106 protein-coding genes, 3 tRNA genes and 3 rRNA genes (2 of these 112 running past the window's edge) are annotated in these 110,971 nt (G+C 64.7%); 59 read left to right on the top strand and 53 right to left on the bottom strand.

The window, feature by feature from the left end:
• Positions 1 to 313 carry the 3' portion of an NUDIX hydrolase gene (locus tag FIU89_RS18885; protein WP_152494021.1) on the top strand. It extends 92 nt beyond the left edge of the window, so only the last 313 of its 405 coding nucleotides appear in the window; its start codon lies beyond the left edge, outside the window; the stop codon is at positions 311 to 313.
• A 47-nt stretch (positions 314 to 360) separates the two neighbouring features.
• On the opposite strand, the gene pyrF is transcribed toward FIU89_RS18885, so the two are convergent.
• The 3 genes from pyrF to FIU89_RS18870 form a co-directional block, all read right to left on the bottom strand.
• Complete coding sequence (gene pyrF, locus FIU89_RS18880; protein ID WP_152494020.1) at positions 361 to 1,083, bottom strand: orotidine-5'-phosphate decarboxylase; 723 nt, start codon at positions 1,081 to 1,083, stop codon at positions 361 to 363.
• A gap of 54 nt (positions 1,084 to 1,137) precedes the next feature.
• On the bottom strand, positions 1,138 to 1,302 hold the full coding sequence (locus FIU89_RS22375; protein WP_172978166.1) for a hypothetical protein: 165 nt from the start codon (positions 1,300 to 1,302) through the stop codon (positions 1,138 to 1,140).
• Between the two features lie 220 nt (positions 1,303 to 1,522).
• The gene (locus tag FIU89_RS18870; protein ID WP_152494018.1) at positions 1,523 to 1,774 is read right to left on the bottom strand and encodes a hypothetical protein; all 252 of its coding nucleotides are present in this window, start codon (positions 1,772 to 1,774) and stop codon (positions 1,523 to 1,525) included.
• Positions 1,775 to 2,079: 305 nt separating this feature from the next.
• Between FIU89_RS18870 and clpB the strand changes: the two genes are divergently transcribed.
• From clpB to FIU89_RS18855, 3 genes are all read left to right on the top strand, one after another.
• Entirely contained in the window at positions 2,080 to 4,698 is a 2,619-nt protein-coding gene (gene clpB, locus FIU89_RS18865) for an ATP-dependent chaperone ClpB (RefSeq protein WP_152494017.1), read from the top strand.
• A gap of 403 nt (positions 4,699 to 5,101) precedes the next feature.
• On the top strand, positions 5,102 to 7,243 hold the full coding sequence (locus tag FIU89_RS18860) for a glycosyltransferase family 2 protein (RefSeq protein WP_152494016.1): 2,142 nt from the start codon (positions 5,102 to 5,104) through the stop codon (positions 7,241 to 7,243).
• The gene (locus tag FIU89_RS18855) at positions 7,240 to 8,187 is read left to right on the top strand and encodes a hypothetical protein (protein WP_152494015.1); all 948 of its coding nucleotides are present in this window, start codon (positions 7,240 to 7,242) and stop codon (positions 8,185 to 8,187) included. The genes FIU89_RS18860 and FIU89_RS18855 overlap by 4 nt, the downstream gene beginning before the upstream one ends.
• Positions 8,188 to 8,400: 213 nt before the next feature.
• On the opposite strand, the gene FIU89_RS18850 is transcribed toward FIU89_RS18855, so the two are convergent.
• On the bottom strand, positions 8,401 to 8,883 hold the full coding sequence (locus tag FIU89_RS18850) for a fasciclin domain-containing protein (RefSeq protein ID WP_152494014.1): 483 nt from the start codon (positions 8,881 to 8,883) through the stop codon (positions 8,401 to 8,403).
• 283 nt (positions 8,884 to 9,166) lie between these two features.
• On the opposite strand from FIU89_RS18850, the gene FIU89_RS18845 reads away from it, so the two are divergent.
• Together FIU89_RS18845 and msrP are read left to right on the top strand one after the other, a co-directional pair.
• The gene (locus FIU89_RS18845) at positions 9,167 to 10,660 is read left to right on the top strand and encodes an FMN-binding glutamate synthase family protein (RefSeq protein WP_152494013.1); all 1,494 of its coding nucleotides are present in this window, start codon (positions 9,167 to 9,169) and stop codon (positions 10,658 to 10,660) included.
• Between the two features lie 483 nt (positions 10,661 to 11,143).
• Positions 11,144 to 12,049: a protein-methionine-sulfoxide reductase catalytic subunit MsrP gene (gene msrP / locus FIU89_RS18840; RefSeq protein ID WP_152494012.1), complete on the top strand. Its 906-nt coding sequence runs from the start codon at positions 11,144 to 11,146 to the stop codon at positions 12,047 to 12,049.
• Between the two features lie 5 nt (positions 12,050 to 12,054).
• Here msrP and FIU89_RS18835 read toward each other — a convergent pair whose 3' ends face one another.
• A complete protein-coding gene (locus FIU89_RS18835; protein WP_152494011.1) occupies positions 12,055 to 12,453 on the bottom strand; it encodes a DUF2306 domain-containing protein in 399 nt (132 codons plus the stop codon).
• A gap of 53 nt (positions 12,454 to 12,506) precedes the next feature.
• Between FIU89_RS18835 and msrQ the strand changes: the two genes are divergently transcribed.
• The 8 genes from msrQ (at position 12,507) to FIU89_RS18795 (ending at position 21,698) form a co-directional block, all read left to right on the top strand.
• On the top strand, positions 12,507 to 13,145 hold the full coding sequence (msrQ, locus tag FIU89_RS18830; protein WP_152494010.1) for a protein-methionine-sulfoxide reductase heme-binding subunit MsrQ: 639 nt from the start codon (positions 12,507 to 12,509) through the stop codon (positions 13,143 to 13,145).
• Between the two features lie 766 nt (positions 13,146 to 13,911).
• Positions 13,912 to 15,380 (top strand): 16S ribosomal RNA (locus FIU89_RS18825).
• A 260-nt stretch (positions 15,381 to 15,640) separates the two neighbouring features.
• Positions 15,641 to 15,717, top strand: a tRNA-Ile gene (locus FIU89_RS18820).
• Positions 15,718 to 15,790: 73 nt separating this feature from the next.
• A tRNA-Ala gene (locus tag FIU89_RS18815) sits at positions 15,791 to 15,866 on the top strand.
• A gap of 369 nt (positions 15,867 to 16,235) precedes the next feature.
• A 23S ribosomal RNA gene (locus tag FIU89_RS18810) occupies positions 16,236 to 19,681 on the top strand.
• 89 nt (positions 19,682 to 19,770) lie between these two features.
• Positions 19,771 to 19,885: ribosomal RNA gene (gene rrf, locus FIU89_RS18805) — 5S ribosomal RNA — on the top strand.
• Together the 16S, 23S and 5S rRNA genes with 2 tRNA genes alongside form the textbook arrangement of a ribosomal RNA operon.
• 207 nt (positions 19,886 to 20,092) lie before the next feature.
• Positions 20,093 to 21,529: a DUF2252 domain-containing protein gene (locus FIU89_RS18800; protein ID WP_152494009.1), complete on the top strand. Its 1,437-nt coding sequence runs from the start codon at positions 20,093 to 20,095 to the stop codon at positions 21,527 to 21,529.
• Positions 21,530 to 21,621: 92 nt separating this feature from the next.
• Positions 21,622 to 21,698 (top strand) — tRNA-Met (locus FIU89_RS18795).
• Between the two features lie 164 nt (positions 21,699 to 21,862).
• Here the strand turns inward: FIU89_RS18795 and FIU89_RS18790 are convergent.
• A complete protein-coding gene (locus FIU89_RS18790) occupies positions 21,863 to 22,645 on the bottom strand; it encodes an IclR family transcriptional regulator (RefSeq protein WP_152494008.1) in 783 nt (260 codons plus the stop codon).
• 126 nt (positions 22,646 to 22,771) lie between these two features.
• Here FIU89_RS18790 and FIU89_RS18785 point away from each other — a divergent pair, with 126 nt between their 5' ends.
• Positions 22,772 to 24,307, top strand: a complete 1,536-nt coding sequence (locus tag FIU89_RS18785; protein WP_152494007.1) for an AMP-binding protein — start codon at positions 22,772 to 22,774, stop codon at positions 24,305 to 24,307.
• 18 nt (positions 24,308 to 24,325) lie between these two features.
• On the top strand, positions 24,326 to 25,099 hold the full coding sequence (locus tag FIU89_RS18780) for an enoyl-CoA hydratase/isomerase family protein (RefSeq protein ID WP_152494006.1): 774 nt from the start codon (positions 24,326 to 24,328) through the stop codon (positions 25,097 to 25,099).
• Between the two features lie 100 nt (positions 25,100 to 25,199).
• Here the strand turns inward: FIU89_RS18780 and FIU89_RS18775 are convergent, their stop codons facing one another.
• Complete coding sequence (locus FIU89_RS18775) at positions 25,200 to 26,036, bottom strand: transporter substrate-binding domain-containing protein (RefSeq protein ID WP_152494005.1); 837 nt, start codon at positions 26,034 to 26,036, stop codon at positions 25,200 to 25,202.
• 299 nt (positions 26,037 to 26,335) lie between these two features.
• Here FIU89_RS18775 and FIU89_RS18770 point away from each other — a divergent pair, with 299 nt between their 5' ends.
• The 3 genes from FIU89_RS18770 (at position 26,336) to FIU89_RS18760 (ending at position 28,182) form a co-directional block, all read left to right on the top strand.
• Positions 26,336 to 26,983 (top strand): amino acid ABC transporter permease, encoded by a 648-nt coding sequence (locus tag FIU89_RS18770; protein ID WP_152494004.1) that lies wholly within the window; start codon positions 26,336 to 26,338, stop codon positions 26,981 to 26,983.
• Positions 26,984 to 26,997: 14 nt separating this feature from the next.
• On the top strand, positions 26,998 to 27,741 hold the full coding sequence (locus tag FIU89_RS18765) for an amino acid ABC transporter ATP-binding protein (RefSeq protein WP_152494003.1): 744 nt from the start codon (positions 26,998 to 27,000) through the stop codon (positions 27,739 to 27,741).
• Positions 27,742 to 27,984: 243 nt separating this feature from the next.
• Positions 27,985 to 28,182 carry a hypothetical protein gene (locus FIU89_RS18760; protein ID WP_152494002.1) on the top strand — a complete coding sequence of 66 codons (198 nt, stop codon included), beginning with the start codon at positions 27,985 to 27,987 and terminating at the stop codon, positions 28,180 to 28,182.
• Between the two features lie 735 nt (positions 28,183 to 28,917).
• Here FIU89_RS18760 and FIU89_RS18755 read toward each other — a convergent pair.
• The 3 genes from FIU89_RS18755 to FIU89_RS18745 form a co-directional block, all read right to left on the bottom strand.
• Complete coding sequence (locus tag FIU89_RS18755; RefSeq protein ID WP_152494001.1) at positions 28,918 to 30,054, bottom strand: ABC transporter substrate-binding protein; 1,137 nt, start codon at positions 30,052 to 30,054, stop codon at positions 28,918 to 28,920.
• A gap of 22 nt (positions 30,055 to 30,076) precedes the next feature.
• Positions 30,077 to 30,313 (bottom strand): Lrp/AsnC ligand binding domain-containing protein, encoded by a 237-nt coding sequence (locus tag FIU89_RS18750; protein WP_152494000.1) that lies wholly within the window; start codon positions 30,311 to 30,313, stop codon positions 30,077 to 30,079.
• 87 nt (positions 30,314 to 30,400) lie between these two features.
• Positions 30,401 to 30,829, bottom strand: a complete 429-nt coding sequence (locus FIU89_RS18745) for a tellurite resistance TerB family protein (protein WP_152493999.1) — start codon at positions 30,827 to 30,829, stop codon at positions 30,401 to 30,403.
• Positions 30,830 to 30,942: 113 nt separating this feature from the next.
• Between FIU89_RS18745 and FIU89_RS18740 the strand changes: the two genes are divergently transcribed.
• Positions 30,943 to 32,517, top strand: coding sequence for a lysine--tRNA ligase (locus FIU89_RS18740; protein WP_152493998.1), 1,575 nt, complete (start codon positions 30,943 to 30,945; stop codon positions 32,515 to 32,517).
• A gap of 61 nt (positions 32,518 to 32,578) precedes the next feature.
• Positions 32,579 to 32,977, top strand: coding sequence for a cytochrome c (locus FIU89_RS18735; protein WP_152493997.1), 399 nt, complete (start codon positions 32,579 to 32,581; stop codon positions 32,975 to 32,977).
• Here FIU89_RS18735 and FIU89_RS18730 read toward each other — a convergent pair.
• The 7 genes from FIU89_RS18730 to FIU89_RS18700 form a co-directional block, all read right to left on the bottom strand.
• The gene (locus tag FIU89_RS18730) at positions 32,974 to 33,657 is read right to left on the bottom strand and encodes a hypothetical protein (protein WP_152493996.1); all 684 of its coding nucleotides are present in this window, start codon (positions 33,655 to 33,657) and stop codon (positions 32,974 to 32,976) included. The genes FIU89_RS18735 and FIU89_RS18730 overlap by 4 nt on opposite strands.
• Before the next feature lie 410 nt (positions 33,658 to 34,067).
• The gene (locus FIU89_RS18725; RefSeq protein ID WP_152493995.1) at positions 34,068 to 34,790 is read right to left on the bottom strand and encodes a DUF4145 domain-containing protein; all 723 of its coding nucleotides are present in this window, start codon (positions 34,788 to 34,790) and stop codon (positions 34,068 to 34,070) included.
• A 3-nt stretch (positions 34,791 to 34,793) separates the two neighbouring features.
• Complete coding sequence (gene parE / locus FIU89_RS18720) at positions 34,794 to 36,752, bottom strand: DNA topoisomerase IV subunit B (protein WP_152493994.1); 1,959 nt, start codon at positions 36,750 to 36,752, stop codon at positions 34,794 to 34,796.
• Positions 36,753 to 36,840: 88 nt separating this feature from the next.
• Positions 36,841 to 37,218: a type II toxin-antitoxin system death-on-curing family toxin gene (locus tag FIU89_RS18715; protein ID WP_152493993.1), complete on the bottom strand. Its 378-nt coding sequence runs from the start codon at positions 37,216 to 37,218 to the stop codon at positions 36,841 to 36,843.
• The gene (locus FIU89_RS18710; RefSeq protein WP_057793239.1) at positions 37,215 to 37,463 is read right to left on the bottom strand and encodes a hypothetical protein; all 249 of its coding nucleotides are present in this window, start codon (positions 37,461 to 37,463) and stop codon (positions 37,215 to 37,217) included. Before FIU89_RS18710 ends, FIU89_RS18715 begins: the two co-directional genes overlap by 4 nt.
• Positions 37,464 to 37,509: 46 nt before the next feature.
• On the bottom strand, positions 37,510 to 38,421 hold the full coding sequence (locus FIU89_RS18705; protein ID WP_152493992.1) for a glucokinase: 912 nt from the start codon (positions 38,419 to 38,421) through the stop codon (positions 37,510 to 37,512).
• Positions 38,418 to 39,185 carry an HpcH/HpaI aldolase/citrate lyase family protein gene (locus FIU89_RS18700; RefSeq protein WP_152493991.1) on the bottom strand — a complete coding sequence of 256 codons (768 nt, stop codon included), beginning with the start codon at positions 39,183 to 39,185 and terminating at the stop codon, positions 38,418 to 38,420. Before FIU89_RS18700 ends, FIU89_RS18705 begins: the two co-directional genes overlap by 4 nt.
• Before the next feature lie 200 nt (positions 39,186 to 39,385).
• On the opposite strand from FIU89_RS18700, the gene FIU89_RS18695 reads away from it, so the two are divergent.
• Complete coding sequence (locus tag FIU89_RS18695) at positions 39,386 to 39,973, top strand: HdeD family acid-resistance protein (protein ID WP_152493990.1); 588 nt, start codon at positions 39,386 to 39,388, stop codon at positions 39,971 to 39,973.
• Positions 39,974 to 40,126: 153 nt separating this feature from the next.
• Positions 40,127 to 40,684: a DUF2585 family protein gene (locus FIU89_RS18690; protein ID WP_152493989.1), complete on the top strand. Its 558-nt coding sequence runs from the start codon at positions 40,127 to 40,129 to the stop codon at positions 40,682 to 40,684.
• 161 nt (positions 40,685 to 40,845) lie between these two features.
• Here FIU89_RS18690 and FIU89_RS18685 read toward each other — a convergent pair whose 3' ends face one another.
• Both FIU89_RS18685 and FIU89_RS22370 read right to left on the bottom strand, forming a co-directional pair.
• Complete coding sequence (locus FIU89_RS18685; RefSeq protein ID WP_152493988.1) at positions 40,846 to 41,727, bottom strand: MBL fold metallo-hydrolase; 882 nt, start codon at positions 41,725 to 41,727, stop codon at positions 40,846 to 40,848.
• A 99-nt stretch (positions 41,728 to 41,826) separates the two neighbouring features.
• Entirely contained in the window at positions 41,827 to 41,988 is a 162-nt protein-coding gene (locus FIU89_RS22370) for a hypothetical protein (protein ID WP_172978165.1), read from the bottom strand.
• A gap of 240 nt (positions 41,989 to 42,228) precedes the next feature.
• Between FIU89_RS22370 and FIU89_RS18680 the strand changes: the two genes are divergently transcribed.
• Positions 42,229 to 43,725 (top strand): fused MFS/spermidine synthase, encoded by a 1,497-nt coding sequence (locus tag FIU89_RS18680; protein WP_152493987.1) that lies wholly within the window; start codon positions 42,229 to 42,231, stop codon positions 43,723 to 43,725.
• An 86-nt stretch (positions 43,726 to 43,811) separates the two neighbouring features.
• Here the strand turns inward: FIU89_RS18680 and FIU89_RS18675 are convergent, their stop codons facing one another.
• Entirely contained in the window at positions 43,812 to 44,732 is a 921-nt protein-coding gene (locus tag FIU89_RS18675; RefSeq protein WP_152493986.1) for a manganese-dependent inorganic pyrophosphatase, read from the bottom strand.
• 100 nt (positions 44,733 to 44,832) lie between these two features.
• On the opposite strand from FIU89_RS18675, the gene FIU89_RS18670 reads away from it, so the two are divergent.
• From FIU89_RS18670 to FIU89_RS18660, 3 genes are read left to right on the top strand one after another with little or no spacing between them, the layout of a single operon-like run.
• Positions 44,833 to 45,498 (top strand): DUF2161 domain-containing phosphodiesterase, encoded by a 666-nt coding sequence (locus FIU89_RS18670; protein WP_152494594.1) that lies wholly within the window; start codon positions 44,833 to 44,835, stop codon positions 45,496 to 45,498.
• Positions 45,491 to 46,189, top strand: coding sequence for an SGNH/GDSL hydrolase family protein (locus FIU89_RS18665; RefSeq protein WP_152493985.1), 699 nt, complete (start codon positions 45,491 to 45,493; stop codon positions 46,187 to 46,189). The genes FIU89_RS18670 and FIU89_RS18665 overlap by 8 nt, the downstream gene beginning before the upstream one ends.
• Positions 46,190 to 46,194: 5 nt before the next feature.
• Positions 46,195 to 47,046: an MBL fold metallo-hydrolase gene (locus FIU89_RS18660; protein WP_152493984.1), complete on the top strand. Its 852-nt coding sequence runs from the start codon at positions 46,195 to 46,197 to the stop codon at positions 47,044 to 47,046.
• Positions 47,047 to 47,261: 215 nt separating this feature from the next.
• Here FIU89_RS18660 and deoD read toward each other — a convergent pair whose 3' ends face one another.
• Positions 47,262 to 47,966 (bottom strand): purine-nucleoside phosphorylase, encoded by a 705-nt coding sequence (gene deoD, locus FIU89_RS18655; protein WP_152493983.1) that lies wholly within the window; start codon positions 47,964 to 47,966, stop codon positions 47,262 to 47,264.
• A gap of 84 nt (positions 47,967 to 48,050) precedes the next feature.
• Between deoD and FIU89_RS18650 the strand changes: the two genes are divergently transcribed.
• The gene (locus FIU89_RS18650; protein WP_152493982.1) at positions 48,051 to 48,578 is read left to right on the top strand and encodes a DUF4329 domain-containing protein; all 528 of its coding nucleotides are present in this window, start codon (positions 48,051 to 48,053) and stop codon (positions 48,576 to 48,578) included.
• Positions 48,579 to 48,605: 27 nt separating this feature from the next.
• Here FIU89_RS18650 and FIU89_RS18645 read toward each other — a convergent pair whose 3' ends face one another.
• Positions 48,606 to 49,046, bottom strand: a complete 441-nt coding sequence (locus FIU89_RS18645; RefSeq protein WP_152493981.1) for a GNAT family N-acetyltransferase — start codon at positions 49,044 to 49,046, stop codon at positions 48,606 to 48,608.
• Positions 49,047 to 49,192: 146 nt separating this feature from the next.
• On the opposite strand from FIU89_RS18645, the gene FIU89_RS18640 reads away from it, so the two are divergent.
• Positions 49,193 to 49,771 (top strand): DUF4168 domain-containing protein, encoded by a 579-nt coding sequence (locus FIU89_RS18640; RefSeq protein ID WP_152493980.1) that lies wholly within the window; start codon positions 49,193 to 49,195, stop codon positions 49,769 to 49,771.
• Positions 49,772 to 49,845: 74 nt separating this feature from the next.
• Here FIU89_RS18640 and FIU89_RS18635 read toward each other — a convergent pair whose 3' ends face one another.
• Positions 49,846 to 50,232: a nuclear transport factor 2 family protein gene (locus FIU89_RS18635; protein WP_152493979.1), complete on the bottom strand. Its 387-nt coding sequence runs from the start codon at positions 50,230 to 50,232 to the stop codon at positions 49,846 to 49,848.
• Positions 50,229 to 52,208, bottom strand: coding sequence for a protein meaA (locus tag FIU89_RS18630; RefSeq protein ID WP_152493978.1), 1,980 nt, complete (start codon positions 52,206 to 52,208; stop codon positions 50,229 to 50,231). The genes FIU89_RS18635 and FIU89_RS18630 overlap by 4 nt, the downstream gene beginning before the upstream one ends.
• A gap of 393 nt (positions 52,209 to 52,601) precedes the next feature.
• Between FIU89_RS18630 and FIU89_RS18625 the strand changes: the two genes are divergently transcribed.
• The 9 genes from FIU89_RS18625 (at position 52,602) to FIU89_RS18585 (ending at position 61,532) form a co-directional block, all read left to right on the top strand.
• A complete protein-coding gene (locus FIU89_RS18625; protein ID WP_152493977.1) occupies positions 52,602 to 53,978 on the top strand; it encodes a 1-acyl-sn-glycerol-3-phosphate acyltransferase in 1,377 nt (458 codons plus the stop codon).
• Positions 53,979 to 54,111: 133 nt separating this feature from the next.
• On the top strand, positions 54,112 to 55,404 hold the full coding sequence (ccrA, locus tag FIU89_RS18620) for a crotonyl-CoA carboxylase/reductase (protein WP_152493976.1): 1,293 nt from the start codon (positions 54,112 to 54,114) through the stop codon (positions 55,402 to 55,404).
• Between the two features lie 222 nt (positions 55,405 to 55,626).
• Positions 55,627 to 55,848, top strand: coding sequence for a hypothetical protein (locus tag FIU89_RS18615; protein WP_152493975.1), 222 nt, complete (start codon positions 55,627 to 55,629; stop codon positions 55,846 to 55,848).
• A complete protein-coding gene (locus tag FIU89_RS18610) occupies positions 55,787 to 56,512 on the top strand; it encodes an autoinducer binding domain-containing protein (RefSeq protein ID WP_152493974.1) in 726 nt (241 codons plus the stop codon). The genes FIU89_RS18615 and FIU89_RS18610 overlap by 62 nt, the downstream gene beginning before the upstream one ends.
• A gap of 97 nt (positions 56,513 to 56,609) precedes the next feature.
• On the top strand, positions 56,610 to 57,245 hold the full coding sequence (locus tag FIU89_RS18605) for an acyl-homoserine-lactone synthase (RefSeq protein WP_152493973.1): 636 nt from the start codon (positions 56,610 to 56,612) through the stop codon (positions 57,243 to 57,245).
• Between the two features lie 122 nt (positions 57,246 to 57,367).
• Positions 57,368 to 58,903 (top strand): AAA family ATPase, encoded by a 1,536-nt coding sequence (locus tag FIU89_RS18600; RefSeq protein ID WP_152493972.1) that lies wholly within the window; start codon positions 57,368 to 57,370, stop codon positions 58,901 to 58,903.
• Positions 58,900 to 59,610 carry an SDR family oxidoreductase gene (locus FIU89_RS18595; RefSeq protein WP_152493971.1) on the top strand — a complete coding sequence of 237 codons (711 nt, stop codon included), beginning with the start codon at positions 58,900 to 58,902 and terminating at the stop codon, positions 59,608 to 59,610. The genes FIU89_RS18600 and FIU89_RS18595 overlap by 4 nt, the downstream gene beginning before the upstream one ends.
• Before the next feature lie 427 nt (positions 59,611 to 60,037).
• Positions 60,038 to 60,382, top strand: a complete 345-nt coding sequence (locus FIU89_RS18590) for a DUF2794 domain-containing protein (RefSeq protein WP_152493970.1) — start codon at positions 60,038 to 60,040, stop codon at positions 60,380 to 60,382.
• A 16-nt stretch (positions 60,383 to 60,398) separates the two neighbouring features.
• Positions 60,399 to 61,532 carry an aminotransferase class I/II-fold pyridoxal phosphate-dependent enzyme gene (locus FIU89_RS18585; RefSeq protein ID WP_152493969.1) on the top strand — a complete coding sequence of 378 codons (1,134 nt, stop codon included), beginning with the start codon at positions 60,399 to 60,401 and terminating at the stop codon, positions 61,530 to 61,532.
• A gap of 37 nt (positions 61,533 to 61,569) precedes the next feature.
• On the opposite strand, the gene FIU89_RS18580 is transcribed toward FIU89_RS18585, so the two are convergent.
• The 8 genes from FIU89_RS18580 to FIU89_RS18545 all read right to left on the bottom strand — a co-directional run bounded on the left by FIU89_RS18580 (position 61,570) and on the right by FIU89_RS18545 (position 69,441).
• Entirely contained in the window at positions 61,570 to 62,025 is a 456-nt protein-coding gene (locus FIU89_RS18580) for a GNAT family N-acetyltransferase (protein WP_152493968.1), read from the bottom strand.
• A 68-nt stretch (positions 62,026 to 62,093) separates the two neighbouring features.
• Positions 62,094 to 63,440 carry a S41 family peptidase gene (locus tag FIU89_RS18575; protein ID WP_152493967.1) on the bottom strand — a complete coding sequence of 449 codons (1,347 nt, stop codon included), beginning with the start codon at positions 63,438 to 63,440 and terminating at the stop codon, positions 62,094 to 62,096.
• Positions 63,441 to 63,448: 8 nt separating this feature from the next.
• On the bottom strand, positions 63,449 to 64,588 hold the full coding sequence (locus FIU89_RS18570; protein WP_152493966.1) for a murein hydrolase activator EnvC: 1,140 nt from the start codon (positions 64,586 to 64,588) through the stop codon (positions 63,449 to 63,451).
• Positions 64,585 to 66,102 (bottom strand): 2,3-bisphosphoglycerate-independent phosphoglycerate mutase, encoded by a 1,518-nt coding sequence (gpmI, locus tag FIU89_RS18565; RefSeq protein WP_152493965.1) that lies wholly within the window; start codon positions 66,100 to 66,102, stop codon positions 64,585 to 64,587. The genes FIU89_RS18570 and gpmI overlap by 4 nt, the downstream gene beginning before the upstream one ends.
• Positions 66,103 to 66,257: 155 nt before the next feature.
• Positions 66,258 to 66,728 carry a 23S rRNA (pseudouridine(1915)-N(3))-methyltransferase RlmH gene (gene rlmH, locus FIU89_RS18560; protein ID WP_152493964.1) on the bottom strand — a complete coding sequence of 157 codons (471 nt, stop codon included), beginning with the start codon at positions 66,726 to 66,728 and terminating at the stop codon, positions 66,258 to 66,260.
• The gene (gene rsfS, locus FIU89_RS18555) at positions 66,729 to 67,085 is read right to left on the bottom strand and encodes a ribosome silencing factor (protein ID WP_368373271.1); all 357 of its coding nucleotides are present in this window, start codon (positions 67,083 to 67,085) and stop codon (positions 66,729 to 66,731) included.
• A 244-nt stretch (positions 67,086 to 67,329) separates the two neighbouring features.
• Positions 67,330 to 67,998: an FAD-binding oxidoreductase gene (locus FIU89_RS18550; protein WP_152493962.1), complete on the bottom strand. Its 669-nt coding sequence runs from the start codon at positions 67,996 to 67,998 to the stop codon at positions 67,330 to 67,332.
• Positions 67,999 to 68,031: 33 nt separating this feature from the next.
• Positions 68,032 to 69,441: a mechanosensitive ion channel family protein gene (locus FIU89_RS18545; RefSeq protein ID WP_152494593.1), complete on the bottom strand. Its 1,410-nt coding sequence runs from the start codon at positions 69,439 to 69,441 to the stop codon at positions 68,032 to 68,034.
• Between the two features lie 183 nt (positions 69,442 to 69,624).
• On the opposite strand from FIU89_RS18545, the gene FIU89_RS18540 reads away from it, so the two are divergent.
• A complete protein-coding gene (locus FIU89_RS18540; RefSeq protein ID WP_152493961.1) occupies positions 69,625 to 70,551 on the top strand; it encodes a histone deacetylase family protein in 927 nt (308 codons plus the stop codon).
• A gap of 136 nt (positions 70,552 to 70,687) precedes the next feature.
• Positions 70,688 to 71,260 (top strand): GNAT family N-acetyltransferase, encoded by a 573-nt coding sequence (locus tag FIU89_RS18535; protein ID WP_057793188.1) that lies wholly within the window; start codon positions 70,688 to 70,690, stop codon positions 71,258 to 71,260.
• 115 nt (positions 71,261 to 71,375) lie between these two features.
• Here FIU89_RS18535 and FIU89_RS18530 read toward each other — a convergent pair whose 3' ends face one another.
• Positions 71,376 to 71,828 carry an Lrp/AsnC family transcriptional regulator gene (locus FIU89_RS18530; RefSeq protein WP_152493960.1) on the bottom strand — a complete coding sequence of 151 codons (453 nt, stop codon included), beginning with the start codon at positions 71,826 to 71,828 and terminating at the stop codon, positions 71,376 to 71,378.
• A 114-nt stretch (positions 71,829 to 71,942) separates the two neighbouring features.
• Here FIU89_RS18530 and FIU89_RS18525 point away from each other — a divergent pair, with 114 nt between their 5' ends.
• Together FIU89_RS18525 and FIU89_RS18520 are read left to right on the top strand one after the other, a co-directional pair.
• Entirely contained in the window at positions 71,943 to 72,623 is a 681-nt protein-coding gene (locus FIU89_RS18525; RefSeq protein WP_152494592.1) for an AzlC family ABC transporter permease, read from the top strand.
• Positions 72,620 to 72,916, top strand: a complete 297-nt coding sequence (locus tag FIU89_RS18520; RefSeq protein WP_152493959.1) for an AzlD domain-containing protein — start codon at positions 72,620 to 72,622, stop codon at positions 72,914 to 72,916. The genes FIU89_RS18525 and FIU89_RS18520 overlap by 4 nt, the downstream gene beginning before the upstream one ends.
• Positions 72,917 to 72,939: 23 nt before the next feature.
• Here FIU89_RS18520 and FIU89_RS18515 read toward each other — a convergent pair whose 3' ends face one another.
• Positions 72,940 to 73,869 carry a LysR substrate-binding domain-containing protein gene (locus tag FIU89_RS18515; RefSeq protein ID WP_152493958.1) on the bottom strand — a complete coding sequence of 310 codons (930 nt, stop codon included), beginning with the start codon at positions 73,867 to 73,869 and terminating at the stop codon, positions 72,940 to 72,942.
• A 188-nt stretch (positions 73,870 to 74,057) separates the two neighbouring features.
• Between FIU89_RS18515 and FIU89_RS18510 the strand changes: the two genes are divergently transcribed.
• The 4 genes from FIU89_RS18510 (at position 74,058) to FIU89_RS18495 (ending at position 80,547) form a co-directional block, all read left to right on the top strand.
• Entirely contained in the window at positions 74,058 to 75,014 is a 957-nt protein-coding gene (locus FIU89_RS18510; protein WP_152493957.1) for an ABC transporter substrate-binding protein, read from the top strand.
• Between the two features lie 90 nt (positions 75,015 to 75,104).
• On the top strand, positions 75,105 to 76,142 hold the full coding sequence (locus tag FIU89_RS18505) for a glycine betaine/L-proline ABC transporter ATP-binding protein (protein WP_152493956.1): 1,038 nt from the start codon (positions 75,105 to 75,107) through the stop codon (positions 76,140 to 76,142).
• On the top strand, positions 76,135 to 78,141 hold the full coding sequence (locus FIU89_RS18500) for a proline/glycine betaine ABC transporter permease (RefSeq protein WP_152493955.1): 2,007 nt from the start codon (positions 76,135 to 76,137) through the stop codon (positions 78,139 to 78,141). Before FIU89_RS18505 ends, FIU89_RS18500 begins: the two co-directional genes overlap by 8 nt.
• 33 nt (positions 78,142 to 78,174) lie before the next feature.
• On the top strand, positions 78,175 to 80,547 hold the full coding sequence (locus FIU89_RS18495) for a DUF1989 domain-containing protein (protein ID WP_152493954.1): 2,373 nt from the start codon (positions 78,175 to 78,177) through the stop codon (positions 80,545 to 80,547).
• A gap of 663 nt (positions 80,548 to 81,210) precedes the next feature.
• Here the strand turns inward: FIU89_RS18495 and FIU89_RS18490 are convergent.
• The gene (locus tag FIU89_RS18490; protein WP_152493953.1) at positions 81,211 to 82,872 is read right to left on the bottom strand and encodes a DNA polymerase Y family protein; all 1,662 of its coding nucleotides are present in this window, start codon (positions 82,870 to 82,872) and stop codon (positions 81,211 to 81,213) included.
• Between the two features lie 144 nt (positions 82,873 to 83,016).
• Between FIU89_RS18490 and FIU89_RS18485 the strand changes: the two genes are divergently transcribed.
• The 3 genes from FIU89_RS18485 to FIU89_RS18475 are packed head-to-tail and all read left to right on the top strand — an operon-like array spanning position 83,017 to position 84,984.
• Positions 83,017 to 83,346, top strand: a complete 330-nt coding sequence (locus FIU89_RS18485; protein WP_057793175.1) for a metalloregulator ArsR/SmtB family transcription factor — start codon at positions 83,017 to 83,019, stop codon at positions 83,344 to 83,346.
• A complete protein-coding gene (locus FIU89_RS18480) occupies positions 83,336 to 84,328 on the top strand; it encodes a DUF563 domain-containing protein (protein WP_152493952.1) in 993 nt (330 codons plus the stop codon). The genes FIU89_RS18485 and FIU89_RS18480 overlap by 11 nt, the downstream gene beginning before the upstream one ends.
• Positions 84,329 to 84,348: 20 nt before the next feature.
• Positions 84,349 to 84,984 (top strand): hypothetical protein, encoded by a 636-nt coding sequence (locus FIU89_RS18475; protein ID WP_152493951.1) that lies wholly within the window; start codon positions 84,349 to 84,351, stop codon positions 84,982 to 84,984.
• Here the strand turns inward: FIU89_RS18475 and FIU89_RS18470 are convergent, their stop codons facing one another.
• The 3 genes from FIU89_RS18470 to FIU89_RS18460 form a co-directional block, all read right to left on the bottom strand.
• Entirely contained in the window at positions 84,985 to 85,863 is an 879-nt protein-coding gene (locus FIU89_RS18470) for a DMT family transporter (protein ID WP_152493950.1), read from the bottom strand.
• On the bottom strand, positions 85,860 to 86,741 hold the full coding sequence (locus FIU89_RS18465) for a LysR family transcriptional regulator (protein WP_152493949.1): 882 nt from the start codon (positions 86,739 to 86,741) through the stop codon (positions 85,860 to 85,862). Before FIU89_RS18465 ends, FIU89_RS18470 begins: the two co-directional genes overlap by 4 nt.
• A gap of 132 nt (positions 86,742 to 86,873) precedes the next feature.
• The gene (locus FIU89_RS18460; protein WP_152493948.1) at positions 86,874 to 87,161 is read right to left on the bottom strand and encodes an I78 family peptidase inhibitor; all 288 of its coding nucleotides are present in this window, start codon (positions 87,159 to 87,161) and stop codon (positions 86,874 to 86,876) included.
• 203 nt (positions 87,162 to 87,364) lie between these two features.
• Between FIU89_RS18460 and yghU the strand changes: the two genes are divergently transcribed.
• Both yghU and FIU89_RS18450 read left to right on the top strand, forming a co-directional pair.
• Positions 87,365 to 88,234, top strand: a complete 870-nt coding sequence (yghU, locus tag FIU89_RS18455) for a glutathione-dependent disulfide-bond oxidoreductase (protein WP_152493947.1) — start codon at positions 87,365 to 87,367, stop codon at positions 88,232 to 88,234.
• 64 nt (positions 88,235 to 88,298) lie between these two features.
• On the top strand, positions 88,299 to 89,015 hold the full coding sequence (locus FIU89_RS18450; RefSeq protein WP_152493946.1) for an NYN domain-containing protein: 717 nt from the start codon (positions 88,299 to 88,301) through the stop codon (positions 89,013 to 89,015).
• 86 nt (positions 89,016 to 89,101) lie between these two features.
• Here FIU89_RS18450 and FIU89_RS18445 read toward each other — a convergent pair whose 3' ends face one another.
• Positions 89,102 to 89,587: a flavodoxin family protein gene (locus tag FIU89_RS18445; protein WP_152493945.1), complete on the bottom strand. Its 486-nt coding sequence runs from the start codon at positions 89,585 to 89,587 to the stop codon at positions 89,102 to 89,104.
• Positions 89,588 to 89,598: 11 nt separating this feature from the next.
• Positions 89,599 to 90,474 carry a 4-hydroxy-tetrahydrodipicolinate synthase gene (gene dapA, locus FIU89_RS18440; RefSeq protein WP_057793155.1) on the bottom strand — a complete coding sequence of 292 codons (876 nt, stop codon included), beginning with the start codon at positions 90,472 to 90,474 and terminating at the stop codon, positions 89,599 to 89,601.
• Between the two features lie 168 nt (positions 90,475 to 90,642).
• Between dapA and FIU89_RS18435 the strand changes: the two genes are divergently transcribed.
• Positions 90,643 to 92,685, top strand: a complete 2,043-nt coding sequence (locus FIU89_RS18435; RefSeq protein ID WP_254701733.1) for a lytic transglycosylase domain-containing protein — start codon at positions 90,643 to 90,645, stop codon at positions 92,683 to 92,685.
• A gap of 51 nt (positions 92,686 to 92,736) precedes the next feature.
• Here the strand turns inward: FIU89_RS18435 and FIU89_RS18430 are convergent, their stop codons facing one another.
• From FIU89_RS18430 to mnmD, 4 genes are all read right to left on the bottom strand, one after another.
• A complete protein-coding gene (locus FIU89_RS18430; RefSeq protein ID WP_152493944.1) occupies positions 92,737 to 93,207 on the bottom strand; it encodes a copper chaperone PCu(A)C in 471 nt (156 codons plus the stop codon).
• A 132-nt stretch (positions 93,208 to 93,339) separates the two neighbouring features.
• Positions 93,340 to 93,705, bottom strand: coding sequence for a hypothetical protein (locus FIU89_RS18425; protein ID WP_152493943.1), 366 nt, complete (start codon positions 93,703 to 93,705; stop codon positions 93,340 to 93,342).
• A gap of 182 nt (positions 93,706 to 93,887) precedes the next feature.
• Positions 93,888 to 94,754, bottom strand: coding sequence for a DMT family transporter (locus FIU89_RS18420; RefSeq protein WP_152493942.1), 867 nt, complete (start codon positions 94,752 to 94,754; stop codon positions 93,888 to 93,890).
• 2 nt (positions 94,755 to 94,756) lie between these two features.
• A complete protein-coding gene (gene mnmD, locus FIU89_RS18415) occupies positions 94,757 to 95,425 on the bottom strand; it encodes a tRNA (5-methylaminomethyl-2-thiouridine)(34)-methyltransferase MnmD (protein ID WP_152493941.1) in 669 nt (222 codons plus the stop codon).
• A 61-nt stretch (positions 95,426 to 95,486) separates the two neighbouring features.
• Here mnmD and FIU89_RS18410 point away from each other — a divergent pair, with 61 nt between their 5' ends.
• Positions 95,487 to 96,530 carry an FAD-binding oxidoreductase gene (locus tag FIU89_RS18410; protein WP_152493940.1) on the top strand — a complete coding sequence of 348 codons (1,044 nt, stop codon included), beginning with the start codon at positions 95,487 to 95,489 and terminating at the stop codon, positions 96,528 to 96,530.
• Here the strand turns inward: FIU89_RS18410 and FIU89_RS18405 are convergent, their stop codons facing one another.
• Positions 96,531 to 97,319, bottom strand: coding sequence for a MaoC family dehydratase N-terminal domain-containing protein (locus FIU89_RS18405; RefSeq protein ID WP_152493939.1), 789 nt, complete (start codon positions 97,317 to 97,319; stop codon positions 96,531 to 96,533).
• Positions 97,320 to 97,398: 79 nt separating this feature from the next.
• Here FIU89_RS18405 and FIU89_RS18400 point away from each other — a divergent pair, with 79 nt between their 5' ends.
• Positions 97,399 to 97,797, top strand: a complete 399-nt coding sequence (locus FIU89_RS18400; RefSeq protein ID WP_152493938.1) for a VOC family protein — start codon at positions 97,399 to 97,401, stop codon at positions 97,795 to 97,797.
• A 4-nt stretch (positions 97,798 to 97,801) separates the two neighbouring features.
• Here the strand turns inward: FIU89_RS18400 and amrB are convergent, their stop codons facing one another.
• On the bottom strand, positions 97,802 to 99,184 hold the full coding sequence (amrB, locus tag FIU89_RS18395) for an AmmeMemoRadiSam system protein B (RefSeq protein WP_152493937.1): 1,383 nt from the start codon (positions 99,182 to 99,184) through the stop codon (positions 97,802 to 97,804).
• Positions 99,185 to 99,239: 55 nt separating this feature from the next.
• Between amrB and amrS the strand changes: the two genes are divergently transcribed.
• On the top strand, positions 99,240 to 100,301 hold the full coding sequence (gene amrS / locus FIU89_RS18390) for an AmmeMemoRadiSam system radical SAM enzyme (RefSeq protein WP_216647038.1): 1,062 nt from the start codon (positions 99,240 to 99,242) through the stop codon (positions 100,299 to 100,301).
• A 63-nt stretch (positions 100,302 to 100,364) separates the two neighbouring features.
• On the opposite strand, the gene FIU89_RS18385 is transcribed toward amrS, so the two are convergent.
• Positions 100,365 to 101,270, bottom strand: coding sequence for a LysR family transcriptional regulator (locus FIU89_RS18385; protein ID WP_152493935.1), 906 nt, complete (start codon positions 101,268 to 101,270; stop codon positions 100,365 to 100,367).
• A gap of 291 nt (positions 101,271 to 101,561) precedes the next feature.
• On the opposite strand from FIU89_RS18385, the gene FIU89_RS18380 reads away from it, so the two are divergent.
• Entirely contained in the window at positions 101,562 to 101,954 is a 393-nt protein-coding gene (locus FIU89_RS18380) for a DUF4399 domain-containing protein (protein ID WP_254701890.1), read from the top strand.
• Between the two features lie 6 nt (positions 101,955 to 101,960).
• Here FIU89_RS18380 and FIU89_RS18375 read toward each other — a convergent pair whose 3' ends face one another.
• A complete protein-coding gene (locus FIU89_RS18375; RefSeq protein ID WP_152493933.1) occupies positions 101,961 to 102,896 on the bottom strand; it encodes a zinc transporter ZntB in 936 nt (311 codons plus the stop codon).
• A 39-nt stretch (positions 102,897 to 102,935) separates the two neighbouring features.
• Complete coding sequence (locus tag FIU89_RS18370) at positions 102,936 to 104,963, bottom strand: NADPH-dependent 2,4-dienoyl-CoA reductase (RefSeq protein WP_152493932.1); 2,028 nt, start codon at positions 104,961 to 104,963, stop codon at positions 102,936 to 102,938.
• A 204-nt stretch (positions 104,964 to 105,167) separates the two neighbouring features.
• Between FIU89_RS18370 and FIU89_RS18365 the strand changes: the two genes are divergently transcribed.
• The gene (locus FIU89_RS18365; protein ID WP_152493931.1) at positions 105,168 to 105,635 is read left to right on the top strand and encodes a DUF411 domain-containing protein; all 468 of its coding nucleotides are present in this window, start codon (positions 105,168 to 105,170) and stop codon (positions 105,633 to 105,635) included.
• A 10-nt stretch (positions 105,636 to 105,645) separates the two neighbouring features.
• On the opposite strand, the gene FIU89_RS18360 is transcribed toward FIU89_RS18365, so the two are convergent.
• The 3 genes from FIU89_RS18360 to trpS all read right to left on the bottom strand — a co-directional run bounded on the left by FIU89_RS18360 (position 105,646) and on the right by trpS (position 108,255).
• Positions 105,646 to 106,509 (bottom strand): branched-chain amino acid aminotransferase, encoded by an 864-nt coding sequence (locus FIU89_RS18360; protein WP_152493930.1) that lies wholly within the window; start codon positions 106,507 to 106,509, stop codon positions 105,646 to 105,648.
• 57 nt (positions 106,510 to 106,566) lie between these two features.
• Positions 106,567 to 107,052, bottom strand: a complete 486-nt coding sequence (locus FIU89_RS18355) for a VOC family protein (RefSeq protein WP_152493929.1) — start codon at positions 107,050 to 107,052, stop codon at positions 106,567 to 106,569.
• Positions 107,053 to 107,235: 183 nt separating this feature from the next.
• On the bottom strand, positions 107,236 to 108,255 hold the full coding sequence (trpS, locus tag FIU89_RS18350) for a tryptophan--tRNA ligase (protein ID WP_152494590.1): 1,020 nt from the start codon (positions 108,253 to 108,255) through the stop codon (positions 107,236 to 107,238).
• 74 nt (positions 108,256 to 108,329) lie between these two features.
• Between trpS and FIU89_RS18345 the strand changes: the two genes are divergently transcribed.
• Positions 108,330 to 109,028, top strand: a complete 699-nt coding sequence (locus FIU89_RS18345) for a rhomboid family intramembrane serine protease (protein ID WP_152493928.1) — start codon at positions 108,330 to 108,332, stop codon at positions 109,026 to 109,028.
• Here FIU89_RS18345 and murJ read toward each other — a convergent pair.
• Positions 109,025 to 110,563, bottom strand: coding sequence for a murein biosynthesis integral membrane protein MurJ (gene murJ / locus FIU89_RS18340; RefSeq protein WP_152493927.1), 1,539 nt, complete (start codon positions 110,561 to 110,563; stop codon positions 109,025 to 109,027). The genes FIU89_RS18345 and murJ overlap by 4 nt on opposite strands.
• A 310-nt stretch (positions 110,564 to 110,873) precedes the next feature.
• Between murJ and FIU89_RS18335 the strand changes: the two genes are divergently transcribed.
• Positions 110,874 to 110,971 carry the start of an FAD-dependent oxidoreductase gene (locus tag FIU89_RS18335; protein WP_152493926.1) on the top strand. It continues 1,981 nt past the right edge of the window, so the window shows 98 of its 2,079 coding nt (coding positions 1–98); its start codon is at positions 110,874 to 110,876; the stop codon falls past the right edge of the window.

The raw sequence follows: 110,971 nt of genomic DNA, 5'->3' as shown, positions 1-110,971 counted from the left end.
GTGGCCGGGTTTCCTGGACCTGCCCGGCGGCGGGCGCGACGGCGCGGAAAGTGCCGAGACCTGCGTGCTGCGCGAAACGCGCGAGGAACTGGGGCTGGTGCTGGAGCCCGGCGTGCTGCGCTGGCGGCGGTTCTACGCGGGGCCCACGCCGATGTGGTTCTTCGTGGCGCATTGCGAGGCGGCGCTGGCCGACGAGGTGGCGTTCGGCGACGAGGGGCTGGGCTGGTGCCTGATGCGGCCCGAGGATTACGTGGCGCACGACAAGGCCGTGCCGCATTTCGCCCAGCGGGTGGCGGCGTACCTGGCGGGATAGCGGGGGCGGCTTGGGTGGCGCGACGGTGGGTTTCCACCCACCCTACGTCAGGCGATGTCGTTCAGGATGGCCTGGGTGGCGGCGCGAGGGTCGTCGGCGGCCCAGACCGGGCGGCCCACCACGATGTGATCGGCGCCGTCCGACAGGGCCTGTGCCGGGGTGGCGACACGTTTCTGGTCGCCCAGTGCCGCACCGGCGGGGCGCACGCCGGGGGTGACGATCAGCTTGCCGGCGGCCTCGGGCAGGGCGCGGATCATCGCGGCCTCCTGCGGGGAGGCGATGACACCGTCCGCCCCGGCCTCGAGCGCGCGGGCCGCGCGGGTGGCGACGATGTCGGGGATGTCGCCCGGCGCGATCAGCGACGCGTCGAGATCGGCGCGGTCGAGGGAGGTCAGAACGGTGACGGCGAGGATCTTCATCGGTTTGCCTGCAGCACCTTCGCGGGCGGCGCGGACCACGTGGGGGTCGCCATGCACGGTAAGGAAGTCGAGGTCGAACTGCGCCAGCCCGCGCACGGCGTTTTCCACCGTGGCGCCGATATCGAAGAGCTTCATGTCGAGAAAGATGCGCTTGCCGTGATCCTGCTTGAGCTCGTTGGCCAGCGCGAGGCCGCCGCCGGTCAGCATCCCGAGGCCGATCTTGTAGAACGATACCGCGTCGCCGAGCGTTTCGGCCAGGTGCAGACCTTCGAGCGCGTTCGGCAGGTCGATGGCGATGATCAGGCGATCATCGGCGGGCAGGTCGGATCTGAGCTGGACGGGTTCGGGCATGGGCGCAACCTTTCGCGTCGGGTCGCGCCCTTGTTGCGGGCCGGGGCGGCGGCGTCAAGCCTGTTCGGCAGAGCGCGGCCAGGCGTTTTCGGCGACGATGACGGCCTGCGGGGCGTTGCGAAACTCGGGCATCCGCCGCACCTGGCGCAGGGCATCCTGGACCAGGGCGCGGGTCACGATCGCGGCCTCGGTCAGGTCGCCGAGAACCGTGGGCGGCATCGCGGAGGCGCGCAAGCTGAGGGAGCCTTTGTTGCCCTGCAGCAAAACCGTCGCGACATGGGCACCTGAATGTGGCGAAACAGCGATATTCTCCAAGGAAATCCGCTCGATCTTCATAACACACCTCACTATGCAACTGCAGCGAGGATGCCTCATCCGGCCACGGTTTGCGAGGGGAAATTGGTTAACGGACGCCCCCTCGCAACTTTACGCCTGTTTATCAGGCGGCGGCGGCACCTTGCGCGGCTTCGGGCAGGGACGAGCGCAGGTCATGGGCCTTCTGCGTGTGGCGCAGGCTGGCCTTCTGCCTCAGGCCGCGGGCGATCAGCGCGTATTCGGCGTTGAGCGGGGCCTTGAGGTGGACGGGGTAGCGGAAGATGTGACCGGACTCGTGGATACGAACGGCCGCCTCGAACGCTTCAAGTTCGGGGTTGTAGCGGATTGCGTCGAATTCAAGCTTCTCGATCTGCATTGGTCTGCTCCTGTTTTACGAGTTACCTAAGTGACTTAGCCTGTGGATAACTGTCTCATTAACGTTTGGTCGGTCGAAAAAGTTGCAAGGTTCACAAATTCTGTTGAGCGGGTTGTCGCCTATGTCGTGTCTTCAATCGGCTCTTGCCACAACATCTGGTTGCAGCTTTCGCGATACGAACAATTTACGGGGCCGCCTTGACGCTCACGCGCCTGTTACCCATCTAAAGGTCTGAGGTTCCCGAAGCCGTACGCCTAATGCTGGGTGCGCCACCGGGATAACGCTTGTTAAAAAGGAGAGACGGGATGGACTTGTCGAAGTTCACCGAGCGGTCGCGCGGTTTCATTCAGGCCGCACAGACGATCGCGATCCGGGAAAGCCACCAGAAACTGGCGCCCGAGCATGTTCTGAAAGCACTGATGGACGACCCCGAGGGGATGGCCAGCAACCTGATCAAGCGGGCGGGCGGCGAGCCGGCGCGCGTGGTGCAGGCGCTGGACCTGAGCCTTGGCAAAATCCCGAAGGTCAGCGGCGATTCGGGCCAGATCTACATGGACGGCCAGACCGTGAAGCTCTTGGACGAGGCCGGGAAGCTGGCCAAGAAGGCCGGCGACAGCTTCGTGCCGGTCGAGCGCCTGTTGACCGCGCTGGCGATGGTGAAGAGCCCCGCCAAGGACGCGCTGGAGCAGGGGGGCGTGAGCGCGCAGGCCCTGAACGAGGCGATCAACGACATCCGCAAGGGGCGGACGGCTGACAGTGCTTCGGCCGAGGACAGCTATGAAGCGCTGGAGAAATACGCCACCGACCTGACCAAGCGGGCCGCCGACGGCAAGATCGACCCCATCATCGGGCGCGACGACGAGATTCGCCGCGCGATGCAGGTGCTGAGCCGCCGGACCAAGAACAACCCGGTTCTGATCGGGGAGCCGGGCGTGGGCAAGACGGCGATTGCCGAGGGGCTGGCCCTGCGGATCGTGAATGGGGACGTGCCGGAAAGTTTGCAGAACAAGAAGCTGCTGGCGCTGGACATGGGCGCGTTGATTGCCGGGGCGAAATACCGTGGCGAGTTCGAGGAGCGGCTGAAGGCCGTGCTGAACGAGGTCACCGATGCGGCGGGCGAGATCATCCTCTTCATCGACGAGATGCACACGCTGGTCGGCGCAGGCAAGGCGGATGGCGCGATGGACGCGGCCAACCTAATCAAGCCGGCACTGGCGCGGGGCGAGTTGCACTGTGTGGGTGCGACGACGCTGGACGAGTATCGCAAGCACGTGGAAAAGGACGCGGCACTGGCGCGGCGGTTCCAGCCGCTTGTGGTCGAGGAGCCGACGGTCGAGGACACGATCAGCATCCTGCGCGGCATCAAGGAGAAGTACGAGTTGCACCACGGGGTGCGGATCTCGGACTCTGCGCTGGTGTCGGCGGCGACGCTGAGCCATCGCTACATCACCGACCGTTTCCTGCCGGACAAGGCGATCGACCTCGTGGACGAGGCCGCGAGCCGGCTGCGCATGGAAGTGGACAGCAAGCCCGAGGAACTGGACGCGCTGGACCGCGAGATCCTGCAAAAGCAGATCGAGGCGGAGGCCCTCAAGAAAGAGTGCGACGCCGCCAGCAAGGACCGGCTGGAGAAGCTGGAAAAAGAGCTGGCCGACATGCAGGAAAGATCCAGCCAGATGACGGCGCAATGGCAGGCCGAGCGTGACAAGCTGGCCAGCGCCCGCGACCTGAAGGAACAGCTGGACCGCGCGCGGATCGAGCTGGACCATGCCAAGCGCGAGGGCAACCTGGCCAAGGCCGGGGAGCTGAGCTATGGCGTGATCCCGCAGCTGGAAAAGCAGCTGGCCGAGGCCGAGAAGGCCGAGGAAGACGGCGTGATGGTCGAGGAGGCCGTGCGGCCCGAGCAGATCGCCCAGGTGGTCGAACGCTGGACGGGTATCCCGACGGCCAAGATGCTGGAAGGCGAGCGCGAGAAGCTGCTTGGCATGGAAGACAACCTGCACCGCCGGGTGATCGGCCAGGATGCCGCCGTCAAGGCGGTGGCCAATGCCGTGCGCCGGGCGCGCGCCGGGCTGAACGACGAGAACCGTCCCTTGGGCAGCTTCCTGTTCCTGGGGCCGACCGGTGTGGGCAAGACCGAGCTGACCAAGGCCGTGGCCGAGTTCCTGTTCGACGACGACAGCGCGATGGTGCGGATCGACATGAGCGAGTTCATGGAGAAGCACTCGGTCGCCCGCCTGATCGGCGCGCCTCCGGGCTATGTCGGGTATGACGAGGGCGGCGTGCTGACCGAGGCGGTGCGGCGGCGGCCCTATCAGGTGGTGCTGTTCGACGAGGTCGAGAAGGCGCATCCGGAGGTCTTCAACGTGCTGTTGCAGGTGCTGGACGACGGTGTGCTGACCGACGGGCAGGGCCGGACGGTGGATTTCAAGCAGACGCTGATCATCCTGACGTCGAACCTGGGGTCCCAGGCGCTGAGCCAGTTGCCGGAAGGGTCCGATGCGGCGGCGGCCAAGCGCGACGTGATGGATGCGGTCCGGTCGCATTTCCGGCCCGAGTTCCTGAACCGGCTGGACGAGATCGTGGTCTTCGACCGGCTGAACCGCGACCAGATGGACGGGATCGTGGATATCCAGATGGCCCGTCTGCTGAAGCGGCTGGCCGCGCGGAAGATCACGCTGGAGCTGGACGACGCGGCCCGCAAGTGGCTGGCGGATGAAGGCTATGATCCGGTCTATGGCGCGCGTCCGCTGAAGCGGGTGATCCAGAAGGCGTTGCAGGACCCGCTGGCCGAAGGCTTGCTGGCCGGGGATATCCTGGACGGATCGAGTGTGCCGGTGACCGCGGGCTCCGAGGGGTTGATCATCGGCGAGCGCGTCGGGTCGACCAACCGCGAGCGGCCGGACGACGCCGTGGTGCATTGAGCGCGGTAAATGACAGGTTTGCCCCCGCCGGAGAGATCCGGCGGGGGTTTTCGTTTTTTTGGGCGCCTTGCAAAGGTGGGTTGGAAACCCACCCTACGAGGTCCCGGATCGGGTCCGGAACGGGTGGGGCTGGTGCGTGCGACGGGCCAGCCCCCAAGCGCGGGTTGGATTGGGGGCCAGCCCCCAAGCGCAGGTTGGACTGGGGGCCAGCCCCCAGACCCCCGGGATATTTCCGGCCAGAGGAAGACGGGGGCGGATTGGGGGGCGTGTTGCGGAAATGGCCGTCGTGTCGACAAATCGAGACGGGTGTTGCGCGGATTCGGGGCGCGGGCGTATAGTGGCGCCGAACGCGGGGCGGTGCGGATTTACCGTGCGGCAACCACACCAGACACAAGATCGGGCCATGGCCGAGCAGGACAGTTCAGCAGACGACACGCCAGCGGTGCCCCGCTGGTTCGACGAGCTTCGCCCCGGCGGCGATGGCGAGGGATTCATGGAGCGGCACCTGCGGCATTCGCTGATGTTCGTGCGGCGCCCGGTGAACCGCCTGTTGGTGACATTCGACAACCTGTCCAACGTCAACGACAGCTCGGCGGAGCGCGAGCCCTGGGCGTTCAAGTTCGCGCAGGATGTGAACATCTCGCACCTGGGTGTCATGGCGCATGTGGCGGACTGGTACCGCGACGGCGAGTTGATCGCGCGGTTCGAGAAGCTGCGCGACGAGGGGTTCTTCGAGGGCTACGACCGGGTGATATTCGCCGGCGTGTCGATGGGCGGCTATGCCGCCATCGCCTTTGGCTCGCTGGTGCCGGGGGCGCATGTGGTGTCGGTGAACCCGCAAAGCACGCTGGATACCGGGCTGGTGCCGTGGGAGACGCGCTATGAGGGCGGGCGGCGGCAGGACTGGACGCTGCCCTTGTCGGATGCGGCGGCGCTGACCGCGGGCCTGGGCCGGGTGAGCATTTTCTACGACCCCTATCACGCGCTGGACAAGCAACATGTGGGACGGTTCTCGGGCGACAACATCCACGTCTTTCACTGCCGCCATTCGGATCACAAGACGGCTGTCTTCATGCGCAAGATCGGCGCGCTGAAGCCGGTGATGCATGCGGCGATCTTCGGCGAGATCGACGACGCGGAATTCTACCGTCTCTACCGGGCGCGGCGCGACCTGCGGTGGTACAAGAACCAGGTCACGACCTATTTCAACGACCGTGGGCGGGACGAGATGGCGAATGCGTTCGGCCTGGCGTTTCGCAAGCGGCTGCGGCGCAAGCTGCGCGAGGAGGAGCGCGCGGCGCAGAAGGACGCGGATGCGGACGGGGATTTCGGCCCGGATGACGATGACGGGTTCGACGGGCCGGAGATGGACGGCCCCGAGGACGTGACCGAGGATGCGCCGGCGCCGAGGACCAAGGCCGCTGCGGCGACGCCCCCGGCCAAGGCCGCGCCGAAGGACAAGGCCCCGGCCAGGGCCGGGACGCCCGCGCCCGACGGCCCGTCGCGAGCCATGGGCGCGCGCCGCAACGATCGGTGCCTGATCGTGACCACGATGAAGAACGAAGGGCCGTTCATGCTGGAATGGGTGGCCTTCAACAAGGCCATCGGCTTCACCGATTTCCTGATCTACACCAATGATTGCGACGACGGCACCGACCGCATCGCCATGCGGCTGGAGGAGCTGGGCGTCGCCGCGCATGTGGACAACCGATTCAAGAAGGGCGCGAGCCCGCAGCGTGTGGCGCTGCGCCGGGCGTTCTCGCATGACCTTTACCGGCAGGCCGACTGGGCCATCTGCGCCGATTGCGACGAGTTCCTGAACATTCGCGCGGGCGCGGGACGCCTGCCGGACCTCTTCGAGGCGGTGGGCGAGGCGGATGCCATCTCGCTGTGCTGGAAGCTGTTCGGTTGCGGCGAACAGGTGCGCTATGAGGACAGGTTCATCCACGAGCATTTCACCTGGTCCGCGCCGGAGGAGTTCCGCGAGAAATACCGCGGGCTGGGGCTGAAGACGCTGTTCCGTCCGTCCGAGGCCATCAAGAAGTTCGGCGTGCACCGGCCCAAGTTCGACGGGCGGCCCGAGGGCTTTGTCTGGACCGACGCGGGCGGCAAGCCGATGCCCGAGAAGTATTTCGACATGGGCTGGTCGGCCTATGGCGGGTTCAGCCACGATCACGCGCGGCTGCACCACTACGCGGTGCGGTCGGTCGACAGTTTCCTGGTCAAGCGCGACCGGGGCCGCACCAACCATATCGACCGCGACCAGGGCGTGGCCTACTGGGCCGACATGAACCTGAACATGGTCGAGGACACGAGCCTTGTGCCGATGGCCGAGGCCACGCGGGTCGAGTTCGACCGGCTGATGCAGGACGGCGAGATCCGCCGACTGCATGCCGAGGCCTGTGCCTGGCACCGGGCCAAGATCGCGGCGCTGAAATCGAGCGACGAGTGGGCGGCGCTGCATGACCTGTTGCAGATGATCAACCGTCCCGGCGAGGCGCCGGTGAACCGCGACCAGCTGTTGCAGGACCTGGCCGCGGAATGAGCCGGCGCCCGCAGATCGTGCTGCACGGCGGATTTCACAAGACCGCCACCAGCCACATCCAGTCGATGCTGGCGCGCAATTCCAAGATGCTGGAACGGACGGGCGTGCATTACGTGCACCACCGCGACACCCGCAAGCAGTTGACCGTGCCGGTGCAGTGCAACGTCTACAACAAGATCGGCATGGATTGGGACCCGAAGATTTCCGACGCCGAACTGGCGGAGATGAGCCGGGCGTTTTTGAAGGACATATCGAAGGGCAATCCGAAGCGGATCATCCTGTCGGACGAGAACATGGCCGGGCATTGCGGACATTGCGTCAAGCGCGGGGTGCTCTATCGCTGGCGGCGCAAGCTGCTGGAAGTGTTCGCCGGGCAGTTTCCCGACGGCGTGGACGAGGTGCATCTGGGGCTGCGCAACTATGCCGACTTCTTTGCGTCGGCTTACGTGGAATATCTGCGGTCCGTGACCGGGCAGTGGTTCGTGGACGAGCGCACGATGCGGCGGCAGGTGCTGGAGAACATGCCGAACTGGCACAATATCCTGAAATCGGTGGTGACGCTGTTTCCCGGCGCCAAGGTCACGGTCTGGCGTTACGAGGATTTCCGGCAGATCGACCGGCAGGTTCTGTCCAACCTTTGCGGGCCGGGGATCGACACCGGCGCGATGAAGGAACCCAAGGACAAGAACAAACGCCCCACGGCCAGCGGGCGCGCGGTGGCGGAACTGTTGCAGCTGATTCACAAGGATGGCGCGGACAAGGCGCTGGAACAGCGGGTCGCCTTGCAGGAGCGGTATCCGCGCGGCAAGGACCATGGCAGCTACGATCCCTGGACCGCGAACGAGCGGGCGCACCTGACACGGATGTACGACCAGGATATCGCCGATATCCGCGCCAATCCCGACATCACCCTGCTGGAGCTTGAGCAGATCGCAAGCCACTAGCAAGGCAGCCGGGCGGGATGTGGCTGGCGGTTTGCCGAAAGCAAGAGCCTGGGTCTTTGCCGACATCACCCCTGCGGAACCTGAGGGCGACCGGGCCGAACAGGCTGGCCCCGGCGCGGATGATCGAGGGCACGCGTTTGCAGGGTGCCGCGATCCGAAGAAAGCAAGGGCGGCCCGAAGGCCGCCCTTTGAACGTCCGGAGGAAGACGTCGGTTATTCGGGCATGATCACGCCGTCGATCACGTGGATGACGCCGTTCGAGGCCTCGATGTCGGCGGTGACGACGTTGGCGTCGTTGACGGTCACGCCGCCCTCGGTGCCGATGGTCACCTCGGTGCCCTGCACGGTTTCGGCGGTCATGCCGTCGCTGAGATCACCGGACATGACCTTTCCGGGCACCACGTGGTAGGTGAGGATGCTGGTCAGCTGGTCCTTGTTTTCCGGCAGCAGCAGCGTGTCGACCGTGCCTTCGGGCAGCGCGGCAAAGGCCTCGTCTGTCGGGGCGAAGACGGTAAAGGGGCCGTCGCCTTTCAGCGTCTCGACAAGTCCGGCGGCCTCGGCCGCGGCCAGCAGGGTGGAAAAGTCGCCCGCTTCGGTGGCGGTATCGACGATGTCCTTGCCGCTTTCGGCGAAGGCGGTGGTGGCGCCCCCCAGGAGGGTGGCGGCGGTCAGGGCAAGATAAGTTCTGCGAAGCATGTCATTTCTCCCTATGAGAGTGTGTTTGGTACGAGTGATGAGCGATGTGCGTCTTGCGCATCGTGTTCCTGCTACGTGGCCCGGGCGCGTCCGGTTCAGCGGGGATTTCCGCCGGTGCGGCTTGACGGAAAGGGTTCGCCGCCTAAGCCGGCGCGCCCTGCGAAAGCCACTGAAAAATTCGTGAACCGGCGTGAGCATCCGGCCGCGTCGGGACGGGTTTAAGGCTTGAGGCGCTTCAGGTCTGTGGCATAACGGGGCCACGCAAATCCGAAAGGGGGCGGTGATGGAGCTGGTCTTCGAAATCCTTGGCTTTCTGGCCTTGATCCTGGTGTTGGCGATCGGGATCGTCATCGCGCTGGCGCTGATCTTTTTCGTCATCGACAAGACACAGACCGGCGACGCGATCCGGCGCAACTATCCGGTGATCGGGCGGTTCCGGGGGCTGTTCACCACGCTGGGCGAGTTCTTCCGCCAGTACTTCTTTGCCATGGACCGCGAGGAGATGCCGTTCAACCGCGCCCAGCGGGACTGGGTGGGGCATGCCTCGAAGGGCAAGGGCAATACCGTCGCCTTCGGGTCGACCCGGAACCTGAACGTGGCGGGCACGCCGATCTTCGTGCCGGCGGCCTTTCCGCCGCTGGATGACCAGTTCGCGGCCACCGAGCCGATGCAGATCGGGCCCTATTGCCGGACGCCCTACATGGCGCGGTCGATCTTCAACGTCTCGGGCATGAGTTACGGCGCCATTTCGCGCCCCGCGGTCGAGGCGCTGAGCCGGGGCGCGGCGGAGGCCGGGATCTGGCTGAACACCGGGGAGGGGGGCCTGAGCCCTTATCACCTGTCGGGCGGGTGCGACGTGGTCTACCAGATCGGGACAGCGAAATACGGGGTGCGGACGCCGGATGGCGCGCTGGACGACGACAAGCTGCGAAGGATGGGCGAGACCGAGCAGGTCAGGATGTTCGAGCTGAAGCTGGCGCAGGGGGCGAAGCCCGGCAAGGGCGGCATCCTGCCCGGTGCCAAGGTCGGGCCGGAGATTGCCGAGATCCGGGGTATCCACGTGGGGCAGGACAGCATTTCGCCGAACCGGCACCGCGAGGTGAACAATTACGGCGAGCTCTTGGATTTCATCGGCCATATCCGCGAGGTCACGGGCAAGCCCGTCGGGTTCAAGACCGTGGTGGGGTCGAGCGAAGCCTGGGACGAGATGTTCGAGCTGATCGTCGAGCGCGGGCCTGAAAGCGCGCCGGATTTCATCACCATCGACGGCGGCGAGGGGGGCACGGGGGCGGCGCCGATGCCGCTGATGGACCTGGTGGGGATGCCCATTCGCGAGGCGCTGACCCGGATGGTGGACCTGCGCGACCGGCACGGGCTGAAAAGCCGGATCCGGATCATCGCGGCGGGCAAGCTGGTCAATCCCGGCGACGTGGCCTGGGCGATCTGCGCGGGCGCGGATTTCGTAACCTCGGCGCGGGGGTTCATGTTCTCGCTTGGCTGCATCCAGGCGCTGAAGTGCAACCGCAACACCTGTCCCACGGGGATCACCACCCATGACAAGCATTTGCAGAAGGGGCTGGTGGTCGAGGACAAGTACATGAAGGTGGCCAATTACGCGCGGCAGGTCATCAAGGAGGTCGAGACCATCGCCCATTCCGTGGGTGTGGCCGAGCCAAGGCTGATGCGGCGGCGGCATGTGCGGATCGTGCAGGCGGACGGCACGTCGATTCCTTTGACAAAGATCCGGCCCAGCGTGGACGCGGCGCAGTATCCCTAGAGGTGGAGCGGACAGTCATCCTCGGGCTTGACCCGGGGATCTCTGACCGTGGGAGGTCCCGGATCAAGTCCGGGAAGGCGGTGGGTGATGGTGCCGCGCGGAGTCAAGGCCGAAGGCCGCCGCGCGATCGCCAGACCGCCCGGACGGGCTGGCGATTGGGTGACGTGGGCACACCGATCAGTAGTTTTGCGGATTTGGCTGCCATTAAGTGCCCCGAAGGACAGTCGGGTCGCCAACCCGCGGTCTGGCAATCGCGCGGCTTTGTTATCTGTACGCATCTTGGAGCCTTGCGTTGGGAGGTCCCGGATCAAGTCCGGGACGGCCGACCGCGGTGCTTCGCGCGCGTGCGCGCGCGCGATAAAGAATGCCGCCGCCATTGTTACCGCGCTTCCACGTCTTCGTGACACGGCTTGTTTTGCCGCGCGAATGCGCTTTCCTTATGTCACGACTGACAGACATGCCCGCGAGAAGAGGAGAACCCGCATGGCCCATCGTTGGAAGAACACGCTGCGCGACAAGGATGTGACCGACGAGGCCGCGTTCCTCAATCGGCGGCAGTTGATGGCGGGGGCCGCTGCCGGGGTTGGGCTGGCCGGGGTCGGCGGGATGCCGGCGCGGGCGCAGGATCTGGAGCCCACATCCTACGAGGATGTCACCACCTACAACAACTACTACGAGTTCGGCACCGCCAAGGGCGACCCCGTAGAAAATGCCCATATGCTGACGACCCAACCCTGGACGGTGAAGATCGACGGGCTGGTGGATCGCCCCGGCGACTATGCCTTCGAGGACATCATGGCGAAGATGACGGTGGAGGAGCGGATCTATCGTTTCCGCTGTGTCGAGGCCTGGTCGATGGTGGTGCCGTGGAACGGGTTCGAGCTGGCCGATCTCTTGGAAATGGCAGGCGTGCAGTCGGGCGCGAAATACGTGGCCTTCGAGACCGCGCTGCGCCCCGACGAGATGCCGGGAGTGAAATACCCGGTGCTGGACTGGCCCTATGTCGAGGGGCTGCGGCTGGACGAGGCGACGCATCCGCTGACGATCATGGCGACGGGGATTTACGGAAAAGAGATCCCCAACCAGAACGGTGCGCCGCTGCGTCTGGTGGTGCCGTGGAAGTATGGGTTCAAGTCGATCAAGTCGATCGTGCGCATCACGCTGACCGAGACTGAGCCGCCGACCAGCTGGAACAAGGCGAACGCGCGGGAATACGGGTTCTATAGCAACGTGAACCCCGAGGTGGACCACCCGCGATGGAGCCAGGCGAGCGAGCGGGTCATCGGGACCGGACTGTTCGCCCGCCGGCAGGACACTTTGATGTTCAACGGGTATGCCGACGAGGTGGCGAGCCTCTATGACGGGATGGACCTGAAGGCGAACTTCTGATGCGGTCAGGGCCCGAACACGACCTGGTGCATGATGCGACCCGGCCAGAGGGTGAAGAGGCCCGCGCCGATCAGCGCGATGGCGAAAAGCTGTTGCATGGTGCGACGGTGGGCGGTGACCTGTCCGGTCTGGGCATAGTAAAGACCGAGCGGCGCAGAGATCAGGACGATGACCGACAGGATATGGATCGGGCTGAAGGGGCCGATTACTTGCATGGTGTGGATCCAGAAGCTGGATGCGGCGACGACCAGCATCAGGATCATCCAGACCAAGCCAAGGCCGCGATGAAGACCCGTGCCCTTGGGAAGGATCAATTGGAGAGCGCCAAGTGCGAGGGCGGCCAGGGCGGCCAGCGTGTGGGCCACGATCATCGGGCTGGCGCTGAGCAAAGGATCGAGCGTCATCGCACTCTTCTTATCATGGTGTGTGATTCTGCTCAAAACCGGACTGTTTCAACATGAGCGTGGTGACGACAGCGCGGGAGACCCTGAACCAGATGCTGCGCCGGGTGCCGGCATGGCCCATTTACGTGGCGAGCTTGGGCTATGCCGCGTGGATGCTGTGGCTGGGCGTACAGAACCGGCTGGGCGCGGACCCCGTGAAGGTGCTGGAGCACGAGATGGGTCAGATGGCGCTGTACCTGCTGGTGGCGGGGCTGGCGGTGACGCCGCTGCGCAAGATTGCGGGGGTGAACCTGTTGAAGTTCCGCCGGGCGCTGGGGCTGGCCTGCTTCTTCTTCGTGGTCTGTCACCTGCTGGTCTGGGCAGTTCTGGACGTGCAGCGGATCGGCGAAGTCTGGGCCGATATCGTGAAGCGGCCTTACATAACTGTCGGCATGGCGGCGTTCGGTCTGTTGATCCCGCTGGCGATGACCTCGAACAACCTGTCGATCCGCAAGATGGGGGCGGCGGCCTGGGGTCGGCTGCACAGGCTGGTCTATCCGGCGGCGATTCTGGGCGGCGTGCATTACGTGATGCTGGTGAAGGGCTGGCAGGTCCGCCCGCTGGTGTTCCTGGGCGTCATTGCGGGGCTGATTGCGTGGCGATTCCTGGTGAAGCGGAAAAAAGCGGCGAGTCGGGTGCAGACTGCTGCCTGATTCCGCGGAATGAGCACGCCGATTCCGGCTTTTTCGCCGACTCGGGCGATTCATTTTTCTAAATGCCACGAGTCGGAGGATGATTCCGGGGCGAGTCAGGGGTGACTCGGCGACGAGTCGGGGGTGACTCGGGGCAGATTCCCGTCCGTGACTCGCCAGATTCCGGCGAAATGGCTGTGGAAAACCCGATTTTGGCGTGATTGCCCCTGCGTAAAGCCGCTTATGGCATGGGATCAAAACACCGGAGGCCAAAAAATCGTATCTGCAAACACCTGTTTTTAAACGATAAATGAGTTTTTTGAAAAAAACATGACGTTTCCCGAAAAAAGGGGTTGCGAGGTTCGGCCCCAATCCGTAAATACCCCCTCACCGGCGGCGCTGAGGCGCACAACGGAACGCCAGACGGAACGACGGAGCGACGCTCCAGAGGGACAGACGGCAACAAACACTGAGGTATCTGACGCAGGTTGCGCCAAAAAGAAATGGCGCTTCGTGTTGATTTTGTCTCTGCGCTCTTTGAAATCGATAGTTTCTGAAGAGATATGTGGGCGGTTTGGTCTATTCGATGGATCAACACTCTCATATCAAACTACCTAGGTGACGGTTTCGACCCGATCCGATGATGGATAGTCAGCTTCACTGTTTGGACGGTTTCCGGTTTCTTATGAAACCAGAAGCACAACAAACAGAGACAAGTTCCAACCATAGCCGGTTGGAATTGATGTGCAGAGGTTCGAACGTCAAGGATAAGCTGGTAACAGCTTTTCAACTTGAGAGTTTGATCCTGGCTCAGAACGAACGCTGGCGGCAGGCCTAACACATGCAAGTCGAGCGAGAACTTCGGTTCTAGCGGCGGACGGGTTAGTAACGCGTGGGAACGTGCCCTTCACTACGGAATAGTCCCGGGAAACTGGGTTTAATACCGTATACGCCCTTCGGGGGAAAGAATTTCGGTGAAGGATCGGCCCGCGTTAGATTAGATAGTTGGTGGGGTAATGGCCTACCAAGTCTACGATCTATAGCTGGTTTTAGAGGATGATCAGCAACACTGGGACTGAGACACGGCCCAGACTCCTACGGGAGGCAGCAGTGGGGAATCTTAGACAATGGGCGCAAGCCTGATCTAGCCATGCCGCGTGAGTGATGAAGGCCTTAGGGTCGTAAAGCTCTTTCGCCAGGGATGATAATGACAGTACCTGGTAAAGAAACCCCGGCTAACTCCGTGCCAGCAGCCGCGGTAATACGGAGGGGGTTAGCGTTGTTCGGAATTACTGGGCGTAAAGCGCGCGTAGGCGGATTGGAAAGTTGGGGGTGAAATCCCAGGGCTCAACCCTGGAACTGCCTCCAAAACTATCAGTCTAGAGTTCGAGAGAGGTGAGTGGAACTCCGAGTGTAGAGGTGAAATTCGTAGATATTCGGAAGAACACCAGTGGCGAAGGCGGCTCACTGGCTCGATACTGACGCTGAGGTGCGAAAGTGTGGGGAGCAAACAGGATTAGATACCCTGGTAGTCCACACCGTAAACGATGAATGCCAGTCGTCGGCGCGCATGCGTGTCGGTGACACACCTAACGGATTAAGCATTCCGCCTGGGGAGTACGGTCGCAAGATTAAAACTCAAAGGAATTGACGGGGGCCCGCACAAGCGGTGGAGCATGTGGTTTAATTCGAAGCAACGCGCAGAACCTTACCAACCCTTGACATCCTGATCGCGGTTTCTCGAGAGAGATTCCTTCAGTTCGGCTGGATCAGTGACAGGTGCTGCATGGCTGTCGTCAGCTCGTGTCGTGAGATGTTCGGTTAAGTCCGGCAACGAGCGCAACCCACATCCCTAGTTGCCAGCAGTTCGGCTGGGCACTCTATGGAAACTGCCCGTGATAAGCGGGAGGAAGGTGTGGATGACGTCAAGTCCTCATGGCCCTTACGGGTTGGGCTACACACGTGCTACAATGGTGGTAACAGAGGGTTAATCCCTAAAAACCATCTCAGTTCGGATTGTCGTCTGCAACTCGACGGCATGAAGTCGGAATCGCTAGTAATCGCGTAACAGCATGACGCGGTGAATACGTTCCCGGGCCTTGTACACACCGCCCGTCACACCATGGGAGTTGGGTTTACCCGAAGACGGTGCGCCGACCTGTTCGCAGGGGGCAGCTGGCCACGGTAAGCTCAGCGACTGGGGTGAAGTCGTAACAAGGTAGCCGTAGGGGAACCTGCGGCTGGATCACCTCCTTTCTAAGGATGTTTCTAGTTGGGTCGATTGTTCGCAATCGACTTACGTGAAACACTTAGCAGATCGGTAATCAAAACCGATCAAACATCATACGGTCCAGGCCGTCCTCATATCTCTTCAGTCAAGGCTTTCGCACCGCGAAAGCCGTAACCGTGAAAGTGGATTGACGATCAATCCGCGGCAGCGGTCGGCGGCCCTCTCGGCATTTCCTGCGGAAACGCCTGCCGGGCGACGTCGATTTTACCTTTGGTAAAATCAACTTGGGTCGGTAGCTCAGGTGGTTAGAGCGCACGCCTGATAAGCGTGAGGTCGGAGGTTCAAGTCCTCCTCGACCCACCAACAAACATCGCGGCCGCAGATTGCGATGCAATCCGCTTTTCCGCGCGTCGGTTTTGGCGTTGCCAAGACCTTGGGGGCCTTAGCTCAGCTGGGAGAGCGCCTGATTTGCATTCAGGAGGTCAGCGGTTCGATCCCGCTAGGCTCCACCATATCCCGATTTGACCGTTAAGCAGCATCGCTGTTTTGCCGTCCAATCGGACGCTTTGAAATCGTAAAGAGAGATACAAGTTGCTTCGAGAGAAATCTTGAAGTGACGATCAACACTGTTTGATCCTTGTAAGTACGCAAGCGATCTCGGTCTGGTTCCACTTCGGTGGACGGCATGTCGAAAGGTGCATCCACGCCTTTCCCCATGTATCCCGGGCTGAAAAGAACAGAGTTGTCCAAGTCAAGTACTATAACCAAAGTTCCGGAGTAATCCGGAGCGGGAAATGTACGACTTTTGGTCCAGGATAAGGGGTCTGGAAGTTACCAGCTACGGACCCGCGCAAGACGCAAATCTTGCTTTTTCTGGATCAAATCAAGCGCGAGAAGGGCGTTTGGTGGATGCCTTGGCAGTAAGAGGCGATGAAGGACGTGATACTCTGCGATAAGTCATGGGGAGCTGAGAATAGGCTTTGATCCATGAATTTCCGAATGGGGCAACCCACCTGACAGTTCACTATAATAGCTTCGGCTGTTTATAGGGTTCTGAAACAGGTACTTAAGGACTGAATACATAGGTCTTTAAGAGCAAACCCGGAGAACTGAAACATCTAAGTACCCGGAGGAAAGGACATCAATTGATACTCCCCTAGTAGCGGCGAGCGAACGGGGACCAGCCAAGCCTTGAGAGTGACTAGAACATGTTGGGAAGCATGGCCATAGCGGGTGACAGCCCCGTATAGGAAGCTCGATAGGATGTATTAAGTAGGGCGGGACACGTGAAATCCTGTCTGAAGATCGGAGGACCACCTTCGAAGGCTAAGTACTCCTTACTGACCGATAGCGAACCAGTACCGTGAGGGAAAGGTGAAAAGCACCCCGACGAGGGGAGTGAAACAGTACCTGAAACCGAACGCCTACAATCAGTCGGAGCTTGACTGGACTCTAATGACAATCTGCGTCACACATGGAAAAAACTCCATGGAGATCGGGACATGTCAGACATTGCTTTTATTACGGATGGTACCGCTGCGGTGGTCGGTTTGGCCCTTGGCCTGCTGAACATGGCGGTGAATCACTGCCCGAATGAAGGATGCCTGGCAAAGAACGATGTGGTGCCGTTTACCAGCGTTTCCGCTGGCGAGGTGTACTTCCAGGAAAACGCCGTTGGCGAGGAAGTGTTCATTCGCCGGCAGACATCGACGGCACGCGGCCCGTTCCAATTCACCTACGGTGGGTCCATCACGGATGATGGTGGCCTGTGGGTGGGTCTTGGAAACACCACGACATACACGACGCCGAACGAACGGTGGTACGCTCAGTTCCACTCGATGCCCGGGCTTTATGCCGAGGGCAGCGATGTCGACCTGGGTGGCCCGATCATCTTTCGATCGGGTGTCGAATTCGGGTATCAGGCACGCAATGGCGTGCGCATGAGCCTGAGTTTCGATCATCGGTCGAACGCTGGGATCTACAGCGATAACCCGGGCCTTGAAACGGTTCAGTTCCGGGTCTCGATCCCGACCAAATAACCGGAAACGGTTGTCATTAGTGTCCAGTCTTGTGACGGCGTACCTTTTGTATAATGGGTCATCGACTTGGTCTATCTAGCAAGCTTAAGCCGTTAGGTGTAGGCGCAGCGAAAGCGAGTCTTAATAGGGCGTCGAGTTAGATGGATCAGACCCGAAACCGAGTGATCTAGGCATGACCAGGCTGAAGGTAAGGTAACACTTACTGGAGGGCCGAACCCACATCTGTTGAAAAAGATCGGGATGAGTTGTGCCTAGGGGTGAAAGGCCAATCAAACTCGGAGATAGCTGGTTCTCTGCGAAATCTATTTAGGTAGAGCGTCATCCGAATACCCTCGGGGGTAGAGCACTGGATGGGTAATGGGGCCCCACAGGCTTACTGATCCTAACCAAACTCCGAATACCGAGGAGTACTAGATGGCAGACACACTGCGGGTGCTAACGCCCGTAGTGGAGAGGGAAACAACCCTGACCTCCGGCTAAGGCCCCCAATTCATGGCTAAGTGGGAAAGCAGGTGAGACGACCAAAACAACCAGGAGGTTGGCTTAGAAGCAGCCATCCTTTAAAGATAGCGTAACAGCTCACTGGTCTAAATAAGTTGTCTTGCGGCGAAGATGTAACGGGGCTCAAGCCATGAGCCGAAGCCGAGGAGTGCGTATGCACTGGTAGCAGAGCGTAGTGTGACATAGTTCCACTCCTCTTCAGCACCTTTCGAGGTGCTTTGGAGGAACGGAGCTTTCGATGAAGCGGGCGCGTGAGCGATCCCGTGGAGAGATCACTAGTGAGAATGATGACATGAGTAGCGACAAAGAGTGTGAGAGACACTCTCGCCGAAAGTCCAAGGGTTCCTGCTTAAAGCTAATCTGAGCAGGGTAAGCCGACCCCTAAGGCGAGGCCGAAAGGCGTAGTCGATGGGAATCAGGTTAATATTCCTGAGCCAGATGAAAGTGACGGATTGCGAGGGTTGTTCATCCTTATCGGATTGGATGGGCAGCTTAGCAGTCCCTGGAAATAGCTCCATCATAAGATCGTACCCTAAACCAACACAGGTGGACTGGTAGAGAATACCAAGGCGCTTGAGAGAACGATGTTGAAGGAACTCGGCAAAATACCTCCGTAAGTTCGCGAGAAGGAGGCCCGGGTTTCAGGCAACTGAAGTCCGGGGGCACAAACCAGGGGGTGGCGACTGTTTACTAAAAACACAGGGCTCTGCGAAGTCGCAAGACGACGTATAGGGTCTGACGCCTGCCCGGTGCCTGAAGGTTAAAAGGAGATGTGAGAGCGTCGAATTGAAGCCCAGGTAAACGGCGGCCGTAACTATAACGGTCCTAAGGTAGCGAAATTCCTTGTCGGGTAAGTTCCGACCTGCACGAATGGCGTAACGACTTCCCCGCTGTCTCCAACATCGACTCAGCGAAATTGAATTGCCTGTCAAGATGCAGGCTTCCCGCGGTTAGACGGAAAGACCCCGTGCACCTTTACTACAGCTTCGCACTGGCATCAGGACTGCATTGTGCAGGATAGGTGGTAGGCTTTGAAACCATGACGCTAGTCGTGGTGGAGCCATCCTTGAGATACCACCCTATGCATTCTTGATGTCTAACCGCGGTCCGTTATCCGGATCCGGGACCCTGCGTGGCGGGTAGTTTGACTGGGGCGGTCGCCTCCTAAAGCGTAACGGAGGCGCGCGAAGGTTGGCTCAGAGCGGTCGGAAATCGCTCGTTGAGTGCAATGGCATAAGCCAGCCTGACTGCGAGACTGACAAGTCGAGCAGAGTCGAAAGACGGCCATAGTGATCCGGTGGTCCCAAGTGGGAGGGCCATCGCTCAACGGATAAAAGGTACGCCGGGGATAACAGGCTGATACTGCCCAAGAGTCCATATCGACGGCAGTGTTTGGCACCTCGATGTCGGCTCATCTCATCCTGGGGCTGGAGCAGGTCCCAAGGGTACGGCTGTTCGCCGTTTAAAGAGGTACGTGAGCTGGGTTTAGAACGTCGTGAGACAGTTCGGTCCCTATCTGCCGTGGGTGTAGGATACTTGAGAGGAGTTGCCCCTAGTACGAGAGGACCGGGGTGAACGTTCCACTGGTGGACCAGTTGTCGTGCCAACGGCAGTGCTGGGTAGCTATGAACGGACAGGATAACCGCTGAAGGCATCTAAGCGGGAAGCCCCCCTCAAAACAAGGTATCCCTGAGGACCGTGGTAGACCACCACGTCGATAGGCCGGAGATGTAAGCGCAGCAATGCGTTCAGTTGACCGGTACTAATTGTCCGATAGGCTTGATTTGATCCAGTAAAAGCCAGATTGGCTTATGCGGATCCAGAAGCCGTACACTGAAACAAGTGTGCTGACTTGGAGTTCAAGGATCTTTCTCGGTTTGGTGGTCATAGCACGAGCAAAACACCCGGTCCCATCCCGAACCCGGCCGTTAAGTGCCGTAGCGCCAATGGTACTGCGTCTCAAGACGTGGGAGAGTAGGTCACCGCCAAACCTAGTAAGGTCCTTGAAATTGTATCTCTCTTTCGATCTTCCCCTACAATTTACCGACTGACCCGCACACAGCGGCGGCTTCGCTGTGCCTTGTCGGCGCGTCTTGGCCCTGCGGTGACGGACCACGGCGAGACTCCTTTCGCCGCCAAGCGCGCCGGGGAACTTTCGATCCGGCCTTTTCGTTACCTGCCAGGACGAAAGGGACGCGATGGCCAAGGCGAAATCCGGAAAATCAGGCAAATCCAATACGGTAAAGCGGCCCGACCCGCCTGAAAGGTCGATCGACGCGCGCTACGAGCGGCGATCCAAGGCGTTCGGCCGGCTGAGCGCCGCGATTGCCGACGGCAAATACCTTGTTCCGCCGAAATTCCTGCAAGGCCAGGCGCGGCGGCTGCATGTGCGCACGACGATCCGTGAAGACCATGCCGCGCGCATCACCGAAAGCTCGAAGGGCGCGCGCGACAAGTTCGACAAGCTGGCCGGCTGCCCGTACAAGTTCTTTCGCGGCACCGCACTGCTGTTCTACCGCGACATGGTGGGCGAGGACGGGCACATGCCCACGGTCATGGCGCTGGGAGATGTGCACCCGGCGAACTTCGGCGTCATGCCCGACAAGAACGGCGCGCCGATCTTCGGTGTGAACGACTTTGACGAGACCACCTATGCGCCCTTCAGCTGGGATATCAAGCGCGGCGCCGTGGGGTTCTGGATCGCGGCGCTGACAGAGGGCGCGCTGAAGCCGAAGCAGGCCCGCAAGATCATCCGCAAGTTCGTGCGCGGCTATGCGACGGCGATGCAGGACTACGCCAACAAATCCACAGAACGCAACGATGCCTACCGGACGGACAATTCCCCCAAGGTGATCCGCCGCCTGTTCGAGCAGGCGTGGGAAGAGCGCAGGGACTGGTTGTGGGACGATTACCTGACGCCCAATGGCCGCGCCTTCAGGTCCAATGACGAGTTGCAGCCCCTGTCGACCGAGATCGACAAGTTTCAGAAAGCCATCAACGACCTGGCCAAGTCGAACGGCATCGACGCGCCCGACCGCGCCGGTGAGCTGAAGGTCAAGGATGTGTGCGTGCGCCACGGGCAGGGCACCGCCTCGCTCGGCCTGCCGCGCTATTACGTCCTGATCGAGGGACCGTCGCAGGATGCGACCGACGACCTTATCATCGAGTTCAAGGCCGCCCGCCGCTCGGCCCTGGACGGCTTGGTGCCGCCCAACGCCTTCTACGCCGGAGAGCAGGCCGAGCGCATCAAGCATGGCCAGCGCGTGCAATTGGCGCATGGAGACATTTTCTACGGCGCGGTCGAGATCGACGGAAAGAGTTTCATGAGCCGCGAGCGGGCGCCGTTCCGGGATGACATCGACCTCGATGACCTGAGCTTCAAGACGTGGAAGAAGTACGCCAGGGTGTGCGGCGCCGCGCTGGCGCAGGCCCATGCGCTGTCCGACGACCTGGGACGGATCGACTATGACGTCGAGCCTTCGATCATGGAGGCCATCGCGCCGCTGGACCTGTTCGTCGGCGATATCGTCCGCTTCACCGAGGAAGCGGTCGCCCGCCTGCAACGGGATCACGCGTTTTTCCGCGAGGATCACAAGCTGGGTGCCTTCGACAGCCTCGACGTCGTCTTCCGCTAGGCAATTTCGAATTGTCGTGTAAAAAAAATGTAATAAATGCCGGCGCGGCCCCTTGCGAAGGTCCCGGTGCAGGAGTAGATAGCCCGCATTGGCGCGGGGTGGAGCAGCCCGGTAGCTCGTCAGGCTCATAACCTGAAGGTCGTAGGTTCAAATCCTACCCCCGCAACCAATCATATCTCCGATACCTCCACCAGTCCTGCCGCAGGCCATCCGCCGGTTGCGTGGACGGCAGATTGCGCTTTAATCACCCTTTCCTCGAAAACCCGATGGTCGAGTGCCGCCGCGTCGGAGAGTTGACCCGCGCAATGTCACCGGAGAGGGCAACGGACCCGTTCAGAGCGGTACGCCCTGAGACATCGTCCGCGTCGCAGCCAACAGCATGGGGGCAAACTGGCTGACCATCTGCTTGGCGTCATAGCGAAAGAGGGAGGCCCCGAGGCTGACGGCGGCAACCCCTTCGTTGCCGGGCAGGCGCAGCGCCACCGCGAGCGTGATGTCGCCGGTGTAGATCTGTTCCTCGACAAGGGCAAAGCCGCGGCTGCGGGTCTTGTTGATCGCCTCCCAGATGCCCTTGCGGTCGTACACGGTGTGACGGGTAAAGGCGCGCAGGTCGGACCGATCCAGCAACGCGTCAACCTCTGCGTCCTCCATCGTGGACAGGATCGCCAGACCGCCTGCCGAACAATAGGCCGGCAGGCGCGACCCCACGATCACGTCCGTATCCAGGACGTTGGGAGACAGGTAGCGCGACAGGTAGATCACCTCGGTCCCGTCGAGCACGGTAAGCGACACGGCCTCCTCTGTCGCCTTGTTCAGGTGAGACAGATAGGGGTGCGACCGCAGGACGATCGGACTGGACCGGGTATACTGGTAGGCAAGGCTCAGGGTCTTCGGGGTCAGTTCGAACGACTTGGTGCGCTTGTCCTTGTGCAGGTACCCCAGCCGCCACAACGTATGGGAGTAGCGTTGCGCGGCCGACCGATCGAGGCCGGAGTTTTCCGCAAGCTGGGTCAGCGTCTGCCGCGGTGTCGCCTCGTCAAACGCGGCCAGCACGCGAAAGGCTTTTTCCACGGCACTGACCATCAATGGGTCGTTCAGGTCATCAGACTCCGCCATTTCGGTTTTCCCGCCTCCGCACGCATTGACACCGCAGAAACGCGGCGCTTATATTATAATTATAGGTTATCGCATCGCGATATTTTGGTCAACCAGTAACACGACCGATCAGGTTGGAAATCGAGCATGACGGACACAACACATACTTCATGGGCAGGATCGGGTTTTCTGCATCTGCTGGGGCAGAATGCTTCGGAGAACCCGGAGCGGATCTACGCGTCGGAACTTGTCAACGGCGTGTGGCAGGATCACACGATCGGTGCAGTGCAGGCGCGCGCGCTGACCATTGCCGCGGGGCTTTCCGCCCGCGGCGTCGGGCGCGGCGATCGCGTTGGCCTGATGCTGGGGACGCATGTCGATACCAGCGCCGCGGCCTTTGCCCTGGGCCTGCTGGGGGCGGTCTGGGTGCCGGTCGGCCTGCGCCAGGTGGCCAGCGGCGTGACCTATACCGTGACCGAAGCCGACGTGACCCTGCTGATCGTGGAAGAAGAGGCCGAAGAGGTCGCCCGCACGGCGGGCTGCGACGTGCTGGTGCGCCCGCAGGACGCCGGATTGTGCGCCGCACTGGGAGAGGCCCCGGCGATCACGCCGGTCCTGCCCGAGGCGGAGGATCTGTGCATGATCCTGTTCACCTCCGGCACCACGGGGCGGCCCAAGGCGGTGCCCCTCACCCATGCGATGCTGCGGTATTCTGCTGAAAGTGCTGCGATTTCCTCGCAAGCCGAACCGGGTGCCATCTATTATACATGGGAACCCTTCCACCATATCGGGGGCGCGCAGGTGGTTGTTCTGCCGCTGATTCGGGATGTGCAGCTGGCGCTGACGGCGAAGTTCACAGCGTCCGGATTCTGGGATCAGGTGCGGGCCTGTGGCGCGACGCGGATCCACCATCTGGGCGGCGTTCTGCAGATGCTGCTGAAACAGCCCGCCCGCCCGGACGACAAGGAACACCAGGTCGCCATCGCCTGGGGCGGCGGCTGTGATACCGAGACGTGGAAAGCCTCCGAGGCGCGGTTCGGCCTGCGGATCACCGAAGGCTACGGCATGACCGAGGCCTCGAGCCTGTCGACGGTCAATGTCGAGGGGCTGCCCGGCTATGTCGGTCGCGCGCTGCCGTGGTTCGAGGTGTCGATCCGCGACCGGGACGGGCGGGTCCTTGCCACCGGAGAAAGGGGTGAGATCGTTGTAACGCCCCGCCCCGACTGCGAAACTGCGCTGTTCAAGGGCTATATGAATTCGGTCGAAGCCACCCGTGAGGCGCTGCGGGACGGTCGGCTGCACACCGGCGACATGGGGTCGCTGGATGCCGAGGGACGACTGAAGTTTCACGGCCGCATGAAGGACACCATCCGGGTTCGGGGCGAGAACGTCTCGGCCTGGGAGGTCGAACACGTGGTGGAACAGCACGATGCCGTGGCCGCCTGTGCCGCGATCCCGGTGGAGGCCGAGATCGGCGAGGCGGACATCAAGATCTACGTGCAATCGGCCCCCGGTCAGACCCTGACCGGCGCGGCGCTGTTCGACTGGCTGGCGGGCAAGCTCGCGCCGCATCAGCTTCCGCAATTCATCACCTTCGTGCAGGAGTTCGAACGAACCCCAAGCCAGAGGATCATGAAACACAAGCTGGACGCGACCCGCGCCGGCGACTGGACGAGACACTGAAGCAGAGAGAGAAACACCATGTCTGACGCTACCGATCCGATCCTTGTGACCCGCGAAGGGTCGATCCAGATCATCACCCTGAACAAACCCAAGCGGCTGAACGCCTGGGACACCCCCATGCGGAACGATCTGTGCAAGGCGATCATTGCTGCGGACACCGATCCCGAGGTCGAAGCCGTTATCCTGACCGGCGCTGGCGACCGGGCCTTCTGCGCCGGGCAGGACCTGAACGAGGGCAAGAGCTTTGACGCGGCGCGGGCCGAGCTGTGGATCGAGGAATGGCGTACCCTGTACAACCTGATCCGCCGGTTCGAAAAGCCCTTCATCGGTGCGCTGAACGGGATCGCGGCCGGGTCCGCCTTTCAGGTGGCGCTGTTGTGCGACATGCGCGTGGGGCACGCCAATTCGCCGATGGGTCAGCCGGAGATCAAACAGGGCATCGCCTCGGTCACCGGGTTCTGGATCATCCGGGAAATGCTGGGCCTTGCGCGCGCGATCGACCTTGTGCAGACCGGGCGCATCGTGTCGGCGGACGAATGCCATAGCCTGGGTCTGATCAACGAGATCGTCGAGCAGGACCAGGTCCTGCCGCGCGCCATCGCCCTGGCGCAGGAGCTGGCGGCGCTGCCGAAACAAGCCTATGCGCTCAACAAGCAGCGGATCGTGGCGGCCACCCAGCACAGCTTTGACGAAACCTTCGAGCTGGCGCGCACCTTGCACAAGAAGGCCTTTGCAGAAGGTCACACGCAGGCGGAAATGAGCAAGTTTCTGGATCGCAAGAAAGCCTCCTGAGGCGTTCAGCGGTGAAAAGACAAAAGGCCGGCGAACCGCCGGCCTTTTGCGTATCGGAAAGGGGCGTGCCCGGGCCACGAGGCCCGGACGACACCTCGGATCAGAACTGGATCCCTTCGGGGATCGCCGAGACATCCATGCCTGCCGCTTCGAACCCGTCGATGATCAGCGGCGCAACCGTGCCTTCCGCCCGGTTCTTGTCGGCCCAGGCCTGGACGAAATCGCTGAAGCGACCGTCGTCATCCATCCGGATCCCGGCGGAAGACGGGCTGCCGTTTTCCGGGGTGGGCACGGTGTAGCTGGCAAAGGCATCGGGGGCGGTGGCGAAGGTCTGCAGGCAGATCGGCAGCTCCTGCATCAGGTAATCCGCGCGACCGGCCTGGACGGCCATGATGGTTTCGCCCATTTCCTTCAGCGACATGATGTTCGCCTCGGGGACATCGCTTTGCAGAAAGGCGATCTGCGCGGTGCCGGTCACCATGGCAAAGGTGGTTTCACCGGAATTGTATTCTTCCCATGTCGGCATCGCTTCCTTGCCGGTGCCCGCGATCACGCAGTTTGTCATCTGATAGAGCGGGCCGGCCATATCCAGCGCCTTCTTGCGCTCCTCGGTGGCGGTCATGCCGGGGAACAGGTCGATGCGGCCGGCCTGAAGGTCCAGAACGACGCTCTGCCAGGTCGTTTCGCGCCAGACGACCTCCAGGTCCTGCCCCATCTCCTCGCTCAGATCGGCAACGATCTGGCGGCAGACATTGGGTCCGTAGCCGGCGTATTCCAGATCGCCCCCGACATGGAACGAGGTCGGCGGATAGTTCTGGATGCCGCCGCAGACAACCTGCCCGGACGATTTGATGTTTTCCCAGATGGACTCTGCGGCGGCCGGAACGGCGGCGGTGCAGAAGGCAATGACGGCGGTCGTCATTTTAAGATGTGTCACGTTCGACTCCTTAGGTTGGTTGGCCGTTATGCGTCGGCCCGGAGTCAATTGACGCCCCGTTAGATGGCCCCCGCAACATAAACCAGAGGTTCCGCAGGGGCGGAAGGGCAGGAATATCGACTCTGGTGAAAAAAAGACACAATGTTATTGCGATGCGATTAGCATCTTGAAAATTAACTGCTATAAGAGTGCATCGAATGAGAGTCCCTTGCCGAACGTCCGGCAGGGTCCGAGGGGGGCGAAGCCGTCCCATGGGCCGTTTTCCGAAGGGTTGCGGGGCCGGAGAAAAGGAGATCTGGATGTATAACTTCGATTGGTCTGTGGTCTGGGACCTGTCGCTCTGGATGAACGCTTTGGGCGTGACGCTGTCCTATGCCGTCGTCACCTCGGTCGCCGGATTGCTGATCGGGGTCATCTTCGGCCTCATCCTCGTGGCCCGGGTGCCTGTCCTCTGGTGGATCGGCTCGGGCTACGTGCTGTTGTTCCGGTCGACGCCGCTGCTGGTGCAGATCGTCTGGTTCTTCTACGCCCTGCCGATGGTCACGGGCTATGCGTTGCCGGACTGGTTCGCGGCGGGCCTCGGCCTGACGCTTTACATGGGGGCCTTTTCGGCCGAGATATTTCGCGCCGGTGTGATTTCGATCGAAAAGGGGCAGTGGGAGGCATCGACCGTTCTCGGCTTCTCCTACTGGACCAAGATGCGGCACATCATCCTGCCCCAGGCGACCCGCCGCATGGTGCCGCCCATCGTCAGCCAGTCCATCCTGCAATTGAAGAACACCTCGTTGCTGTCGGTCGTGGCTGTGCCCGACCTGATGTACGCGGCGTCGACGTTGACCATGAGCACCTATCGACCGCTGGAGGTCTATACCTTCGCGGCGCTGATGTACCTTGCGGTGCTGACGCCGGTCACGCTGATTGCCAGCCGTTTCGAGATCAAACACTGAAAGGCCAAGCTGTCATGATTACTGTAAAAGGGCTTGAAAAGAAATTCGGGCAGCTCCGCGTTCTGAGGGGGGTGGATTTCCAGATCGACCGGGGCGAGGTGGCCGTGGTCATCGGGCCGTCGGGATGTGGCAAATCCACCTTCCTGCGGTGTCTGAACCTGCTGGAGGATCCGACCGCCGGCCAGATCGAGATTGGCGAGCGCCGGCTGGAATTCGGGTCCGGGACCAAGGTCAGCGATGCTCAGCGCGCGACCTTCCGCTCCAAGACCGGCATGGTGTTCCAGAGCTTCAATCTGTTTCCCCATATGACCGTGCGGGAAAACGTCATGTCCGGCCCGTACCTGAACGGGCGGCTGAACCGCACCGATGCGGCGGCCAGGGCAGACCGGCTGCTTGCGCGTGTCGGCCTGTCGGAGCGGGCCGAGCAGATGCCCGGGCAGATCTCGGGCGGGCAGGCACAGCGGGTGGCCATCGCGCGGGCGCTGGCGCTGGAACCCGAAGTGATGCTGTTCGATGAGCCGACCTCGGCGCTGGACCCGGAACTGGTGGGCGAAGTCCTGGATGTGATGAAGGTGCTGGCCGAAGAGGGGACGACGATGGTGGTCGTCACCCATGAAATGTCCTTTGCCAGGGATGTGGCGACGAAGGTCGTCTTCATGGATGAAGGCCGGGTCGGAGAGATGGGACCGCCGGATCAGGTGCTTGACGCACCGTCATCGCCGCGGCTTCAGACCTTCCTGTCCAAGGTGGTTCACTGACGGATCGGACCGGATGGTCGGACCCTCGCGGGCGATGAACCGCGCCTGCGGGGGGCGCAACCAGCCTCCCCGAAGGCGGACCGGCAGGTCACGCGCAATGCGCGACGATGCGCGTATGCTCTTTCAGGACCACTTGTGAGGTCGACGGCGCAGGCGTATATCTAACCTGGCGCCGGGGCCGTGGAATATCCCCCTGGCGCCACTCATCGAAGTCATCGCCCTGACGCCTCCTGCCAGGCAACCTTGATCTTCCTGAGGATCGACCCGTCCGGCATGTCGCCGGGCGGTTACTCAAACCGTGAGGTCATGATGGGAAAAGGCAATAACAGGCGCGGCAACCGCGAAGTGAAGAAGCCGAAACAGGAAAAACCGAAGGTCCTGGCAACGGCGCATTCCGGCGCGGCGGGCCCGGTCACGCTTGGGGAAAAGAAGAAGAAATAGCAGCGCATCCCGCGCCACGCGCCCCGGGCCCGACCCGGGGCCTCCTGTGGCCGGGAGCTCCCGGATCGGGTCCGGGAGGGTGCTGCGCCAAGGTGAAAAGACCAAAGCCGCCCCCCGGGGCGGCTTTTGCATGTGGTGCTTTGCACGTTGAGGTCGGCTTTGCGGGACGAAGCGGACGTTATTTTCTGACGCTGAGGGGACGCGCATCGACGGGCCGTGGTGCGGCGAACCGACGATGGTGATGGGCAATTAATGCCTGCCAAGCACATCCGATCTGAGAGCGTGGCACTTCACCTGCCAAATCGCCGTGCCGGGGGACGGCCCGGCGATGCGCGGCGGTGCAGCAAGCTGCACCTGGATTCCGCGCGGAGCGTCCGCGTTGGACGTTCGGCTTTTCGGGACACGCAAGACGTCTGATCTACAGCCCCGGCGCGGAGCCGGGCCGCAGGCCCCGCGCCATCGACGGGCCGCCCCCACGACCCGGCGATTGGGTGACGCTTGGTACATCACTCGATCCTGTTTCGGATCTGGCTGGGATAAAGCGCTGCCGAACCACCGTCGGATCGCCGCGCCGCGGCCCGCCGATGGCGCTCGGAACTATGGACACGCTTGCCCGCAAGGCATTTGAGGCGGTCGTTACGCCTCGACCCCAGGAGACGCCCATCTGCGCCACTTCATGCAAAAGAGCCACCCCCGGGGTACGGTGCCTGCCTGCCCCCGGGGTGCGGACCCGTCTTACATCTCGCACTCGTCGACATAGACGTTGGAGTGATCCTCCAGCGCGGTGCCGATGATCTTGTTGGTGTAGACGTCGCCTTCCTTGATCACCTCGCGGACATAGATGTCCTGGATCGGGTGGTTGTTGGAGGCGAACTCGAAATCGCCCCTGGTGGACTCGAAATCGGCTTCCTTCAACGCGGCCCGGAAGGCGTCGGCATCCGCGACGTCGGCCTTGGCCATGGCGGACAGGAGCAGGTTCGCCGTGTCATAGCCCTGGGACGCGTAAAGCGAGGGCAGGCGGCCGTATTCCTCCTGGAAGGCGGCGACGAATTCCACATTCGCCTCGTTGTCCAGATCCTTGTTCCACTGGCTGGTGTTCTTGATGCCCATCGCGGCGTCGCCCACGGCCTGAAGGATGCCCTGGTCGAAACTGAAGGCGGGGCCGACGACCGGCAGGTCCACGCCGCTGTCGGCATATTGCTTGAGGAACGAGATACCCATCCCGCCCGGCAGGAAGAAGAACACGCTGTCGGCGCCCGAGGCGCGGATCTGGGCGATCTCGGCGGCATAGTCAGTCTGGCCAAGCTGGGTAAAGACCTCGCCGGCCAGTTCGCCCTCGTAGATGCGCTTGTAGCCGGTCAGGGCGTCCTGCCCCGCCGGGTAGTTGGGCGCGAGGATGAAGGTGTTCTTGAACCCGGCAGAGTTGGCATAGCCGCCCGCGGCCTCGTGCAGGTTGTCGTTCTGCCAGGCCACGTTGAAATAGTTGGGGTTGCAGCCCTTGCCGGCCAGCGCCGAGGGGCCGGCGTTAGGCGACAGGTAGAACTTGCCCTGTGCGGTGGCGGCGGGCACCACGGCCATGGCGAGGTTCGACCAGATGATGCCGGTCAGCACGTCGACCTTTTCGGACTGGATCATCTTGTCGGCCAGTTGCACGGCGATATCGGGCTTGCGCTGGTCATCCTCGACCACGACCTCGATGTCGGAATTGCCCGACATTTTGACCGCCAGCAGGAAACCGTCGCGCACGTCGATGCCAAGCCCGGCGCCGCCGCCCGACAGCGTGGTGATCATGCCGACCTTCACGCCTTCGGCATGGGCCATCGCGCCCAGTGCCGTCATGGCCGTGGCGGCCAGAATTGATTTCAGGTTCATTGTCATCCTCTCCCTGTGAATGTCAGAACGCCTTGAAAGTCAGCGTCGTTTCCGTGCGTTCGATGTTGTCAATCGTCGCAACGTTCTCGTTGATGAATTTGCCCACGTCTTCGCCTTCGGGAACATAGAGCTTGAGCAGCAGGTCGAACGGCCCGGAGGTGGAATACAGCTCGGAATGGATTTCGCGCAGGGCGATCTCCTCGGCCACCTTGTAGGAGGTGCCGGGGCGGCAGCGGATATTCACGAAAAGTGGGCGCATTTGACAGGTCTCCCGATCGGCTGAGCCTTATTTAGAGCGGTTTTCGGCCTGAATGAAAATGGGGAATTTCGCCGGGGCTTCCCGATGTCACTCGTGCACGTGCCGCGCCCGCGCCCCGCGTTCGATGGCTGCCGCGTGCAGCCGGTCGATGTTCAGCTGGTAGCGGATCTCGCCCAGGAACCGCAGTTCGGTCTCGTCCAGCGCGCCGTCGGCGGCCGCCACGTCGCAGGCCAGCGCATAGGCGGTCTCGTACAAACGCTCGGGCAGGTTGTCGGTGACAAGGCCGAAAAGCGCGTCCAGCCCGTCCTCTTCGGCGAAAAGGTCGAACACCATCTGCGACACGGTCTTCATCCGGTCCACGTCATAGGTGGCAAAGATCGGCAGGTTGTCGATGGCGCTTTCGATCTTGACCAGTTCGGCGGTGCGGATGTTCTCGTCCGAGGCGGAAACGGCGATCATCACGGCCACGAGGCAATCCTGGGGGGTGAGCGGGTGGGAATCCTGGTCGTCGGTCATGCGCTGTCCTTAAAGGGGCTTGTCGCGGCGCAGAATATTGACTGTCCGAGGGCGGAGCAATAGGAACCGAGGCGGCCCGCCATTCGCGCGGGCCTCAACCGTTGGAGACCGATATGTCCGAACTGCGCGACGCCGCGATGAGTGCGAAAGCCTGGCCCTTCGAAGAGGCGCGCCGGCTGCTCAAACGCTATGAAAAGGCGCCGCCCGAGAAGGGATATGTCCTGTTCGAGACCGGCTATGGCCCCTCGGGCCTGCCGCATATCGGGACCTTCGGCGAGGTTCTGCGCACAACGATGATCCGCCACGCGTTTCAGCAGATCAGCGATATCCCGACGCGGCTCTTTTGTTTCTCCGACGACCTGGACGGGATGCGCAAGGTGCCGGGCAACGTGCCGAACCAGGACATGTTGCAAGAGCATCTGCAGAAACCGCTGACCAGCGTGCCGGACCCCTTTGGCGAGTTCGAGAGCTTTGGCCATCACAACAACGCCATGCTGCGCCGGTTCCTGGATACCTTCGGGTTCGAGTACGAATTCTATTCGGCCACCGATTTCTACAAGTCCGGGCAGTTCGACGAGACGCTGCTGCGCGCGGCAGAGCGGTACGACGACATCATGAAGGTGATGCTGAAAAGCTTGCGCGAGGAGCGGCAGCAGACCTATTCGATCTTCCTGCCTTTACACCCCGAGACGGGGCGTGTCCTTTACGTGCCGATGAAGAATGTCGATGCCGCCAAGGGCGAGATCACGTTCGACGACGAGGATGGCCGCGAATGGACCCTGCCGGTTACGGGGGGCAACGTGAAGCTGCAATGGAAACCCGATTTCGGCGCGCGCTGGGCCGCATTGGGCGTCGATTTCGAGATGTACGGCAAGGACCATTCCACCAACACGCCGATCTACGACAAGATCTGCGAGATCCTGGGCACGCCCGCGCCCGAGCATTTCACCTATGAACTGTTCCTTGATGACAAGGGGCAGAAGATCTCCAAATCGTCGGGCAACGGGATCAGCATCGACGAGTGGCTGACCTATGCCAGCACCGAGAGCCTGTCCTATTTCATGTACCAGAAGCCGAAGACGGCCAAGCGGCTGTTCTTTGACGTGATCCCGCGCGCGGTGGACGAGTATCACCAGCAATTGCGCGCCTATCCGGGGCAGGATGCGGCGGGCAAGCTGAACAACCCGGTGCATCACATCCACAATGGCGACGTGCCCGAAAGCCGCATGGTGGTGTCCTTCGCCATGCTGCTGAACCTCGCCTCGGTGGCGTCCGCGCAGGACAAGGAAACGCTCTGGGGCTTCATCAATCGCTATGCGCCCGATGCCAGCCCCGAGACGCATCCCGATCTGGATGCCGCCGCCGGGTTCGCGGTGAAATACTACGAGGATTTCGTCGCGCCGACGAAGACCTATCGCGCCCCCACGGAGCTGGAACGCGAGGCGCTGACCGACCTGCGCGACCAGTTGGCCGCCTATGACGGCCCGGTCGAGGACGAGGCGCTGCAATCGGTGGTCTATGCCGTCGGGCGCGACCGGTTCGATCCGCTGCGCGACTGGTTCAAGGCGCTCTACGAGACGCTGCTTGGCGCCAGCCAGGGGCCGCGCTTTGGCGGGTTCATCGCGCTTTATGGTGTTGACGAAACCGTGGCGCTGATCGACCGTGCGCTGGCGGGCGAGCTGGCTTGATCCACGTCAAGGCTTGCCGTTCGCGGCAGGCTAGACTGGACAAAAGACAGGGAGCAGGACCATGATCAGATCACTTACCCTCGCCGCGTGCCTGTTGGCCGGGGCGGCGACCGCGCAGGAGTCGATGCCCGAGCCCGAAGAGGGCCGCGCAATCTTCGAGGAGAACTGCGCCGTCTGCCACGGTAGCAGCGGCATGGGCAACGGTCCGTGGGCAGGCTCTTACAACCCATCCCCTGCCGACCTGACGGCGCTAAAGGAGGATGGCGTGTTTTCCCGCACACGGGTCCTGTCGGTGATCGACGGCTACAATCGCACCGGCCTGCCGGGGCACGAGATGCCGGAATTCGGCCTGTTGTTGCAGGGCGACACGGTGCCGGTCGACGTGGGCGACGGGGTGATGACGCCGACGCCGCGCCCGCTGGCGGCGCTCTTGATCTATATCGAAAGCATTCAGGACTAGACGCGGCAGATCCCGTTCAGGTCGACCCCGTCCCAAGGCAGGACGACCTTGTCGGGGATGGTCAGCTTGCCCAGCGGGAACGCGCCTTCGAGCAGCTCTTTCAGCCGGGCCGTGCGGGGGGCCTTGGGGTCAAGCGTGGCGCAACACACATATTCCTCGACGATCGAGGCCTGCTGTTCATAGCCATAATCCAGGAACCGCGTGTCGGTGCCGACCTCGAAGAGGTACGGATCGTCGCTGACCTGATGCTCGCGCGCGGCCTTGAGCGGGCTATAGCCCGTCTGCCGGCGGTTCTGCCATTGCCAGACATGGGTCATCTCGTGCGCGAACAGCATCGCCTCGACCAGGTAGAGCCGCTCGTCATAGTCGGGCAGGTAATCCTTCAGGTACCAGTCCTTGGAAAAGAACACCTTGTTGAGAAAGACAAAGGCGGCGGGGCTGACGGTGACTTCCTGCGTTTCCTCGGCCTGCGGCGGAAAGATCCGCTCGCGGCAGGCGACGCGGGGGCGTTTCTTGCGGGTATAGGTGGTCTTGCCAATGAGCGCGCCGTCGACCAGCCGGATGCGGCTCGTGTTGATCGAAGGCCCGTGGATCTGGGTGGTGAACGCCTTTTCGGTGTCCGTCAGGGGGCGGCCACAGGACATCAGGACGGCAAGGGACAGAAGGAAAAGCCAGCGCATGGGGCGACGTTAGCGGGATTCGCGGGAAAAGGAACCGGCTGATTTCGCGTGTGGCTTGGGGGAGGAGGCCACGGGTCAGGCCCGGGGCGGGTGATGCGGGAACGCGAGGGTCAGGACGCGAACGCGGGAGGTCCCGGATCAAGTCCGGGACGGCGGTGCGAGGTGAAGAGGCCGCGCGAGGGCCAGACCGCGGGGTGGCGATCCGAGGGGTGTTCGGGGCACTTTATGGCGGCCGTGTCCGCATGACCTCTGATCGGGGGGCTTGTGTCAGCCAATCGCCAGCCCGTCGCACCGAAGGTGCGCCGTTTATGGTCGGCACGCCTCCGGCGTGACGGGCGGTCTGGCGATCGCGCGGCGGCGCAGCGTGCTGCGCCTTGATTCCGCGCGAGGGATAAAGGCCAAGCAAGCTTTCATTTTCCCTTTGACACGGTTTTCTTGGGAACTTTTTTAACCAAGTTGTCTAATCCTTGAGGAAGAACTACCGCTCGATTTATGAATTGCTCAAGCGTTTCGATTAACAAGTCTGCTTCCTCATCGGTCGGCTTCCAATCCCTATGGATTGCCGCAGAACCAGCATCAACCAAGTTGTCCAAAACGGATTTTTCTCTGGGAGATATGAAACCTCTCGAACGAAGGGCCTCGATCTTGTCACTGAACGGTAAGTCTTCTTCTATTTTAAGGACTTCAGCTACTAGATCAAAGCCTGTTCGCACCCCCATAGCAACAAATGAGTTATGTCCTCCATTGAAGATCTCGAGCAAGCTGTCCAACAGGTCGCTCAAGTCCGGATAGGCTATTTCAAATGAAGTATTGTGCCAATTCGCGCGCTGTCGTTTGTTCGTCTTCGGAAAGAATTTTCTATGAACCGGATTAAATGTCCGCCACTCTCCTGTGTGCTCGTCGTAGTCGAAATCAACTTCTTCAGAAAACGAATGTAGGTGGCCGTAAAATACCGTGTCACATCCCAAGCATCGCAAAATTAAGTGTTTATCGGATGCGTCTACCGGCCCTTCATACGTGATTTCCAGCAATCCAGTTTCTACCAAACAGTTTTGGCTCCTTTTGCACTCTGGACAATCAGCTTTAATGGTTTGTTTGTCGTGAAGTAGAGACCTTTTTACAGAGTATTCCATTCCTCAAACATCCAACTCCTCCACGAACCGCGCGTTCTCCTGAATATACTGGAACCGCAGTTCGGGCTTCTTGCCCATCAGGCGCTCCACCAGGTCGCCGGTCTCGCCGGGTTCGTCCTCGTCGATGGTCACGCGGATGAGTTTCCGTGTGGCGGGGTCCATCGTGGTTTCCTTCAGGTCCTTGGCGTCCATCTCGCCCAGACCCTTGAAGCGGCTCACGTCGATCTTGCCCTTGCCGCCCAGGCCCTTTTCCAGCCAGCGGTCGCGCTCGGCCTCGTCGATGCAGTAGACGCGTTTCGCCCCTTGGGTCAGGCGATAGAGCGGCGGGCAGGCGAGGTAGAGGTGGCCCGCGTCGATCATGGGGCGCATCTGCGTGAAGAAGAACGTCATCAAAAGCGAGGCGATATGGGCGCCGTCCACGTCCGCGTCGGTCATGATGATGATCTTGTCATAGCGCAAGTCGTCGATGTTGAACCGGCTGCCCAGCCCCACGCCAAGCGCCTGTGTCAGGTCGTTGATCTCGGCGTTCGAGCCCAGTTTCGAGCTGGCCGCGCCCAGCACGTTCAGGATCTTGCCGCGCAGCGGCAACAGGGCTTGCGTCTTGCGATCCCGGCCCATCTTCGCCGAGCCACCGGCGGAATCGCCCTCGACAATGAACAATTCGGTGCCGTCGCGGGTTGACGACGAGCAATCCACCAACTTGCCGGGGAGGCGGAGTTTTTTTGTGGCGGATTTGCGTTGTGTTTCCTTCTCGGCGCGCCTGCGCAGGCGCTCCTCGGCCCTGAGCACGAGGAAGTCGAGGATTGCCCCCGCCGATTTCGTATCCGCCGCCAGCCAGTTGTCGAAATGGTCGCGGACGGCGTTTTCCACCAGACGCTGCGCCTCGGTCGTGGCGAGGCGGTCCTTGGTCTGGCCGACGAATTCCGGCTCGCGGATAAAGCACGAGACCAGCGCGCAGCCGCCTGTCATCAGGTCGTCGCGGGTGATGTTGGCGGCCTTCTTGTTGTTGACCAGCTCGCCATAGGCCTTGATGCCCTTGACGATCGCGGCCCAGAAGCCGGCAACATGCGTGCCGCCCTCCGGTGTCGGCACGGTGTTACAGTAGCTTTGCAGAAAGCCGTCGCGGCTGGGCGTCCAGTTGATCGCCCATTCCACCTTGCCCGGCGTGCCGAAGCGTTCCTGGAAATCGACGGTGCCGGCAAAGGGATTCTCGGCATAGGTCGAGGCGGTGCCCATCGTCTCGCGCAGGTAATCGGCGAGGCCGCCGGGAAAGTGGAACGTGGCCTCTTGCGGGGTGTCGCCGTCGGCAATGGCGGATTTCCAGCGGATCTCGACGCCCGAGAACAGATAGGCCTTGGAGCGGATCGAGCTGAAGAGCCGCGCGGGCTTGAACCGGTGATGGCCGAAGATCTGCTCGTCGGCGTGGAAGGTGACGGTGGTGCCACGGCGGTTGGGCGCGGCGCCGACCTCTTCCAGCTTGCCCTGCGGGATGCCGCGGGAAAAGCGCTGTTCGTAGAGCTTCTTGTCGCGGGCCACCTGCACGATCAGGATGTCCGAGAGGGCATTCACCACCGAGGCGCCGACCCCGTGCAGGCCGCCCGAGGTCTGGTACGCCTTGCCCGAGAACTTGCCGCCCGCGTGGAGCGTGCAGAGGATGACCTCGAGCGCGGATTTGCCGGGGAATTTGGGGTGCTCATCCACCGGCATCCCGCGGCCATTGTCGCGGATGGTGATGGAATGATCCTCGTGCAGCTCGACCTCGATCCGGTTGGCATGGCCGGCCACGGCCTCGTCCATGGAGTTGTCGAGGATCTCGGCCACCAGGTGATGCAGCGCCCGTTCGTCGGTGCCGCCGATATACATGCCGGGGCGCTTGCGGACGGGCTCCAGCCCCTCCAGCACCTCGATCGAGGAGGCGTCGTAGGTGCCGGAATCGGTGGGTGTCAGAAGGTCGTCGGCCATGTGCGCTGCTCTTTGTTTTATGGGTTATGGCGCAGTATGGCAGAGCGAAAGCGGTGGGGGAAGTGGTCAGGTGCGTTGAAAACGCACCCTACGTCGCCTTTGTGCGCAGCCAGTCGGCCAGGTCCTCCTCGGCCAGCTTGCCCTGGGCGAGGGCGATGATGATCTGGCCGATTTCTTCGGTGTCATGGGTGATCGACACGCCGTGCAGTGTCAGGCACACCAGCATGGTGCGATAGGCCGTGCGCTTGTTGCCGTCGTTGAAGCAATGGCCCTGTGCGACCGCGGCCGCATAGGCGGCGGCGAGGTCGAACACATCCTCGATCATGCCGTAGACCAGCCGGTTGTCGACGCGCGAGAGCGCGCCTTCCAGCGACTTGTCCCGCGCGCGTCCCGGCAATTCGCCCGGGTTCAGGGCGGTGTCGTGAAGCGCCTCCACCTGATCGGCGGAGAGAAGCAGAAAGCTCATTTGTCCTTGAGGTACTCAAGCACCGGCTGCGCCTGTTCGCGGGTGGCCTCTACGGCTGCCATGACCTCGTCCATCGTGGCATAGCGCGGCTCACCCTGAAGCGAGGCTTCCTCGGGGACGAGGTAGCCCACGCATCTGGAATTCTTCATGATCGCCACCGGCTTGCCGCCCGCACGGTCGAGCACCTTTTGCGGTTCGCGCAGTTCGGTCATGGTGCAGATCTGATTCGTGTGCAGGCGTTTCATGGTGTGACTCCGAAAATATGCTGAAGAATATACATTCTAGTATATATTATTTCAAGCATTGTGACAGGTATCGGGCGCAGCCCCGAAGCGCCGCGTTGTCGTCGGAGATCAGCGTCACCGGGATCGCGGCGAGGATGTCGGTGTAAGGTCCGCGCGGGTGGAACGTGTCGGCAAAGCCCAGCGGTTTGATGTATGGCGCGATGGCCCGGGCGGTGCCCCCGATCAGGAAAAGGCCGCCGGTCGCCATGTGCGAGAGACACAGGTTAGACGCGGAAAGGCCCAGTAGAGAGACGAAGGCCTGAAGGGTCTTGCGCGGCTTACGGGCGATGATCTCGGTCGGTGTGAGGGTCTCGTTCGTATAAAAGGCGTGCAGGCGGGTGAGGCCCGGGCCGGAGAGGGCAGCCTCGATGGGCAGATGCGCCGCGTCATCGCGCAACGCGTCGTAGAGCGCGCGAAAGCCCGGTGCGTCGGGCAGGGTGGTGTGGCCGGATTCGGAGGGCGGCACGAAAAGCCCGTCGTCCACCCGGTGCGTGACCGCGATGTTGCAGCCCGTACCCAGCCCCAGCACCAGACGCGGGCCTTTGGGGTCGGGCCTGCCGGGGATCAGAGGAGTCACACTGTCCGCGTCCAGATCGTCAAGCGCGTAGGCCTGCGCCTGAAGGTCGTTCATCAGGCGCACATGATCGGCGCCGGTGGCGCGGGCCAGCGCGTCGGCCTCGATGTGCCAGGCGTGGTTGGTCAGTTGCGCGGTGCCGTTCCGCACAGGACCCGCGACACCGGCGCAGAGCGCGGTGACGGGGCCGGGCCGTTGGGTGTCGAGATAGGTCGTCAGCAGGTCGGACAGGCCGGTGAAATCGGCATTGGCAAAGCTGCGCGCGGTTTCGGGCCGCAGGCCGGTGCCGTCCGACAGGCCGACGCGGCAGGACGTGCCACCAAGGTCGACCAGCAGACAGCTCATGGCTTCCACGAAGCGGCCAGCTTGCGGGCGGCATTGGCGAAAAGCAGAACGTCGATCCCCACGCCCAGCATCTGCGCGCCCCAGTCGCGGTAGGTTTGCGTGGTCTCGGGGTCCAGGCCGAGGATGCCGGGCGCCTTGCCCGCCGCCCGGATACGGGCCAGCGCGTCCTGCATGGCAGCGCGTATCTCGGGGTGGTTCGCATTGCCCCGATGGCCCATGTCATTCGCCAGGTCCGAAGGGCCGATGAAGGCGGCGTCGACACCGGGGACCGCGCAGATGGCCTCCAGGTTGTCGAGCGCGGCGCGGCTTTCGATCTGCACCACCAGGCACATCTGGTCATTCGCCGTGGCGATATAGTCGGGAACGGCGCCAAAGCCCGACGCCCTCCCCAGCGCGGCGCCGGACCCGCGCACGCCTTCGGGCGGATAGCGCATGGCGCGGACAACCCGCGCGGCCTGCTCTGCCGTGTCGATCATCGGGGCCAGCAGGGTCTGGGCTCCGGCGTCGAGCACCTGCTTGATGATCCAGTCCTCGGCGATGGGCACGCGGACGATGGGCGCGGTGGATGTGTTGTGCAGAATGCCCATCTGGGCCGACAGCGTGTGGATCGTGTTGGGGGCATGCTCGCCGTCGAGCACCAGCCAGTCGAAGCCGGCGGTGCCCAGGATCTCGGTCGCATAGGCATCGGCGAACCCGGCCCAGCAGCCGATCAGCGGCCGACCTTCGGCAAGGGCGGATTTGAAGCGGTTGAGAGCTGCGGGCATGATGCGGCCTCCGGCAGGGGTGGCCCCCAGTTAAACGGCGCACCGGGGAAAGGTCCAGTGGCGGTGGCGCGTGGGGTTTCCCCCACCCTACGCAAGGCGTGGGGGGCGCAGATGCCCGCCGACGGCTGGGCGCCCGGGGAACCGGGTCTGCTCGTCGAGCGTTGAAACCGTGACATCTTTTCCCCGTGGGAGGCCATGACATGGCATCATCGGACACTTTCGGAACGTCGCACCGCACCGCAGACCCGACGCCGGGCCGCACCGGCCTGACGGTCTTGGCCCTGCTGATGATCCTTGGCGGCATGTTGGCCTTCTTCAACCCGTTCGCCGCGTCGCTGACGGTGACGGCGGTGGCCGGCATCGCCTTCCTGCTGATCGGACTGACGCAGCTGTGGCTGGCCTTCAGCGACAACACCGAAGCGCTGGGCGGTCGTTTCCTCGGCAGCCTGATTGGGGTGTCCTTCGTCCTGTTCGCGCTGGCCCTGTTGCTGAACCCCGTGGCCGGGCTGATCACGCTGACCCTGGCCGTGGCGGTTCTGTTCGCATTCCTGGGCGTGCTGCGCCTGATCTACGCGTTCCGGATGCGGCCGCGCAGCGGCTGGGGCTGGATCGCCGGCGCGGGCGTGATGTCGGTCGCCCTCGCCGCGTTAATCGTGCTGGGCCTGCCCGAGGCGGCCGCGGGAGTGCTGGGGCTGTTCCTGGCCGTGGACCTGACGGTATCGGGTATCGCGACACTGGCTCTGGCGTGGCACAAGCCCGACACCCACGAGCGACGCGACGGCGCATAGACCTGGAGCCCCCCGGATCGGCAGGGCTGAGCCTCCGCAAGGCGGGGTCGCCCGTGGTTCGCATCTTTGAATACCGCGCCACGGCGAAGGTTCAGACCCTTGCACGGACTCTTTCCAATGGACAGCGGCAAAAGCCTGTGATTCCGTCACGGCATGACGGACCCGCGCATCACCATTCGGATCACGGCCATGATCGGCATCGCCACCCTGGTGGTGCTTCTGCTGATGGGCCGGAACCCGACCTGCCCCTGCGGCTGGGTCGATCTGTGGGGCACGGTGGGCACCAGCGAGGGCAGCCAGCAGGTGTTCGACTGGTACTGGCCAAGCCACCTGCTGCACGGTGTCCTGTTCTACGCACTTCTCTGGGCGGTGGCGCGGCGCGTGGACGTGGGCTGGCGGCTGGTGATCGCCACCCTGGTGGAATGCGCGTGGGAGATCGTCGAGAACACCGACGCGGTGATCGAACGTTACCGCGAGGTGACGATCTCGCTCGACTACTATGGCGACAGCGTGCTCAATTCGGCCTCGGATATCGCGGCCATGTGGCTGGGCTTCTGGCTGGCGCGGCGCCTGCCGGTCTGGGCCAGCGTGGCCGTCGTGGTGGGGTTCGAGCTGCTGACCCTGTGGATCATCCGCGATAACCTGACGTTGAACGTGCTGATGCTGCTCTATCCGGTCGAGGCGATTGCCGACTGGCAGGCCGGGGGTTGAGGCCCGGGGGCTGAATCCGGCGTCAGGAGGTCCCGGCTCGGAGGCCGGGACGGGGCGGCGCCAGCGGCAGGACTTGCCGCGCGCGCTTCGTGTCGCCGGTGCGCGAGGGGACGAGGATCGCGCCGGGTTGCCCGAGGTCCAGGCGCGCGGGCCGGCCTGTTCTATGCGCCGGTTCCGAAAGCGATCACCATGCCGTCCCGTCCCACATGCAAGGGTCCACCATAGGAGGGTTCGACAGCGGCGCGCCAATGCGCCTCGGTGATGTCGGGGTCGCCGGACGGGATCAGGTGGTTTAGCGCCAGCGCCTTGACCCCCGCGCCGGCGGCGATGCGCCCCACCTCGTCGGCCGGGGAATGGCTGCGCAGGATATGCTCCAGCAGACGGTTGTCGCCCGTGCCCATGCGCTCGACGATGGCCTGAACGCCCTCGGGCAGCATCGCCTCGTGCACCAGGAGGTCGGCGTCACGGGCAAAGGCGATCATCCTGGGCATCGGCGCGGTGTCGCCCGACAGGGCCAGCGTGTCGCCGCCGTGTTCCAGCTTCAGCGCAAAGCTGTGCTCGACGGGGGGATGATCGTTGCGCAGCGCCGATACCAGCACGCCCTCCAGGTCGATGGGCCGCATGTCCGAAAGGTGGCCGATCGAGAACAGCTCGTGGAAGGGCGGGCGGCCCTCGTCCTCTTCGCGCAGGGCGATGTCGTATTCCATCGCGCCCAGGAAACCCTGCCAGTAGGTCTCGATCCCCGGCGGGCCGAAGATCGGGATCTCGTGCTGCAACCCGCCGGTCCAGGCGGTGTGCAGAAGCGGGCCCAGCTCGAGGACATGATCGGAATGCAGGTGCGTGATCAGCACCGCGTCGAGCGCGGTCAGCGGCAGGCCCGCCGCGCCGATGGCCCGTGCGACCCCGAGGCCCGCATCGACCAGCAGGGTAAGGCCGCCCATCTGCACCAGCGTCGACGTGGGCATCGGGCCGCCGGGGCGAATGGCCGGGCCGCCCTTGGTGCCCAGAAGGACCACGGCGCTTTGCATGTCCTCAGTCTTCATCCTTGTCGTCCTTTTTCCTTTTCCGTGTGCGGCGCGCGCGCTTGCCCATGCTGATGAAGGAATAGATGACCACTGCCGCCAGCAGGAGGATCACGATGTTCATGCGTCCCCCTCCGCGCCGGCGTCGCTGCCGTGCCGGTCCGCAGAGGTGTCACGCGGCTGCGGGCCGCGCGGCCTGTCACGGCCGAGAAAGACCACGGCGACGGTTGCCAGGATGACCAGGCCGATCGCGCCGGCGACAAGGTTCGACAGAAGGGTCATGTCACCCCCGGCCTGCGGTAGCGGCTGTCTGCCAAGGCGCTTGGGCCGTGGCGGTGCGCGTGTCGGGATCGGTCGGGCGGGTCATGGCGCGGGTCCTCCTGTCTCCCGAGACGTAGCCGCTGCGGCGCGGTCTGCCAAGTCGCGCCGGAGCGGGCCGGGGCCGCCCGCGACGTTGCGGCTTGATCCCGGGTCGGGCTTGGTCTCAACTGCGGTGCCGAATGGCGGCACGCGGAGGCGGGGATGACACGCGCGACACCTTTATGGCTGCTGGTGACGGCGCAGGCCGTGGTCAGCGCGGCATCGCTGGTGGTCGAGATCGTCGCCGGGCGGATGCTGGCGCCGCATGTGGGCATGTCGCTTTATACCTGGACGGCGGTCATCGCCGTGGTCCTCGCAGGCTTTTCGGCAGGGCACTGGTGGGGGGGACGGCTGGCCGAGAAACCCGCCGGGCAGGCGCTGCGCTGGACCGGGGGCGCGATGCTGGCCGGGGCGGTCACCACGGCGGGTGCGGTGCTGATCCTGCCGGCGGTGGCGGGCTGGGTGCTGGACGCCGTCGCGCAGCCGGTCTGGAGCATCACGGCGCTGACCATGCTGGTCTTTTTCCTGCCGTCCTTTTTCGCCGGTGTCCCGGCGCCGGTGCTGGCGGTGATCGCGGTGGCCACGGCCCGCCGGACCGGCCCCGCCATGGGCGCGATGTTCGCCGCCGGGGCCGTGGGGGCGATTGCGGGCACGCTGCTGGCGGGGTTCGTGTTCATCTCGTGGCTCGGCTCGGCGACGACGCTGGTGGTGGTGACGGCGGTCTACCTGGTCTCGGGCCTGCTCTTTGCGTGGCTGGGGCGCTGGCGCGCGACCGGGGCAGGGGCGCTTGCGGTGCTGCTGGTGATCGGCGCGGGATACCTGGCGCTGGCCGCGCCCGACCCCTGCGACCGCGAAAGCCGGTATTTCTGCCTGCGGGTCGAGGATATCTCGGCCGACCCCGCCGACCCGGTGCGCCTGATGGTGATCGACCACCTGGCCCACGGGATCAGCGCCCGCCGCCTGCGCGAGGTGCAGTTCACCGATCACACCGCGATGCTGGACCGCCTGTCGATGCTGCGCGCCCCGCGTGACGATTTCACCAGTTTCCACATCGGCGGCGGCAATTACGCCGTGCCCCGTGCCTTTGCCGCGCGCGGCACCGGCGCGATCACCGTGGCCGAGATCGACCCGGCGGTGACGCGCATGGCGGCAGAGGCGTTCTGGTTCGACCCCGCCACGGCGACCGTCCTGCACGAGGATGGCCGCCGCGCGTTGCTGACCCGGCCCGGGGCGCGGTTCGACATCATCATCGGCGACGCGTTCACCGATGTCGTGGTGCCGGTGCACCTGGTGACGCAGGAGTTCTTTCAGCTTGCGGCGGACCGGCTGACCGAGGATGGCAGTTTCCTGATGAACGTGATCGACCACGAGGACAGGCTGGGCGCGCTGGCATCCATCGTGGCGACGATGCGGACGGTCTTTCCGGTGGTCGAGGTCTGGACCGAGCAGGCCCGGCCCGCGCCCGGCCAGCGGGTCGTCTTCGTCGTGGTGGGCGGCCAGACGCGGACGCCGGAAAGCGCCATTGTCGCGCGGGCGCCCGACCCGACGCGGTTCGGCGCCTTTGCCGACGACATGGTGGCGCAGCTGGCGGCTGGGCGCGGGCAGGTCCTGACCGATGATTACGCGCCAATCGACCGGCTGATGGGCCGCGCGGACTGACGGCGCGGCGATGCGCCGAAACGAAAACGCCCCCGCAGGCGGCTGCGGGGGCGTCGGGCGAACGGGGGCTCTGCGCCCCCCGCGCCTCAGACCTTCAGGTTGGGAATGATCTGTTTCTTGCGGCTCATCACGCCGGGCAGCACCACGGTATCGCCCGAAACGGAGGCGTCGAAGCTTTTCTCGGCCACGCCCTTCACCAGGTCGTTCGGGACCAGCAGGGTCGCTTCCTCGTTCAGGATGTCCACGACGAAGAGCAGCACCTGGTCGACGCCGTCCTCTTTCGCCACGTCCTGCATCGAGGCCATCAGGCTGTCCTTGCGGTCCAGCACGGTGGCCGGCGCTGTGGTTTCCAGGACCGACACGCGGAACTTGGTGCCGCCGACCTCGTATTCCTTGCTGTCCATGCGGATCAGCTCTGCGTCGGAAAAGGCCGACACGTCCGACTTGGCCGCGAACATTTCGGCGGCGTAGTCGGCGACGCTGACGCCCAGGTCGCGGGCCAGTTGCTCGGCCGTGGCGCGGTCGTGGTCGGTGGTGGTGGGGCTGCGGAATTCCAGAGTGTCGCTGAGGATGCAGGTCAGCGCCGCGCCCTTGGCCCAGTCGGGCATGCGCTGGGCGTCCTCGCCCATCAGGTCGATCATGATCGTCGCGGTGCAGGCCAGCGGGCGCACGGTGATGTCGATCGGCCCGGAGGTTTCCAGCCCGCCGACCAGCTTGTGGTGGTCGATGATGCCCTGCACGTCGGCGCCGTTGATGTTGGTCGGCAACTCGGCGGGGTTGTTGGTGTCCACCACGATGCAGGGCTGGCCGTCATCGACATCGGTGATGATGCGCGGCTTGGGCAGGTCCCAGCGCTCCAGCATGAAGGCGGCCTCGGTGTTGGGCTCGCCCAGCAACACGGCCTCGGCCTCTTGGCCCTTCACCTCGTTGAGGTACCACGCCCAGAGGATGGGCGAGCCGGTGCTGTCGGTGTCGGGGGATCTGTGGCCAAATACGAGCGTTGTCATCGGATATGTCGTCCTCGGGGCTGAAATGAGTTTGTTCGCGCGCCTTATAGGGCTGTGCGAAGGGCTTGTCACCCATGCAACCTGCGGCCAAATTGCCGGGATGCATGATGCCCGCGAAACCCTGTTATACGCCCCGGTCAAGGCCTGGCTGGAGGCGCTGGGTTATGACGTGAAGTCCGAGGTCGGCCCGGCCGACGTGGTGGGCCTGCGCGCGGATGCCGAGCCGGTTGTGGTGGAGCTGAAGACCGGGTTTTCGCTGACCCTGCTGCAACAGGCGGTGGCGCGGCAGGCGGTGACCGAGCAGGTCTATGTCGCCGTGCCGCGGTGGAAGGGCAAGGCGGGGTGGCGGGCGTTCAAGGGCAACATCGGCCTTTGCAAGCGGCTGGGGCTGGGGGTTCTGAGCGTCAAGCTGGATGAGGGCACGGTGCAGGTGCATTGCCACCCCGCGCCGTTCCAGCCGCGCCGCTCCAAGGTCAAACGCGCGCGATTGTTGAAGGAGTTCAACGCCCGCAGGGGCGATCCGAACGAGGGCGGCACGCGGGGGCAGATCGAGACCGCCTACAAGCAGGATGTTCGGGCCTGCGTGGCCTACCTGTCCGAGCATGGGCCGTCTTCGGGCGCGGTGATCGCCCGGGCGACGGGCGTGGCGCGGGCGACGCGGATCATGGCGGACAACCACTCCGGCTGGTTCTTCCGGGTCGAGCGCGGGGTCTATGCGCTGAGCGACGCTGGCATGGCGCTCTGTGAAAGCGAAACCGATGCGTGACGCGCTCCGCGCGGCGCTGCTGTCGCCGGTGCTGGTGCCACAGGCGGCCTGGGTGATGCTGCGCGCCGCACGCCTGCCCGAGGCGGCAGGCCCGCGCGACGGCGTGGCCGGGCAGGGCGCGGCGCTGCGGGTGTTGATCGTCGGGGACAGTTCGGCGGCGGGCGTGGGCGTCAAGACGCAGGAGGACGCGCTCGCCGGGCGGCTGGCGGCGCATCTTGCGCCGTATTTCCGCGTGCACTGGCGGCTGGAGGCGCGGGGCGGGGCGACGACGGCAAGCGCCCTGGCCGATCTGGGGTGGATACCGCGTGCGCAGTTCGACGCGGCGGTGATCGCGCTTGGCGTAAACGACGCCAAGAACGGGATGCGCCGGGCGCGGTGGCGACGCAACTACAGTGATCTCGCGGCTTTGTTGCGGGACAGGTTCGGGGTAGAACGGATCGTCGCCTCGGGCGTGCCGCCGCTGGGGGTGTTCCCGCTGTTGCCGCGCCCTTTGCGCGGTGTGCTGGGCGCGCGGGCCGCCGCGCTGGATTCCGAATTGCGCGCGCTTGTGGCGCAAGACCCCGCGTTGGCTTACGTTGCAATGGCGTTCCCGATGGACAGGGCGCTGATGGCCGCCGATGGGTTTCATCCAGCGGCCCCGCTTTATGACCTCTGGGCGGGCCGGGTGGCCGAGAGGATCAGGGAGGGCTGAGCGTCATGCTGTGTCGTATCGGAGAGGTGGAGGTCTGGCGCATCCTGGAGATCGACGCGCCGTTCCTGGCACCCGAAGAGATGTTCCCGGGCGCCGGTAGGCATGTGGGACGGATCATCGCCGAAAAGATGCCGGGCGGGCTGTGCCCCGCGACGGGCCGCGTGATGCTGCCGATCCAGGGCTTTCTGTTGAAGACGCCGGGTCACGTGATCCTGGTGGATACCTGCGTCGGCAACCACAAGACCGCGCCCAGCTTTCCCGACTGGCATCAGCGCGACACGCCGCGTTTCCTGAGCGCGCTCGGCGCGGCGGGTGTGGGGGTGGAGGATATCGACTATGTCCTGTGCACGCATCTGCACGTCGATCACGTGGGCTGGAACACAAGGCTGCTGGACGGGCGCTGGGTTCCAACGTTTCCCAACGCGCGCTATCTGCTGCCCCAGGCGGACGAGGCGTTCTATGCCGAAAAGGCCAAAGGCATGTATGACGAGAGCCTCCTGCCGGTGTTCGAGGCCGGGCAGGCGGAGCTGGTCGAAGGCGCGCACGGGATCGGAGACCACGTGACGCTGATGCCGACGCCGGGGCATACCGGGGGGCATGTGTCGGTCCGGGTGCATGGCGGCGGGGCCGAGGCTGTGATCACCGGCGACGCGATCCACACGGCGGCGCAATGCTGGCACCCCGAGTGGCATTTCACCTTCGACCAGGATGCCGAGCGGGCTGTGCTGTCGCGCCGGGCCTTGCTGGAGCACGCGGCGGAACGTGATGCGCGGGTGCTGGGCACGCATTTCCGTCTGCCGTCGCTGGGTCGGGTGCGGGTGGAGGGGGACGCGTTCGCGTTTCTGGAGGACGACTGAAGGAGCGCCAGGGCCGACCCCCTGGGTGGGGGTCATGCCAAAGGCATGCTTCCAGCATGACGATGGCGCGGCGGCGCGATGCGCCTTGATTCCGCGCGCAGGGGTGTCCAAGGGGGCGATGTTCGCTTTTTCGGACGGGGCGTAGGGTGCGTTTTCAACGCACCGTGGCGGCACAGATGTTTCCCGGCCCAAAACAGGTGCGTTGGAAACGCACCCTACGCGAAGGCCGCCTCCAGCGCGATGTCCACCATGTCGCCGAAACTGGCCTCGCGGTCCTCGCTGGGCAGGGCCTCGCCGGTTTGCAGGTGGTCCGACACGGTCAGCACCGACAGCGCCCGTGCGCCGTATCGCGCGGCCAGCGTGTACATCTCGGCGGTCTCCATTTCGACGGCGAGGATGCCGTGGCGGGTCATCTGCTCGTTGAGGTCGGGCCGCTCGTCATAGAACGTGTCCGAGGAATAGATGCCGCCCACGTGATGCGGCACGCCCCGCGCCTCGGCCGCCGCCACCGCCGCCCGCAACAGCCCCCAGTCGGCGCAGGGGGCATAGTTCAGTTCCCGGAAGATGGTCGAGGAGGGCGTGCCGACGCTGCTGGCCGTCATGGCGATTATCACGTCGCGCAGGCCCACATGCGCCTGCATCGCGCCGGTCGAGCCGATGCGGATCAGCGTCTTCGCGCCGAGGTCTCGCATGAGCTCGTTGGCATAGATCGACAGGCTCGCCATGCCCATCCCGCTGCCGTGGATCGTCACCGGGTGGCCCCGCCACGTGCCGGTAAAGCCCAGCATCCCGCGCACCGCGTTGACCTTGCGCGGCGCCTCCAGGAACCGCTCGGCGGCCCACTTGGCGCGCATCGGGTCGCCGGGCATCAGGACGGTTTCGGCAATGTCGCCGGCTGAGGCGCCTATATGGATCGTCATGGACTGCCCTTCGGTCTAAGGTCGCGTTAAGGTCGCGCAAAGGTAACGCCTGCCCCCGCCGCCGCAAGAGAGGACACACAACAGATGCGGATCATGGCCCTGCTGGCCCTGCTCATGGCGATGCCCGTCGCCGCCCCTGCGCAAACCGCCGACGAGATCGGCGTGGCGCGACACGTGCTGTCGCAGGCGCAGGCGCGCTCGGTGGCCGAGAACCGCGAATATTGCGGCTATATCGGCTACACCGCCTCGGGGCAGCTGGCCACCACCCCGGCCCGGCGCGGGTTCCTGAACTATTGCCAGCCCCGCTGGCCCAAACGGCTGCGGGTGGTGGCGTCCTGGCACACGCACGGCGCCTATGACGAAAGCGCCTGGTCCGAGGTGCCCACCGTCAACGATATCCGCGCCGACAAGGGCGAGGGCATCAACGGCTATGTCGGCACGCCTGCCGGGCGGCTGTGGTTTCTCGATACGCGCCGCATGGTGGTGCGCCAGCTCTGCGGTCCGGGCTGTATCCCCGCCGATCCGCGCCACGTCATGGGCGCCGAGGGGCCGATCGCGCGCTCCTATTCGCTGCGCGAGTTGATGCGGCGCGAGGCGGCGCAGTTCCCCTGAAGCGATTCAGCCCATCCCGGACGGGCTTTAGCGGGCGTACTTGATAAACGGCGTCAGCTGCCCGATCCGGTCGTAAAGCTGCCTTGCCTGCGCATTGAAATGCTGGGTGTTCCAGTAGACGGCCGGCGTGCCGTTGGCGTCGGCGGCGGCATAGACCGCCTCGATCAGCTTGCGCCCCACGCCGGTGCCGCGCACCGAAGGGTCGGCATAGAGGTCCTGCAGGTAACAGATCTTCTCGACCCGCCAGTTATGCGGGTGAAAGATGTAATGCACCAGTCCCACCGGCGTTTCGCCGTCCAGCGCCAGCAGCCCATTCTGGTCGGTCACCTCGGGCGCGCAGAGCCGCGCGAAGGTGGTGGCATAGACCTCCTCGCTGACACTGCTTTCGTAGAATTCCAGGTACGCGGTCCAAAGCCGGCGCCAGTCGGTTTCGTCCTGCGGTGCGATGGGGCGGATGGTCAGGCTCATGATGGGGGTCCTTCGGCTGCTCGGCGCAGATTGGGCCGAGCGCCCGGCGGATTCCAGCGTTTTTTCGCCGAGCGCATTGCATCGGGCGCTGGGACTGGCCATCTGTGTCGTCAACGAAACCGAGGCTACCCGTCGAGGAGACCAAAATGATTTCACGTATCGCAATCGCCACCGCCGCCGCGCTGTCGCTGGGCACCGCCAGCATCGCGCAGGAGGCCACCGGCACCGCAGAGAGCACGGACTCGCAGACCACCGGCTCTGAGACCACCGGCACGCAGAATGCCGAAACCCAGCAGGCCGCGAAGGAGCCGCCGACGAAGTCGCTTGAGAAGATCGAGCCGGCCGAGGGCATCAGCAACGAGACCCTGACCGACGAAAAGCTCAACGCGTTCGTGCAGGCGCTGGCGGCGATCAACGCGGTCGGGCAACATTTCGTGCCCAGGATCGAGGCCGAAACAGACGGCGAGAAGCGCGCCGAGCTGATGGCCTATGCCAATGACTCCATCGTCAACGCCATCGAGGTGATCGCCGACATCACCCCGGCGGAGTTCAAGGCGATCGACATCGCGGCACAGCAGGACGAGGAACTGAACCAGCGCATTCTTGACGAGATCAAGGTCGCCGCCGCCGAAGGCAAGGCCGCGCAAGAGGCCGCGGAAGAAGAGGCCGAAGCCGGCGAAGGCACCGAGGACGGTGCCGAGAGCGAAGCGCCCCAGACCGAGTAAGCGCGCCGGACCTACGGCACGCTCAATACGCTCCGGGGTCGCGCACTATCCCCCGCGAATGACCCCGGAGCGTATCAGAACAGCCCGTTGTCGTTGGCCGACTGGCCCGTGATGACCTGCAGGACGTCCCAATGCTCGACGATCCTGCTGTTTTCATCGAATCGGAAGATATCCATGCCGGCGTAGTCGTCGCTTCCGGGCCATGTCTGATGGCAATGCAGCACCACCAGATCGGCCTCGGCCACGGCGCGGACAAAGCGCACCTGTTTTCCCGGATACTCGCGCGCCATGCGCTCGAAATAGTCGATGAACGCATCCTTGCCGTCCGCGACATGCGGATTGTGCTGGATATAGGTGTCGCCCGCGTAGTGCGCGATGGCCTCGCGCGGGCGGCATTGATTGAACATCAGGTCGTAAAAGGCCATGGCACTGGCCTTGTTGCGATCCGTTTGGTCGGTCACTCGGCGGCCACCGCCTTGGGATCGGCCAGCGTGACGATATCCATCATGATCGTGTTCAGCTCGAAATCCTTGGGCGTATAGACCCGCGACACGCCCATCTCCAGCAGGCGCTTGGAATCCTCGTCGGGGATGATCCCGCCGACGATCAGCGGCACGTGGCCCAGACCCGCCTCGCGCATCCGGGTCAACAGGTCCTCGACCAGCGGCATGTGGCTGCCTGACAGGATCGACAGGCCGATCACGTGCGCCTCGTCCTCCAGCGCGGCGGTCACGATTTCCTCGGGCGTCAGGCGGATGCCTTCGTAGGAAATGTCCATGCCGCAATCGCGGGCGCGAAAGGCGATCTGCTCGGCGCCGTTGGAATGGCCGTCAAGGCCCGGCTTGCCCATCAGGAACTTCAGGCGGCGGCCCAGTTTCTTGCTGACCGCATCGACCGCGTCGCGGATATCGTCAAGGCCCTCGGTGCGGTTCGACGGGCTGCCCGAGACGCCGGTGGGGCCGCGATACTGGCCGTGAATCTGTCGCATCTGTTCGGCCCACTCGCCTGTCGTGACACCCGCCTTGGCGGCGGCAATTGAGGTCGGCATGATGTTCTCGTTTTTCGAGGCCGCCTCGCGCAGGGCCGCCAGCGCGGTTTTCACGGCCTCGTCGTCACGCTCTTCGCGCCAGGCGTTCAGGCGGTCGATCTGTTCGGCCTCGGTCGCGGGGTCGACGCGCATGATGCCGCCATCCTCGGATTGCAGGGGGCTGGGCTCGGTCGTGGTGAACTTGTTGACGCCCACCACGGTCGTTTCGCCCGCCTCGATCCGGCCAAGACGGTCGGCGTTGCTGTCCACCAGCCGCGCCTTCATGTGTTCGATCGCCCCGATGGCGCCGCCCATGCTGTCGAGCGTCTCAAGCTCCTGCCGGGCGCTTTGCTTCAGTTGCTCGACACGGGCGTCGACGGCGGGGTTGCCATCGAACAGGTCCTCGTATTCCAGCAAATCCGTCTCGTAGGCCAGGATCTGCTGCATCCGCATCGACCATTGCTGATCCCACGGGCGGGGCAGGCCAAGCGCCTCGTTCCAGGCGGGCAGTTGCACGGCGCGGGCGCGGGCCTTTTTCGACAGGGTCACCGCCAGCATTTCGATCAGGATGCGGTAGACGTTGTTCTCGGGTTGCTGCTCGGTCAGGCCGAGGGAGTTCACCTGCACGCCATAGCGGAAGCGGCGGAACTTGGGGTTCTCGACGCCGTAACGCTCCAACAGGATTTCGTCCCACAGATCGACGAAGGCGCGCATCTTGCACATCTCGGTGACGAAGCGGATGCCCGCGTTGACGAAGAAACTGATGCGCCCCGCCAGCGCCGGGAAGTCTTCCTCGGGCACGCGCGGCTTCAACTCGTCCAGAACGGCGCAGGCGGTGGCCAGCGCAAAGGCCAGTTCCTGTTGCGGCGTCGCGCCGGCCTCCTGCAGGTGGTAGGAACACACGTTCATCGGGTTCCACTTGGGGATATGGGTGTAGCAGTATTCGGCCACGTCCCCGATCATCTTGAGGCTGGGTTTCGGCGGGCAGATATAGGTGCCGCGGCTGAGGTATTCCTTGATCAGGTCGTTCTGCACGGTGCCCTGCAGAGCGCTGACATCCGCGCCCTGTTCCTCGGCCACCGCCACGTAAAGCGCCAGAAGCCACGGCGCGGTGGCGTTGATTGTCATCGAAGTGTTCATCTGATCCAGCGGGATCTGGTCGAACAGCGTGCGCATGTCGCCGAGATGACAGACTGGCACGCCGACCTTGCCGACCTCGCCCTTGCTGAGCACATGATCGCTGTCATAGCCCGTCTGCGTGGGCAGGTCGAACGCCACGCTGAGGCCCGTCTGCCCCTTGGCGAGGTTGCCGCGATAGAGCGCGTTCGAGGCCTTGGCGGTGGAGTGGCCGGCATAGGTGCGGATCAACCAGGGACGATCCTTGGGGGTGTCATTCTGCATCTGCGACATCGGGCGGCCTCGTGAATCGGATTGCGCAACTTTCTTTCAACAGCGACAAACTATTCGGAATTATGTGACGCTGTCAATTCGCTGCGTTGCGGCAATTCGGGGCGGGGTGGGTTTGAGAGGCCCCGTCGAACTGAAACGGCAGGTCTTTATCTCTCGCGCGGAATCAAGGCCGAAGGCCGCCGCGCGATCGGCAGACCGCCCCCCGGTCTGGCGATTGGTTGCCGTAGGTGCGTCGATTTGAGGTTTTTCGGTATTGGCATGAATAAAGTGCCATGAACCACCCTCGGGTCGCCAGCCCGCGGTCTGGCAATCGCGCGGCTTGCACTCCAAACGGCAACCTCTAGGCCCCGTTTTCCTTTGTACCCCTTCACCCGGGCTGGCATGGTGCGGGCAATGACGCAAACGGTTGAACTTCCCCTCTGGCTCTTGGTGCTGATCCTGCTGTTCGCGGCGGTGACATTTGCATCGCATTTCCTGTTCCCGTCGGTGCGCTGGTTCTTCCGCCGCCGGATGGAACGGGTGGTGAACCGCCTGAACCAGCGGCTGGAGCGCAAGATCGAGCCGTTCAAGCTGGCGCGCCGCTATGACATGATCCAGCGCCTCATCTACGACCCCGAGGTCAGCAAGGCCATCGCCGAACACGCGCGGGAAAACGGCATCCCCGAGAACGTGGCGTTCGAGAAGGCCAAGAGATACGCGCGCGAGATCGTCCCCAGCTTTTCCGCCACCGCCTATTTCGGCGTGGCGATCCGACTGGCCAAACTGCTGAGCACGGCGCTTTACCGCGTGCGGATGGGGCGGTTCGACGCCGAGGGGATCGGCAGGATCGACCCCGACGCCACGGTGATCTTCGTGATGAACCACCGCTCGAACATGGATTACGTGCTGGTCACGTGGTTGGCCGCCGAGCAGTCGGCGCTCAGCTATGCCGTGGGCGAATGGGCGCGGGTCTGGCCGCTGAGCCGGCTCATTCGCACGATGGGGGCCTATTTCATCCGGCGCCGGTCGCTCAACGCGCTCTATCGCCGGGTGCTGGCGCGGTACGTGGGCATGGCCACCGATGGCGGGGTGACGCAGGCGGTCTTTCCCGAGGGCGGGCTGAGCCTGGATGGTGCACTGGCCAAGCCCAAGCTGGGCATCCTGAAATATATCATCGACGAACGCACCGAGGGTGGGCGCGACGTGGTCTTCGTGCCGGTCGCCGTCAATTACGACCGGGTGTTCGAGGACCGTATCCTTGTGGCCGCCGGCAAGGCGGGCAAGCGCCGTTTCGGGGCGAAGATCAGCGTTGTGGGAGGCTTCGTGCTGAAACAGTTCTGGCTGTGGATCACCCGGCGCTATCACCGCCACGGCTATGCCGCCGTCAGCTTTGGCGCGCCGGTGTCGTTGACCGATTTCCGCGCGGAACATCCCGGCGCCCCGGTCGAAATGCTGGGCGAACGCCTGATGGCGCGGATCGGGCAGGAGGTGCCGGTGCTGTCCGTGCCGATGGTGGCCCATGCCCTGTTGGCGGCCGGAACGCCGCTGCCCGAGTCCGAGCTAAGAGAGATTCTGGCCGGGATGACCGACAGCCTGGGCCAGGCGCATATCCACATCCCGCGCGAGGATCTGGGCTATTCCGTCGAGGTGGGCCTACGCATCCTGCGCAAGCGCGGGCTGGTCCGCGACACCGCGCAGGGCATCGAGATCGTGCCCGAAGAGCGTGACCTGCTGGTCTATTACGCCAATTCCATCCGGCAGTTTTTCGCAGACGCGGCGCAAAAGGGCTGATTTTTCTGCGACTGCTGGGTTATAAAATTTCAAAAAACAACAAGTCGGCATTGCATTGTTGCGTGATGAAAGATATTTCAGGGCGGACACGCGCGATTCTGCATCGCGGCAAACGCATATGAAGGAGGCCCCGATGGCTCTGGACACCGACACCGGAATCGCGCCCTACGACGCGCCCGAGAAAGACCTCTACGAGATCGGCGAGTTGCCGCCCCTGGGCTACGTGCCCAAGCAGATGTATGCCTGGGCCATTCGCCGCGAACGGCATGGCGAGCCCGACAAGTCGTTCCAGGTCGAGGTGGTGGACACGCCGACGCTGGACAGCAACGAGGTGCTGGTGCTGGTGATGGCCGCGGGCGTGAACTACAACGGCATCTGGGCCGGCCTCGGCGAGCCGATCAGCCCCTTCGACGGGCATGGCGCGGATTACCACATCGCAGGCTCCGACGCCTCGGGCGTTGTCTGGGCCGTCGGCGACAAGGTGAAGAACTGGAAAGTGGGCGACGAGGTCGTGATCCACTGCAACCAGGACGACGGCAACGACATCCACTGCAACGGCGGCGACCCGATGTTCTCGCCCACGCAGCGCATCTGGGGCTACGAGACGCCCGACGGCTCTTTCGCGCAATTCACCAACGTGCAGGCGCAGCAGCTGATGCCGCGCCCCAAGCACCTGAGCTGGGAGGAAAGCGCCTGCTACACGCTGACGCTCGCCACCGCCTATCGGATGCTCTTTGGCCACCACCCGCACGAGCTGAAGCCGGGTCAGAACGTGCTGGTCTGGGGCGCCTCGGGCGGTCTGGGGTCCTTCGCGATCCAGTTGGCCAATACCGTGGGCGCCAATGCGATCGGCGTGATCTCGGACGAGGACAAGCGCGATTTCGTCATGAGCCTTGGCGCCAAGGGCGTGATCAACCGCAAGGATTTCAACTGCTGGGGCCAGCTGCCCAAGGTGAACAGCCCGGAATACAAGGAATGGTTCACCGAGGCGCGCAAGTTCGGCAAGGCGATCTGGGACATCACCGGCAAGGGCAACAACGTCGATATCGTGTTCGAGCATCCCGGCGAGGCGACCTTCCCGGTCTCCACCCTCGTGTGCAAGAAGGGCGGCATGGTCGTGATCTGCGCCGGCACCACCGGCTTCAACTGCACCTTCGACGTGCGCTACATGTGGATGCACCAGAAGCGCCTGCAGGGCAGCCACTTTGCCCACCTGCAACAGGCCTCGTCCGCCAACCAGCTCGTGGTCGAGCGCCGCATCGACCCTTGCATGTCCGAGGTCTTCCCGTGGGACGAGATCCCCGGTGCACACATGAAGATGCTGCGCAACGAGCACAAGCCGGGCAACATGGCGGTGCTGGTGCAGTCGCCCCGCACCGGCCTGCGCACGGTCGAGGACGTGCTGGACGCGGGCAAGAAAGATTAAGCATTCTCCCTGACGGGCCGGTTCGGCCCGCATCTGGCCCGCGAATCGGTGACCCGGTTCGCGGGCTTCTTTCCTTGTCCTGCGCCGGGTTCAACGAATTCAGGAGGCTGGAAATCTCGCCCTCGCTATTTCCGGGGAGTGAAAAACCGCGAATACGGCCAAAATCTTAAACATGCTAAAGTTGAGTTAACCTTTCGTTAACCGCTCCCGGAGGAGGCTGTGATGCAGAACGAGTGGATACTGGACGTCCTGGCCGACCTCAGGACCTTCGCTCGGCAGAACGGTCTTGGGGAACTCGCCGAACAGATCGACGACACGAGACTCGTCGCGGCGGCGGAGCTGACGTCGAAATCGACGCCCGCGCGGGAAGGGACGATTGGGTATGAACGTGCAACCGCCACGGCGGCTCGAACCGATCTTGGAAGACCTCGAACGCGCCCGTGACCCGGCGGACCTGCAGGACGTCGCCATACGCCTGCGCGACCTGTTTCACATCGACCATCTCGTCTATCACTGGGTCAGTGCGGCGGGCGACCAGTACGGCTGCGGCACCTACGATCCGGCCTGGGTGGCGCGCTATGTCGAAAAGGATTACCTGCGCATCGACCCTGTCATCAAGGGCTGTTACCAGCGGTTCCACCCGGTCGACTGGAAGCGGCTGGACTGGTCCGGCAAGCCCGCGCAAGCCTTTCTGAAAGAGGCGCTGGACCACGGCCTGGGCAACCAGGGCTATTCCATTCCGCTGCGCGGGCCGAACGGGCAATTCGCGCTCTTTACCGTGAACCACCGCTGCGATGACGACACCTGGGCGGCGTTCACCGAGTCGCGCCGCCGCGAGCTGATCCTGTGCGCCCACACCTTCAACCAGAAGGCGCTGGAGTTCGAGCCCGACCGCGCCCCCGCGCCCGCGCGGCAGCTTTCCCCGCGCGAGGTCGACGCGCTGACGCTGCTGGCGCTGGGCTATGGCCGGGCGCAGGTGGCCGACACGCTGTCGATCTCGGAACACACGCTGCGGGTCTATATCGAATCCGCGCGCTTCAAGCTGGGGGCGATCAACACCGTGCACGCGGTGGCCCGCGCCATCAGCCAGGGGCTGATCGTGATCTGACATGGCGCCGGGGAACGCAACGCGCGGTGCACGCACGGGCGCTTAACGAATTGTCGAGAATTTTCCTCTTATCGTCACGACAGAGGGGAATTCGACCATGCTACGCTACCTTTACGCCGATCAACTGAGCCGTTTCGCCAAGCTGTCCGATGGCATGTTCCGCGACCGGGCCGACCAGTTCGGAACCCGGCTCGGCTGGGACGTGCGCGTCGATGCGCAAGGCTTCGAGCGCGATGAATACGACGCCCTCAACCCGCTCTACGTGATCTGGGAAGGGGCGGACGGGCGCCACAAGGGCTCGATGCGGTTCCTGCCCACGACGGGGCGCACCATGATAAACGACCATTTCACCGACATCCTGGGCGGCGGCACGATTGTCAGCCCGCATATCTGGGAATGCACCCGCTTTTGCCTGGCGCGCGGCGCCGAAAGCCGCGTCGCCGCCGCGCTGATGCTGGGCGGGGGCGAGTTGATGCGCCATTTCGGCGTGCAGCATTTCGCCGGCGTGTTCGACGCGCGGATGGTGCGGATCTACCGCATGATCGGCTCCTCGCCCGAGGTTCTGGGCAGCACCGGCGCGGGCCGCGACCGGATCAGCGTGGGCTTGTGGGAATTCACCGATGCCGCCCGGATGCAGGTCGCCCGGCGCGCCGGTGTGACACCGCAACTGAGCGAGCAATGGTTCCGCCGCAGCTTTGGCGACGAACGCCAACCTTTCGCACAAACGGCCTGAGCGGGACGCACCGGAATTTTCGAAAATTCCGGGCCGGAAAATTGCAATTTTCCGATCCGATTTCTTGCAAGAAATCGGCCCCCGCGCTGGCGCAGGCAGGGGCGCGGCTGTAGGGTCGCGCCATGTCCCAGACCGCGCTCACCTATTCCGACGACCAGGCCGAGGCCCATGACCGCATCGCCGCCGCGCTGCGCGAGGTGGGCGTGGATCTGGACGAGGGGATGCTGACCCCGCCACGCGAAGGCAAGTCCCGCGTGATGGCCGTGGTCGGAAAGGCCGGCTCGGGCAAGACGCTGCTCTTGGCCGCTCTTTACCGCGCGCTGGAAGAGGCGGGCGTCGACGTGGTGTCGGGCGACTGGGAAGGCCGCCGCCGCAAGGACCGCCGCACGCTGGCCATCCTCGCCCCCACCAACAAGGCTGCCAGCGTTCTGAGGATGCGCGGCGTGCCCGCCACCACCATCCACCGCATCCTCTATACCCCCGTCTATGACCCTGAGTACGAGCGCATCGCCGAATGGCTGGCCGGCAACGGCGACAAGCCTGAAATCGAGGGTCTGACCGAAGAGGCGCTGGAACGCGCCCGGCTGTTTTACGGCACGCACAAGTCCATCCCCGGGGCTCTGGCCGCCGCCGGTCTGCGCGGCAGCGATTTCATCACCGGCTGGAAGCGCCGCGAAGAGCCTTTGGATATCGGGTTCATCGACGAGGCCTCGATGCTGGACGAAAAGCAGTACGAGGATCTGCAGGAGATCTTTCCGACACTGCTGCTGTTCGGCGACCCGGCTCAGCTTGCCCCGGTGAACCAGTCCGGCGCGATGGTCTTCGATGGCCTGCCCGCGCCCGCAAAGCTGACGCTGAACCGCATTCACCGGCAGGATGCCGACAACCCGATCCTCGACCTGGCCCACGCCTTGGGCGACCCAGAGGTGGGGTTTCAGGATTTCGAGCGGCTGGTCGAGCAAAAGGCGGCGCAGGACGTCCGCGTGCAATGGGCGCAACGAGTCGAGGTGGACCTGATGGCGCGCTCGCCCGTCCTGGTCTGGCGCAACGCCACCCGCATCCGCCTGATCAACGCCTTTCGCGCCGTGCATGGCGCGCCCGACACCGAGCTTCTGGAAGGCGAGCCGCTCATCTGCGACGGTCTGGAACTGCCGCTCAAGCACCGCAAGAAACGTCTCGACCTCGAGGCGCGCGGCCTGATCAAGGGCGCGCAGGTGATCTATCTGGGAGCGGGCCGCAAGCCGGGCTTTTCCCGCCTGCACGTGATGGGGGCCGAGGACCCGCGCGTCAGCGCCGCCAGCATCGTCAAGATCGAGAAGCCCGACGAGGAAGAGCCCTTCATCCCCTTCGCCGCCCGCATGGGCGCCACCTTCCTGCATGGCGCGGCGGTCACGATCCACAAGGCGCAAGGCTCGCAATGGCCCGATGTGCAGGTCTTTGCCCCCGACATCTATGCCGCCGCCCGCATGGGCCGCACCGAGGCGGGGCAGCCCTTATGGAAGCGTCTGGCCTATGTCGCCATCACCCGCGCCGAGGAGCGGCTGCACTGGGTGGTGCGCAACCGCCTGTCGAAACCCACCGGCGCCCTGCGCATCGACGACCTGCGAGCCGCGCCCGCGCCGCTGGAACTGGAAGTGGAGGCAGAGACAGAGCTATGAAATCCATCCTGATCACCGGCGCCAGCTCCGGCATAGGCCGTGCGACGGCGGAGACGTTCCTGGACGCCGGGTGGCGCGTGGGGCTGGTGGCCCGCCGCGCCGACAAGCTGAAAGAGGTGGCCGAGGGCCGCGAGGCGGTGGTCCTGCCCGCCGACGTGACCGATGCCGACGCCATGGACCGCGCCTTCGAGACGTTTCTGGACAAGGCCGGGCGTCTGGATGCGGTCTTCAACAACGCCGGAATGTTCGGCCCCTCGACCACGCCCGACGCGGTCAGCATGGCAGAGTTCGACGAGGTCATCGCCGTCAACCTGCGCGGCATGTTCATCACCGCGCGCCTCGCCTTTGGTGCCATGCGCGCGCAGACGCCCCAGGGCGGGCGGATCATCAATAACGGCTCGCTGTCCGCTTACGTGCCGCGCCCCGGCTCGATCTGCTACACCACGTCGAAGCACGCGGTCACCGGCATGACCCGGTCGTTGTCGCTGGATGGCCGGCCGTTCGACATCGCCTGCGGCCAGATCGACATCGGCAACGCCGAAAGCGAACTGGTGGCGGGCCTGAAACAGGCCAATCCCGAGATGCACACGATGGACGTGGAAAACGCCGCCCGGTCGGTGTTGCACATGGCCGAGATGCCGCCCGAGGCCAACGTCCAGTTCCTGACGGTGATGGCGACGAAGATGCCCTATATCGGCCGGGGGTAGGGGCCGCGCGATTGCCAGACCGCGGGATGGCGAGCCGACACGTGTTCATGGCGCTTTATGGAAGCCGCATCCGTAAGACCTCTGATCGGCGCACCAATGTCATCCAATCGCCAGCCCGTCCGGGCGGTCTGGCGATCGCGCGGCGGCGCGGCATGGCCGCGCCTTGGTTCCGCGCGGGGCCACGTTGATCGAGCGCCTCTCGCCCCGCGAGATCCCGGATCAGGTCCGGGATGACGCGGTTCATCCGGTTCGACGCCGCGCGCCCGGTCTTTCCCGCGCACCGTCATCCTCGGGCTCGACCCGAGGATCTCCCACCCCACGAGTCCCCGGTTCACCTTCGCGATCCCAGCGGCACCACACAGCCGTCCCACCCCACTGGAGCCACAAATCCCTTGCCTCGCCACCCTTTTACCGCAACTCTGAAGGTATGACATTTCAACCCACCTCTCCGTTCCCGCCGCAAGGCAGCGCGCAACAGGTGGCCTTCCACCGCACCGAGCTTGCCGCGATCCTGTCGGTCTATGGACGCATGGTCGCCGCCGGTGAATGGCGCGACTACGGGATCTCCAGCCTGCGAGACGTCGCGATCTTCTCGGTCTTCCGCCGCACCGCCGAGAACCCGCTCTACCGGATCGAGAAACGCCCCAAGCTGCGCAGCCGGCAGGGGCAATACGCGGTGATCGGCATGGACGGACAGGTGCTGAAACGCGGGCACGACCTGCGCACCGTCTTGCGCGTGCTGGAGCGCAAGCTTATCCGTGCGGTAGACTGAACCAACAGGAAAACGCATGACGACCCTGCCCGATTTCCGGCTGGAAACCCATTTCGCCAAGTGGGAATTCAAGGCCCGCCACCACATGACCGCCTCGGACGCCGAGAGCATGGCGCTGCCCGAGCTGCTGGCCATGGCCAGCCCCGAGGACCGCGACGGGTTCGAGACTATGTGGCTGGGCTATACCGAAACCTACGGCGCGCCCGATCTGCGCTCGGCGATTGCCGCAACCTACAAGGCGCAACCGGCGGACAACATCCTGTGTTTCGCCGGGGCCAGCGAGGGCATTTTCGCCGCCAACACCGTGCTGCTGGATGCGGACAGCCACGCCATCGTGGTTACCCCCAACTACCAGTCGCATGAAAGCCTGCCCCTAGCGATCTGCGAGGCGACGGGCGTGCCGCTCGACCCGGACGACAACTGGTCGCTCGACATCGACCGGGTGCGCGAAGCGATCCGCCCCAACACCCGCCTGCTGACCATCAACTTTCCGCACAACCCCACTGGCGCGATCCTGCCGCGCGACCGCTACGACGCGCTGATCGAGCTTTGCCGTCACCACGGCATCTGGATCCTGCATGACGAGATCTTCAACGGTCTCGGCCCGTCGGACGCCGAACACCTGCCGTTCATCGCCGATGTCTACGAACGCGGGCTCTCGCTGGGCGTGATGTCGAAATCCTACGGTCTGCCGGGGCTGCGGATCGGCTGGATCGCCTGCCAGGACCGCGAGGTGCTGAGCCGGATGGAGCGGATGAAGCATTACCTGTCGATCTGCAATTCCGGCCCCAGCGAGCGGCTGGCGCTGATCGCCCTGAAGAGCCGCGCGAAAATCCTGGCCCGCAACTGCGCCATCGTGGACGAGAACCTGCCCAAATGGGACGCGTTCTTTGCCCGCCATCCCGATCTTTTCGAGTGGCGGCGCCCGGACGGCGCCTGCATGGGCTTCCCGCGCTACCTGGGGGCGGATGGTGTCGAGGAATTCGCCCGCAAGCTGGTGGAAGAGGCGGGCGTGCTGCTTCTGCCCGGCACGATCTACCGCTCCGACCTCGGGCCGACCCCGACAGACCGCTTCCGCCTCGGCTTCGGGCGGCGCGGGCTGGACGAAGGGCTGGCGGCGATGGAGGCGCATCTGACGCGCGCCGGCTGATCGGCGCCCCACGAAATTCGTACGAATTTCGTGGGGCCTACCGCAGGTCGTACGCCAGGCGCGGCAGCATCCGGCCCGGGATCGCCTCGGACGGGGCCGCGCCTGCGGGCCGGCAACCCATGGCGACATAGAAGGGCACCGCGCCGGGATCGGACTCGACGATCATTTCCGCGGCCCCCATGCCGCGGGCCGTCCCGACCGCCCACTGAAACAGCCGCCGCCCCGTGCCCATGCCCATATGCGCGGGATCCACGAAAAGCCTTTGCAGGGTACAGCCCTCGTCCCCGTTCGAGACCTGCACCATGCCGAGCAGCGTCTCGCCTTCGACCTCGGTGATCGTCGGAACGTCCTTCAGATCGGCCTCGGTCAGCGTCAGCACCGGCACGCAGGCGGCCATGAACTCCGCGTCATACCCCCAATAGGCCTTGGACCGCAGGCACAGGGCGGTCAGGTCGGCAAGATCATCGGCGGAAGGGCGGCGCAATTCGGGCATGACGCAGTCTAAAACGAAAACGGGCGGGGATCATCCCCGCCCGCGCGTTTATTCTGTCTCTGACCGGATCACTCGTATTCCGGACCCAGCGCCGTCAGGCCCTTGAGGATGTCGATGGCATAGGCCAGCTGGTAGTCTTCCTCGCGCAGCTTGGCGGCTTGCTCGACCTTCTCGCGCTCTTCCTCGATCTGGCGGATCTCGTCCTCGCTCAGGCTGTCATTGTCGAGACGCCCGCGCAGGTCCGCCTCGGAGCGGTCAAAGCGGTTGGCGGGGTTTTCCTCCTCGTCCTCCTCGCTTTCCTCGGCGCGGCGCGGCTGGTCCACGATGATGTCCGGGCTGACACCCAGCGCCTGGATAGAGCGGCCCGACGGCGTGTAATACCGCGCCGTGGTCAGGCGCATTGCGCCGTCGCCCCGCAGAGGCATGACCGTCTGGACCGATCCCTTGCCGAAACTCTTGGTGCCCACGACGATGGCGCGGCGGTGATCCTGCAGCGCGCCGGCGACGATTTCCGAGGCCGAGGCCGAGCCGCCGTTGATGAGCACCACGATAGGCTTGCCCTCCGCCAGGTCGCCCGGCTTGGCGTTGAAACGCTCGCCATCCTCGGGCGCACGGCCCCGTGTGCTGACGATCTCGCCCTTTTCCAGGAACGCGTCGCTGACCTGGATCGCCTGGTTCAACAGGCCCCCGGGGTTGTTGCGCAGGTCCAGCACGATGCCGTTGATCTTGTCGATGCCGCCCGCGTCCTCGATCTGCTCGGCCAGGCCGCTTTCCAGGTTGCGGAAGGTCTGGTCGTTGAACGTTGTCACCCGCAGAACGACGCTTTGCTGTTCGGTCCGCACCCGTACGGCGGTCAGCTTGATCGTGTCGCGCACGATCGACACGTCGAACGGCTCCGCCTCGCCTTCGCGGACCACGGTGATGACGATCTCGCTGCCCACCGGGCCGCGCATCATTTCCACCGCCTCGTCCAGGGTCAGGCCGAGCACGCTTTCGCTGTCCACATGGGTGATGAAATCGCCCGCCTCGATGCCGGCATTCTCGGCCGGTGTGCCGTCGATCGGCGACACCACCTTCACGAATCCGTCTTCCTGAGTCACCTCGATGCCAAGCCCGCCGAACTCGCCGCGGGTCTGCACCCTCATGTCGGCGGCATCGTCGGGGCTGAGGTAACTCGAATGCGGATCGAGCGAGGTCAGCATGCCGTTGATGGCGGCCTCGATCAGTTCGCCTTCGTCTACTTCCTCGACATATTGCGAGCGGATCCGCTCGAAAATATCGCCAAAGAGGTCAAGCTGTTCGTAGACATTCGTCGTCTTGGCCGCCTCCTGCGCCAGAAGCGGCGCGGCGACTTGGGTTGTCACGACCGCGCCCGTCAGGCTGCCGACGAGGGCGGCGATCAGAAACTTCTTCATCGGGTTGCTCATCCTTCGCTTGTCTCGAACCAGGTCTCCGGATCGACGGGTTCGTTGTCTTCTCGCAGTTCTATATAAAGGGTTTGGCTCCGGGACGCACCCGCATCTTTTTCATTCTCGATCAAGAGCGCGTTAGCATCCTCGCCGGTCTCGCCCCCGGGCGCGCCCATCATGCCGATCGGGCTGCCGCCGGGCAGAACCTCGCCGATGTCGCCGTACACCACGTCAAGCCCGGCAAACACCATCAGAAGGCCCGCCTGCGGCTCCAGGATCACCACATTGCCGTAATCCAGAAGCTCGCCGCGATAGCGCAGCGTGGCCGGGGCCGGCGTGGTCACCAGCGCCCGGGGCCGGGTCGCCATCAGGATGCCGGGCCGAACGATCCCGGCGGCATCGGCCTCTCCGGCACGGCGTAGGATGCGCCCCTCGACCGGCAGGCGCAGGCTGCCCTTGCGGGCGTCGATCCCGGGCAGCGATCCGGGCGCCTCGTCGACCGCGATCTGGCTCAGCCCGCTGGCGAACCCTTCCAGCGTCTCGGTCGAGGCCACCAGCAGCGCGGTCTTCACCGGGTCCTCGACGAACCGGCGCGGCAGGTCGGTGCGGTCGGCAATCGCCTGGCTCAACGCGGTGCGCGCATCCTGTGCGCCCTGCAGCCCCTCGCGCAGGGTGTCGAGCGCGCTTTGCTGCAACTGCCGCAGCACGGTCACCTCTTCCAGCTCGGCCCGCAGGGCGGCGGCGCGGGTTTCCAGCGCCGGGGTGACATCCGACAGGATCATGCCCGACCGCGCCGTGCCGATCGGGCCGGAAGGGTGCAACAACAGCACCGGCCCCTCGGATTGCGCCATGCTCTGCAACACGCCCAGCAGGCGGGCGATCTCGTCCTCGCGCGATTGCAGGCGGCGCGACAGCGCCTCTTCCTGGATGGCGGCGCGGCGCAGCCCTTCGCGCATCGCTTCCAGCCCGTCCTCGTAGGCGCCCACCACTTCCGTCAGCGCCTTCACGCGGTTGGCCGCGCCCTCGGCCGCCTCCATCAGCGCCGCGGCCCGGTTCAGGCGGTCCGACGCCGCCCGCGCCTCCGTGCCGGGATCCTGCGCCAGGGCGGGGGCGCTGCCCATGAGCGCCAGCGAAAGAAGCGCCGCGCGGATCATTCCAGAAGGCTCGTCCCGGTCATCTCGTCCGGCTTGGGCAGGTCCATCAGGTCCAGCACCGTCGGCGCCAGGTCGGCCAGCCGCCCGTCGCGCAGACGCGCGCCCTTGGCCGCGCCCCTGACGATGACCGGCACCGGGTTGGTGGTATGCGCGGTATGCGGCCCGCCGGTCAGCGGGTCCACCATGGTCTCGCAATTGCCGTGATCGGCGGTGACGATGATGGCGCCCCCCGCCGCGTCCAGCGCGTCGAGCACCCGGCCCAGCCCCGCATCCACCGCCTCGCAGGCGCGGATCGCCGCCCCCAGGTCGCCGGTATGGCCGACCATGTCGGGGTTGGCATAGTTCACCACGATGAAATCGTAGCCTTCGGCGATGGCCTCCACCAGGTGATCGGTGACCTCGCCCGCCGACATCTCGGGCTGCAAATCATAGGTCGCCACCTTGGGCGACGGCGCCATGTACCGCGCCTCGCCGTCCTCGGGGGTCTCGCGCCCGCCGGCCAGAAAGAACGTGACATGCGGGTATTTCTCGGTCTCCGCGGTGTGGAACTGGCGCTTGCCATGCTGCGCCAGCCAGGCGCTCAGGGTGTTCACCGGCTGCTCGTCGGGAAAGATGCAGTCCATGTAGGCACTGTGGCGGCGCGAATACTCGGTGAACCCGCTGACGACCGAAAAGGCGGGGCGCGGGCCGGTCTCGAAATCGTCGAACTCGGGATCGGCAAAGGCCGCCAGGATCTCGCGCGCCCGGTCGGCGCGGAAATTCAGGCACAAAAGGCCGTCGCCGTCCTTCATGCCGTCGTAATCCCCCAGCACGCGCGGCTTGATGAACTCGTCGGTGCGGCCCTTGGCATAGGCCTCGTCGATGCCGCAGGCGGCGGTGTCGGCGGTGTACCCCTCGCCATGGGCCAGCGCCTCGTAGGCCAGCTGCACCCGGTCCCAGCGGTTGTCGCGGTCCATCGCGTAATACCGCCCCGAAACGGTGGCGATCCGGGCCCCTATGGGCAGCGCCGCGCGCAACGCCTCCAGGTACACCTTGGCCGAGGTCGGCGCCACGTCGCGCCCGTCGGTGAAGGCATGAATGGCCACCGGCACGCCCCGTGCGGTCAGCGCGTTGGCCGCCGCGATCATGTGCCCGATATGGCTGTGCACCCCGCCATCCGACAGCACGCCCAACAGGTGCGCGGTGCCCCCCGCGGCCTCTACCTTGTCGGCAAACCGGATGAACCCGGGCAGGGCGCCGAACGTGCCCGTCTCGATGGCCCGGTCGATGCGCCGCAGATCCATCTCGATCACCCGGCCCGCGCCGATATTGAGATGTCCCACCTCGGAATTGCCCATCTGCCCTTCGGGCAGGCCCACGTCATGGCCATGGGTGATCAGCGTGGCGTTCGGACAGGTCTCCATCAGCCGATCGAAATGCGGCGTCGCGGCCAGCGCGGGCGCGTTCGCCTCACGCGCCTCGCTCAGTCCCCAACCGTCGAGAATACACAGAACTACGGGTCTTGGCGCGCTCAATCCTGCCTCCTGAATCCTTGGCCGCTTCTAACCCGTCTGAACCGGGTGGTGAACCGCTTTCTTGCCCGCTTCCTCTGGCCCGAAATATCCCGGGGAGTTTGAGGGGCAGCGCCCCTCATCACCGCTACAAAGCGTGGCGCAGCCACTCCGCCAGGTCACGCCCGATGATAGGGCGCCCCCGCCAGGATCGAAGCCGCGCGGTAAAGCTGCTCGGCCAGCATCACCCGGGCCAGCATGTGCGGCCATACCATCTTGCCGAAGGACAGCGCGACCTCCGCCCGGTCGCGCAGCGCGGGCGCGATCCCGTCGGCGCCGCCGATCACGAAGGCCACGTCGCCGCGCCCGGTATCGCGCCAGCCGGCCAGGTGTTGCGAAAATTCAGGAGAGGTCAGCAGCTTGCCGCGCTCGTCCAGCGCCACGATCACCGCCCCCTTGGGCAAGGCGCGCTCCAGCAGCTGCGCCTCGGCCTCCATGCCGCCGCCCTTGCGATCCTCGACCTCGTGCATCTCTGCCGGGCCAAGCCCCAGCCTGCGTCCGGTCCGGTCGAACCGGACCAGGTAATCATCGAGCAAGGCGCGTTCCGGGCCGGTCTTCAGCCGGCCCACCGCGCAGATATGGACGCGCATTCAGCTCTTGGCGGCCTGGGCTGCCCCGTGACCCTGAAGCCACATCTTTTCAAGCTGGTAGAAGTCCCGCACCTCGGGGCGGAAGACATGGACGATCACGTCGCCCGTGTCGATCAGCACCCAGTCGCCCGCGTCCTTGCCCTCGACCTTGGTCAGCACGCCCATCTCGGATTTCAGCCGCTCCGAAAGCTTTTCGGCGATGGCCGTCACCTGGCGCGAGGACCGGCCCGAGCAGATCACCATGTGATCGCCGATCGCGGATTTGCCGCGAAGGTCGATCTGGACGATCTCTTCGGCCTTGTCTTCGTCGAGTGCGGAAAGGATACGCGCAAGCTGTGCGTCACTGCTTGTCGCCATGTCGGACGCGCTCAAACCCGCGCCCCGTTCAGCGGCCGGAGCCGCGTCGATTGTAAGAGACAGGACATTGTCCTCCTTCTACTACGCACCGATCCGCCCCGGTGCCGGGCATGGGTTCAAAATAGCAACACGTCTGTCACAATTCAATGAAGGCTTTCGCAAAGCCGCGCATCCTGTGGCCCTCGCGCCCAGTAAAACGGCAGCATCCCGCCACGTACACCCGACTGCGTAGGAATGCGCGCCCTCACCAGCCTTCCTCGGTATGGATGCGCTCGCCCGGAACGCCCAGCGCCTTCACCGCGTCCCGCATCGCATCAACATAGCCCTGCGGACCGCAGATATAGACCTGACCGGTCAGGTCCGCGTTCTTTTCCAGGAACGCCTTGTCGACCTTGCCGTAATGCAGGTCCGGCACGTCTTCCTCGGACAGCACGTGATCGACCTTCAGGCCTTTCATCTGATCCCACTCTTCGCGCAGGATGATGTCGCCCTCGGTCTCGTTGGAAAAGATCAGCTGGCAGCCGTCCAGATCACCCTCTTTCGCCCGCTTCCGCAGGATCGCGATAAAGGGCGTCACCCCGGCCCCGGCGGCCAGAAACACACCCGGCCCCTTGTCGGTGATCGCGCCAAAGGGTCCGTCCAGCGTGACCTCTTCGCCGGGCGTCAGCGTCGGCAACTGCTCGGTCACGCCGTCATGCGACGGGTAGCTCTTGATCGTGAACTCCAGGTGGCTGTCCGCGGGCAGCGAGGTAAAGGTAAAGGGCCGCCCCTCGTCCTTCCAGCCGTCGCGGCACATCGCCAGTTCGGCGGCCTGTCCCGGCTCGAAGTCAAAGCCTTCGGGCCGGTCGAAGACATAGCGATGCGTGTCGTGGGTGACGCTTTGCTGCGATTGCAGGGTCAGTGTATGGGCCATGAGAATACTCCTTTTCGCCAGCCAACGCCGCGATCAGGGGCCGTGTTCCCCTGCCGCGCCGCCCTGCGGCGGTTTGCCCGGGTCGCCCCGGTCCAGCGCCCGCGTGCCCAGTTCCGAGCCTTCCAGCACGGTGACCTCGCGCTGCGGGAAGGGGATGGAAATACCGTGCTCCTGGAACGCGTCCCACAGCGCCAGGTAGACGTTGCCCCGAATGTTGGTCAGGCCGCCCGTAGGGTCGCTGATCCAGAACCGCAGGATGTAATCCACGCTGCTGTCACCGAAGCCCACGATGTGGCACACCGGCGCCTTGAAGGCCAGCACCCGCTCCACCCCCTTGGCGGCGTCGATGGCCACCTTGCGCACCAGGTGCGGGTCGTCGCCATAAGCGGTGCCGAAATAGATATCCAGCCGCACGAACTCGTTGGAATGCGACCAGTTCACCACCTGCCCGGTGATCAGGTCCTCGTTTGGAATGAGGTATTCCTTGCCGTCCCGCGTGGTGATCGACACGTACCGCGCGCCCAGTGAATTTATCCAGCCAAAGGTCTCGCCCAGGCTGATTACGTCACCCGGCTTGATCGACTTGTCCAGAAGGATGATCACCCCCGACACAAGGTTCGACACCACTTTTTGCAGGCCGAAACCAAGGCCGACACCGATGGCACCCGACAGCACCGCGAGGCCGGTCAGGTCCACCCCCACGGCGCGCAGCCCGATGAAGAAGGCCGCCCCGTAAAGCAGGATCTGGATGACCTTCACCGCCAGCACCTGCATCGACGGCGAGATGTCCTTGTTAGACCGGATGCGCGAGGCCGAAGTCGTGGATACGAACCGCGCCAGGAACATCAGGAACGCGATCATCGCGACGGCCTGCAACACGATCCACAGCGACAGGCGCATCTCGCCCAGGTGCACCGCCGCGCTGTCCAGGATCTGGATCGTCTCGTCCGTCAGCCCGACGATCGACAGGGTGACCCATGTCCAGGCGGCATAGCGCACCATGCCGCGCAGGAACGCGTTGCCGATCAGCCGCGTGATGACCGCGATGAACAGCCACGCGGTGGCAAGGCTCGCCATGACGCCGATGAGGTAGGACCGGCTGGGCCATGTCACCTCCTGCATGATCCCGTAGACCGGCCAGATCAGAAGCACCATGAAGATCAGGCGCAAGCGTCGGTGCATCATCACCAGGAACCGCATCCGCCACTTGGGCCAGCCCTCGCGGGTGCGCATCCAGTTGTGCAGGTGCGGGCCGAAGATCCGCGCCAGGATCGTCGCCGCAACCCAAAGCCCGATGATGATCCCCACCTGGTAGAGGCTCCATGGCCGCAACAGACCGGCCACGAACAATTGCGCCTGTTCCCACAGCCCGATGGCGATGGTCTGGGCCTGTTCGATCGCGTCGTTGGCGGCGTCCGGCGTCGCCTCGGCGGGCGAGCTCATGCCGGCCTCCTCGCCGGTCGCGGTGTCTGTGACGGCATCCTCTTCCATGGCAATACCTTACACGCCCCCCGCGTGTGGACAAGTCGCGCTGGACAGTGGCCGCGTGGCCTCTAAGCTGTTGTGAACATTCGGCGCGGCCCCGTCGCCGCCCCGAAACGCGTCAAAGAAGGAGGAGCCGCGCCCATGTCCACGCTACTTGTCACCCACGAGGACGGTCTCAACCACGTCACGCCCGACGGCCACCCCGAACGCGTGGCGCGGCTGGAACACCTGTGGCCCGCGCTCGAGGGCAAGGACGTGGTCCGGGCCGAGGCGCCGCTGGCGACGGATGCCGACCTGACGCTGTGTCATCCGCAGGACTACGTCAACATGGTCCGCGAGGCGATCCCGGCGCAGGGCTTCAACCAGCTTGACGGCGACACGTGGCTGTCGCCCGGCTCGTTCGACTGCGCGTCGCGCGCCGTCGGCGGCGCGATGCTGGCGGTGGACAAGGTGCTGGATGGCGAGGTCGGCAACGCCTTCGTCGCCATGCGCCCGCCGGGCCACCACGCCGAAACCGCCACGCCGATGGGCTTCTGCCTGTTCGGCACGGTGGCCATTGCCGCGAAACACGCGCTGGACCGGCACGGATTGTCCCGAGTCGCCGTGGTGGATTTCGACGTGCATCACGGCAACGGCTCGCAGGACCTGCTGCGCGGCGAGGCGCGCGCGCTCTTCATCTCGTCCCACCAGATGCCGCTCTGGCCCGGCACGGGCGGCGCGCATGAAACCGGCGACCACGACAACGTGCTGAACGTGCCCTTGGCGCCGGGCACGGCCGGGCAGGGGTTCCGGCAGGAATACGAAGGCCAGGTCTTTCCCCGGCTCAAAGAGTTCAGGCCCGAGCTGATCCTGGTCTCGGCCGGCTTCGACGCCCATGCCGACGACCCGCTGGCCAACCTCAACCTGCGCGAGGACGATTTCGCCTGGGTCACCCGCCGCCTGTGCGAGATCGCGGCGGAACACTGCGACGGCCGCCTGGTCTCCTGCCTCGAAGGCGGCTATGATCTGAACGCCCTGGCCGCCAGCGGGGCGGTGCACGTGGACGAGTTGATCCGCGCGGCGGGCTGAGCGACAGGCCGCCCTGCCGTGACGTAAGTTAACGGTTTCACCGAAAATTCATGGAAAATGCCGCGCCGCGGCATTATCTTTCCGTCAGGGAGGACACCTCTGCCCGGGCCTGGCCCGCGCCAAGGAGTCCAAGACCATGAATGCCGACGTCACTCATGACAAGATATTGATTCAGCCGGATATTCGCCGCCTGTGGCCGGCGGACAAACGGCTTTTGCTGGACCATTTCGCGCGGCTCGACCGCGAAACCCGCCGCCTGCGCTTTGGCGCCAGCGTGACCGAAGACTTCGTCGCCGGGTATGCCGAAACCCTGCTTGGCCTCGACAGCGTCGTCTACGGCGCCTTCGTCGACGGGGACCTGCACGGCGTGGGCGAGTTGCGGATGCTTCTGAACAGCTGGCCCGTGCGCGCCGAAATCGCCCTCAGCGTCGATCCCGACTGGCAGCACGAAGGCATCGGCGATGCGCTTTTCGTGCGGATGCTGGCGGCGGCGCAGAACCGGGGCGTGCGCTCGCTCTACATGATGTGTTTGCGCGAGAACGAACGGATGCAGCGCCTCGCGCGCCGCCACGACGCCACGTTGACCTTCGACATCGGCGAGGTCGAGGCCACGCTCGACCCGCCCTGGCCCACGGCGCTGTCGCTGGCCGAGGAAATGGTGGGTGAAACCCGCACCTACCTGCACGCGGTCCTGCGCCCGCCGTTCTGAAAACCGACCGGAGCCCCAGAAAATTCGTACGAATTTTCTGGGACGCAGATTATTCGCAGAATAATCTGCGCGACCCCCGGCGCGTTCACCCCGCCGATGCTCCGGCGCCCAACCCTCAGATTGGCACTTCCGATGTCGCCTTTTCGGTCGACACGACGATGGATGTCCGGAATTTTCGGACGTTCTTGTCGGCAAAGAAGAACCGATGGGTGAAGGCCTCGTAGTCGGCAATGTCGCGGGCCATCACCAAGAGGATGAAGTCCGCCTCCCCGGCAATGCAGTAGAAATGGGTCACCTGGCGATCCTCGCGCGCCTTGCGCTTGAAGGCGTCGATCTGGTCGAGCCTGTCGCGCTCCAACTCCACCGCTACGATGGCCGTGATGCCAAGACCCACCTGTGCGGGATCGAGGATCGCGACCTCCCGCCGGATCGCCCCGGCCTCTCTCAGGCTGCGCAGCCGCCGCTGGACAGAGGCCGTCGAGAGGCCGGTTGTCTCTGCAAGCGACTGGATCGACGTTCTGGCGTTCCTTTGCAGTTGATCGAGTAGTTTGCGATCCGCAGCGTCCATGATGCGTACTCCTCTAAATTGCGGGGATATTGATCCTGCAAGATCATCTTTTATCCCAATTCCGTATCGTCTGCATCATCCGCACCGCTTAAGATGCACGGCATGACACATGGAATGATACGAGGGGCCGTCTCCATCCTGCCCCTGGCCTTCGGAGCCGCCTTGTATGGCTTTGCCTTCGGCCTGCTTGCGGCGCAGGTGGGCTTCCCGTGGTGGGGCGTCGGACTGATGAGCGCATCGGTCCATGCCGGATCGTCGCAGATCGTCGCCGTCGAACAGCTTGCCGCGACCGGCACCGTCCTCGGCGCCGTCCTTGCGGGGGTCGCGTTGAACCTGCGCTACGTGGGCATTGTGGCGTCCCTCGCGGATGTGCTGGACGGGTTGCCACTGCGGTTGAGACTGATCGCCATTCACATCACGGGGGATGAAAACTGGGCGCTGACCATGGCCGAACGCGCGAAGTCGCCGGATGTCGGCGCGGCGTTCCTGATGGGGTCGGGGCTGGTGATGATCTCGGTCTGGACGGCATCGACAGCCCTCGGGGCGGTGATCGGTGCCGTTCTGCCCGATCTCGAACGCTTCGGCCTGGGGTTCGCCTTCACCGCCGCCTTCATCGCCATGGCGCGGGGCCTCTGGCGGGGACGGTCCCGCGCCTTGCCCTGGGCCGTCGCGGCCGGGGCGACGATCGCCGCCATCTCGCTCGGAGCGCCACGGGCCTACGGGATCGTCGCGGGCGCGCTTTGCGGGTTGGTTGCGATCTCGCTGATGCGCCGAAGACGGGCCGCGGCCCCATGAGCGGCGCGCATTGGGCGATGATCGGCCTGCTGGCCCTGGGTGCTGCCGCAATCCGTGTCGCCGGGCTTGTGGCAGGCGGGCGGATCCGCTCTTCGCGTCATGCCTGGATGCTGGAAGATTTGCCGGGGCTGATCGTGGTCAGTCTGGTCGCGTCCTCGCTGATCGGTCAGCCGCTTCCGACCTGGCTCGCGGCCGGTGTGGCGCTTGTCGTCGCCGTCGCGACGAACCACGTTATCGCAACGATGGCCGCGGGGGTGCTCGCCTTTGCCGGGCTTATGTGGCTTGGGCTTTAGCGGATGCGCCACTCCCCGCGCCCTCATTCCGCTGCGTATCTCTGCCGCGCGGCGCTTTCCTGCAGCAGCCAATGCGCCACGATGGCGCTTTCATTGCGCGGCTCGACCCCCTGCCGCCGCAACAGGTAATAGCCCGAGCGCGTGCGCACATGCTCGGCCCCCATCGGCCGGATCAGGTCGCCCGATTGCAGGTGATGGTCCACCAGGTGCCCCCAGCCCAGCGCGATGCCCAGGCCATCCCGCGCCGCCTGGATCGCCAGTGGATAGGTGTTGACCGACGCCGACGGCCGCACCTTGTCGGGATCGGCGCCGATCCGGTCCAGCCAGGTGCGCCAGTTCAGCCACTCGGCATGGTTGTTGCTGACCTCGATCAGGTCGTGCCGCCGCAGCGCGTCGACACTGTCGATGCCCGCCCGCCCCTTCAGATAGCCCGGCGCGCAGACCGGAAACACCGTCTCGCCAAAGAGCCGCGTCGCCTCGTATCCCGGCCAGTCGCCCTCGCCGCGCAGGATCGCCAGGTCCATGTCCTCGGCCAGGCATTCTGCATCCACGTCGGACGACGTGAGCGCGATGGTGATGTTGCAGTTGGCCTCGTGAAACGCCCGCAGCCGCGGCATCAGCCACAGCGACGAGACAGAGTTCGTCGCCCCCAGCTTCACCGTGCTTTTCTCCAGCTGCGCGCACATGTCCTCGGACACCCGCACCAGCGTCTTCAGCGCCGGCGCGATCCCGGACAAGAGCTTGCGCCCCATATCCGTCAGCCGCACCGAACGGTGCCCGCGCACGAACAGCGCACATTGGTAATGCTGTTCCAGCAGCCGGATCTTGCGGCTGATGGCGGTTTCCGAGACGTTCAGTTCCTTGCCCGCCGCGGCAAAGCTCTCCAGCTCCGCCGCCACCTCGAAGGCCAGCAGGTAGTCAAGGCGCGGCAACACGGCGCGATTGCGCAGCATCCTTCACACTCCTCAAAACTCGGGACAACGCCACGAGCCTAGCCGTGGCACCCGCCCTTTGCCAAACTTTTTTAGAGGCATGGCACAAAAAGTTTATAATCAGAGTTCCACCCGGTCTTTGCGATACTGCGCCCGCTAACAAAGGGCCGGCACGCAGAATCAGGCCCGACAGCCAACTGGGAGTTACCATGAAAATCAAAGCATTGATGTCCGCGACGGCCATCGCCCTGGCTTCGGCCTCGGCCGGTTTCGCCGCCGAGGACAGTTCCGAACCCATCGTCATCCCGCTGCACAACTGGTCCAGCCAGATCGTGATGAGCCATGCCGTTGGCCAGATCTTCGAGGAGATGGGCAACAACGTCGAATTCGTCACCACCGACAGCCAGGCGGTCTACGAATCGATCCGCCTGGGCGACGTGACGCTGGAACTGGAAGTCTGGGAAGGCGCGTTCGGGGCCTCGTTCCGCGAGGCGCTGGACAAGGGCGGCCTGCATGACGCGGGCGACCACGACGCCGTCACGCGAGAGGACTGGTGGTACCCGATGTGGACCAAGGACGCCTGCCCGGGCCTGCCCGACTGGAAGGCGCTCAACGACTGTGCCGAGCTCTTCGCCACGCCCGAAACCGGCGACAAGGGCCTGTTCCTCGACGGTCCGGTCGACTGGCTCAAGCACGGCAAGGAACGCGCCGAGGCGCTGGACCTGAACTATGTCGTGAAGAACGCGGGCTCCGCGGCCGCCCTCTGGGCGCACATTGCCTCGGCCGAGGAAGACAAGACCCCGATCCTGGTCTTCAACTGGACGCCCAACTTCGCCGAGGCCGTCTGGCCCGGTGAATTCGTCGAGTTCCCCGCGTGGGAAGACGGCTGCGACACCGACCCCGCCAAGGGCCCCAACCCCGACGCGCTCTACGATTGCGGCAACCCCGCCGACGGCTACCTGAAAAAGGCCGCCTGGGACGGGATGCAGGACAAGTGGCCCAACGCCTACGAGGTGCTGACCAAGATTTCCTTCACCAACGCCCAGATCGCCGAAATGGCCAAGCTGGTGGATATCGAGGATTACGAGCCCGAGGAAGCCGCAGAGATCTGGCTGGAAGACAACGAGGACGTCTGGAAAGGCTGGCTGCCCGGCGGCGGCACCTGACCTCTTCGCCTTTCCCTGTCCGGTGACGCGCCGGGCAGGGCCTTGCCGGCGGTCCGCACCGCCGGCGCCAATCCAAGGACCAGCCCCCTCATGACCTCGGACAGCCCCGTCATCTCCTGCCGCAACGCGTGGAAGCTTTTTGGCCCCAACCCGCGCCAATACCTCAACTCCCTGCCCGCCGGGCACAGCTACGAGGATATCCGCGCCGACGGTTATATTGCCGGGGTCAAGGATGTCTCGGTCGAGGTTTCCAAGGGCGAGATGCTGGTCATCATGGGGCTTTCCGGGTCCGGCAAGTCCACGCTGGTGCGCTGTTTTTCGCGCCTTCACGACATCACAGGCGGCACGATCGAGGTCGAGGGCCAGGACATCATGGCCCTGCCGGAAAAGGACCTGATCGAGTTGCGCCGCTCCAAGATGGGCATGGTGTTTCAATCCTTCGGCCTGCTGCCGCACCGGACGGTTCTGGAAAACGTGGCCTTCCCGCTGGAAATGCGCGGGCAGGACCGGCACGCGCGGCGCGACCGGGCGCTGGAAGTGATCAAGCTGGTGGGGCTGGAAGGCCGCGAGGAGTATTTCCCGCGCGAGCTTTCCGGCGGCCAGCAACAGCGCGTCGGCATTGCGCGGTCGCTTGCCATCGAGCCCGACATCTGGTTCCTGGACGAGCCGTTCTCGGCGCTCGACCCGCTGATCCGGCGCGAAATGCAGGACGAATTCCTGCGCCTTCAGGCGATGCTGGGCAAGACCATCGTTTTCATCACCCACGATTTCGACGAGGCGCTGCGCCTTGCCGACCGCATCGCCATCATGAAGGACGGCGCGATCGAGCAATGCGACACGCCCGACCGCATCGTGATGGACCCGCAGACCGAATATGTCCGCAAATTCACCGAGGATATCGACAAGGCGCATGTGGTCCACGCCAGTGTTCTGGCAAAACCCGTCAACGGCCACGCCGTCGAGGGCGAGGCCATCGCGGGCGACCGGACCATTCACCAGATCGCGCGCCAGCTGGTCAGCGACCCGCGCGAGCATTTGCCCGTGGCGGGCAAGGACGGCAAGGTGATGGGCGTCATGGCCCGGCAAGAGGCGCTGGAGGTGCTTCTGGGGGACAGCGCCAATGGCTGATGTCGCCACCAACGCCACCCGCACCTCCCTGTCGATGCGCCAGCCCGGCGCCACCCGCGACCCCGTTTTGGTGGCGCTTCTGGTGGCCGCGATCCTGCTGTGCGCGGCGAAGCCCGTTCTGCCCGATTTCCTCGTCCGCCTGCCCGAGGCTTGGATTCCGCCCTTGGCCCAGTGGCTCGACGCGTTCTTCGACGTCATCACCGGCGACATGCAGGAGGGGCGCTTTGGCCTCATCTACATCACCCGCTGGTTCGCCGAAGGCCCGCTGGAGTTCCTGCTGGGCGTCACCGCCAACCTGCTGGAAGGCAAGTATCGCTGGCCCTACATGGCCGACCCCATCCCGTGGGCCGCCGTGGCGGGCCTCGCCGCCGTGATCGGCTATTACCTGGGCGGCTGGAAACTGTCGCTGCTGGCAGGCGGCACCTTCGTCTGGACCGCCTTCATGGGCCAGTGGGAGCTGACGATGCAGACCCTTTCGGTGCTGCTGGTGGCCGCCCCACTGGGCTTTTTCGTGGGCCTCGTCATCGGCATCGCGGCGTGGAAATACAAGTGGTTCGACAACGCGATCAAGCCGCTGCTGGCCGTCATGCAGACGCTGCCTTTCTACACCTACCTTCTTCCGGCGGTGATCTTCTTCAAGGTCGGCCCCACCGCGGGAGCCATCGCCACCACGATCTATGCCACCCCGCCGATGATCCTGATGACGACCGTGGGCCTGAAAAAGGTCTCGCCCGAGATCGTCGAGGCCGGAAAGATGTCGGGCGCCACCCGCTGGCAGATGTTGACCAAGGTGTTCATCCCCTCGGCCCGCACGGAGATCCTCGTCGGCGTGAACCAGGTCATCATGCTCTGCCTTGCGATGGTGGTTCTGACCGCGTTCATCGGCATGCCCGGCCTTGGCGGCAAGCTCTTGGCGATGATGAACTCCCTCAAGCTGGGCCGTTCCTTCGAGATCGGCATCACCATCGTCCTCGTGGCCATCACCCTCGACCGCCTGTCAAAGGCCTGGGTGCGCAAGCTGCCCGAGCATCACCCCAAGGACACGCCCTTCTACATCCGCTACAAGTACACCGTCCTGTCGGTCGTGGTCTTCGCCGGGCTCTACCTTCTGGCGCAACCCGTCGAGATCCTGAACGAGGTCGGCCGCCGCCAGTCGCTGTCCATGGGGCGCGAGATCGACGGCGTGTTCGAGGCGTTCCTCAACCTCGACGTGGTTCAGGCGATCACCGGAACCATCCGCTATGTCCTGAACGTCTGGGTCCTGATCCCTTTCCGCGACGCGCTTTTGTGGATCCCCACCTCGGCCTTCATCCTGCTGGTCGTGGCCTTCGCCTATGGCGTGGGCGGCAAGAAACCGGCGATCTATGCCGCGATCTTCTTCTCCATCGTCGCCCTCTCGGGCTGGTGGGACCGCTCGGTCATCACGCTCTACTCGGTGCTGTCGGCCATGGCGATCTCGATGATGATCGGCATTCCCATCGGCATCCTTGCCGCGCGGTCGGAAAAATGGTCCGAACGAATGCTGCTGGCCTGCGACACCGCGCAGACCTTCCCCAGCTTCATCTACCTTCTGCCCGCGATCATGCTTTTCGGCATCACCGACACCACCGTGGTGCTCTCGATCGTGATCTTCACCATGGTCCCGCTCACCCGCTACACCATCGAAGGGCTGCGCAGCGTGCCCGCCGAGATGACCGAGGCCGCCGACATGGCGGGCTGCTCGCGCTGGCAGAAACTGACCTCGGTGCAACTGCCCCTCGCGATGCCCACCATGGCCGTCGGCTTCAACCAGGGCATCATGTTCGCCTTCTTCATGGTCATCATCGCGGCCTTCATCGGCACGCAGGACCTTGGGCAAGAGCTTCAGCGCACGCTGGCGGGCACGGATCTGGGGAAAAACTTCGTCCTCGGGATCAATGTCTCGCTCATGGCGTTGACCTTCGACATGGCGATCCTCAGCTGGGCCAACCGCCGCAAACGGGCGCTGGGCCTCGATTGATGACACAATTCACGAGTGATAAAAGGCACATTCATGACCGTTAAGCCTGTCTTCGAGACCCCGTATGAACGCGCCGGCGTCATCACGCCCGGCCTGCCGATCCTGCCCCACGGGACGGAACGCCACCCCATCCCCGGCGGCGGCTCCCGCGCCGTCCCGATCTATCGCGGCGACGAGATTTCGGTGCTGGATTTCCAGGGGCTGCAACCCGGCGAGATGGTGTTCTTCACCCCTGACGGCAAGTCCGACCCCGGCCGCCTCGGCGCCTCCAGCCACGGCCGCCCGGATGGCGTCCTGTCGGTGCTCGACAACGGCTCGGTCTCGGGCCGCCGCGTCGCCTCGGCGCTCGACCGTGCGGGCTTCAAGCTGGGCGATGCGCAATGCATCAAGGTGTTCTCCCAAGGCTCCCGCGCCGGTGAGATGGCGACCTTTCAGGCTGACAGCGACGGCCTGCTTATCGTCGCCGCCCCCGGCGGCCCGATGGACCCGGGCACGCAGGCGCCGCCCACCGACCTCATCCTCTATATCCGCCGCGCCGACCCCGGTGTCGCCAAGGGCAGGCACATGCCGCCCGATCCGCTGGCCGACCCGATCCACGATATCAACATCCAGCCGGGCGAGGCGAAATCCTATCACGTCCAGAAAGGCCAGTTCATCCAGGTGCTGGACGTGCAGGGCCGCGAATGCTCGGACTTTCAGGCGTTCTCCCTGCGCTCGCTCGACAAGGGCCTCGACCGCGAGATCGACCCGACCACGACGCGCACCCTGATGGGGTCGCTCTACCCCCTGCCGGGCATCTTCGCCAAGTACTGGAACGTCGATCAGGAACCGCTGGTCGAGATCGTGCAGGACACCTGCGGGCGGCATGACACGTTCGGCCTGGCCTGCACCGCGCGCTATTACGAGGAGCTGGGCTATCCCGGCCACGTCAACTGTTCCGACAACATGAACCGCGACCTCGAACAATACGGCGTGCGCCCGCGCGCCGGCTGGCCCGCGATCAACTTCTTCTTCAACACCATGCTGGACGAGACCAATGCCATCGGCATGGACGATCCATGGTCGCGCCCCGGCGATTACGTGCTCTTGCGCGCGCTCACCGATCTGGTCTGCGTGTCCACCGCCTGTCCCTGCGACGTGGACGAGGCCAATGGCTGGAACCCCACCGACATCCAGGTCCGCACCTATGGCGAGACCAACAGCTTCAGCCGCTCTGTCGGCTACAGAAAATCAGCGGAGGCCCCTTTGGAACACACCAAGGAAACCGGATTTCACGAGTGTTTTTCACGGCATACCCGGGATTTTGTCGAGTATAACGGGTATTGGTTGCCGAACAGCTTCCCGTCGGTGGGCTCGATCGGCGAATACTGGGCCTGCCGAGAAAAGGCGGCGATCATGGACCTGTCGCCCCTGCGCAAATACGAGGTCACAGGCCCCGACGCCGAAGAACTAATGCAGTATTGCGTCACCCGCAACGTCAAGAAACTGGCCGTGGGCCAGCTGGTCTATACCGCCATCTGCTATGAGCATGGCGGCATGATCGACGACGGCACGCTGTTCCGGATGGGCGACAACGCCTTCCGCTGGATCGGCGGCAACGACACCTCGGGCCTGTGGATTCGTGAACAGGCCGAAAAACTGGGTCTGAACGCCTGGGTGCGCAACTCCACCGACCAGTTGCACAACGTGGCGGTGCAGGGGCCTCTGTCGCGGGACATCCTGAAACAGATCATCTGGACCGCCCCGGCCAATCCCACGCTGGAAGAGCTGGGCATGTTCCGCTTCACCCCCGCGCGCCTCAATGATTTCGACGGCACCGCGATTGTCGTGGGCCGCGCGGGCTATTCCGGCGAGCTGGGATACGAGATCTTCTGCCACCCGAAAGACGCGGAGGAGGTCTTCGACACGATCTGGAAAGTGGGCGAGCCGATGGGGCTGAAGCCGCTTGGATTGGCGGCGCTCGACATGATCCGCATCGAGGCCGGCCTGATCTTTGCCGGCTCCGAATTCGACGACCAGACCGACCCGTTCGAGGCTGGCATCGGCTTCACCGTGCCGCTGAAATCCAAGAACGACGATTTCATCGGGCGCGCCGCGCTGGAAGAGCGCAAGGCGCATCCGCAGCGCAAGATGGTCGGGCTGGAACTCGAAGGCGGCCGCGTGGCCAGCCCCGGCGATTGCGTCCGCATCGGCAAGGCGCAGGTGGGCGAGGTGACCTCCGCCGTGAAATCCCCCATCCTCGGCAAGAACATCGCGCTGGCCCGCGTGGACGTGACCCACTCCGAGCCGGGGACGGATATCGAGGTGGGGCAATTGGACGGTCTGCAGAAACGCCTCAAGGCCAGGGTCGTGCCCTACCCGCATTTCGACCCGACCAAGGAACGGGTGAAGGGCAACTACGGCTGAGCCCTACTCGTCCGTCTCGCCCGCGGTCATCCTCGGGCCTGACCCGAGGATCTCTCCGCCCCGGAGATCCCGGATCAAGTCCGGGATGACGGTCACACCTTCTCCCCGCCGCGTAGGGCGGGGTTCCACCCCGCCTCGGTGCCGGGATAAATCCCGGCCTACACCCACGCCGGTCCGAGCCTGACCCGGGGCCTCTTCTTTCGCACGTCCCGCGTAGGGCGGGGTTTCACCCCGCCTCGGTGCCGGGATAAATCCCGGCCTACACCCACGCCGGTCCGAGCCTGACCCGGGGCCTCTTCTTTCGCACGTCCCGCGTAGGGCGGGGTTTCACCTCGCCTCGGTGTCGGGAAAATCCCGGCATACACCCACGCCGGTCCCAGCCTGACCCGGGGCCTCTTCTTTCGCACGTCCCGCGTAGGGCGGGGTTTCACCCCGCCTCGGTGTCGGGATAAATCCCGGCCTACATCTACGCCGTCCCGGGCCTGTGTAGGCACCTCTTCCATGTCCGGCATCCCTCGTAGGGTGGGTGAAAACCCACGCGCCCCCCCGCACGCCCTGTTAATTCCGGCCCCCGGGACACCGCACCGTCGCCATACCACCCAAATACCGACGCGTTACCGACGTCCTTTTCGCAAGCCGGACACTCTTAACCTTTTGATTCGCCTACGCAAACCGCCCCTGACAGAACCACCCCGACGACATCGTGCCGCCATGCGCATAAAAGAGCCACAACCGCTCCCCCCGGCCGGTGATCACCTGCCAGTAATCCCGGACCCCCGACCGCCAGTTCGGATCGTCCAGCCACCACTCCGGCGCGATCCGCTCCGGCCCCTTCGCCTCGGCCAAGTCATGTGCCCGCCCCCGCCACCGGAACGTCCCCGAAAGGTGCGGCACGTCCGGGGCATTGACCGGCTCGGGGCCCCAGATCAGCAAGGGGCGCGGCGTGGCCGGGCGGGGCCACTCCGCTGCCGGCTCCGACCATGCGGCGGCCAGGATTTGTGACGTCTTTTCAGGGATGTGGCTGCTGGCGGGGTGCAGGCGCGTGATCGCCTCCAGCCCGATGCGCCCGCCGATGCGACCGATCAGATCCTCCGCGGCCGTATCCCGCGCCAGCCGGTCGCGCGCGGCCTGGGTCGCGTCCAGATGACCGGCGGCGGTGCGGTGCTGAACCGGCTCGCTCACGGCAGCCACCAGCCGCAAGGCGTCGATGCCAAAGCCCGCGTCGATCTCGTCCAGCCGCATGGCCAGCAGGGGGCGGATGCGGTCGGGCTCGTCCGTCGCCCGCGCCAACCCCGCCTCGATCCAGCCCATGGTGCTGTCGGCGCGCCACGCCTCCAGCCGGACCTTGCGCACGCCCTGTCCCTGGTCCGCCAGAAGCTGGCACAGGCGCGGCACCAGCCGGTCCAGACCGGCCTGTAAATCGTCAATCAAACCAATGGGTTCCGGCAGGGTCAGCCGTGTCGCCAGCCGGGGTTTCACCCGCGCCGGGGAAACGGGTTCCGGCGCCGCTCCCACCGCCTGATCCATCCGCAAGAGCAGTCCCCTGCCAAAGCGCCGGGCCAGCGGTCCGCGCGGCTGGTTCAAGAGGTCGCCCACCTTGCGCAGGCCCAGCCGGTTGAGGGCCGCGACCTGATCTTCCTCCAGCCGCAGGGCGGCAATGGGCAAGGGGGACAGAAACGTGCGCGCCTGCCCGGGCGGCGCGATGGAAAACGGCCTTGAATTTGAACGGCTTACGCCCGCCACCGGCGCCGCGCCGCCGCGTTCCCAGTGCCGCCGCTTGGCTGCACGAGAGCGGGTCGCACGGGCCTCCTGGTCGATAGCGTCGCCGCTGCGATCCGCCCCCGGCACGGCCCCGGCATAGCGCGCCAAAGCCCAGGCCGCGCCCACGGACCCGGCCAGGCCGCACCGCGTGGTCAGGCCTGAAAGTGACGCATCTTCAATGACTTGACGGGCCATCGCCTCTTCCCCACCGAAAAGATGCGCACAGCCGGTGATGTCCAGCAACAGCGCATCGGGCGGCTGTGTCGCCACCCACGGGCTCAGCCGTTCGGCCCACCGCTCGAGACTGGCCAGAAACGCCGCCTCCTGGTGCGGGTTTTGCAGTTTCGTGACCAGCGTGGCGCACATCGCATGGGCATCGCGCAAGGGCTGACCCACCCTCAGCCCCGCCGCCTCGGCCGCGCCCGACAGCGAGCACAGCACCTGCATTTGCCCGGTGTCGCGCACCACGGCAAAAGGCACGTCCGCATCCAGCCCGGTCCGCCGCAGCAGCCGTTCGGCCCCCAGCCGGGGAAACCAGACAGAAAGGATACGCCGTTCGGGCATGGCAGCGGGATCGGATCAGCAGCGATAATTGTTCTTTATTTGTTCCAAATTAGGGCGCTGCCGCACCGGAGTCGAGTCCGCAATGTCGTCCCGAGGCCCAAGACAGTTGACGCGGCCAGTGTCACAAGGCTTAAACGGTGCACCATGGCCCAATCGCTCGACACAGTATTCGCCGCACTGGCCGACCCGACCCGCCGCAGGATCCTGTCTATGCTGCTGGAGGATGACATGGCCGTGACGGATGTGGCAGAGCCGTTCGAGATGTCGCTGGCGGCGGTGTCGAAACACCTTGGCATCCTGACCCGCGCGGGTCTGATCAGCCAGGAACGGCGGGGCCGCGTGGTGTGGTGCAAGCTGGAGCCGGACGCGCTGCGCGACGCCAGCATCTGGATGCAGAGCTTCGGCCAGTTCGAGGCGGTGCACCTGGACGCGTTCGAGCAGTTCCTGGCGAAAGAGTTCCGCGATGATGGATGACGCGGCGCCGGGCGCGGCGCTGGATCCGCGCGTCTTGCCGCAGCCGCGTATCGAGACGGTGGAGCAGGCGCAGGTGGTCCCCATGTCGCAAGGCCGGGACCTGGCCTGTGGCGTGTTCCGTGCGGATGGCAGCTTTGTCGAGCAGTCGCGCACGCTCTATTCTGCCAATCGCTTTACCGCGCAGCCGGATGTGCCGGGGGCAGCGGAGGTCTTGCCGGGGCGGCATCTCTTCATCGGCATCGGGCGGCATCATTTCGGGCATTTCCTGCTGGAATGCATCTCGCGGATGTGGCCCTTGGGGCAGCGCAGCTATGACGGTCTGGTTCTGATCCCGATGCATGGCATTGATTTCGGGGCGGTTTTCGAGCGGCGGCTGAAGGCGTTCGTGGACCTCCTGAGCGACGGGTTGCCGGTGCATTTTGTGAAAACCCCGGTGCGGGTCGAGGTGCTGGACGTGCCGACACAGGGCATGGGGCACCGCGACTGGATCACCGGCACGCCGGAGTTTCGCCGCTTCATTCGCGGGCGGCTTCAGGCGGCGGTGACGCCCGAGGGCGACGAGAGGATCTATCTGTCGCGGTCGCTGCTGAAACGCCCCGGCCAGATGGTGGACCAGGAAGAGCGGATCGAGCGGCTGATGCACAAGGCGGGCTATACGATCCTGCACCCGCAGCGCCACAGCCTGCCGGAACAATGCGCCCACTACGCCGCCGCGCGGCAGATCGTGGGGCCTGATGGCTCGGCCTTTCATCTGGCGCCATTCATGCTGCAGCCCGGCACGCGGGTGGGCCTGATCCAGCGGCGCTGGCGGCAGGGGGCGTTCGACGCGCTGGCCAATCAGATCGAGGCGTTCTGCGATGTGGAACTGGTGAAAATGAACCCGCTGATCCGCCCGGACGACGGACAAGTGTCAGAAGAGGTGCCGCCACCCATGGATTATCGCCGCCTTGTGCGGAAGCTGGAGGCGGGTGGGTTTCTCTGACCAACAAGAGGACCCTTGCCATGAAGTCATCTGCCCTGACCCTGATGCTGGCCCTTTGGGCCGCCCCCGCCCTTGCCCAGAACGCCTGTGTCACGCCGCCGCCGGTGGGCGACCCTTGCATGGTGGGGCACTGGGTCGGAGAAAATACGGCCCCCGCGCGTATCCGCGCCGCCTTGCAGAGCATGGTGCCGGAGGACGTCATTCGCGACATCGCGGCAGGAGCCTCGCCGACCTTGGGAATTTCCATCTACGATGACGGGTTCTATCACACGCTCCCGTTTCACCAGGCCACGGAATTCACCGATACGTTCGTCGAGACCGGCGATGTCGTGGACGTCCGGCTGGACCTTGCCGCGCCGACGCAGGTAGGATTCATCAACGGCGAGGCTGGGCGGGTCACGTTCTGCGACGCAGGGTCCGCCCCGGCCATGTTTACGATGACGGCCAATGGTGATGGCATGACCGCACCTGTTGCGGGAGCGGAGCGGTACGAGCCGACGATCACCTATACCTGCCGTGGCGACACGATGGGCATGGATGTGCAACTGCCGGCGCCGATCGGCACGGTGCAGTATTTCCTGCGCAGGGTTCCAGAGGATGCGTTCGGCGACGAGTTCCGGAGAATTCGCGATGCGGCGCGGGATCTGGCCGAGTGACTATTCGTCCTTCAAGAGCAGCATCAGCGCCACGGTGGTCAGCCCCACGCCCACGAGGGTCATGCGTGGCGGCAGGCCGTGGCCAAGTGCTGCCTGCCAGCAGATCACCCAGGTGGGCGTCAGGTAGGTATAGGCCATGACCTTGGCGCTGGGCAGGCGCAGCGAGGCATATTGCAGCAGAACGAAAGTGATCGCCGTGGCCGCGACGGCGGTATAGACGATGGTGATCCAGACGATGGCGGGCAGGCCAAGCCAGTCGGTGCCGCGCATGTCGGACCAGCCCGCCAGCGCGATCAGCCCGGCGGCAGCGACCATGGCGCCGAAGGAAAAGACAATGGGCCGCTCGCCCCGGTTCAGCTTGCGCACCAGCGGTGTATAGAAGGCGTGGGCGATGCAGCCGAAAAAGAAGATGACCTCGCCCCGGCCCATCTCGAACCGCATAAGCGCCTGAAGATCGGCGTCGAAGATCACCCAGAGCGCCCCCGCCGCGCCGATGGCCAGCGCCACGCCCATGCGCGGGGTCATCACCTGCCGCAATAGGATATAGCCGAAGAGCCCCGACATGATGGGTGTCAGGGTAAAGACCGCCGCCGCGCTGACCGGGGCGGCGGTTTTCAGCGCCTCGAACATCATCACGAAGTATAGCCCCATCGACCCGCCCAGGAGCAGGTAGCGCCACGGGGCCTGCCACGTGGCACGCGGGATGCCGACGGTGGCCCAGGCGGCGCTGCCCAGCAGGACCGAGGCCAGGATGAACCGCACCGCGTTGAGGGCTGTGGGCGCGATATGCGGGGCGGCCATGGACCCAAGCGCGAAGGACCCGGCGATCAGCCCGGAAAAGGCCAGCATCGCGGCATGGCCGCGCAGCCGGTCGGTCATTCGACCTCCCACGCCTTGGCGCGGTCCTTGAGGAAGCGCAGGAAGGCCTGCACCTTAGTGGTGCGGTGCAGGTCCATATGGGTCACCAGCCAGATCGGCGCGGACCATTCGTCCCGCGCGGGCATGACCTCGGTCAGGTTGCCGAGCTGGTTGGCAAGGACCTTGCTGAGAAACCCGATACCCGCGCCGTGGGTGATCGCGCGGCGCTGGGCGTGCACGTCCTGACTGCGGAAGATGATGCGCTCTTCGGGCGCTGTCTGCCGCAGCCACTGGTTGAAGGGCGCGCGGTTCTTCGGGTCGTCGGCGCTGACGAACCAGTGCTGGTCGAACTCGTCCTCCGACGCGGGCAGGCCGTGCCGGTCGACATAGGATTGCGCGGCATAAAGCGTGTGCGCCTGCTTGTAGAAGGGCTGTACCACGTTGTCGGGCTGATCCGGGGCGCGGCCCGCGCGGATGGCGACATGCGCCTCGCCGTATTCCAGGCGAAACAGACGGTCGCCGGTCAGGTAGCGCAGGATGATGTCGGGATACTCCTGCCGGAATTCGGTGAGGACCGGCACCAGAAGGTGGCTGAACCCGCCCAGCGAGGTGATGACCAACTCGCCCGACACATCGTTGCCGCGGCCCTTGATGCGGCCCGCGAGCTGGCTGAACTGGTCGTCGGTGGCCTGGGCGACGCGCAGCAGGTCCTCGCCCGCCTCGGTGGTGGAATAGCCGCGGGCGTGGCGTTGGAAAAGCTTGACGCCCAAGCGTTCCTCAAGCGCGTCGATATGGCGGATGACGGTGGCGTGGTGGACGCCAAGCGCGTCCGCCGCGCCGCTGACCGTTCCCACGCGTGCCACGTGAAAGGCGGTGCGGACTTCATCCCAGCTGTCCATGGCAGGCCTCAGTCGTTTGTGCGAAATCAAACATTACTGGCGAGGCAGTATCAACTTTGTTGAAATAAGCGCAAGCCAAGAATGGCAGCCGGGCCGGGGCGTCTGTTAGGACTCAGGTGCAATGGCGCGGGCTTAGCCGCACCAGAAGCGCACGATGGTATTGTCGCTGTCCAGATCGACGTTCAGCCGTTTGGGATTGTACTCCATCGTCACGATCCCGCCGGGCGGAATGATGCGCACGGGCTGGTCCAGCGTGGATTGATCGAAGGCGTCCAGCGGCTGGCCCACAAGGGCGGCGTGGTCAGCGGCCATGCAGATATCGGGGCCTTCTTCTTCGGCGCGCGAAGGCACGCCATCGTCGGTGACGGCCGGCCCGCAGGCCGCAACAGTCGTCAGTGTCGCTATTGCCAAAAACCGCATCTTTCATGTCTCCTTCGCGTCGTCTGGGGCAGCATTGGCCAAAGCCCAAGGCCTGTGCAACCCCCAAGACCAAGCGTGCAAACAATTGGCGTCTTTTTCGGCGATGACGGTCTTGCACAGAAATCTGTGCAGCGCTGCACCTTGCATTGCCGCTGCGGTCGGTTAGCTCTTTGCAGGAACACAAGACAAAGCGAGAGCCCGTGATGACCGACGACACCTACACCCCGCCCGAAGTCTGGACCTGGGACGCCGAGAGCGGCGGCACCTTCGCCTCGACCAACCGGCCCATCGCCGGGGCGACGCATGACAAGGACCTGCCTGTGGGCGAGCATCCCTTCCAACTTTATTCCATGGGCACGCCCAACGGGGTGAAGGTGACCGTTATGTTCGAGGAGCTTCTGGCCGAGGGGCATGACGCGGAATACGACGCCTGGCTCATCCGGATCGGCGATGGCGACCAGTTCGGCTCGGGCTTCGTCGAGGTGAACCCCAACTCCAAGATCCCCGCGATGGTGGACCGCTCGGGGTCTGAGCCGATAAACGTCTTCGAATCCGGCTCGATCCTCATTCACCTGGCCGAGAAGTTCGGGGCGTTTCTGCCCGCTTCCGGCCCAGAGCGCACCGAGGTGATGAACTGGCTGATGTGGCAGATGGGCAGCGCGCCGTATCTGGGCGGCGGCTTCGGGCATTTCTACGCCTATGCGCCCGAGAAATACGAGTACCCGATCAACCGCTTCGCGATGGAGACCAAGCGGCAGCTGGACGTGCTGGATAAACGGCTGGCGGACCGGCCCTATATCGCGGGGCAGGAGTACAGCATCGCCGACATGGCAATCTGGCCGTGGTACGGCAATCTGGCGTTGGGCCGGCAATACGATGCCGGCAAGTTCCTGAGCGTGCACGAATACAAAAACGTCGTGGCATGGGCCGAAAAGATCCTGGACCGGCCCACCGTGCAGCGCGGTCGCATGGTGAACCGCACCATGGGCGAGCCGCACGAGCAGTTGTGGGAACGTCACGACGCCTCGGACTTTGAGACCAAGACCCAGGACAAGATCGGCGACAAGGGCTGAGCGCCCACAATCGGCTTTCGCCGGAGGGGCGGATCGGGCAGGGTGCCCCTGAAAAGGAGTTGCCATGCCCGACCGTTCCAACCTGCTTGCCGTCCTGATCGACGCCGACAACGTGCCGTCGAAATATGCCGATGCCATCCTGAAGGAAGTCACCAGCTATGGCGAGCCGGGGCTGCGGCGGGTCTATGGCGACTGGTCCAGCCAGCAGTTGAGCGGCTGGACCAAGACGGCGCAGAACCTCGGACTGGTCCAGCACCAGCAGACCGCCAACACCAAGGGCAAGAACGCGTCGGATATCGGGCTGGTGATCGACGCGATGGATATCCTGCACGCCGGGCATTTCGACGGGTTCGTTCTGGTGTCCTCGGACAGCGACTTCACCCGGCTGGCCAGCCGCATCCGCGAACAGGGCCTGACGGTGATCGGCATCGGCGAGGCCAAGGCGCCCGATGCGCTGAAGAACGCCTGCAACCGCTTCGTGGCGATCGAGAACATCTACCAGGAGGCCGGGTCGTCCGGGCTCACGAAGGCCAAGGCGGGACTCGATTCGAAATCCGCGTCCAATGCCCGCAACCTGATCTTCGACGCGATGGAAAAGATCGACCAGGAAGGCGAGTGGTATCCTCTGGGCCGGATCGGTCAGCAGATCCAGGCAGACAAGCCGGATTTCGACACGCGGACCTATGGCGAGAAGAAGCTGAGCGATCTCGTGGGCAAGCTGAAGGTGTTCGAGACGAAGTCAGGGCCGGGCAACCAGATGCTGGTGCGCCGGGTCGACTAAGGCGTTTCCGGGTCAGTCCGAAACAGGTATCGCTTCTTGCGTCTGAAAAGTCAGCGAATAGCGATTCAGGGTTTCCCGGAAGCGCTCTAGAACGCGCCCATCTCCAGACCGGCGCCAAGGGCTTGCCCCAGCTCGCGGCAGGGGGCAAGGTCCTCTTCCGACAGGTGTTTTTCGGCCAGGATCTGTTCCTGCGTCTGGGCGTGGGTGCAGATGATGAAGGGCTCCTGCACCGCTTTCAGCCGCCAGCCCTGGGCAATGCGGGCGATCTGTTTCTGGGCATTGGTGCCGTCGGACCCGGCACAGACCATCTGGGCATAGGGGCGCCCCTCGATCCGGCCAAGCACGGGGTAATAGCAGCGGTCGAAGAAGTCCTTCATCACGCCGGCGATGGCGGCCAGGTTTTCCGGCGCGCAGAAGATATAGCCATCGGCGCGCAGCAGATCGTCCGGCCCGCTCTCTTCGGCGGTCTGCAGTGTCGTGGTCGTCTCGTCCCGCGCGGCTTCGGCGGCGGCCTGCGCCATCTGGCGGCTGCCGCCGGTCTTGGAGTGGTAGACGATCAGAAGTTCGGCCATTGGCCCGAGGCCTAGTTCATCAGCCCGGCATGGCGCAAGCCGTCATCGACCATCGCCTTGGTCTCGTCGCTGAGGTCGGTCAGGGGCGAGCGCACCTCGTCGCTGCACAGACCCAGCCGCGACAGGGCGTATTTCGCGCCCACGAGGCCAGGCTCGGTGAAGATCGCCTTGTGCAGCGGCATCAGCCGGTCCTGGATTTCCAGCGCTTTGGCATAGTCGCCGGCGAGCGTGGCGTTCTGGACCTCGGCCACCATGCGGGGGGCGACGTTGCCAGTGACGGTAATCACGCCGACGCCGCCTTGGGCGTTGAAGCCGTGCGCGGTCGCGTCCTCGCCCGAGATCTGGCAGAAATCCTTGCCGCAGGTCATGCGCTGGTGGCTGACGCGGGCCAGGTCGCCGGTGGCGTCCTTGACACCCACGATGCGCGGCAGCTTGGCCAACTCGCCCATCGTGTCGGGCAGCATGTCCACCATGGACCGCCCGGGAATGTTGTAGATGATGATCGGCAGGTTGCAGCAATCGTGCAGCGCGGTGAAATGCGCGATCAGGCCACGCTGGGTGGGTTTGTTGTAATATGGCGTCACCACCAGGGCCGCATCGGCGCCCACCTCTTCGGCGTGCTGGATGAAGCGGATCGATTCGAGCGTGTTGTTGCTGCCCGCGCCCGCGATCACCGGAATGCGGCCGTTGACGGCGCGCACCACTTCGGACACGACGGTTTCATGCTCGGTATGGCTGAGCGTGGGGCTTTCGCCGGTGGTGCCGACGGGCACGAGACCGTGGCTGCCTTCGGCGATATGCCATTCCACAAGCTTCTTGAGCGTATCGAGATCCAGCTCGCCGTTCTTGAACGGCGTGACCAGGGCAGGAAATGATCCTTTGAACATGATACGCTCCTCTTTATGTCTTAGCCCCAAGGGCTGGTGGATGACCGCGGTGGAACACGCAATCGTGCCGCGGCGTTGCCCAGCTTGTGAATGGACGATCCGTCCCCTTGAAACTAGGCTGGCTGTGTCTATCGTCGCTGGCCCGGGAAAATGCAAGTGATGTTCAGCGTGCAAAGACTTGTCGTGGCCTTGATGGCCCTCCTGTGGCCATGGCTTGCCATGGCCCAGACTGAAGCCGTGAGCGAGGCGACTGCGTCGTTGGACGCCGGGGGCGGCCAGGGCGCGGAAGAGACCGTCATGGTGGCACCGGCGCCGCGTGTCCCGCCGCGTCCCTTGTCGAGCGCCTTCGATGCGATGCTGGCGGGGCGTTGGACAACCGCGATGCATCTGGCCGAGCGGGCGGGACCCGGGGCGGTGACGTTGATCGAATGGCACCGGCTGCGGGCGGGCGAAGGCACGCCCGACGACATCCTGACCTTTCTTGCCGACCACCCGGACTGGCCGGGGCTGGATTACCTCCACAAGCAGGCCGAGGGCGCGATGATCGGCGCCAGCCCCGACGAGATCATTGCCTTTTACGAGGACCGGGTGCCGCAATCGGGCCTGGGCACGCTGTCCTATGCGCGTGCGCTGCAGGAGGGCGACCGACCGGGCGATGCAGAGGTCGCGATGGTGCTGGGATGGCGGACGCTGGATTTGTCCACGGCCGAGCATCACGCCTTCATCCGGGCGCGACCGGAACTGCTGGAGCCCCATCACGCGGCGCGGCTGGACATGGCCCTGTGGCGGGGCCTGCGGGACGTGGAGCAGATGCTGCCGCTGGTCGATGAGGTCACGCGCGATATCGCCCAGACCCGGTTGATGATCGAGGCCGATGCCGACGGCGCCGACAAGCGACTTGACCTGTTGCCCGAGGCGGCCCGCTCGGACCCGCACATCGCCTACGCCCTGTTCAACCGCCACATTCGCAAGAACCGGGCCGATGACGCGATCAAGCTGATCCTTCGTCAAAGCCGTCTGGAAGGAAACGGGTTGGGCGATGCCGAGCGTTGGGCGGGCTGGCGGAGGGAACTGGCCCGGGACAGGATGCGCGACGGTGCCGCGCGCACGGCCTATGACCTGGCGTCGGTGCACGGTCTGGTCGAAGGATCGCATTTCGCGGACCTCGAGTGGCTGGCGGGCTTCATCGCGCTGACGGACCTCAACGATCCCGAGCTGGCGGTATTCCACTTCGAGCGGTTCATGGATGCGGTCGAGACGCCGATCTCGTTGGGCCGGGCCGGGTACTGGCTGGGCCGCGCCCAGGAGGCCGCCGGCAACGAGGCCGCGGCCGAGATCGCCTACGAGTTCGGGGCACTGCACCAGACCAGCTTTTACGGGCTGCTGGCCGCCGAGCGGGGCGGCTTTCCGTTCGACCGGGCGCTTATGGGGCGTCAGAGCTTTCCCGACTGGCGTGAAGCGGAGTTCGCGCGGGGTGAAGTGTTCCAGGCCGGGGTTCTGGCGCTGGCCAACGGGCGGGTCTCGCTGGCCGAGCAGTTCTTCAAGCATCTGGCGGGCACACTTGACCTGGAGCCTCTGCGACAGCTGGGACAGGCGATGCACGATTTGGGCTCGCCGCACCTGCAGGTGATGGTGGGTAAGGCGGCGGCGCAACGGGGAATCACGCTGCCCGCCCCCTATTATCCGCTGCACCCGATGCACGAACTCGACCTGCCGGTCCCGATGGAACTGGCGCTTGCGATCGCCCGGCGCGAAAGCGAGTTCGACCAGAACGTCGCCAGCGGCGCGGGTGCGATGGGGTTGATGCAGCTGATGCCGGGTACCGCCGCCGAGGTGGCGCGGCGGCTGGGCGAGACCGATCATACACGGTCGCGTGTCTTCGACGACTGGGCCTATAACGCGCGCCTTGGGTCTGCCTACCTGGCGCAGATGGCGGCACAGTTCGATGGCAATGTCATCATGATGTCGGCGGCCTACAACGCAGGGCCTGCACGACCACCGAGCTGGATGACGCGGTTCGGCGACCCGCGCCAGGAGGGCGGGGACATCATCGACTGGATCGAGCATATTCCCTTCAACGAGACGCGGAATTACGTGATGCGCGTGGCCGAGAGCCTGCCGGTCTACCGGGCGCGGCTGGGCAAGGAGCCGCACCCGGTGCGTTTTTCGCAGGAACTTGTCGGCAGCACGTTGAAGCCGACCGTGGACTGACCAAGGAATGCGGTGCGGGCGGAATGCCGCCCGCACGGCGTGCCGCGACGGTCAGTGGTTGGAATGGTCCATGCTTTCGCCGTCTTCGGGGCGGGTTTCAACGTTGAACGTGACCTCGATCTCGCCCGCGTTCTCGAACACCAGCGTAGCGGGAATTTTCTGGCCTTCCTCAAGCTGCGACGAGAGGCCCATGAACATCACGTGATAGCCGCCCGGTGCCAGCTTGACCGATTCACCGGCCGGGATGGGCAACTTTTCGACATGCATCATCTTGGCGACGCCGTCGGTTTCCTCGGTCGTGTGGATCTCGACCTTGGGGAAATCGGCGCGCACCTCGAGCAGCACGTCGTCGATGTCGCCGGTATTGGTGATCATCAGAAACCCCGCGCCGGCCTTGGCCATCTTGGGTGTCTCGAATGCCATGGGGTGCATGATTTCCAGATCGCCCACGGTGTAGTCATGCGCGGTGGCGATGCCGGCCGACAGGATGAGGGCGGATGCGAGGGTAAGAAGGGCTTTCATGTCAGTCTCCTGTACGATGGCGACGCGGGCGACAGGCCCCGTGCCGGATTTGGAATGGGACCGCGCCAGGCAGAGGCCCGCCTGCGTCGATGTTCTTGGGAAGTGGAATGCGGGCGGTTGGCCCGCGCGGGATCAGGCCCGAAGGGGCGGGGCGCGGGCGGCGTTCTGAACCGGAGCGCCGGGTACGGGCTGAGACGCGCCGGTCTGCGCAAGGGCGAGCGCGGATGGCACCTGAAGCGGTGTCGGCAGGGGCTGGTCCACGGTCAGGTCGAAGGCCGTCACGCCGAAGAACGGGCAGGGATCGGCCAGCAATCCGGTTTCGCCGTCGTTCTCCACCGGCAGGCCGGTTTCCATCGAGACATAGACGATCTGCCCGCCAGAGCAGAGCGCCATCACCCCCGGTTCCGGCGCGGCGAGGATCGTGGGCTGGGCCACGACGCGGAATGCGATGAACAGCGCCAAGACCAGCGTGAACGCCGCCTTGCAGATCGCTGTCATGTGTCGCGCCGAGCGCATGGATGAGACCCCTCGTCTTTCAGACGTTTGATACATCGTCGGCCTGCTACGGGAAAGCCCGGTAAAATGCCGCACTGGAGCGTTTCCGGGGCAGTCTGGAACATGCATCGCTTTTTGCGTCTCAAGAAGAAGTGAAAAGCGATTCGATATGTCCCGGAAATGCTTTAGCCGCGCAGCCGCTGGCGCCAGAGGGTGAACAGCCCGGCGGCCACGATCAGCCCGGCGCCAAGAGCCACGTTGCTGCGGATCGTCTCGGAAAAGAAAAGGATACCGATGGTGCTGGCAAAGACCAGTTGCAGGTAGGCGAAGGGCTGCACGGCGCTCGCCTCGGCGACCTCGTAGCATTTGATCAGCGTGTAGTGCCCCGCCGCGCCGGTGACGCAAAGCGCGGCCATCCAGAGCCAATTATAGGCCGACATCGGCTCCCAGAACCACAGGCCGACGGCGGTCATGGCGACCGAGCCCACGGTGCCGGTCCAGAAAAAGCTGGTGGCGGCGCTGTCGCGGCGGCCGACGTAACGGGTCAGCAGGCCGTAGAGTGCGAACATCAGAGCGGCGATCAGCGGCACGACGGCCTCGGGCTGGAACACGCCGAAACCCGGTTGCAGGATGATGATGACGCCGACGAAGCCCACCCCGATCGCCGCCCAGCGGCGCCAGCCGACGCTTTCGCCCAGCACCGGGCCGGAGAGGGCGGCGATCAGCAGCGGGTAGCAGGCGAAGACGGCGTGGCTTTCGACCAGCCCCAATAGGGTAAAGCCGAAGATCATCACGCAGATCTCGGCCACCAGCAGCACGGCGCGAAAGCCCTGCACCAAAGGCTGATCGGTGCGGGCGGCGGCGCGAAGGCCGCCGGCGGTGCGGCTGGCCACGGTCATCACGAAGGCCGCGAAGAACCAGTAGCGGATCATCACGATCATCAGCACGTTGTATTCCCGCGCGAGATATTGCGAGATGCCGTCCTGCACCGCGAAGATGAAGGTCGTCGTCACCATCATCAGGATGCCGAGGCGGGTGTTCTGCTCTGCCATGGTCAGGTCTTTCTTGCGCGGGTCATGTGCCGCTTTCGCCCGTATCCCGGAACGCGGGCGACTTCAAACCCGGCGGCCTGCAATCCGCGCCGGACGAAGCCCGCCGCGGTATAGGTTGCCGCGGTGCCGCCCGGTGCGGTGTGCCGGCCCACGTGGCGCATCAGGGCCTCTTCCCAAAGCTCGGGGTTCTTGGCGGGGGAGAATCCGTCGAGGAACCAGGCGTCGGCCATTCCGTCCCAGGCGGGCAGGGTGGCGCGGGCGTCGCCCTGGATGACGCTCAGAATGAAATCGGGGCCGGTCAGAGGGTCGATGAAGGGACCGCCGCGTTCCAGTTCGAGCGCTTCGACCGGCAGGTCGGGAAAGACCGAGAGGGCGCGCGCGATCTGGGCGGGGTCCATCGGAAACGCCTCGAAGCTGGTGAAATGCAAGGTGCCGGAAACCTCTGCTGCGCGCCAAGCCTGTAGTGCGGTCAGGAAGTTCAGCCCGGTGCCGAAGCCGAGTTCGGCCACATGAAACCCGTCGCGGAACCGGGCCGGCAGGTCGTTGCCACCAAGAAAAACGTGGCGCGTTTCGGCCAGGCCGTTTTCAAGGCTGAAATACGGGTCGTCGAACCGGGTGGCGACGGGCACGTCGCCCTCGCGCCATTCCAGTTCTGGCTGCTGGTCCTGCATCGCGCCTTCCGGTAGTCAGGGAAAATCCCGGCGACCATGCCGCCGGGCAGGGGAAATGACAATGGCAGACGTCACCATCTACGGCGCCGGGATCTTCGGCCTCTCCATCGCTTTCGCGTGCCAGTCGGCGGGGGCGAAGGTGCGGGTGATCGACCCCGGCGGCGTGGGCGCGGGGGCGTCGGGCGGCGTGGTGGGCGCATTGGCACCGCACGTGCCCGAGAACTGGAACGATAAGAAAGCGTTCCAGCTGGACAGCCTGCTGATGGCAGAGGCGTTCTGGGCCGAGGTGGCGGAGGTCTCTGGCCTGCCGCCGGGCTATGCCCGGACGGGTCGCGTGCAGCCGGTGGCGGACGAGGCGGGCTTTGCGCTGGCGCAGCAGCGGGAGGTCACGGCGCGCGAACTGTGGGGGGACGCCGCGACGTGGCAGGTGGTCGAGGCGGATACGCTGGCCCATGCGCCGGTCACGCCGACGGGCCTCTTGATCCTCGACACGCTGTCGGCGCGGTTGCATCCTCGCGAAGGGGCCAGGGCGCTGGCGGCGGCCATCGTGACCCGTGGTGGAGAGATCGTGGCCGAGGGCAAGCCGCAGGGCCGCGTGGTTCATGCGACGGGGGTCGCGGGGTTGACCGAGTTGTCGGAGAGGCTCGCGGCGCCGGTGGGCAACGGCGTCAAGGGACAGGGCGCGGTGCTGGATTTCGCGGCGCCGGACGCGCCACAGGTCTTTGCCGACGCGCTGCACGTGATCTTTCATCGCAACGGGACGACGGCTGTCGGATCGACCTCGGAACGGGAGTATGCCAGCGCGACCGAAACGGATGCGCAACTGGACGAGGTTCTGGACCGCGCGCGCATTGCGGTGCCGGCGCTGCGAGACGCGAAGGTGATCGAACGGTGGGCCGGGGTGCGGCCCCGGGCGCGGTCGCGGGCGCCGATGCTGGGCGTGCATCCGCTTTACCCCGGCCAGTTCATCGCCAATGGTGGCTTCAAGATCGGGTTCGGCATGGCGCCGAAAGTGGCGCAGGTGATGGCCGACCTTGTGCTGGACGGGCGGGACGAGATCCCGGCGGCGTTAAGGCCCGAGGCGTCTTTGCCGAAAACCGGCTGATCATCCTGCCTGCGCGGACATGCATTGCCGCCCGTCGGGGCCGCGCACCCAGCAGATGCCGTTCTCGGTCCAGCAGATCGTTGCGACCTCGTGGTCCATCAGCGGGCTGGTCGCACGGAAGCTGAAGCGTTTGAGGCCGCCAAGTTCGGAATCGGCCATCTGCATCAGGTGATGCGCCAGAAGCGGTCCGTGGACGACAAGGCCGTCATAGCCTTCGACTTGTCGGGCATAGTTTTCGTCGTAGTGGATGCGATGGCCGTTGAAGGTGAGCGCGGAGTAGCGGAAGAGGAGCGTGCTGTCGAAACTGACCGTGTGGGTCTTCACCGCGCCGTCGGGGGCAGGGGGCGGTTCGGGTTTCCGGCCGCCAGCGTCCTCGCGATAGACGAGGTCCTGATGCTCGGTGATGCAGCAGGTGTCGCCTTGCCAGATTTCGTGGCGTAAGGTGACGAAGGCCAGCGGGCCGCTGCGGCCCTGCTTGTGTTCGGCCTTTTCGCGGGTGGTGCGGCGCGAGGCGGGCTGGCCCGCGCGGAAGGGGGCGTGGAATTCAAGCTGCCCGCCCGCCCACATGCGCCGGGGCAGGCCCATGTCGGGAATGACCCCGACCAGTTTCGGGTGTCCGTCACGCCCCAGGTCGGCGGGCACCTGCGGGTCCCAGAAATAGACCTGGTGGAAGAACGGCGGCAGGGCGTCGCCTGCCTCTATGGTGGGAGTCTCGCCCAACGTCGCCTGAAGCGCGCGGGCGCGGGCCGGGTCGATGGCGTCGTGAAGGGTCTGGGTGACGTCTGTCATCTTGGACTGATCTCGGGTTTTGGTGTATGTCTATGATGCCGATACGCGAGATGACAATGCTAGCGAAGAGTACGTGCTCATGCCGACCCGCCTGACATCGCTGGATCACCTGGTGCTGACCGTGGCGGATGTCGATGCGACGGTGACCTTTTACACGGATGTCCTGGGAATGACGGCCGAGGCATTCACCCCTGCTGACGGGACTCGACGGTGGGCGCTGAAATTCGGGGCACAGAAGATCAACCTGCACAAGGCGGGTGCGGAGTTCGAGCCGAAGGCGGCGCATCCCGCGCCCGGCACGGCGGACCTTTGTTTCCTGAGCGATGCGCCGGTGGCGGACTGGCAGGACCATCTCGCCGCGCAAGGCGTGACGGTCGAGGAAGGGCCGGTGCCGCGCACCGGGGCGACGGGGCCGCTGACCTCGATCTACGTGCGCGACCCGGATGGCAACCTGATCGAGATTTCCAACGCCGATTGAGCGCCTAGTCCGGTTCGGCGAAGCTTTCGGCGCAGAAGCGGTGGATTTCCAGCGTGTCGCTCCAGTGATCCTTGGGCAGGCCCGCCTTGACCTTCAATGCTCTCAGGAATTCGGCGGGGTCGGGCAGGCTTTCCCACACCATTGGCAGAAAGACGCCGCGCTTGCCCCTGTCGCGCAGGATCAGGCCGTCGCGGTGCGGTGTCAGTTGCGACAGAAGGTCAGCCTGATTCGCGAAGGTCATCGGCGCGGAGGGTGACAGGACGGCGATCTTGAGGCGCAGACCGGGGACATCGTCGGCGCTCAGGGGCTTGAAGCGCGGATCGTCGGAGGCGGATTTGACCGTGTTCTCGGAGACGTCGCGGACCAGCGGTTGATGCGCGGCAAGCGAGCCGATGCAGCCGCGCAGGCGGCCATCCCTTTGCAGGGTGATGAAGCTGGCGGCGTGCCCGCGCAGCGCCTGTGGAAAGCTTGTGTCATCGAGCGTGGGCGGCTTGCCGAGCCTGGTGAAGGAGACGAGCGTTTGCCGCGCGGCCTTGAGCAGCATCTCACGGTGGCGCGGGATGATGATCTCGTCGGTGGTATCGAAAAGTGCCCAGGCGCCGTAGCCCACGGTGCGCGACGTGTCGCCGGTGACATCGGCGCTGGACGCCATGGCCAGCCGGACAACGCGCAGGCCCGCGCCCGTGGCCGAGGCGAGAAACCCCGTGATGGCGGCGGCACCGCAGGCGTGGCGCGGGGTGAGGATCGTGCCCTTGGACGTTTCCAGCAGCTTGGCCGTCTCGGCATCCTTGGCATCCGCCACGTCGCGGCTCAGGAAGTGGCTGAGGTCGCTGGACAGGACAAAGAGCGGCTGGCCTTGAGCGGCGAGGTGGTCGATGGCCGCCGCCACCTGATCCTGCGTCGCGTTGCCGATGACGAGCGGGACCACCCTGGCGCGGGGATGCAGGCGGTGCAGGAAGGCAAGCTGCGTCTCGATCCCGTGCTCGCGGTCATGTGCGGCGTCCTCGACATGGGCCAGCCCTGCCTGAACGAGGCTGTTGGTGACGGATCGGTCGATCATCACGTCGAAACCGGGCATGGCGTAGCCCTTTTGCGAGGGCAGGGAGATGCCGTCGAACGAATGGGCATGAGAGGGCGACAGAATGACGATGGTCGCAGGCTGTCCTCGGGCGGTGGCCCGCCATGCGGCGCCGGTCAGCCAGCCGGAAAAGCGATAGCCCGCGTGTGGCGAGATAATTGCGCGGGGCACCGAGCCCTCTGGCCGCCAACCGCTGGCGCCACGGGTGATGCAGCTTTCGGCCTCGGACCAGAGCACGTCCGGCTGGGCCGGGTAGAAGGTTCCGGCGACGGCGGGCTGGCGCATGAGGGGGTCGGGTTCACTATTCATTTCGCGATCGCATGCCTTATCTTTCAGGCAAGATCATGGAGGAAAAACACCGACGATGCACCCCGCGCGATTCTGGGAGACTGAAAGCGACGGCAGGCTGCGCTGCACCCTGTGCCCGCGCTTCTGCACCTTGCGGGACGGGCAACGCGGCATGTGTTTCGTTCGTATGCGGCAGGACGACCGGATGGTGCTGGACACCTACGGGCGCTCGACCGGGTTCTGCATCGACCCGATCGAAAAGAAACCGCTGAATCACTTCCTGCCCGGTACGCCGGTGCTGAGCTTCGGCACGGCGGGGTGCAACCTGGCGTGCAAATTCTGCCAGAATCACGAGATCTCGAAGAGCCGCGAGGTCGACAGCCTGGCGCATGAGGCGGCGCCGGAAAGGATTGCCGAGGTAGCGCGGGCGCAGGGCTGTGCGTCGGTTGCGTTTACCTACAATGACCCGGTGATCTTTCACGAATACGCGCTGGACACCGCCGCCGCCTGCCGCGAGGCCGGCGTGAAAAGCGTGGCGGTGACGGCGGGGTATATCTGCGACGCGCCACGGGCAGAGTTCTTTGGTGCGATGGATGCGGCGAATATCGACCTGAAAGGCTTTACCGAAGGGTTTTATCGCAAGCTGACCGGATCGGAGATCGCGCCGGTGCTGGAGACGATCGCCTACGCCGTGAACGAGACCGATTGCTGGGTCGAACTGACGACGCTGCTGATCCCGGGCGAGAACGACGGCACGGCGGAGCTGGAGGTGCTGTCGGCCTGGGTGATGGAGACCTGCGGGCCGGACGTGCCGCTGCACTTCACCGCCTTTCATCCCGATCACCGGATGCTGTCCCACGAGCGCACGCCGCTGGAGACGCTGCTGCGGGCGCGTCGGGTGGCGCGGCAGGCGGGGCTGCGGCATGTCTATATCGGCAACGTGCATCATCCCGACGCGCAGTCGAGCTACTGCGACGGGTGCGGGGATCGCGTGATCGGACGGGACTGGTACGCGCTGTCGGAGTGGAAGCTGGACGATTTCGGCGCGTGCGTTGCTTGCGGCACGCCTTTTCCCGGTGTGATCGACGGCCCGCCGGGCGACTGGGGGCGCAAGCGGCGGCCATTGCGCATGGCGTGAGAACGCGAAAAAGCCCCGGGCGGCGCGCCACCCGGGGTCAGGCCTGACAGGCGGAGGAAAATCTTACCAGTCCGTCGGACCCTTCTCGGCGAAGGCGTGGACAAGGAAGTCGATGAAAGCGCGCACCTTGGGCTGCGTGAAACGGCCCGGAGGATAGACTGCATAGATGCCCTGGGTTTCCATCGGCAGGTCCGGGATGACATCGACCACTTTTCCGTCCTTCATCGCGTTGGCGTAAAGGAAACTGGGCAGGTAAGCGATGCCGAGGCCCGAAATGGCGGCATTGAGCAGCGACTGGCCGTCATTGACCGAAAGACCGCCGGCGGTGCGCACCTGGCGCTTTTCGCCCGAGGGAGCGGTCAGCTTCCAGACCGACCCGTTGGACTGGCTGGAATAGTGCAGGAGCTTGTGTTCGTTGAGTTCATCGATCTTGCCGGGTTGACCGTATTTTTGCAGGTAAGCGGGGCTGGCGATCATGCGCTTGGTGGTCTCGGTCAGCTTGCGGGCGCGCAGCGTGCTGTCTTCGAGCTCGCCGATGCGGATGGCCATGTCGAAGCCTTCGGAAATCAATTCCACGTAGCGGTTGTTGAGCACCATGTTGACCGTGATGTCCGGGAAATCGTCGAGAAACTGGCCGAGAATCGGGCTGAGGTGATTCACGCCGAAATCGGTCGCCACGGAAATGCGCAGAAGGCCCGAGGGATCGGACTGCATCGAACTGACCAGCGCGTCCGCCTCGCCCGCGTCGTTCAGGACACGCAGGGCGCGGTCGTAATACGCCAGACCGATCTCGGTCGGGCTGACCCGGCGGGTGGTCCGGTTCAGCAGACGCGCACCCAGACGGGCTTCGAGAGACGAGACGTGCTTGGAGACGGCGGACTTGGAAATACCCATTTTGCGGGCAGCGTCCGTGAACCCACCCTGGTCCACGACGGTCGCAAAGGCCTCCATTTCGGTAAGGCGATCCATTCTCGATACCCTCGTCATTTCTTGTTGGGGTCAAGCTATCGCCGTAAATTCAGGCACAACTGCGGCGCGAGCCAGACAATATCTTGGTTTTGTGGTGCATCGTTCGTGGCCCGGAAACAGCTTTCATGCCGCCGACCGGGGCCAAGGGCCTTGTCTTGCCGCCCGTGAGGTCCATCTTCAGCACCGTCGCAGGGCCGTTCTGGAGACGCGGCATCTGCGGGACCTGAACTAGGGAGAGCTCGCATGAAACTTCTTACGAAATCCTTCGCCATCCTGGCGGTGACAGCCTCGATGGCCTTTGCCGAACGGACCGCCGCGCCCGAAGGTGCAGAGGTCTATTTCGTCAACCTTGAAGACGGCGCCACCGTATCCGCGCCGGTGAAGGTCGTCTTCGGCCTGAGCGGCATGGGCGTGGCGCCGGCCGGCACCGAAAAGGAGCATACCGGACATCACCACATCCTGATCGACCGCGCGCCTCTCGGCGAAGGCCCCGATGGCGAGGAAGAGCTGCAAAACGCGATCCCGTCGGATGACAACCACATGCATTTCGGTGGCGGTCAGACCGAGGTGGAGCTGGACCTGGAGCCGGGCGAACACACGCTGCAACTGGTGCTGGGTGACATGAACCACGTACCGCACGACCCGCCGGTGACGTCCGACCAGATCACTATCACGATCGAATAGGCGCGCTCAGATCCATTTCAGCTTTCGCAGGATCCAGATCGCGCCAAAGGTCAGGACAACCAGCCCGATACACAGGGCCGCGAAAGCCCAGGGGGTGTCCACACCGGGCATCCCCGCCACGTTCACGCCGAACAGTCCGGTGATGAACCCCAGCGGCAGGAACACGGCCGCGACGATCGACAGGATATAGCCGTTGCGGTTCTGCCGCTGGTCGGCCTGCGTGGCGTGGTGGTCCTGCACGGCCTCCATGCGCCCGATCATCGACTCCAATTCCTCGACCGCCAGCTTGGCGAGGTTGCCCAATTCGCGCAGGCGGGCACGGGCATCGGAGGTAACAAGCTCGCTGTCGGTGCCGACAAGCGCGATCAGCGCGTCGCGCTGCGGGGCAAGGTAGCGGCGCAGGCGGATCGCCATGCGTTGTTCTTCGGCCAGATCCTCTGGCGGGTCTTCGTCGTCGTCCTCGACGCTGTCTTCCATGTCGTCCACGCGGCGGCTGAGGTCGAATACTGTGTCCTGCACCCGTGTCATCAGCCGCTGCGCAAGGTCGTGGACAAAGGCGATGGGGCTGGCGGGGGCGGTGCCGGCGGCCATGTCCTCGCGGATGGCGTCGATGGCAAAGACCCGGCGCTTGCGCACCGTGACGACCAGGCGCTCGGTCACCCACATGCGCACTGCAACCATCTGATCGGCGGGGCCGTCGGCATTCAGGTTCACGCCGCGCAGGTTCAGCATCAGCCCGTCGCCGTAGCGGTCGCAGCGCGGTCGGGTTTCGGCGGCCAGAAGTGCCGTAGCCGGAATGGCGGGAACATGCGCCTCTAGCCACTCGGGAAGATCGGATTCGGCAAGGTCGAAATGCCACCAGGCATAACCCTCGTCCGGGCCGTTTTCAGAGGCCGGGCGGGCGGTGCCATCAGGGGCGATATCGAAGGCGCAAACGGGCATGGCGCGAAACTAGGGCGGTGCCGGGGTGCGGGCAAGAGACTATAGCGCCGCCGCCAGACGCGTGCCCTGATCGATGGCGCGCTTGGCGTCAAGCTCCGCCGCGACGTCCGCGCCGCCGATGACGTGACAGGTCATGCCCCTGGCCTCGAGCGCGTCGACAAGGCTGCGTTCGCTGACCTGTCCGGCACAAAGCACGATGGTGTCCACCTCGAGCGTGCGCGGGTTTTCGCGGCCTTCGCCGTTGGAGACCACGAGGCCCGCAGGTTCGATGCGCTCGTAGGTGACCCCGCCGACCATCTCGACATCCTTCATCCGGAGCGACGCGCGGTGAATCCAGCCCGTCGTCTTGCCGAGCCGCTTGCCCACACGCTCGGACTTGCGCTGCAGGAGCGTGACGGCGCGGGAGGGCGCATCGGGCTGCGGGCCTTCGGGGGCCAGCCCGCCGGGGGTCTGAGCCGGGTCGCCGACGCCCCATTCCTCTTTCCATTCCTCGAGGTTCTCGGTCGGGCTCTCGCCTTCGTGGACAAGGAATTCGGCCACATCGAAGCCGATGCCGCCTGCGCCGATTATGGCCACGCGCTTGCCCGCTGGCTTCTTGTGCTTGAGCACGTCGATATAGCTGAGGGTATTGTCACCCTCCTGGCCTTCGATTTCGGGGTCGCGCGGCAGGACGCCGGTGGCGATGACCACCTCGTCGAAGCCGTTGAGGTCGTCGGCCTGCACGTCATGGCCCAGTGTCACGGTCACGCCGGTTTCCTTCAGCATGGTGTCGTACCAGTCGACAAGGCCGAAGAATTCCTCCTTGCCGGGAATCTGCTTGGCCATGTTGAGCTGTCCGCCGATCTGCGTGTCGCGGTCGAAGAGCGTCACGTCATGGCCGCGCTGCGCCGCGGTGATCGCGGTGGAGAGGCCTGCGGGACCAGCGCCGACCACGGCCACGGTCCTGGGCGTGTCGGTGGGTGTGATCGGCAATTCCGTTTCATAGCAGGCGCGGGGATTCACGAGGCACGTGGAAATCTTGCCCGAGAAGGTATGGTCGAGGCAGGCCTGATTGCAGGCGATGCAGGGCGCGATTGTGTCGGGCCGGCCCTCTATTGCCTTCTTGACGAACTCTGCATCCGCGAGGAAGGGGCGGGCCATCGACACCATGTCGGCGCAGCCATCGGCCAGCACGTCCTCGGCCACTTGCGGCGTGTTGATCCGGTTCGAGGTGATGACCGGGATGCCCACGTGGCCCATCAGCTTTTTCGTGACCCAGGTGAAGGCCGCGCGGGGGACGGAGGTGACGATCGTGGGCACACGCGACTCGTGCCAGCCGATGCCGGTGTTGATGATGCTGGCCCCGGCCTTTTCGACCTCCTTGGCCAGTTGCACCACCTCGTCGAATGTCGAGCCTTCGGGTACGAGGTCGATCATCGACAGGCGGTAGATCAGGATGAAATCGGGGCCGACGGCCTCGCGCACCCGGCGCACGATTTCCAGCGGCAGGCGCATCCGGTTCTCGTAGGAGCCGCCCCAGCGGTCCTCGCGTTTGTTGGTGTGGCGCACGAGAAACTGGTTGATGAAATAGCCCTCGGAGCCCATGATCTCGACCCCGTCATAGCCCGCCTCGCGGGCGTGGGCGGCGGCGGTGACGATGTCGGCGATCTGTTTCTCGATGCCGTCCTCGTCCAGCTCCTTGGGCGGGAAGGGCGAGATGGGCGACTTGATCGGCGAGGGGGCGACGCATTCCTTGCCGTAGGCGTAGCGGCCCGCGTGCAGGATCTGCATGGCGATAAGGCCGCCGGCCTCGTGCACCCGGTCGGTGACCACCTTGTGGTTGGCGATGTCCTGCTCGTTGAAGAGCCCCGCCGCGCCGGGAAAGACGCCGCCCTCGCGGTTGGGCGCCATGCCGCCGGTGACCATCAGGGAGACCCCGCCGCGGGCGCGCGTGGCATAGAATTCCGCCACCCGGTTCCAGTCCTTGGTCTCTTCCAGCCCGGTATGCATCGAGCCCATCAGCACGCGGTTCTTCAGCGTGACGTGGCCCAGATCGAGCGGGGCGAGCAGGTGCGGGTATTGGGTCATGTGCGGCCTCCCGGGGAACGTTCGGATCAAAACGTAGGGTGACGCGCACCATGGTCACGTCAGCCGCGATTGTCACGCCCGACGCTGCGTTAAGAGGCGGGACGGGTCACCCGGTTGTGATGCAGGGTGCGGGGGAGGATGGTTGACGACGGCGTGCGATCCTGTCCAGACTCCGCGCCAACCCAGCCTGCAAGGAGACTGCCGATGCCGACCCGACGCAACTTTCTCGCCGGTGCCGCCGGTCTGGTGGCCACGGCCCCGCTCGCCGGTCTGGCGCAATCCGGCCCCGCCATTCACGTGATGAAAGACCCCAACTGTGGCTGCTGCGGCGCGTGGATGGAGGTATTGCAGGAGGACGGCTTTGCCGTGACCAGCGAGGATGCGTTCGGCACGATCCTGTCGCGCTACAAGATCGACAACGGCATTCCGCAGCAGATGATCTCGTGCCACACGGCCAAGATCGAGGGCTACATGATCGAAGGTCACGTGCCGCCCGGCGGTATCCGCCGTTTGCTTCAGGAACAGCCCGACGCGGTGGGGCTTGCGGTGCCGGGGATGCCCTATGGCTCGCCGGGAATGGGGCCAGAGGATCGGCGCGAGGCCTATGACGTGCACTTGATCCTGCGGGACGGCAGCACCGAGGTGTTTTCCAGCTACGACGCAGCGGCCTGAGAGACCGGGCTCAGGCGCTGGCCGCCCAGTCCCAGTACATCTCGCGCACCCGGCGAGTGACCGGACCGATCTGGTAATTGGTGTCGTCAAACGCGGTGACCGGGGTGACCTTCATCATGTTGCCGGACAGGAAGACCTCGTCGGCGTCGTGAAAGTCGTCGAAGGACAGGACGCATTCATGCACGGTCACGCCATCGGCACGCAGGTTCTCGATATGCCGCGCGCGGGTAATTCCGGCCAGGAAGGTGCCGTTGGGCACGGGCGTGAACACCTCGCCATCCTTGACGGCAAAGGCGTTTGCAGTGGCGGCCTCGGCGACGTTGCCAAGCGCGTCGGCCACGAGCGCATTGGTGAAGCCTTTTGACTTCGCCTCGGCCAGCATCCGGGCGTTGTTGGGGTAAAGGCAGGCAGCCTTGGCGTTGACCACTGCGTCCTCCAGCACCGGGCGGCGGAACCGCGTGCGGGTGATCGTGGCGGAATGCTCGGGCGCTGCCATGGGGATTTCCTCGAGGCTGATGGCAAAGCCGGTGGCGCCGCCTTCCTTGGGCACGATGGCGGACATGCCGCCCTCGATGGCCCAGTACATGGGGCGGATATAGACGGCCGCATCGGGGGCGTAGGCTTTCAGTCCCTCATGAACGATCTCGACCATCTCTTGCACCGACACGGTCGGCGTGACCATCAGCGCCTCGGCCGAGGCGTTCACCCGGGCGCAGTGCCGGTCCAGATCCGGCGTCAGGCCGTGCGCGAACCGGGCCCCGTCGAAGACGTTGGAGCCCAGCCACATGCCGTGATCGGCGGCGCGCATCACCGGGATATCCCCGTCATGCCAAGCGCCGTCGAAATAGGTCCGGATGTTGCTGCCTGTGGCCATGGTCGCCTCCCTTTTGGCGCGGACCCTAAGCCGGGCGGCGGGAAGGGTCCAGAGGGGTCAGCCGGCCTCGGCCAGCAGCGCCTCGAGATCCAGACGGGTGTTGACCATCTTCAGGCTGCCTTCCGCGTCGCGCGGCCAGTCTTCGGGGGCGCGGTCACGGTAAAGCTCGACGCCGTTGCCATCGGGGTCCGACAGGTAGAGCGCCTCGCTGACGCCATGATCGGCGGCGCCCTCGAGCGGGATGCCGGCCTCCAGGACGCGTTTCAGAACCTGCGCCAGCGCGGTGCGGTCGGGATAGAGGAAGGCCGTGTGGTAGAGGCCCGTATGCCCGGGCGGGGGCGGCGTGCCGCCCTTGCTCTCCCAGGTGTTCAGGCCGATGTGATGATGGTAGCCGCCTGCGGACAGAAATGCGGCCTCGGTACCGTAGCGCTGCTGAAGCTCTAAGCCCAGAACGCCGGAATAGAAGGCGATGGCACGTTCGAGGTCCGACACGCGCAGATGCACGTGGCCGATGCGGGTTTCGGGATGTGTTGTGACTGTCATGGTCTGACCCTTTCTTGCTTGCGCCAGAGATGGGCCAGATGAACGCATTGCGCAATTCCGCGCAGGGACGCAAAGATCGTGCGAAAATGCAGAAGCTTTTTCTTGCCGCAAATACTCCGGGGTGTTTGAGGGGCAGCGCCCCTCATTCCTGCCAATCGAGCGTGGCGCAGCCACTCGATCGGGTCAGGCGCCGACCATGCCGACGATTTCCTTGGTGCGTTTGAGGATGGGCGCGGCGATCTCGCGGGCCTTGCCGGCCCCGTCCGACAGGATGCGGTCGATCTCGGCGGTGTCCTGCATCAGGCGGGCCATCTCGTCGGAAATCGGCGCCAGTTTGGCCACCGCCAGGTCGGCCAGCGCGGGCTTGAACGTGCCGAATTGCTGCCCGCCCACATCGCGCATCACCTGATCGACGCTCTGGTCGTTGAGCGCGGCGTAGATGTTCACAAGGTTGCGGGCCTCGGGGCGGTCCTCCAGCCCTTCGGCGTCCGAGGGCAGCGGCTCGGGATCGGTCTTGGCCTTGCGGATCTTCTTGGAGATGGTGTCGGCATCGTCGGTCAGGTTGATCCGGGACATGTCCGAGGGATCGGATTTCGACATCTTCTTGGACCCGTCGCGCAGGCTCATGACGCGGGTGGCGGCCCCCTCGATCACCGGCTCGGTGATGGGAAAGAAATCGACCTCGAAATCGTTGTTGAACTTGATCGCGATGTCGCGCGTCAGCTCCAGGTGCTGTTTCTGATCCTCACCCACCGGCACGTGGGTGGCGTGATAAGTCAGGATGTCGGCGGCCATCAGCGCGGGATAGGCAAAAAGGCCCAGCGAGGCGTTTTCCTGGTTCTTGCCGGCCTTGTCCTTCCACTGGGTCATCCGCTTCATCCAGCCCATGCGGGCGACGCAGTTGAAGATCCAGGCCAGCTCGGCATGGGCAGAGACCTGGCTTTGGTTGAAGAGGATCGAGCGCGCCGGATCGACGCCCGAGGCGATGAAGCCCGCGGTCAGCTCGCGCGTTGCGTGGCGCAGCGCGGCGGGGTCCTGCCAGACGGTGATGGCATGCATGTCGACCATGCAGAAGATCGACTCGACCCCGCTGTTCTGGCTGTCGGCGAAACGCTTGAGCGCGCCCAGGTAATTGCCCAGCGTCAGGCCGCCCGACGGCTGGATGCCGGAAAAGACGCGGGGGGTGAAGCTGGCCTCGGCCATGGCGGACTCCGTCTGGAAATTCGTGTCCGCCTCGCTTACTGCTGCGGCCAACAGCCGTCAAGGAGGCCCCACCGATGTCCGATCCCCGAGCCACAGGTCCCGGCGACAGCCCGGTCAACCCGATCCCGCCGCTGGTGCTGGCCATCGTGGCCGCCATGGCCGCCGCCGAGGCGGTGTTCCAGCTGGGCGCGCGCGGCATGGTGGGCGGGCCCGAGGCGATCGGCTGGCGCATATCGACCATCCAGCAATTCGGGTTTTCCAACCGGGCGATGACCTGGATGCTGGAGACCGGTCAGTTAAGGATTGATTATCTTATCCGCTTCGTCACCTACCCGTTCGTTCATGCCAGCCTGTTGCAGGCGGTTTTCGCCATCGTCATGACGCTGGCCATCGGCAAATTCGTGGCCGAGCGCATGGCCGGGTGGGCCGTGGCGATTTTATTTTTCGCCTCATCCATCTTCGGCGCGCTGGTCTTTGGCCTGATCTATCCTGACGGGCCGGGGTTAATAGGGGGTTTCCCCGGCGTCTATGGTTTGATCGGGGGCTTTACCTGCCTTGTCTGGCTGCAACTGGGCGCGATGGGCGAAAACCAGATGCGGGCTTTCGTGATGATCGGCGTTCTCTTGGGCCTGCAACTGATCTTCGGCCTGCTTTATGGCAACAACTTCACGTGGGTGGCGGATATCGGCGGCTTTGTCGGAGGATTCTTTTTGTCCTTTCTTCTGCTGCCCGGCGGGATGAGGCGGTTGCGGCAGAAGCTGCAGCGACGTTAACGGCGAACCGTCTTGCGGAAATCCGACAGGCGGAACGCGCCGAGAAGCTGGCCGAGGCCGAAATAGCTGACGCTGCCAAGCCCGATAAGCGCCAGAAGCGCCAGCCAGCGCCAGCCACTTAGGCCGAAGAACGGCGTCATCAGCACTTGCAGGCCCCAAAGGATCACGCCCAGCAGGACCGAGGCCAGCAGGATGCGCCAGACGCGGCGGCGGAAGCGGTCGTCGAAGCGCGCCACCTCACCATAGCTACGGGCGCCGCGCACCAGGAGCCAGACCATGGCCCAGCCCGCCGCCGTGGCGGCGATGGCGGCGGCCCACCAGCCCACGACTTGCGCCAGCCCTACCGCCAGCGCGGCGTTCACCACCATGGCCACGACGGCGTAGTGAAACGGTTTCTTCGTGTCCGAGCGCGCGAAGAACAGCGGTTGCAGCACCTTTTGCAGCACGAAGGCGGGCAGGCCGAGGCCGTAGATCATCACCGCGAGAGCCGTGGCGGCGGTGTCGTCGGCGTCGAACTTGCCACGCTCGAACAGCACCGACACCAGCGGCAGGGGGATCACCATCAGCGCCACCGCGCAGGGCACGGTCAGCGCCAGAGAGATCTCGGCGGCGCGGGAATAGGCGTGGCGGGCGCCCTCGTGATCCTCGGCCTTCAGGCGGCGCGACAGGTCGGGCAGCAGGACGATGCCGACGGCGATGCCCACGACCCCCAGAGGCAGCTGGTAGAGGCGGTCGGCGGCGTAGAGCCAGCTGACGGCGCTTTCGGTGTTCGAGGCGACAAGCTGGCCCACCACCAGGTTGATCTGCACCACGCCGCCCGCCAGGGCCGCGGGGACGGCGACGCGCACCAGCTTGGACATCTCGGGCGTCCAGCGGGGGCGGGTGGGGCGGATGCGCATCCCGGCCCGGTCAGCGGCGATCCAGACCAGCATCAGCTGCGCCACGCCGGCGAAGGGGATCGTCCAGATCAGCGCGTCGGCCACGGGGCCGCCCATGGAGTGCGTGATCATCATCGCGCCGACCAGAAGCACGTTCAGGATGACGGGTGCCGCGGCGGCGGCGGCGAAGCGTCCGGCGGCGTTGAGAACCCCGGAAAACAGGGCCGCCAGCGAGATGAAGAAGATATAGGGAAAGGTGACGCGCGCGTAATCGACGGTGATGTCGAAGCGCGGATCGCCGTAATAGCCCTCGGCCGTGGCATAGACCAGCGCGGGCATGAAGATCATCGCCAGCGCGGTCAGGATCAGCAGCACGAAGCTGAGGCCCGAGAGCGCCAGCCGCGCGAAACCTATGGGGTCCTCGTTCGCCTCGAGCCGCTTGGAAAACATCGGGACAAAAGCTGCGTTGAACGCGCCCTCGGCAAAGAAGCGGCGGAACATGTTGGGCAGGCGGAAGGCGGCGACATAGGCGTCCATCAGCATACCGGGGCCGATGAGGTTGGCGATGATGACGTCGCGCACGAAGCCCAGGATCCGGCTGGCCAGGGTCCAGACGCCCACGGTCAGGACGCCGGAGAGAAGGCGGATGGGTTTCATGTGCGGTGCCTGCGTCTGCCTTGTTTTCAAGAGCATTAGCCGATTGCCGGGAGCGGGGAAAGGCCGGTCTGCGGTGCAGGGGAGCTGTGCTCCGCGAATCGGGGATTAACGGCCATATTCAGCCGTTTTTTGGCACGTCGGTATCGCGTCGGTATCCGAGTGGTATCGCGTCGGTGGACTTTTCGCGCGTCGGGGACGCGCGCGTTCGTGACCGGGCCGCGCGGCGCGTTTGCCGGATATTCGGCTCTGGCGCCCGGCGACGAGGGTGATAGCGTGCCGGGCAACCCCACCCAGACCGGAAGGTGCCGCCATGACGACCTCGCCCTATGACATCCTGTTCGAGCCGGTGCGGATCGGACCCAAGACCACGCGCAACCGCTTTTACCAGGTGCCGCATTGCACCGGGAT

Source organism: Roseovarius sp. THAF27 (assembly GCF_009363655.1).
GTDB lineage: Bacteria > Pseudomonadota > Alphaproteobacteria > Rhodobacterales > Rhodobacteraceae > Roseovarius.
The sequence above is the reverse complement of the archived record's forward strand: the minus strand, read 5'-3'. Positions and strand labels throughout refer to the sequence as shown.

Bases quoted from the DNA above. Each gene is read 5' to 3' on its own strand.
- pyrF (WP_152494020.1), bottom strand. From the start codon at position 1,083: ATGCCCGAACCCGTCCAGCTCAGATCCGACCTGCCCGCCGATGATCGC.
- FIU89_RS22375 (WP_172978166.1), bottom strand. From the start codon at position 1,302: ATGCCGCCCACGGTTCTCGGCGACCTGACCGAGGCCGCGATCGTGACC.
- FIU89_RS18870 (WP_152494018.1), bottom strand. From the start codon at position 1,774: ATGCAGATCGAGAAGCTTGAATTCGACGCAATCCGCTACAACCCCGAA.
- clpB (WP_152494017.1), top strand. From the start codon at position 2,080: ATGGACTTGTCGAAGTTCACCGAGCGGTCGCGCGGTTTCATTCAGGCC.
- FIU89_RS18860 (WP_152494016.1), top strand. From the start codon at position 5,102: ATGGCCGAGCAGGACAGTTCAGCAGACGACACGCCAGCGGTGCCCCGC.
- FIU89_RS18855 (WP_152494015.1), top strand. From the start codon at position 7,240: ATGAGCCGGCGCCCGCAGATCGTGCTGCACGGCGGATTTCACAAGACC.
- FIU89_RS18850 (WP_152494014.1), bottom strand. From the start codon at position 8,883: ATGCTTCGCAGAACTTATCTTGCCCTGACCGCCGCCACCCTCCTGGGG.
- FIU89_RS18845 (WP_152494013.1), top strand. From the start codon at position 9,167: ATGGAGCTGGTCTTCGAAATCCTTGGCTTTCTGGCCTTGATCCTGGTG.
- msrP (WP_152494012.1), top strand. From the start codon at position 11,144: ATGGCCCATCGTTGGAAGAACACGCTGCGCGACAAGGATGTGACCGAC.
- FIU89_RS18835 (WP_152494011.1), bottom strand. From the start codon at position 12,453: ATGACGCTCGATCCTTTGCTCAGCGCCAGCCCGATGATCGTGGCCCAC.
- msrQ (WP_152494010.1), top strand. From the start codon at position 12,507: ATGAGCGTGGTGACGACAGCGCGGGAGACCCTGAACCAGATGCTGCGC.
- FIU89_RS18800 (WP_152494009.1), top strand. From the start codon at position 20,093: ATGGCCAAGGCGAAATCCGGAAAATCAGGCAAATCCAATACGGTAAAG.
- FIU89_RS18790 (WP_152494008.1), bottom strand. From the start codon at position 22,645: ATGGCGGAGTCTGATGACCTGAACGACCCATTGATGGTCAGTGCCGTG.
- FIU89_RS18785 (WP_152494007.1), top strand. From the start codon at position 22,772: ATGACGGACACAACACATACTTCATGGGCAGGATCGGGTTTTCTGCAT.
- FIU89_RS18780 (WP_152494006.1), top strand. From the start codon at position 24,326: ATGTCTGACGCTACCGATCCGATCCTTGTGACCCGCGAAGGGTCGATC.
- FIU89_RS18770 (WP_152494004.1), top strand. From the start codon at position 26,336: ATGTATAACTTCGATTGGTCTGTGGTCTGGGACCTGTCGCTCTGGATG.
- FIU89_RS18765 (WP_152494003.1), top strand. From the start codon at position 26,998: ATGATTACTGTAAAAGGGCTTGAAAAGAAATTCGGGCAGCTCCGCGTT.
- FIU89_RS18755 (WP_152494001.1), bottom strand. From the start codon at position 30,054: ATGAACCTGAAATCAATTCTGGCCGCCACGGCCATGACGGCACTGGGC.
- FIU89_RS18750 (WP_152494000.1), bottom strand. From the start codon at position 30,313: ATGCGCCCACTTTTCGTGAATATCCGCTGCCGCCCCGGCACCTCCTAC.
- FIU89_RS18745 (WP_152493999.1), bottom strand. From the start codon at position 30,829: ATGACCGACGACCAGGATTCCCACCCGCTCACCCCCCAGGATTGCCTC.
- FIU89_RS18740 (WP_152493998.1), top strand. From the start codon at position 30,943: ATGTCCGAACTGCGCGACGCCGCGATGAGTGCGAAAGCCTGGCCCTTC.
- FIU89_RS18735 (WP_152493997.1), top strand. From the start codon at position 32,579: ATGATCAGATCACTTACCCTCGCCGCGTGCCTGTTGGCCGGGGCGGCG.
- FIU89_RS18730 (WP_152493996.1), bottom strand. From the start codon at position 33,657: ATGCGCTGGCTTTTCCTTCTGTCCCTTGCCGTCCTGATGTCCTGTGGC.
- FIU89_RS18725 (WP_152493995.1), bottom strand. From the start codon at position 34,790: ATGGAATACTCTGTAAAAAGGTCTCTACTTCACGACAAACAAACCATT.
- parE (WP_152493994.1), bottom strand. From the start codon at position 36,752: ATGGCCGACGACCTTCTGACACCCACCGATTCCGGCACCTACGACGCC.
- FIU89_RS18715 (WP_152493993.1), bottom strand. From the start codon at position 37,218: ATGAGCTTTCTGCTTCTCTCCGCCGATCAGGTGGAGGCGCTTCACGAC.
- FIU89_RS18710 (WP_057793239.1), bottom strand. From the start codon at position 37,463: ATGAAACGCCTGCACACGAATCAGATCTGCACCATGACCGAACTGCGC.
- FIU89_RS18705 (WP_152493992.1), bottom strand. From the start codon at position 38,421: ATGAGCTGTCTGCTGGTCGACCTTGGTGGCACGTCCTGCCGCGTCGGC.
- FIU89_RS18700 (WP_152493991.1), bottom strand. From the start codon at position 39,185: ATGCCCGCAGCTCTCAACCGCTTCAAATCCGCCCTTGCCGAAGGTCGG.
- FIU89_RS18695 (WP_152493990.1), top strand. From the start codon at position 39,386: ATGGCATCATCGGACACTTTCGGAACGTCGCACCGCACCGCAGACCCG.
- FIU89_RS18690 (WP_152493989.1), top strand. From the start codon at position 40,127: ATGACGGACCCGCGCATCACCATTCGGATCACGGCCATGATCGGCATC.
- FIU89_RS18685 (WP_152493988.1), bottom strand. From the start codon at position 41,727: ATGAAGACTGAGGACATGCAAAGCGCCGTGGTCCTTCTGGGCACCAAG.
- FIU89_RS22370 (WP_172978165.1), bottom strand. From the start codon at position 41,988: ATGACCCTTCTGTCGAACCTTGTCGCCGGCGCGATCGGCCTGGTCATC.
- FIU89_RS18680 (WP_152493987.1), top strand. From the start codon at position 42,229: ATGACACGCGCGACACCTTTATGGCTGCTGGTGACGGCGCAGGCCGTG.
- FIU89_RS18675 (WP_152493986.1), bottom strand. From the start codon at position 44,732: ATGACAACGCTCGTATTTGGCCACAGATCCCCCGACACCGACAGCACC.
- FIU89_RS18670 (WP_152494594.1), top strand. From the start codon at position 44,833: ATGCATGATGCCCGCGAAACCCTGTTATACGCCCCGGTCAAGGCCTGG.
- FIU89_RS18665 (WP_152493985.1), top strand. From the start codon at position 45,491: ATGCGTGACGCGCTCCGCGCGGCGCTGCTGTCGCCGGTGCTGGTGCCA.
- FIU89_RS18660 (WP_152493984.1), top strand. From the start codon at position 46,195: ATGCTGTGTCGTATCGGAGAGGTGGAGGTCTGGCGCATCCTGGAGATC.
- deoD (WP_152493983.1), bottom strand. From the start codon at position 47,966: ATGACGATCCATATAGGCGCCTCAGCCGGCGACATTGCCGAAACCGTC.
- FIU89_RS18650 (WP_152493982.1), top strand. From the start codon at position 48,051: ATGCGGATCATGGCCCTGCTGGCCCTGCTCATGGCGATGCCCGTCGCC.
- FIU89_RS18645 (WP_152493981.1), bottom strand. From the start codon at position 49,046: ATGAGCCTGACCATCCGCCCCATCGCACCGCAGGACGAAACCGACTGG.
- FIU89_RS18640 (WP_152493980.1), top strand. From the start codon at position 49,193: ATGATTTCACGTATCGCAATCGCCACCGCCGCCGCGCTGTCGCTGGGC.
- FIU89_RS18630 (WP_152493978.1), bottom strand. From the start codon at position 52,208: ATGTCGCAGATGCAGAATGACACCCCCAAGGATCGTCCCTGGTTGATC.
- FIU89_RS18625 (WP_152493977.1), top strand. From the start codon at position 52,602: ATGACGCAAACGGTTGAACTTCCCCTCTGGCTCTTGGTGCTGATCCTG.
- ccrA (WP_152493976.1), top strand. From the start codon at position 54,112: ATGGCTCTGGACACCGACACCGGAATCGCGCCCTACGACGCGCCCGAG.
- FIU89_RS18615 (WP_152493975.1), top strand. From the start codon at position 55,627: ATGCAGAACGAGTGGATACTGGACGTCCTGGCCGACCTCAGGACCTTC.
- FIU89_RS18610 (WP_152493974.1), top strand. From the start codon at position 55,787: ATGAACGTGCAACCGCCACGGCGGCTCGAACCGATCTTGGAAGACCTC.
- FIU89_RS18605 (WP_152493973.1), top strand. From the start codon at position 56,610: ATGCTACGCTACCTTTACGCCGATCAACTGAGCCGTTTCGCCAAGCTG.
- FIU89_RS18600 (WP_152493972.1), top strand. From the start codon at position 57,368: ATGTCCCAGACCGCGCTCACCTATTCCGACGACCAGGCCGAGGCCCAT.
- FIU89_RS18595 (WP_152493971.1), top strand. From the start codon at position 58,900: ATGAAATCCATCCTGATCACCGGCGCCAGCTCCGGCATAGGCCGTGCG.
- FIU89_RS18590 (WP_152493970.1), top strand. From the start codon at position 60,038: ATGACATTTCAACCCACCTCTCCGTTCCCGCCGCAAGGCAGCGCGCAA.
- FIU89_RS18585 (WP_152493969.1), top strand. From the start codon at position 60,399: ATGACGACCCTGCCCGATTTCCGGCTGGAAACCCATTTCGCCAAGTGG.
- FIU89_RS18580 (WP_152493968.1), bottom strand. From the start codon at position 62,025: ATGCCCGAATTGCGCCGCCCTTCCGCCGATGATCTTGCCGACCTGACC.
- FIU89_RS18575 (WP_152493967.1), bottom strand. From the start codon at position 63,440: ATGAAGAAGTTTCTGATCGCCGCCCTCGTCGGCAGCCTGACGGGCGCG.
- FIU89_RS18570 (WP_152493966.1), bottom strand. From the start codon at position 64,588: ATGATCCGCGCGGCGCTTCTTTCGCTGGCGCTCATGGGCAGCGCCCCC.
- rlmH (WP_152493964.1), bottom strand. From the start codon at position 66,728: ATGCGCGTCCATATCTGCGCGGTGGGCCGGCTGAAGACCGGCCCGGAA.
- rsfS (WP_368373271.1), bottom strand. From the start codon at position 67,085: ATGGCGACAAGCAGTGACGCACAGCTTGCGCGTATCCTTTCCGCACTC.
- FIU89_RS18550 (WP_152493962.1), bottom strand. From the start codon at position 67,998: ATGGCCCATACACTGACCCTGCAATCGCAGCAAAGCGTCACCCACGAC.
- FIU89_RS18545 (WP_152494593.1), bottom strand. From the start codon at position 69,441: ATGAGCTCGCCCGCCGAGGCGACGCCGGACGCCGCCAACGACGCGATC.
- FIU89_RS18540 (WP_152493961.1), top strand. From the start codon at position 69,625: ATGTCCACGCTACTTGTCACCCACGAGGACGGTCTCAACCACGTCACG.
- FIU89_RS18535 (WP_057793188.1), top strand. From the start codon at position 70,688: ATGAATGCCGACGTCACTCATGACAAGATATTGATTCAGCCGGATATT.
- FIU89_RS18530 (WP_152493960.1), bottom strand. From the start codon at position 71,828: ATGGACGCTGCGGATCGCAAACTACTCGATCAACTGCAAAGGAACGCC.
- FIU89_RS18525 (WP_152494592.1), top strand. From the start codon at position 71,943: ATGATACGAGGGGCCGTCTCCATCCTGCCCCTGGCCTTCGGAGCCGCC.
- FIU89_RS18520 (WP_152493959.1), top strand. From the start codon at position 72,620: ATGAGCGGCGCGCATTGGGCGATGATCGGCCTGCTGGCCCTGGGTGCT.
- FIU89_RS18515 (WP_152493958.1), bottom strand. From the start codon at position 73,869: ATGCTGCGCAATCGCGCCGTGTTGCCGCGCCTTGACTACCTGCTGGCC.
- FIU89_RS18510 (WP_152493957.1), top strand. From the start codon at position 74,058: ATGAAAATCAAAGCATTGATGTCCGCGACGGCCATCGCCCTGGCTTCG.
- FIU89_RS18505 (WP_152493956.1), top strand. From the start codon at position 75,105: ATGACCTCGGACAGCCCCGTCATCTCCTGCCGCAACGCGTGGAAGCTT.
- FIU89_RS18500 (WP_152493955.1), top strand. From the start codon at position 76,135: ATGGCTGATGTCGCCACCAACGCCACCCGCACCTCCCTGTCGATGCGC.
- FIU89_RS18495 (WP_152493954.1), top strand. From the start codon at position 78,175: ATGACCGTTAAGCCTGTCTTCGAGACCCCGTATGAACGCGCCGGCGTC.
- FIU89_RS18490 (WP_152493953.1), bottom strand. From the start codon at position 82,872: ATGCCCGAACGGCGTATCCTTTCTGTCTGGTTTCCCCGGCTGGGGGCC.
- FIU89_RS18485 (WP_057793175.1), top strand. From the start codon at position 83,017: ATGGCCCAATCGCTCGACACAGTATTCGCCGCACTGGCCGACCCGACC.
- FIU89_RS18480 (WP_152493952.1), top strand. From the start codon at position 83,336: ATGATGGATGACGCGGCGCCGGGCGCGGCGCTGGATCCGCGCGTCTTG.
- FIU89_RS18475 (WP_152493951.1), top strand. From the start codon at position 84,349: ATGAAGTCATCTGCCCTGACCCTGATGCTGGCCCTTTGGGCCGCCCCC.
- FIU89_RS18470 (WP_152493950.1), bottom strand. From the start codon at position 85,863: ATGACCGACCGGCTGCGCGGCCATGCCGCGATGCTGGCCTTTTCCGGG.
- FIU89_RS18465 (WP_152493949.1), bottom strand. From the start codon at position 86,741: ATGGACAGCTGGGATGAAGTCCGCACCGCCTTTCACGTGGCACGCGTG.
- FIU89_RS18460 (WP_152493948.1), bottom strand. From the start codon at position 87,161: ATGCGGTTTTTGGCAATAGCGACACTGACGACTGTTGCGGCCTGCGGG.
- yghU (WP_152493947.1), top strand. From the start codon at position 87,365: ATGACCGACGACACCTACACCCCGCCCGAAGTCTGGACCTGGGACGCC.
- FIU89_RS18450 (WP_152493946.1), top strand. From the start codon at position 88,299: ATGCCCGACCGTTCCAACCTGCTTGCCGTCCTGATCGACGCCGACAAC.
- FIU89_RS18445 (WP_152493945.1), bottom strand. From the start codon at position 89,587: ATGGCCGAACTTCTGATCGTCTACCACTCCAAGACCGGCGGCAGCCGC.
- dapA (WP_057793155.1), bottom strand. From the start codon at position 90,474: ATGTTCAAAGGATCATTTCCTGCCCTGGTCACGCCGTTCAAGAACGGC.
- FIU89_RS18430 (WP_152493944.1), bottom strand. From the start codon at position 93,207: ATGAAAGCCCTTCTTACCCTCGCATCCGCCCTCATCCTGTCGGCCGGC.
- FIU89_RS18425 (WP_152493943.1), bottom strand. From the start codon at position 93,705: ATGACAGCGATCTGCAAGGCGGCGTTCACGCTGGTCTTGGCGCTGTTC.
- FIU89_RS18420 (WP_152493942.1), bottom strand. From the start codon at position 94,754: ATGGCAGAGCAGAACACCCGCCTCGGCATCCTGATGATGGTGACGACG.
- mnmD (WP_152493941.1), bottom strand. From the start codon at position 95,425: ATGCAGGACCAGCAGCCAGAACTGGAATGGCGCGAGGGCGACGTGCCC.
- FIU89_RS18410 (WP_152493940.1), top strand. From the start codon at position 95,487: ATGGCAGACGTCACCATCTACGGCGCCGGGATCTTCGGCCTCTCCATC.
- FIU89_RS18405 (WP_152493939.1), bottom strand. From the start codon at position 97,319: ATGACAGACGTCACCCAGACCCTTCACGACGCCATCGACCCGGCCCGC.
- FIU89_RS18400 (WP_152493938.1), top strand. From the start codon at position 97,399: ATGCCGACCCGCCTGACATCGCTGGATCACCTGGTGCTGACCGTGGCG.
- amrB (WP_152493937.1), bottom strand. From the start codon at position 99,184: ATGAATAGTGAACCCGACCCCCTCATGCGCCAGCCCGCCGTCGCCGGA.
- amrS (WP_216647038.1), top strand. From the start codon at position 99,240: ATGCACCCCGCGCGATTCTGGGAGACTGAAAGCGACGGCAGGCTGCGC.
- FIU89_RS18385 (WP_152493935.1), bottom strand. From the start codon at position 101,270: ATGGATCGCCTTACCGAAATGGAGGCCTTTGCGACCGTCGTGGACCAG.
- FIU89_RS18380 (WP_254701890.1), top strand. From the start codon at position 101,562: ATGGCCTTTGCCGAACGGACCGCCGCGCCCGAAGGTGCAGAGGTCTAT.
- FIU89_RS18375 (WP_152493933.1), bottom strand. From the start codon at position 102,896: ATGCCCGTTTGCGCCTTCGATATCGCCCCTGATGGCACCGCCCGCCCG.
- FIU89_RS18370 (WP_152493932.1), bottom strand. From the start codon at position 104,963: ATGACCCAATACCCGCACCTGCTCGCCCCGCTCGATCTGGGCCACGTC.
- FIU89_RS18365 (WP_152493931.1), top strand. From the start codon at position 105,168: ATGCCGACCCGACGCAACTTTCTCGCCGGTGCCGCCGGTCTGGTGGCC.
- FIU89_RS18360 (WP_152493930.1), bottom strand. From the start codon at position 106,509: ATGGCCACAGGCAGCAACATCCGGACCTATTTCGACGGCGCTTGGCAT.
- FIU89_RS18355 (WP_152493929.1), bottom strand. From the start codon at position 107,052: ATGACAGTCACAACACATCCCGAAACCCGCATCGGCCACGTGCATCTG.
- trpS (WP_152494590.1), bottom strand. From the start codon at position 108,255: ATGGCCGAGGCCAGCTTCACCCCCCGCGTCTTTTCCGGCATCCAGCCG.
- FIU89_RS18345 (WP_152493928.1), top strand. From the start codon at position 108,330: ATGTCCGATCCCCGAGCCACAGGTCCCGGCGACAGCCCGGTCAACCCG.
- murJ (WP_152493927.1), bottom strand. From the start codon at position 110,563: ATGAAACCCATCCGCCTTCTCTCCGGCGTCCTGACCGTGGGCGTCTGG.